This window comes from Solilutibacter tolerans, from assembly GCF_900155935.1.
In the GTDB taxonomy this organism is placed as follows: domain Bacteria; phylum Pseudomonadota; class Gammaproteobacteria; order Xanthomonadales; family Xanthomonadaceae; genus Solilutibacter; species Solilutibacter tolerans.
This window is the reverse complement of record NZ_FTLW01000002.1, coordinates 111,942-224,068: the sequence shown is the minus strand read 5'-3', so window position 1 is coordinate 224,068 and position 112,127 is coordinate 111,942. Positions and strand designations below refer to the sequence as shown.

Genomic DNA, 112,127 nt, shown 5'->3' with positions numbered 1-112,127 from the left:
AGTGGGGCCGGCTCCGGCGCGCAGATCGCGATCGGTACCGGTGTGCTGGGCGGCATGATCGTCGGTACTTCGCTGGGCATCTTCTTCATCCCCCTGTTCTACATGGTGGTGACGCGGCTGTTCAGCCGCCGCGACCGCAACAAGGAAGCGGCCGCGCTGGACCTGCCGGCCACGGAGAATCCGCATGAATAAGACCTTGGGCCTTGCGCTGGCCATCGCGCTGGCCGGCACCGGCTGCGCCACGCTGGAGCCGCGGCTGCCGGAAGCGCAGCCGCAGATTCCGCAAAGCTGGCCGGTACCCGAAAACGGCATCACCCCGTCTGCGACTGCGGTGGGCGAGGTCGGCTGGCGTGACGTGCTGGTCGATCCGCGCCTGGAGCGCGTGGTGGCGCAGGCGCTGGAGAACAACCGCGACCTGCGGGTGGCGATGTTGAACGTCGAGCGTGCCCGCGCGCAGTACCGCATCCAGCGCGCCGAACGCGTGCCGGCGGTCGGTGCGAACGTGTCGATGGAACGCACCGGCGGCGACGCGCCGACGACCGACAGCTTTACCGCGTCGGCCGGCCTGGCCAGCTTCGAACTGGACCTGTTCGGCCGCGTGCGCAACCTGAGCGAAGCGGCGCTGCAGCAGTACTTCGCGCAGGAAGAGAACCGCCGTGCCGCGCAGATCAGCTTGATCTCCACGGTCGCCAACGCGTGGATGGCGCTGGCCGCCGACCAGAGCCTGCTGGCGATCGCCGAAGACACCCTGCGCGCGCAGGAGGCATCGCTGCGCCTGACCGAGCGCCGCCATGAGCTGGGCGCGGTCAGCGGGCTGGTGCTGGCGCAGGCGCAGACCCAGGTCGAAACCGCGCGTGCCGACCAGGCGCGTTATCGCGGCCAGGTGGAACAGGACCGCCATGCGCTCGACCTGCTGGCCGGTTCGCCGGTACCGGCCGGGGACCTGCCGCAGGGCTTCGATGACGGACTGGTGGCGATGACGGCGCTGCCGGGTGGCGTGCCTTCCGACCTGCTGCTGCGCCGCCCGGACATCCAGGCAAGCGAGCATGCGCTGCGTTCAGCCAATGCCAACATCGGCGCGGCCCGCGCGGCGTTCTTCCCCTCGATCAAGTTGACCGGCGCGGCCGGCAGCATGAGCGGCGAGTTCTCCAGCTTGTTCGATGGCGGCACGCGCTTCTGGCGCTTCGCCCCGCAGATCAGCATCCCGATCTTCCAGGGCGGCGCGTTGAAGGCGAACCTCGGCGTGGCCACGGCCAACCGCGACATCGCCCTGGCCAATTACGAGAAGGCGATCCAGACCGGCTTCCGCGAAGTCGCCGACGCGATCAGCCTGAGTCGCACCCTGGCCGACCAGCGGGCGGCGGCGGAACGCCTGCTCACCGCCGCGCAACGCGCCGAGCAACTGTCCAAGGCGCGTTACGACGCCGGCTACGACAGCTACCTCACCCTGCTGGACGCGCAACGCACCCGCTATGCCGCGCAGCAGGGGCTGGTGGCGGCGCGGCTGGCCGAGCAGGCCAACCGGATGACGCTCTACAGCGCGATGGGCGGTGGCTGGGACGGCGGCACCGCGACCCCGACGCCATGAGGAAGGCACTGCAACAGGGGTCGAACGCACGGGCGGAACGTGCGCGGGTGCAGCGCGACCGGATCCTCGACGCCGCCCAGCGCTGTTTTTCCGAGCGCGGTTTTCACGGAGCCAGCATGTCGATGATCGCCGAGACCGCGCAGATGAGCCCCGGGCTCATCTATCGCTACTTCGCCGGCAAGTCGGAATTGATCCACGGCATCGTGTCGCGGCAGTCGGAACTGCTCGCGGACGACTTCGAGCAACTGGAGTCGGGCGCGCAGCATCCGGTGGATGGCATCGTTGAAAAATATCGTGAGTGCGCGTCGTACAACCATGACAACCAGATATCGCTCCGTCATCTGGATGCCACGTTGCTATTGGAAATCGTGGCTGAATCGCGCCGTGACCCGGTGATTGCCGAGGCGATGGGCTTGCTGGATCAGCGCATCAACCATGGGCTCGGCCAATGGCTGGCGCAGTCGTCGACATCGGATGTATCGCCGCAGCGGCTGCAGGCGCGCGCATTGATTTTGCGCGCCTTGCTGGATGGCTTGAAGATGCGTCAGGCGCGCGATCCTGATCTGGATCTTGGCCTGCTGCGCGAAGGTTTGCAGGACGTGTTCCCCTGCTTGCAGGGCAAAGCGGCCTGATCAGGCGCCGCCGGTAAACCCGTGCTGGCGCCAGGCTTCGAACACCAGCACGGCGACCGCGTTCGACAGATTCAGGCTGCGATTGTCCGGGCGCATCGGCAGGCGCAGGCGTTGTGCTTCCGGCAATGCATCCAGCACTTCCTGCGGCAGGCCAGCTGTTTCGCGCCCAAACAGAAACGCATCGCCGGGCTGGTAATCAATCTCGTCAAAACGTTGTCGGCCGCGCGTGGACAGCGCGAACACACGGCCAGGCGCGACGGCCGCCAAAGCCGCATCAAGATCAGGGTGCACTTTCAGGGCGGCGTACTCGTGATAGTCGAGGCCCGCGCGCCGCAGCTGTTTGTCGTCCAATGAAAATCCGAGCGGCTCGACCAGGTGCAAGGTGGCACCGGTGTTGGCACACAGGCGAATCACGTTGCCGGTGTTGGGTGGGATCTCGGGTTGGTGCAGGATGACGTGGAACATGCTTACCAAGCGACCTCGCGCCCTTGCCAGTCGAAGAAGTGGCCCGAGTCCTTCGGGGTCGCGGCATCGATCACTTTCAGCAAGCCGCGTGCCGAATCCGTGACTGCTACCGAAGCCCCATCGCCGCCCATATCGGTCTGCACCCAGCCCGGATGCAGTGCGATGACCGAGATGCCGCGATCCGCCAACGCAGCAGCCAACAGGCGCGTCGCCATGTTCTGCGCAGCCTTGGAGATGCGATAGCTGGGTGTGGAAAACGCGTGCGTGTCGGCCAACGAGCCCAGGATCGAGCTGAGGTTGGCGATCTTGGCGCCATCGGCCAGCCAGGGCGTCAGCGATTGGGTCAGGAGTAGCGGGCCGCTGGCGTTGGTACGGAAGCTGTCCAGCAGATTGGCCTCGGTCAGCTGACCGAAACGCTCGCCCGAGTGCAGAACACCCGCGTTCTGGATGACCAGGTCCAGCTTGTCCTCGCCAAGCAGGAGCGGCAGTTCCCCCAACAACGCATGGTGGGAGGCGGCTTCGGCCACGTCCAACGGCACCAGCTGCAGGCGGCCCGGGTGCTCGCCAGCCAGTGCGCCCAAGGCGTGGGCCTGTCCGGGTTTACGGCAGGCGGCGATGACGCGATCGCCGCGCTCCAACAGTTGGCGGGTGAATTCCAGCCCGATGCCGCGGTTGGCGCCGGTGACCAGGGTATTCTGGGGCATGTGGTTTTCCTCGGTACTTCCGGCACAGGGGCCGGAACGGCACTAAAGGCTACCATCGGGGTTTCACTGTCCCGCAGGAATCCCGCATGTCCTCGATCCGTGCTCCGCGCGTCGCCGCGCTCGCCCTTGCCTTGTCGGCTGCCATCGGCAGCTTCGTCCCCGCGCCCGCCCTGGCGGCATCGCCGGCCAAGGCGGCGGTCGACATCCCGTATGAAACCTTCACCCTGCCCAACGGTCTGCGCGTGGTGGTGCATACCGACCGCAAGGCACCGATCGTCGCGGTCAACGTCTGGTACCACGTGGGCAGCAAGGACGAGCCGGCCGGCCGCAGCGGCTTCGCGCACCTGTTCGAGCACCTGATGTTCAATGGCAGCGAGAACGCGCCGGGTGAGTACTTCACGCCGTTCGAGCAGGCCGGTGCCACCAACATGAACGGCACGACCAATACCGACCGCACCAATTACTTCCAGAACGTGCCGACCACCGCCCTCGACATGGCGCTATGGATGGAATCCGATCGCATGGGGCACCTGTTGGGCGCCATCGACCAGAAGACGTTGGACGAGCAGCGCGGCGTGGTGCAGAACGAGAAGCGCCAAGGCGAGAACCAGCCCTATGGCCAGCTGTGGGACGTGATGACGTCCAAGCGCTATCCGAAGGGTCATCCCTATAACCACAGTGTCATCGGGTCGATGAATGATTTGAACGCGGCATCGCTGGACGACGTGAAGAACTGGTTCCGCGCGTGGTACGGCCCGAACAATGCGGTGCTGGTGCTGGCGGGCGATATCGATGTCGCCACCGCAAAGGCGAAGGTGACGAAATATTTCGGTGACATCCCGGCAGGCCCGACGATGGCCCAGCCCAAGGTCGATGTCGCCAAGCTCACTGCCGATGGCCGCACTGAGTTGCAGGACAAGGTGCCGCAGGTGATGGTGCGCCGCGTATGGAACGTGGCTGATGTGGCTGACCGCGATACCGACCTGCTGGATCTCTTCAGCCAGGTGCTGGGCGGCAGCGCGACCTCGCGCCTGGACAAGCGTCTGGTGTACCAGGACAAGCTGGTCGATAGCGTGGGCACCGGCAATTACGGCTCGCAACTGGGCGGCATGTTCTTCGTCAACGCGATGGTGAAGAAGGGCGTCGACCCGAAGCAGGTCGAAGCCGCAATTGAGGATGAATTGCAGAAGCTGCTGAAGGAAGGCCCGACCGCGGAAGAGCTGGCCCAGGCCAAGACCAGTCACAACGCACAAGTGGTGCGCGGCGTGGAGCGTATTGGCGGCTTCGGCGGCAAGGCCGACGTGCTGGCTGCTTGCGCGATCTACGAACAAGATCCGGGCTGCTTCCGCGCCTCGCTCAACACTGTGGCCAATGCGACGCCAGCCAATGTTTTGGCGGCTGGCAAGAAGTGGCTGGCCGCGCCGAGCCACACGTTCGTCGTGTCGCCGGGAGAGCGCAAGCCGCTGGCCGAAGAAGCCAGCGCCAAACCTGCACCGTTTGTGCTGGCCAAGCCGGATGCCAAGTTCAAGACGGTCGCCAGCGACGTGGATCGCAGCAAGGGCGTGCCGTCCGTGGAGCAATACCCGGCGCTGAAATTCCCCGCCCTGCAGCGCGCCAAGCTCGCCAACGGCACGACGGTGGTGCTGGCTGAGCGTCATGAAGTGCCTGTCGTGCAGATGAGCTACGAGTTCAAGGGCGGTTACGCCTCGGACGTTGGTGGCAAGCTGGGCACGGCCAGCTTCGCGATGGGGATGCTGGACGAAGGTGCGGGTGAGCTGGACTCGCTGGGCTTCAAGGCGCGCGCTGAAGGCCTGGGCGCCAACTTCGGCTCCGGTGCTGCGCTCGATGGCAGCAACGCTTACTTGTCGGCCCTCAAGTCGAACCTGGATGCATCGGTGGATCTCTTCGCCGACATGCTGCGTGCGCCGCGCTTCGACCAAAAAGACATCGACCGCGTGAAGGCGCAATGGATCGCCAACATCGCGCAGGAAAAGGCGCAGCCCCAGTCTGTGGCGCTGCGCGTGCTGCCGCCGCTGCTGTATGGCGAAGGCCATCCGTACGCGATGCCGCTGACCGGCAGCGGCAACGAGCAAGCCATCGCCAGCCTGACCCGCGATGACCTCGTGGCCTACCAGAACACCTGGCTGCGTCCGGAAGACGCGACGATCGTCGTGGTCGGTGACACCACCCTGGCCGAGATCGTGCCGGTGCTGAACAAGCATCTGGGCGACTGGAAGGGTCAGGGCACCGTGGCCAAGCCGGCGGCCTTGCCGCAAGTGGGCCGTCCGGACAAGGCACGCGTCTATCTGATCGACCAGCCGGGCGCGGTGCAGGCCAACATCATGGCGGGCCTGGTGATGCCGTCCACGCGTGATCCGGGTGCGGTCAAGCTGGAGATGAGCAACGACGTGCTGGGTGGCAGCTTCACTTCCCGCCTCAACATGAACCTGCGCGAGGACAAGCATTGGTCGTATGGCGCGCGCACGATGCTGCTGGGCGCGCAGGGCCAGCGTCCGTGGATTGCGATGGCGCCGGTGCAGATCGACAAGACGGCCGAGTCGATGAAGGAAATGCAGCGCGAGTTTGCCGACTACGGCAGCGGCAAGGTGCCGGCGACCCAGGACGAAGTCACCAAAGTCATCAACAACGAAGTGCGCAGCCTGCCGGGTGCTTACGAGACCGCCTCCTCGGTGATGAACACCATTGGCGGCATCGTCCGCTACGAGCGTCCGGACAATTGGGTCCAGGCCCGCAACGCGGAAGTGCAGGCGTTCACGCCGGCGCAGGCCGCAACCGCCGCCCAGGCCATCGACCCGTCCCAGCTGGTGTGGGTGGTGGTGGGTGATCTGTCCAAGATCGAAGCCCCGGTGCGTGCGCTTAACCTGGGTGAAGTCGTGGTGCTGGATGCCGACGGCAAGCCGGCTGCGAAAAAGTAAGGTTCAGTTTCGCGGTTCCGCTTCACCCCGATGCCCGCCACAATGGCGGGCATCGTCGTTCATCCCCTGTGGAGTTCCTGATGCGCCCTCAATCCTTGCTGCCGCTGCCTGCCCTTGTTGCCGTCTTTGTCCTTGGGGCCTGCACCTGGGTGCCGATTGCGCCGCCCGCTCAAAACGTGCGCGTACTGCGCGCCGCACCGGCCGATTGCGAGAAAGTAGGGGAGATCGATGTGGAGGTTACCGACAAGGTGATGCTGTACAAGCGCAACCCGCTGCGCGTCGCAGAAGAGCTGGAGACGCTGGCCCGCAACCAGGCCGCCAGCATCCCGGCGACCGACATCCATGCCCTCGGAGCGCCGAGCGAAGGCAGCCAGCGTTTCGCCGCCTGGCGATGCAAGCGCTGAGGAAACACGGGTTTTTGCTGCGGCGGCGGCGCTGAACCGGTAATCTAGGCGGTCTTTGCTTCGATTCGAGTCCTCCCCCATGCTGTTCAAGAACGTCGCCATTGCAGGTCTAGCCCACGTCGATGCTCCGCATTCGCTGACCTCGGACGAGATCAACTTGCGCCTGAAGCCGACCCTGGACCGTCTGGGGATTCGTGTCGATGTGCTGAAAGATATCGCCGGCATCCATGCGCGCCGCCTGTGGGGCAGCGATAAGCTGGCCAGTGACGCCGCGACCGAAGCCGGCATCCTGGCGCTGAAAGATGCTGGCATCCAGTCCGGCCAACTGGGGCTCTTGGTCAGCACCTCGGTCAGCCGCGACTATCTGGAGCCATCCACGGCCAGTATCGTTGCCGGCAACCTGCAGGTGGGCGATACCTGCCAGAACTACGATGTCGCCAATGCGTGCCTGGCCTTCATCAATGGCATGGACATGGCCGCGCGCATGATTGAGCGCGGCGAGATCGATTACGCACTCGTGGTCGATGGTGAAACGGCCGACCTTGCCTATGAGAAGACCATCGAGCGAATGTTGCGTCCGGATTCGACCGAAGACGAATTCCGCAACGAACTGGCCACGCTGACGTTGGGCTCCGGTGCCGCGGGCATGGTCCTCGCACGCGCCGAGCTCCATCCGGAAGCGCCGCGCTATAAGGGCGGCGTGACGCGCTCGGCGACCGAGTGGAACACCCTCTGCCGCGGCAACCTGGATCGCATGGTCACCGATACCAAGCAGCTATTGGTCCAGGGCATGAACCTGGCTGGCAAGACCTTCGTCGCCGCCAAGCAGGCGATGGGCTGGGCAGTGCACGAGTTGGATCAGTTCGTGGTCCACCAGGTCAGCAAGGTGCACACGCAGACGCTGATACAGAAGTTCGGCATCGACCCGAAGAAGGTCATGACGATTTTCGGCGAGCACGGCAACATCGGCCCAGCCTCGGTGCCGATCGTGTTGTCGAAGTTGAAGCAGGCCGGTCGCTTGAAAAAGGGGGATCGCATCGCCCTGCTCGGCATCGGTTCGGGCCTCAATTGCACGATGTCGGAAGTGGTGTGGTGATCAAAGCCTGACGGCTTTACTGCATGAACTTGCCCGGTTATCCGTTCACGCCAAAGCGTTTCGACGTTCGGCCCGGCATCGCCATGTCCTTCCTCGACGAAGGTCCGCGCGATGGCGAAGTCGTTGTCATGCTGCACGGCAATCCGTCGTGGAGTTATTACTGGCGGCATCTGGTGTCCGGGTTGTCGGACAAATATCGCTGCATCGTTCCCGACCATGTCGGCATGGGCCTGTCGGACAAACCGGATGATGCGGATGATGCATCGCCGCGTTACGACTACACCTTGCAGTCGCGCATCGATGACATCGATGCGTTGCTGGAACACTTGGGCATCGATGGGCCGGTCACGCTCGCAGTGCACGATTGGGGCGGGATGATCGGCTTCGGTTGGGCGCTGCTGGATCCGACACGGGTCAAGCGTTTGGTGGTAACCAATACCGCCTCGTTTCCCCTGCCGAAAGAAAAGCCGATGCCATGGCAGATCGCGATGGGGCGTCATTCGCGTCTTGGGGGCTGGTTGATTCGTCGTTTCAATCTGTTTGCGCGCGGCGCGGCGGCGTTTGGCACGAAACGAAAGTTGCCCGCTGACGTTAAGCAAGCTTATAGCGGCGTTTACGACGGCTGGACGAATGCGATCTCTACGCTGCGTTTCATGCAGGACATTCCGTTGGACGAGCGTGACCGCGCCTGGTCATTGCTCGCCGCGGCCGAGAAACAGTTGCCCGGCTATGCGGACCGCCCGGTGTTCATCGGCTGGGGCCTGCGCGACTTCGTCTTCGACAAGCACTTCCTCGCCGGCTTCACGCGTGCGCTGCCACAGGCCGAGGTGCAGGCATTCGACGATGCCGGTCACTACGTGCTGGAAGACAAGCACGAAGTCTTGGTGCCGAGGATTCGCACCTTCCTGGATGCGTACCCGCTGACCTGAGTCAGCGCACCCAATCCGCCATCGTCAGAGCAGACAAGCCGTGCGCGATGCGCGCGCGGTCGCATTGGTCGCTTCGCTCCCCGAATTCCCAAGAGGCCGTCAGCGAGGCACAGACCGACGGGCGCAATGCGTGGATGGTGCAGTATGAGTAAGTGCCGATGTCTGCATCCAGCGCGATGCAACGTGGCCGCGCTTGCGAAGTGCCACGCATGACGCGCTCATGCTGGCGGAGTGGCTCGGTGAGCTCCGGCGGCACTTGTCCGCCTAGTTCAGGCGCCGCCTCCGACCAATGCAGGCTGACGCGAAAGTGAGCGCAACAGGCGCCGCAGCGTAGGCAAGGGTGGGCGGGATCGTCGGGGCCGGACATGTGCGGATTGTGACGATTCGCGCGGTCCGCGCAAGGGGCTGCGACAATGGCGGCATGCAGTCTGTTTCCAATATCGCCGACAGCCTTCGCCAACGCGCCCGTGAGGCCCCGGAGCGCATCGCCATGCGTTGCCCGGGCAGTGGCCGCTACGACATCGCCCTGACTTACGGCGAGCTGGATGCGCGCAGTGATGCGATTGCCGCAGGGCTTGCCTTGCGCGGCATCACGCGTGGTCAGCGCGTCGTGGTGATGGTGCGGCCCACGCCGGAATTCTTCCTGGTCATGTTTGCGTTGTTCAAGTTGGGCGCGGTGCCGGTGCTGGTTGATCCGGGTATCGACAAGCGCGCGCTTAAACAGTGCTTGGATGAGGCAAGACCAGATGCATTCATTGGCATTCCATTGGCGATGTTAGCCAAGACGCTTTTGGGATGGGCGAGGTCGGCGCGTCTGCGCATCACCACCGGGCGACGCGCATGGTTTGCCGACGCAACCTTGGCCGAGATCGAACGTGAGGGCATGGCGATGCCGCGTAATGCGGATGCGACATCCCCTGATGACATCGCGGCCATTCTGTTCACCAGCGGCAGCACCGGCGTCCCGAAGGGCGTGGTGTACCGGCATCGCCATTTCATCGCGCAAATCGACATGCTGCGTCGCGCCTTCGGCATTGAACCGGGCGGCGTGGATCTGCCGACCTTCCCGCCGTTCGCGCTGTTCGATCCGGCATTGGGGCTGACATCGATCATCCCCGACATGGACCCGACGCGACCCGCCGAGGCCGATCCGCGCAAATTGCATGCGGCGATCAAACGATTCGGCATCACCCAATTGTTCGGCTCGCCGGCGTTGATGCGTGTATTGGCCGACCATGGCGAGCCGTTGCCGGGCGTGATGCGCGTCACAAGTGCCGGCGCGCCGGTGCCGCCGGAAGTGGTGGCGAAGATGCTGCAATTGCTACCCGAGGGTGCGCAGCTATGGACGCCTTACGGCGCGACCGAGTGTCTGCCCGTCGCGGTGATCGAAGGCCGTGAACTGCTGACCTTGCGCGGGCGCACCGAGGCGGGTGCGGGCACTTGCGTGGGGCGGCCTGTTGAAGGCAATGACGTGCGCATCATCGCGATTACCGATGACGCCATCGATACATGGACGGATACGCGCGAAGTGTCTGCGGGCATAGTCGGTGAGATCACCGTGGCTGGTCCCAGCGCGACCGACGCGTATTTCAATCGCGATGCGCAGACGCGGCTGGCGAAGATTCGCGAAGTGGCGATGGATGGCGATGAGCGCATCGTGCACCGCATGGGCGACCTCGGTTATCTCGATCGCGAGGGCCGCCTGTGGTTCTGCGGACGCAAGTCACAACGGGTGGTGGTCGACGTGGCGACCACGCTATGCACGGAACAAGTGGAACCGGTGTTCAACACCCATCCCGAGGTCGCACGAACCGCACTGGTGGGCGTGCCCCGTGCGGCCAGCGATGGCGGTTTGCAACTCAGTCGCGGTGACAGCGGTCAGCTGCGTCAGGCGACAAGTGAAGCCGGTATGTCGCCTGTGTTGTGCGTGGAGCTGCGCGAGGGTGTGACTGACAGCGACTGGCCACGAATCAGTGAAGAGCTTCGCCGGATGGCCGATGGTTTGGTGCATACGGCCAAGGTGGAGCGTTTCATTCGCTACCCCAAAAAATTCCCAGTCGATATCCGCCACAACGCGAAGATTGGTCGGGAAAAATTGGCCGCCTGGGCGGTGAAACAGCCGAGCGAAGGTGCATCGACATGAAGATATTGGTGACAGGTGGCGGCGGATTTCTCGGTCAGAAACTGTGCGAAGGTCTGATCGTTCGCGGCCATCATGTCAGTAGCTTCAACCGCGGCCTGTATCCAGCGCTCGATGCCATGGGCGTTGAGCAAATTCAAGGTGATCTTGCGGACAGAAGCGCAGTGATTGCAGCGGCGCAAAGTTGCGAGGCGATCTTCCACAATGCGGCCAAGGCGGGCGCGTGGGGAAGTTATGACAGTTATCACCGCGCCAACGTGGTGGGTACAGGCAATGTGTTGGCGGCATGCCGCGAGCATGGCATCAACAAGCTCGTCTATACCTCGACACCCAGCGTGACCCATCGTGCGACGCATCCAGTCGAAGGCGGCACGGCGGAAAGCGTGCCATATGGGGAAAACCTCAAAGCACCATATGCGGCGACCAAGCAAATCGCCGAAAAGATTGTGCTCGCCGCGAATGACGACACGCTTGCGACGGTCGCATTGCGGCCGCGTCTGATCTGGGGTCCTGGTGACAATCAACTTTTGCCGCGCATAGTCGAGCGTGCAAAGGCTGGCCGATTAGCCTTGGTGGGCGATGGCCGCAACCTGGTCGACAGCACCTATATCGACAATGCCGCGCAGGCGCATTTCGATGCGTTCGATCATCTCGCCATTGGCAGCGCGTGTGCCGGGCGCGCCTATTTCATCAGCAATGGCGAGCCGTGGCCGATGGAAGACCTGGTCAATGGTTTGTTGTGTGCTGCTGGCGCACCCGAAGTGCATCGGCATATCCCTTTGCGCGTTGCTTACGTGCTGGGCGCGGCGGCTGAAGCCGTCTGGCCCTTGCTTCGCCTGAAGGGTGAGCCGCCGATGACGCGCTTCCTTGCCGAACAGCTCGCCACTACGCATTGGTACTCGATGGCACCGGCCAAGCGGGACTTTGGCTACGTTCCTCGCGTGTCGATTCAGGAAGGCCTGAAGCGCGTTGCCGATGCTTGGCACACACACGGATAGAATGCGCAGATGACCGAATCTTCGCCCTTCAATTGGAAAGTGCCTGCTGGCCGAGCGCTGGAAGCAGCGCTCAACCGCGCGTTGTCGTTGGACGAGGACACGCGCGCTGATCTGCGTGCACTTGATGGCCGCAGTGTTGCCCTGACGCTGGATTCGCCGCCGCTGGCTTTGCGCGTGACGGTGGAGGGCGATGCGCTGCGTGTCGGTCCCGCAGGTGACGCGGACCGAGCGGATCTCTCCGTGCGCAGCACGCTGGGCGGATTGCTCCGCCAGCTGCCGATGCTGCGACGTAATGATGCGCCACCTGTTGGCCAGTTGCGTATCGAGGGGGACGCGGAGCTAGCGCGTCGCCTGCAACGTCTGGCCGAACGCTTCGATCCGGATTGGGGGCGACCGTTCACGGCCGTGTTTGGAGATGTGTTGGGCACGCAGATCGCGAATGGCATTGGTTTTGCGTTGCGTAATGCGCGTCATGCAGGCAAAGAGTTTGCCGGCAGCGCTGCGGATTACCTGACAGAGGAGTCGCGCGATGTGTTGGGTCGCGATGAGCTCGACGCCTTCCATGATGATGTCGATGCGATCCGTGACGATGTCGAGCGCCTTGCTGCGCGCGTGTCGCGTTTGAAGGGCGTGGCATGAAGTCGGTGCGTCGCGCTTGGCGCATCGGTCGTGTGTTGCTGCGCTATCGCTTGGATTCGCTGCTGGACGACACGCCGGCCGAGCGTTGGCTGAGGTTGGCGCGCCCCTTTGTGCCGAATGCATCCACCAATGTGCAAGCGATGCCGCGCGGCCAACGCTTGCGGTGGGCGTTACAAGAGCTGGGGCCGATCTTCGTCAAGTTCGGGCAGATTCTGTCGACACGTCGCGACCTGGTGCCGGCCGATATCGCGGACGAGTTGACCTTGTTGCAAGACCGCGTGCAGCCTTTCGATGGCGAAGAAGCGCGACGCATCGTGGAACAATCATTGGGTAATCCCACTGATGTGTTGTTTGCAAAATTCGACACCACGCCGCTCGCCTCTGCTTCCATCGCGCAAGTTCACGCAGCCGTGCTGGACGATGGCCGCGAGGTGGTGGTCAAGGTGCTGCGCCCCGGCATTGCCAAGCAGATTTCCAGTGACATCGCCTTGTTGTACGACATCGCCGGCATCGTCGAGCGCGCACATCCCAATGCCGACAAGATTCGTCCGCGTGAAGTGGTGGCCGAAGTCGAATCTACCTTGGCCGCGGAACTTGATCTGCAGCGTGAGGCGGGCAATGCCAGCGTGCTGCGACGCAATTGGCTGGGTAGTGCCGACCTCTACGTGCCCGAGGTGATCTGGTCGCATACCGGTGAGCGCGCGATGACGATGGAGCGCGTGCATGGCATTCCCAGCGATGACATCGTGGCGTTGGATCGCGCCGGGATAGACCGTAAGGCGCTCGCCGCGAAAGGGGTGCGCGTTTTTTACGAGCAAGTCTTCCGTGACAATTTTTTCCACGCCGATGCGCATGCCGGCAACATCTGGGTGGATCTGGAGCGCCAGCAGAACCCGCGCTTCATCGCACTGGATTTCGGCATCATGGGCCAGCTATCGCGCGAGGATCAGTACTACCTCGCCGAAAATTTCATGGCAATTTTCAATCGCGACTATCGCCGCATCGCCGAGCTGCATGTCGAGGCGGGCTGGATGCCGGCGACGGTGCGCATCGACGAATTGGAAGCCGCCGCTCGCGCGATTTGCGAGCCTTACTTCACTCGTCCGTTGTCGCAGATCTCCCTTGCTGAGGTCTTGGCGAAACTGTTCCGCATGGCGCAGCGTTATCAGCTGACTTTGCAGCCGCAGCTCATCCTGCTGCAAAAAACCTTGCTCAATATTGAAGGCGTCGGTCGCCAGCTCGATCCCAACATCGATATTTGGGCGGTGGCGAAACCGGTGCTGGAAAAGATTCTGGCCGACCGTTACAGCCCGACACGACTGGCGCGCGAATTCGCCAAGCGCCTACCCGAGTTGGTAACGCATGCACCCGACATGCCTGGGCTTGCGCACGCGTGGCTGAAACAGCAAGTGGAAGGCCGTCACCTGCTACAGATGGAATCGCACGATCTGCGCGTTTTGTCGAAAGACTTGCACGTCATGCAGAAGCGAATGATCTCGGCCGTGCTGGGCGTGGGTCTGTTGATCGTAGCGAGCGTGTTATACGGGCTGGAAGCAGGTGGTCCGCGCATGTTGGGGATCCCGGTCGCGACGTGGGTCGCGGGTTTGGGCGGCTTGTGGGCTTTGATCGCGGCATGGCCACGGCGTCGGAAATGAGTCGCTGATCAAGCTTCTACCTGCTGAATAGCAGGCGCAGAATTGCAGCCCGTCCTATGGTGCGATGATGCTGTCAGAAGTGGCAGTGCAGCGAAGGGGCGTCGCATGGTCGAGCAAGCGCAACAGGCGGGCAAAAGCGAAATTTATCGGACGCTGCTGGAATCCACCAAGGCGATTCCTTGGCAGATTGACTGGAAGTCCGCGACGTTTTCTTACATAGGCCCGCAGATCGAAGCCTTGTTGGGGTGGTCAGCCGATAGCTGGAAAACAGCCGTGGACTGGGCCGATCGTATCCACCCGGACGAGCGTCAGCATGTCGTCGAATATTGCATGGCGCAGTCAGCCAGCGGCATCGACCACGAGGCCGACTATCGCGCGCTGACTGCGGATGGCCGACATGTATGGATTCGTGACGTCGTCCATGTGATTCGTGACGAGGCGGGTGAGGTCAACTCGTTGGTGGGTTTCATGTTCGATATCAGCGAACGCAAAGTGAATGAAGATCGCATCGACGAATTGCAGAAGACATTGATGGCTTTGAGCTATCAGGATGGGCTGACCGGCGTCGCCAACCGCCGGCGCTTCGATGAGTTGTTGGCCGCAGAGTGGGAGAAGAGCCGCGCAACGGGCGCACCGCTGTCACTGATCATGGGCGACATCGACCTCTTCAAGGCTTACAACGATAGGCATGGACATTTGCAGGGCGATGATTGCCTGAAAGCAGTGGCGGCCTGTTTGAAGGCGGCTGCCATGCGGCCTCGCGATCTGGTGGCACGCTATGGAGGTGAAGAATTTGCCATTTTGTTGCCGGAGACCACGCGCAGCGAAGCATTGGCGGTGGCCGAGCGATGCCGCTTGGCGATTGCCGAGGGCAGCATCGTGCATAGCGATAATCGATTGCCCAGCATGAGTTTTGGCGTGGGCACACGATGTGATGATGATTGCATCGACATGCGCGATTTTGTCGAGGCGGTTGATCGAAAACTTTACGCAGCCAAGAGTGGCGGTCGGGACGCGATCGTCGCTTGAGCCCGAGTCGGCCTAACGCAAGCAAAAAATTGGGCGAGTCGATCGAAGCCGAGCTCGCCCTCGAGGACCGTTAGTCGATTACTTGGCGGCAGGTGCAGGTGTCTTCGCGGCATTGGCGAAGTCGCCGGCGACATACACGCTGAGCTCGGCAGGCTTGAAGTGACGCTTGATCGCCGCATTGACGTCGGCCAGTGTCAGCGACTTCAGTTTGGCGTCGAACTCGGCGCGGCGCAGCATCTTGCGGCCCAGGTACTGGTCGGAGTTCAGCATGCCGGCGATATTGCCGTCGCTGGCGCGGCCTTGCTGGCGCTGGGTCAGGATGCCGTTGACCGCATCGCTCAACTCTTCCGCAGTGATGCCATCACGCACGAAGCGCTCTAGCTCTTCGCGCACGGCAGCTTCAAGCTTCGGCATGTTTTGAGGCGCAGCGATGCCCTGGATCGAGAATGAGCCCGCATCGTCTTTACCGCTGCGGCTGGAATCCGCCGACAGGCCGCTGCCGATGCCATAGCTGAGGCCATCTTTCTGGCGTACGCGATCAAACAAACGCGACTTCAAGCCACCACCACCGAATACGTGGTTGGCGACAGTCAGCGCGGCGTAATCCGGGTTGTCGTCGCTCAGCGGCAGGTTAAAGCGCGCGAGATAGACGGCATTGGACTTGTCTGGCGTCTCGAAACTATGACGCTGTGCATCGACATCGTTGTAGCGCGTGTTGATCGGCTGGAAAGTCACGCCCGGCTTCCAGTCGGCGAACAGCTTCTGCAGTAGCGGCTTGATCACGGCAGGCTCAAAGTCGCCCACGATCGAGATCTGTCCGTTGCTGGTGCCGTAGAACGCATCGTGGAATTTGCGCACGTCATCGAGTTTGAGCGCACGCAGCTTGGCCAGCGATTCGTCCAACGTGTCAGTGTGCAGCGGATGTCCGACCGGCCATGGATCGAAATGCTGGGCCATGGCGATGCCGGCAACAGTGCCCGGCTCCTTGCGCGCGGCCTCGATGCCGGTGACCGATTGCAGGCGGGCCTGCTCGAACTCGTTCTCCGGATACGCCGGGTTGCGCAGAATGTCGGCGGCGAGGGTCAATGCATCGACCAGTTCACCGCGACGTGTTTGCAGGTCGATGTTGGCGCTCTGGATGCTGCCACTGACACTGGCTTGCGTTTTCAATTCTTCGAAGCGCTTGTCAATCTGCTCGCGGCTCATCGTCTTGCTGCCGCGCATCAACAACGCACCGGCCATGTTGCCGGCTGGATCGGGGTGGCGCTTGATGGATTCGACATCACCAAAGCGGAAGTCGGCATCCACCACCACGGTTTCGCCGCGTGTCCTTTTCGGTAACAGTGAAACCTGCAGGCCATTACCGATGGTGAAGATTTCAGTGCGTGCAGCGATGTTTTCGATGCTGGGATCGAACGCTTCACCGGCGGCGACTGCTTCACGGCCCTTATAGCCATCGACCAGCGTTGCAACAGCAGGACCAGCTTCGATAGTGGCGCGCACGGCGTTATCGGTCGGCACGAAGCGCGCCAAGGTGCGATTGGAGGGGATCAAGTATTTCTTGGCGACGCGATTCACGTCTTCGAGGCTGACTTTGTCCATCGCATCGCGCAGCACGAAGTAAAGACGCCAATCGCCGGCGGCAACGTACTCGCTCATCGCCAGACCAATGCGGTTGACGTCGTTGAACGAGAGTTCGTAGGCATTGGCGATGCGCTGTTTTGCATCGGCAAGTTCCTGCGCGGTGACCGGCGTGGCGGCGATCTTTTCCGCTTGTGACAGCAGTTCGGATTCGACCTTGGCTGTATCGCCATCCTTGGGCGGCACCGCGATCAAGGTGAAGCTGCCCGGATCACGCTGGGCACCAATGCCTGCGAAAGCAGCGGCAGCAAGTTTCGGCTCAACCAAGGATTTGTGCAGGCGGCCACCCGGCGAGTGACTCAGGATGTCGGCTAGCACCATCAGTGCAGGCGTATCGGCATGGGTGGCGGACGGTGCGTGATAGGTAAGACCGATCAGGCGAAGGTCGCCGCTGCGACGCACGGTGATTTCGCGTTCGCCATCCTGCGTTGGCTCGGTGGTCCAGAACGTGGGCAGGGTGCGGGACGGGCGCTTGATCTTGCCGAAGGTGGCTTGCACCTTGCCAAGTACCTCGGCGGGGTCGAAACGTCCCGCGATGATCAGCGTCGCGTTATCGGGCTGGTACCACTGGCGGTAGAACGCCTGCAGATTGCCGATCGGCACGTTTTCGACATCCGCGCGGTTGCCGATGGTGCTCTTGCCATAGTTATGCCACTGGTAGGCGGTCGACATCATGCGTTCGTTGAACACGATGCCCGGCTGGTTCTCGTTACGCTCCATCTCGTTGCGTACCACGGTCATCTCGCTGTCCAGATCCTTCTTGGCGATGTGCGAATTGACCATGCGGTCGGCCTCCATCCCCAGCATCCAATCGAGCGTGTCGTCGTTGGCGGGAAAGCTGCCGTAGTAATTGGTGCGGTCGAGGTTGGTGGTGCCGTTGAAGCTGACGCCGCGCTTTTTCATCTCACCGGGAATGTCGCCGTGCTTCGGCGTGCCCTTGAACACCAGGTGCTCCAGCAAGTGGGCCATGCCGGTTTCGCCGTAGTTTTCGTGCATCGAGCCCACGCCATAGGTGACGTTCACCGTCACGGTCGGCTTGGACGCATCCGGGAACAGCAGCACGCGCATGCCGTTGTCCAGCATGTACTCACAAATGCCTTCCACGCAGGCTTTCGAGGCGATGCCCTTGGGCGGCGCGATCGAGGATTGTGCGTAGACAGGATGCAGGGGGAAGGAAGCAACGACGATGGCACAGGCCAACGCAAGGGGACGAAGACGGGACATCCGAGTCTCTCTGGTCGAAAATGGGGCATGGTAGAGATCGAACTTTCCCCTGACGTGTGCCAAAAGCCCTGTTTGCCCGTGTTGTGGGTTGATGAACGCCTGGCGGCGATCCACAAACCGGCAGGTTTGATGGTGCATGACAGCGCTCTGGCACGCGGCGAAACCGATTTCGCCGCCGACCGCCTTCGCGAGCAGTTCGGCCGCCCGGTGTTCTTGGTGCATCGGCTGGACCGTGCCACCAGCGGCTGCCTGCTGTTGGCATTTGATCGCGAGACGGCATCGGCCTTGGGAAAGGCCTGGATGGCGGGTGAGGTGTCGAAGGACTACCTGGCCATTTGCCGCGGCTGGCCGGGGGAAACCCGCTTCACCATCGACCATCCGCTGGATGGTGGGCCGGGCAAGCCGCAGAAGAAAGATGCCGTCACCGACTTCGAGGTGTTGCGCCACTGCGAGTTGCCATGGCCCTCACAGGATTTCGCCACGTCCCGCTATGCCTTGCTGCGCGCCTCGCCGCGTACCGGGCGCTTCCGCCAGATCCGCCGGCACCTCAAACATGCTTTCCACCATCTGATTGGCGATACCAGTCATGGCGACGGCCGCCACAATCGCGCGTTTCGGGTGGCGGGGATTCATCGGATGTTGCTGCATGCCGAAGCGCTGACCTTCGTACATCCACATACCGGCGAACGTATGCGCGTCGAGGCTGCGCCGGATGGCGAATTCGCGCATGCGCTGGCCCTGTTCGAGCCAGCGCAGCAGGCGGGGTAGCGGTTACTCCTGGGCTTTCTTCCCACCCTTGGCCATTTCGGCTTCCATGTCCGCCATCATCTTCTCCATTGCGGACTGGGCCAGTGGCTGCATTTCCTGCATCGTGCGCTGGAGCAATTGCGGCATCTTCTGCATCACGCTACGGCCTTCCGGGCTTTCATAGAACCGCGTCATCGCTAGGACCTCATCAGCCGTCATCGTGTCGGTGTATACACGCAGATAGATCGGTTTCAGGTTGTTCCATGACAGCATGTCGCGCAGGCTGGCTTCTTGCGCCGCCACCATGCGCTGGGCACGGTTCTTGTCGGCTTTGCTGGCGCCGCTGCTTGCCAGTCGTTGGTCCACCAGCGCATTGGACTGCTGCATCATCGCCGGAATCATCTGGTCGATGACTTTCTCCGCGTCCATTACCTGCAGCAGTCGTTCGATCTGCGCGGTGCTGGGCGGCGCGGCCTGTGCATTGCTGCCAAGCACTGCGAGACCAAGAAGAATCAGGGCGAGAATCTTTTTCATGATGGACTCCATGTCAGGGGGTACTAGCTTACTTGCGCGCGCCATACGGGGGCCCATGGCCTGATAAAGTGCCGACATGTTGCACATCGCACCAGGGATCGACATCGACGAGGACGAGCTTACCGAGCGCTTCGTGCGTGCATCCGGCGCGGGCGGGCAGAACGTCAACAAGGTCGCGACCGCGGTGGAACTTAGGTTTGATGTCGCATCGTCACCCTCGTTGCCGGATGCCGTGCGCACGCGGCTGTTGGCGCGACGCGACCGGCGTATGACGATGGACGGGGTGATCGTCATCCAGGCGCAGCGGTTTCGCACCCAGGATCGCAACCGGCAGGATGCGCGCGATCGCCTGATCGCGTTCATCGAGCATGGATTGCATGCTCCCAAGCCACGCGTGGCTACCAAGCCAACGCGTGGATCCAAAGAGCGTCGCTTGCAGGCGAAACGTGGCCGCAGTGAAATCAAGCGCGGCCGTGGTGCGCGTGAGTGGGATTGACCACGAAATAGAAGATGGGATTGAACGAAGGACAGGGGATATGCCGATACAACATCCACCCACACCGGCCCGCGATGGCGACATTCTGCCGCTACCGCCGAATGCACCGCGCGTGCATCGCAGTCGCTTTGCGCAGTGGCTAGGCCGCAGCATCCTGAAGATGGGTGGCTGGAAGATGGTGGGTGAGTTTCCGGATGTACGTAAAGCAATTCTGATCGGCGCGCCGCATTCTTCCAATTGGGATGGTGTGTGGGGCTTCTCCGCCTTGCTCGCGCTGGGGTTGGACTTGCGCATCCTGGGCAAGAAGGAGTTGTTCTGGGGGCCGATGGGTTGGTTGATGCGTGTGCTCGGCGTCATCCCGATTGATCGAAGTGCGCCGGGTGGTTTTGTCGCGCAAAGCATCGAGACAATGAAAAACGCCGACGCGATCTGGATTGGTCTGGCACCCGAAGGTACGCGCAAGAAAGTCGATCAGTGGAAGACCGGTTTCTGGAAGTTGGCGAAAGGCGCGGACGTGCCGGTGATCCTGGCGTACTTCCACTACCCGGACAAGATCATCGGTATCGGCCCGACCATCGAAATATCCGATGACATGGCCGCCGATATGGCCAAGATCCGCGAGTGGTACGCGCCGTGGCAGGGCAAGAATCGCGGCACCGCGTGAGTGTAGTCAGCGTGGCCTGACGCCTTCGGTTAGGATCGAAAACAATGCGGCGGCGGCGTCTGGCAAAGGCATAGGCAATAACAGGCCCAGCACGCCATCCACATGCAGGCTGGCCAGGCCATGCACCATCGACCAACCAGCCAGCGCGACTTGCTCGGGTGGACGTGTGCCGGTCAAGCCGGCTGCGCTGCAATCCTGCGCGGCCCGCAACACCACACCAAAGGCGCGCTGACCTGCTTCGAGTAGCGCCGGGTAATCCGGTTTGTGGCATTCGATGCCAAACATCAGGCGATACAGCGACGGATGCATGGCCGCGAAACCCAGATACGCCTCGCCGACCGCGAGATAAGCCGAGACTGGATCGCTCGCGGCAACGCGCGCGGTTTCCGTTGCTGTGGTGAGTTCGTCAAGCCCCTCGGTGATGACGGCAGCCAGCAAGGCATCGCGGTCTTCGAAATGACGATACGGCGCCGCTGCGCTGACGCCGGCCTTTTGCGCTGCACCTCGCAGCGTCACCGCTTGCGCACCACCTTCTTCCACCATGTCGCGCGCCGCCATCAGCAGCGCACGGTGCAAGTCGCCGTGGTGGTAGCCCTGCGGCTTGGGAATGCGCGCTTTCTTGCGAGGTGCGGCTCTCATGTTGACAACTGTAACATTGCGAAGCTAGGCTGGATGTTGACGATATAAACATTTTGTTAAGCCCTATACGCAAGGAGAGCCCCATGAACTTCAATCCCGTCGTCTGGTTCGAGATCTACGTGCAGGACATGCCGCGCGCGCAAGCGTTCTACGAAAAGGTGTTGGACAAGAAGCTGGAAGGGCTTGAAGCCCCCGAAGGCGATGCTTCGGGATTTCAGATGCTGGCGTTTCCGATGGCAATGGAAAACGGCGGTGCCGGCGGCGCATTGGTGAAAGCCGAAGGGGTGCCATCTGGCGGCATGGGCACGCTTGTCTATTTCGGTTGCGAGGACTGCGCGGTGGAAGCAGGTCGTGTCGTCGCCGCAGGCGGACAGATCTTCAAGGAGAAATTCTCAATCGGCCCATACGGTTTTTGCGCACTGGCGCACGACACCGAAGGCAATATGTTTGGCCTGCATTCAATGGAGTGAAATATTTTCGTTGATGTCGCATCGTCTTATCGCATGCGACTGGTTAGATGAACGATGTCATGGCGCGACGCCAGTGACATCGTCCACATCAACATGAAACGTGAGGATCCGCATGAGCAACTCCCCCATCACCGTTGAAACCACCGTCAACGCCCCGGCAGAATCTGTCTGGACAGCTTGGAATACCCCCGACGACATCAAGCAATGGAATGCCGCATCCGATGACTGGCATACCACCGCATCAGAAGTCGACCTGCGCGAAGGTGGTCGTTTCAGCTCGCGGATGGAATCCAAGGATGGTGTGCATGGCTTCGATTTCGGCGGCACTTACGTCGCCATCGATCCGGGCAAACGTCTGCACTACGCCATCGATGATGGCCGTCATGTGCATGTCGATTTCATCGACAACGGCGACGGCAGCGTGACCGTGCGCGAGCGCTTCGACGCCGAGGGCACGCACACACGTGAGCAGCAGCAGGAGGGCTGGCAAGCCATTCTCGACAACTTCAAGCGCCACGTCGAAGCGAAAGCCTGAGGGGGCCGACATGACACGCACGCAAGGGCTTTTCATCAACTTACCGATTGCGGATATCGCTCGCACACGGGCGTTCTATACAGCACTCGGTTTCGAGATCAACGAGAATTTCAGCGACGACAACGCCGTTGCAGTGGTGCTGGGCGACAAGCAGTTCGCGATGTTGCTCAAGCGCGAGTTCTTCCAGACGTTCACCAAGCTCGAGCTGGCTGACCCGACCAAGTACGTGCAAAGCCTCGTCGCGATCCAGTTCGATGACAAGAAGGAAGTCGATGCGATCGTCGAGGCCGCGCTGGGGAATGGCGGCGGCGAGCCGCACCCGCCGGAAGACATGGGTTTCATGTACCAACGTGCCTTCAGCGATCCGGATGGCCACGGCTGGGGCCCGTTCTGGATGGACCCGGCCGGCATTCCCGAAGATCACTGACGCACACAGACAAAGGACATTCAATGAACCCCTATCTCAATTTCAACGGCAACTGCCGCGAAGCGCTCAGTCATTACCAGCAAGTGTTGGGCGCGAAGCTGCTGTTCCAGCACACCTGGGCCGAGTCGCCGATGGCCGACCAGATGCCCGAGGGCCAAGGTGACGCGATCATGCACGCCACGCTGCAGTTTCCCGATGGCTCGCTGTTGATGGCAGCCGACTACCCGCCTGCGGATTTCAAGCCGATGCAGGGGTTCTCGTTGTCGGTCAATGCCGCATCGGTAGAAGAGGCCGAACGTCTGTTTGCAGGTTTGTCGGAGGGTGGCGTGGTAACGATGCCGCTGGAGCCGACCTTCTGGGCCGAGCGTTTCGGCATGTGCACGGATCGCTTCGGCACATCGTGGATGGTGAACTGTGAAATGAAAGCGCCCTGAGCGCGAGGAGGCAGCATGTATGTAGATGGCTTCGTGATGGCCGTCCCCAAGGCACGCGTCGATGAATACAAGGCGATCGCCGAAAAATCCCGAGACCTGTGGAAGCAGCATGGCGCGCTCGATTACGTAGAAGCCATTGCCGACGACGTGAAACCCGGCAAGCTGACCTCGTTCCCGCAGGCCGTCATGCTGAAGGATGACGAGGTGGTCGTGTTCGCATGGATCACCTACCCCTCGCGTGAGGAGCGTGATCGCGTCAACGCCGCGGTGATGGAAGACCCGTGGATGAAAGAAATGAAACCCGAAGACATGCCCTTCGATGGTCAGCGTATGTTCTGGGGTGGCTTCGAGACTCTGGTGCAGGGCTGATTGATGATGTCCACTGGCTTTCGGGGTAGCGCATGATCCTGCACGCACTCGTCTCCGTCGGCCATTTCATCGCCGCTTTCGCGCTCGTCGCAGCCTTGGTAGCGGAGTGGACGATGCTGCGGGGTCGCGTGGATGGCGCAGTCATCGAACGCTTGCTCCGTGCGGATCTGATCTATGGCCTGTCGGCGATCACGGTGTTGGCTTTCGGCTTGTGCCGCGTGTTCTTCTTCGACAAACCCGCCGCCTACTACCTGCACTCGGTACCGTTCTGGGCCAAGCTGGTGCTATTTGCCGTCATAGGTCTGCTATCGATTGCGCCGACGCTTGCGCTTTTCCGTGCGCGCCGCGCTGCACGCGTCGATGTGAACTATGTAATGGCAGCAAGCGAGATGGGGATGTTGCGTCGCAGGGTGTCGATCGAGCTGATGTTACTGGCGTTGGTGCTATTGGCCGCATCGCTGACGGCAAAAGGCGTGGGCCTGCTGGACTGAGGCGGCGACGAAAAATGTAAAAAAAGCCCCGGTGCGCTGGGGCTTTCAGTGCCACACACGCGGGGGATCAGTTACAACGGCTTGCCGCCGAATTTGTAGGTGAATTCCAGGTAGTAGCTGCGACCCTGGGTGTCGAACCAGGAGATGTCGTAGTAGGGATAGCTGGTATAGGTTGGGTCGACCGGCGGCTTTTCGTCGGTCAGATTGACCACTGACAGCGACAGGCGCGCGCGATCGGTGAATTTGTATTGCAGGTTGGCGTTGTAGCGATAGGTGGCCTCCAGCCATGGGCCCGGATCACCCGCTTCCCAAACCTCGTCGTACGACCAGCCGTTGGGCAGCCGGCCAAGACGATTGGCCTGCACCGATGCAGACCACGCTTCGCGCTCCCACCATAGACGTGCATTGGCCTTCGTGCGCGGGATGTCATACCCGCTGTTGACCGCGAACATGTCGACAATCGGCTCGTCCGGATAGACCTGGATCTCGTGATCGCGCACCCAGGTGTAACCACCGCTCAGACCGATGCGGCCGATGCGGGTATCGAAACGCAGGTTGGTGCTGAAGTCGATGCCACTGGTGTTCTCGCGCGCCACATTGATTGGATTGACGTGCACCCCATAGATGCCGCCATCAGCCGAGCGCGTGATGCGGGCCAGCGTGTCCACGCAGAGAGGTGAATTGATCGGCTGCACGCCGGTGCGGCATTCGTACTCGTTGCGCATGACTTCGCTGGCGCGCAGGTCCTGAACCTGATCACGCATGTCGATATCGAAATAATCCAATGAGACATCTATGTTGTGCCGCGGAGACCAGACGAAACCTGCTGTCCACGAGGTGCTTGTCTCCGGGTTAAGCTCACGGTTGCCGGCGCGGCTGCGGATGATGCCTTCGCTGCTGTAGCTGCAATCGTCCAAGGTTTCATTCGGTTCTTCGATTGCACAACGGTAGTAGTCGGGTACCGAGGTTTCATCATTGCCTGGGCCGGAGAAAACGTAGTGCAGGTCGGGCGCGCGGAATGCTGTGCCGTAGGACGCGCGCACCAACAGGCTGTCGAGCGGGCGCCACTCCATGCCCGCACTCCAGGTGAAGCGCCCGGGCGTACGGCCGGCGAAGCGGTACTGGTCATAGCGCCCTGCGAGGCTCAGGTTGAGTCGTTCGTGCACAGGCATGCGCAACTCGCTGGCCAGCGCCCAACGGTTGCGACTGCCCTTGCCGTTGGAATCCTTCCAGCTGTAGTAGTAGTACTGGGTCGCAAGCGGGTCCGGCTTCAGGTCGTAATCCTGATGTCCCAACTCGGCAGTGGCGGCGAAGCCTGCTGGACCACCCGGCAGTTGGAACAGGTCGGCTTGGGTCAGGGTGAAGGAGAGCGTCTGGCTGGACGACTGCGGGTGATAGGTGGTGTAGGCGAAGATGCTGTCGTACTCGGCACGGGTAAGCGGCGTGTACATCCGGTCGTGTGGCGCGTTGTAGATCGGGAAGCCATCGTCGTCGTAGCCCAGCAGTGGGCCGAGGAACAAATCGTTGGCCTTGGACGCAACGATCTGAGGCCAGCTAATGTCGGCCTTGTATTGCGAATGGCTCAGTGCGACTTCGTAATCCCAGTCTTCGCCAAACACGCCTTTCAAGCCAGTGGTCGCGCCGAACGTCTTCTGCACGGTGTTGACCATGCCGTTGCGAAGGCCCCCCATCTCCTCCTTGCTGAAGACGCGTTGCCAGTACTCCACCTGATCGGTGGCCTGGTTGTAGAAATATCCCTCTTCGTTGCCATCCGGCATCATCAGCGCCCATGTGCGTGGCGCGCGGAACAAAGACAGCTCGTGACGGCCGGCTTGCAGGTCGGCGAACCATTCGTTGCCGTTGTCGAAGCGATAGGTCATCGATGCAAAGGCGTTGATGCCTTTACGCTTGCTGATCATGGTCCGATAGGCCACAGATTGATCGCTGCCGCAGTAGTAGCCGTAGTTGCGGCGATAGGCGTATCCCATGTTGCCGCCGTTGAGACTCGACAGTCCATCGCAGGTTGCCTCGCCCGGGTCGATGTAGTCATCCCACCAATCGGTGATCAAAAAGTTGCGCGGCGGATAACCGTAGCGGGTGGGGTTGGGTGCATCGAAGCTGGAATCCTGCTGCTTGCGGTCAAAGCCCCACAAGGGGTCTTGGTGGCTGTATTCAAAACCGGCAACTGCGCTGAACGCGCCACGGTTGAAGCCGCTCGACACGTTGAGCACATGCGACTGTGCATCCCCGCGCTCGGTCTGTCCGTAGCGATAGCTGACCTCGGTGCCATCGGCCTGACTCTTCAGGATGAAGTTGACTACGCCGGAGATCGCGTCGGAGCCGTAGATCGCTGAAGCGCTGCCGGTCAGCACTTCGATGCGGTCGATCATGCCAAGCGGGATGCTTGAGACATCGGTGAAGTTGCTGCGGCCACCGAATGGCAGCGGGAAGTCGGCGATGCGGCGGCCATTGACCAGGACCAGCGTGTGGTTGGGGCCCAGCGCCCGCAGATCCACCTGTTGTGCGCCGGGGGAGAAGTCGGCGCCGCCAGCCGACTGCTGGCTCTGGGTTTCACCACTGTTCTGCGACAGCGACTGCAGCACTTCGGGCACGCTGGTGAAACCACTGGCCTGGATTTCCTCGGAGGTCATCACGGTGATCGGCGCGGGGCCCTCCACCTGTGTGCGGGGGATGCGCGACCCGGTGACCTGCACCGTGCCCAGATCGGTGGTCGGCGGTGGCTCCTCGGCTTGCTGGGGCTGCGCTGGCGTGGATTCTGTTTGCGCCGGCCCGGATGCCGGCGCTTGCCGGCGTGCGGGGACTGCGGACTTGCTGGCTTGCGCAACGATCAACACGGCACCGTTGCCACCATGCCTGGGTTGGAAGCCGCTGCCCTTGAGCAATTGATCGAGGGCAAGTTGCGCGGGCATCTGGCCGCGTACGCCCGGGCTGCGCGCGCCCTTGAGCTGATCGCTTCGATAGACCAGCTGGGTGCCTGATTGCCTGGCATAGGCATCCAGCGCCGAGGCTAGATCCCCAGCTGGGACATCCAGACGGATGGGCGCTGATTGTGCTTGTGCAGCCAATGCGGCCGAGCAGGCCAGAGACAACAACAGGGTGCGCAACGGGCGAGATGATTTCATGTGGTTCTTTCCCCAGAAGGCGCTCGGAGCAGCGCCGTCAAATCACCATGACGAACGAGTTTGCAAATCCCCCCACGCGATGGGACCGTTCTCAGCGAGAATGCAGGACGATCCGCTCGTTGCTGTAATCGGCGCGCACGGGGAAGCCCGATTCCAGTAGCTCGACGAAACCTTGCGCGTTGTCCCAGCGGAAGCTGCCGCCGATGCGCAGCGCAGCCACGGCCGGGTCATCGATCACGATCTTGCGCGCGTTGTAGCGATTGAATTCGGCTGCGGCATCCGCCAGCGGGGTGTCACGGAAGGCCAGCATGCCCTCACGCCAATCCAGGAGGCGCTCGGCATCGCCAGGGGCCATGCTGCGCACCAATACGCCGCCGTCGCGGACCAGAGCAATGCTGTCGGCCGGTAGCAAGCTAGCCGGTTGCGGCGCCGCTGCGCCGGGCAAAGGTTCCAGCCGCACAATCCCCTCGGTGACGACCACGCGCAAGTCTTGCGCATCGCGCCGGACCGAGAAGCGCGTACCCACAGCGACGGCCTGGTGGCTGCCGGCATTGACCACGAAGGGGCGGCGCGGATCCTTGGCCACGACGAAGATCGCCTCGCCCTGCAGCAGCTCGATCTGACGGGCGCGGCGCGAGATGCGCACTTCGACCAGACTGTCGCTGGCCAAGGTGGCCTGGGAGCCATCGGCCAACGGAAAGCTATCGACTTTGCCCAGCGCGCTGCGATACGTGGCGACATCGACATGGTTATAAGCCAGCCAGCCCCATGCTGCGATGCCGACGCCAATGGCCATCGCTGCGGCAAGCGCGAATGGTGCCCATGGCGATCGACGACGAGGCATGCGCGGTTGCGATGCACGCTCTGCCATGGCCTGAAGCAGTTGTTCGCTGCGGTCGGCCAACGGGGCTTGCCAATATCCACGCGGGGGCGGGCCATCGCCTTGCCATCCAGCGCCCAGTGCCTGCAGGCGTCCGGCTGCGCGCCAACCGGCCTCCAGTCGCAAATAAGCCACCCGATGCGCAGGGTCCATGCCCAGCCAGGCGTTAAGCGTGTGCTGGTCGGCATCGCGCCAGTCCTCACCGTCACGCCGCGTCAGCCAATCCGCTGCCTCGCGCTCGATGGTCAGACTGTCGCGGCGATGTTCAGTGGGCTTGTTCACGCTCGTCGTCCACAGCCGCTGCCTCGCTCGCTGCGGCTTCGCCGGCATGCAGCGCGTCGGTCAGCAGGCGCATGCCTTTGGCGATGTGCTTCTCCACGGTCTTTTCGCTGATGCCCATGCGCATGGCCACTTCCTTCTGAGACAGTTCTTCGACGCGCCGCAACCAGACCACTTCGCGACAACGGTCGGGCAAGCGGTCGAAGGCGGCGGACAATAGCGCCAGTGTTTCCCGGCCGCCGCACCATCGCTCCGGTGAGACGTCATCCACCAAGACGTGCGAAGGCTCGAAATCACCCATTGGCACGATCGACACGACGCGTGCGTGGCGGGCGCGATCGGCCATCAAGTGTCGCGCACTGGAGAACAAAAACGATTTGGGCGAGGTGGGGCGTGACTTAGCCGCCGCCTGATAGATGCGTGCGTACAGTTCCTGACGCAGGTCACGTACCTCGTCGCGATGAGGCCAGCAACGCGTGAGGTAACGTTGCAGCGCTTCCTCGTGGACGAGGATGTGTTCGATGAACCAGCGGTCCAGATCCTCATCCATAGTCGCACCATAGCTGATTAGCGCGGGATGATGAGGGAAAGCGCATCTCCATTCGTCTAGGAACAGGACTGCACGCATGCGGAGGACGATGATGATCAAACAAAGCACAGGAAAGGCCTGGCTGCTGGCAACGTGCCTGTGGGTGCTGCCGATGACGGCTGCGTGGGCGGCGGATGTGGGTCACTACGTGCTGGGTGATACCCGCGCGAAAACGCCGGGCAAGGTCGAGCCTGGACTGTTGCTGATGGGCGGCGGCGACCGCAATTTCGAGGCGATGCGCTGGTTCATGCAGAAGGCCGGCAATGGCCACATCGTGGTGCTGCGCGCCTCGCAAGCGGGTGAGATCGGCGAGGAATTCTTCAACGAGGTCGGTGGTATCCAGTCGGTCGAAACTTTCGTGTTCAAGGACCGCGATGCCGCGAGCGACAAGACCATTTTGGCTGCGCTCAAGCGCGCCGATGGCATCTTCATCGCCGGGGGTGACCAGTCGCGCTACGTGCGTTACTGGCGCGGTACTCCAGTCGGCGCTGCGCTCGATGCGCATGTGCGTGCAGGCAAGCCACTTGGCGGCACCAGTGCGGGTCTCGCGATGCAGGGCGAATACCTTTATGGCGCGATGGATGGCGGCAGCCAGACCAGCCCGCGCGCATTGGCCGATCCGCTCGGCGACGGCAACACCATCGAAACCGATTTCCTCAAGATCGCGCTGCTCAAAGGCGTTATCACCGATACACACTTCAGCGAGCGCAGCCGCCTGGGCCGGCTGATCGCCTTCGTGGCGAAGGGCGAGGTGATGGCCGGACATCCGCTGATTGGCCTCGGCGTGGACGAAGACGCCGCCGTAGCGGTGGAAGGCGATGGCATCGCGCGGGTGTATGCCACCGCGCCGGGTGCCGGGGCGATTATCGTGCGCGGCGGTTTTGCCGAGAAACAGGTTGAAGATGAGGCGATGAATCTTGCGCGCATCGACACCGTGACGGCGGGCGTCGGCTCCGTGCTGCATCTGCCTTCTGGCCGCGTCGACAAGCCCTTGGCCGAACGCCGCTATGCCGTGCGTGATGGCGTGCTGGTGGCGCTCGATACCCCGATGCTGGTGATTCATGGTGGCGCGGGCGTGGAGCCAGGCGATTTGACCGAGGCGGAAGAAGTCGCCGCGCGCGCTGCGCTGGAAGCTGCGTTGCGCGCCGGTCACGCCAAGCTGAAAGCGGGTGCATCGTCGGTGGATGCGGTGCAGGCGGCGATCGTGGTGCTGGAAGATGCGCCGCAGTTCAACGCAGGACGTGGCGCGGTGTTCACCCACGATGGCCGCAACGAACTGGATACCTCGTTGATGGATGGTGCCAGCGGCAAGGCAGGCGCGGCGGCGGGCCTGCATCGGGTCAAGAACCCGATCACTTTGGCGCGCGCGATCATGGACAAGTCCAGGCACGTGATGATGGTGGGCGATGGCGCAGAAGCCTTCGCCAAAACGCAGGACGTGGCGCTGGTCGACCCCAAATATTTCTACACAGAGAAGCGCTGGCGCGCTCTGCAAAAGGCGCTCGCAGAAGAGCGTGCAACGCAAGCCTCGAACACCTCGCAAGTGCTGCCCGGCAAGGCGTATTTCGGCACGGTCGGCGCGCTCGCGCTGGATGGCAAGGGCCACTTGGCTGCGGGCACTTCGACCGGCGGCATGACCAACAAGCGTTACGGCCGCGTCGGCGATTCACCGATCATCGGCGCAGGTACCTGGGCGGATGATCGCTGCGCGGTGTCCGGCACGGGCTGGGGCGAGTTCTATATACGCGCCGCCGCGGCGCATGAAATCTGCGCGCGGGTACGCTTGTCTGGTGACCCGCTGGCACGTTCAGCCGATCGTGTGATCAATCGCGACATCCCCAAGGCCGGCGGCGATGGTGGCGCGATCGCATTGGGCGCGGATGGCAGCGTGGCCTTCCCGTTTAACACGGGTGGCATGTATCGCGGCTGGATCGGTGCGGACGGTGTGCCGCATGTGGCGATCTACAAGACGGATACATTGGCGATGCCGCCGCGCTGAATGATTTCAACGGTCCGAATGCCCGGTCTGGTCGTAGCCGCGCGGCGCGAGCAGGTTGGGTTGGATGAGATCGACAAACGCGCGCGCCTGCGGCGAGAGAAACTTGCCGCGACGCTTGACCACGCCATAGCTGCGCGAAGGAAAGAACTTTGCGAGTGATCGCGTGGCCAGACGTGCGCGATCGGTCTCGGTGATGCAGAACGCAGTGACGATGCTGATGCCTTGTCCCATCGCCACGTACTGCTTGATCACTTCCCAGCCGCCGACTTCCAGCGCCACCGTGTAGGGCACGCGTGCTCGCTGGAAGACCAGGTCAATCAGGCGATACGTGGTGAGGCGCTGCGGTGGCAGGATCAAGCCATAAGGCGAGAGATCGGTCAGGTCGATCTTCTGCTTCGCAGCCAAGGGATGATCCGGCGGCATGATCAACATCGGCTCGAATTCGTGGATGGGCGCGTAGTCGAGATCCGCCGGCACATCCAGCATCGAGCCGAACGCGAGATCCACCTTGTCCGAGCGCAACAGCTCCAGGCCACCTGCGCCGGTCACGTTGTGCAGGGTCAGGCGCACGTCCGGGTGCGCGGCACGGAAGGCGCCGACGATCTGCGGCAACAGGTAGAGGATGGTCGATGAGCCGGCGGCCACGTGCAGCTCGCCTGCATCCAGCCCGGTCAGTTTTTCGCGAAAGGCGGCCTCCAGCCCGTCCAGTCCTTCCACCAAGGGGCGCGCCATCTCGTACAGCAGCTCGCCTTCGCGGGTCAGGGTGAGGCGTCGCCCGCTGCGGTCGAACAGGCGGCTGCCAAACTCCCGCTCCAGCGCCTGGATCTGCAGGCTGACAGCGGGCTGGCTGAGGAACAGGGCCTCGGCGGCGCGCGAAATCGACCCCAAGCGGGCGACTTGGCAGAACGCGCGCAGCGGTTTGAGGCGGCTGCCTTTGTAGGAAAAGCGCGGAAATTCAGTGGCTTGGGCCATACACCGATCGCGCCATTTGAAAGTATTTACTTAATTAATACTAATCATTGACAACTCTAGTTTGTCAAATAGCCATGCGGGGCCGGATGTTGTGCGTCACAGCAAAACCGGAGCACGCATCGGATGTCCGCGGTACTCAAGCCCCACGATGATCTCGAAATCACCGCCCGCACCGAAGGGCAGGACCGTGTCCTGACCCCGGAGGCGCAGTCCTTCCTGCTGGGCCTGCATTGCCGCTTTGACGGCCAGCGCCAGATGCGCCTCAAGGCCCGCGCCGCCCGCCAGGCGCGTTTTGATGCCGGTGCGCTGCCGGACTTCCGCACCGATACCGCCGATATCCGCGCCAGCGACTGGCGCGTCGCCCCGATCCCCGCGGCGCTGGCCGACCGCCGCGTCGAGATCACCGGCCCGGTCGATCCCAAGATGGTCATCAACGCGCTCAACTCCGGCGCGCAGTGCTACATGGCGGACTTCGAAGATTCCACGTCGCCGACGTGGGCCAATGTGATCGAAGGGCAGTTGGCAATGCAGGGCGCGGTCGTCGGCACGCTCGAATTCACCGCTCCCGCTCTGAATGGCAAGCCCGGCAAGCACTACGCGCTGAAACCTGAAGCTGAGCGTGCGGTGCTGATCGTGCGGCCACGCGGTTGGCATCTGGACGAGAAACATGTGCTCGTCGATGGCGAGCGCATGTCGGCATCACTTTTTGATCTCGGCCTGTTCGCCTTCCACAACGCGAAGACGCTCGCGGCCAAGGATCGCGGCCCGTATTTTTATCTGCCGAAACTGCAGTCGATGGAAGAAGCCGCGCTCTGGAACGCGGTGATGGATCACATCGAAACCGAACTTGGCCTGCCGAATGGTCAGATGAAGGCGACGGTACTGATCGAGACGTTGCCTGCCGCGTTCGAGATGGACGAAATCCTGCACGCGCTGAAATCGCGCATCGTCGGCCTCAACTGCGGCCGCTGGGATTACATCTTCAGCTACATCAAGACGCTGCGCGCGCATCGTGATCGCGTCCTGCCCGAGCGCGGACAGGTGACGATGACGCAGCCTTTCCTCAAGGCGTATTCGGAACTCCTCATCAAGACCTGCCATCGTCGCGGTGCGCACGCGATGGGCGGCATGGCTGCGCAGATTCCGATTTCGGTCGATTCGCAAGCGAACGAGCAAGCGCTGGCCCGCGTGCGCGCCGACAAACTGCGTGAAGTGACCGCAGGCCATGACGGCACCTGGGTCGCACATCCCGCGCTCATCCCGCTGGCCCGCGAGATCTTCGATTCGCACATGCCGCAAGCGAACCAGCAAGCCGTGTCGCGGGATGATGTGGATGTCACTGCTGCCGACCTGCTCAAGCCCAGCCGCGGCACCGTGACTGCCAAAGGCTTCGAGGGCAATGTCGAAGTCTGCGTGCGCTATCTCGCCGCATGGCTGGATGGCAATGGTTGCGTGCCGATCCATTGGCTAATGGAAGACGCCGCCACCGCCGAGATCGCCCGTGCGCAGCTGTGGCAGTGGCTGCACTTCGATGCTGATCCCGAGCGCGAAGGCCGCCAGCCGTTGCATCTGGATGACGGTACCCCGATGGATTTCGCCCTGCTGGAACGCGCGCTGATCGGCCTGCCTTCGCGCCTGGCCGCCGAAGGCGACTTCCCCGGCAAGACGCGCGTGCCCGAGGCCATCCAGCTGCTGGTGGAACTCACGCGCAGCGACACCCTGGCCGAATTCCTCACCTTGCCTGCCTACGAGCGCATCGACTGACTGCACGCGGCCAGCACGCAAAACGAATTCGCATCACCCATCCACACCCTCATCTCAAGACATTCAAGGACATCGCCATGAACAAGCTGCCGACTGCCGAACAACTCAAGCTCGATTGGGACAACAACCCACGCTGGGCCGGCGTTACCCGCGCCTACACGGCCGAGGATGTCGTGCGCCTGCGCGGCACGGTGCATGTGGAGCATTCCATCGCGCGTCTGGGCGCGGAAAAATTGTGGAAGTCGCTGCATCAGGAAGATTTCGTCAACGCGCTCGGCGCGCTGACTGGCAACCAGGCCATGCAGCAGGTCAAGGCCGGACTCAAGGCGATTTATCTCTCTGGTTGGCAGGTCGCCGCCGATGCGAACCTCGCCGGCGAGATGTATCCCGACCAGTCGCTCTACCCGGCCAACTCGGTGCCGCAGGTGGTCAAGCGCATCAACAACACCCTCTTGCGCGCCGACCAGCTGCACCATGCCGAGGGCGACGACAGCATCGATTTCTTGCAGCCGATCGTGGCCGATGCCGAGGCCGGTTTCGGTGGCGTGCTCAACGCCCATGAATTGATGAAGGCGATGATCGAAGCCGGCGCCGCCGGCGTGCACTTCGAGGATCAGCTGGCTTCAGTGAAGAAGTGCGGCCACATGGGTGGCAAGGTGCTGGTGCCGACGCGCGAAGCGATCGAGAAGCTCACCGCCGCGCGCCTGGCCGCCGACGTGATGGGCGTACCGACGATTATTGTTGCGCGCACCGACGCCGAAGCCGCCGACCTCCTCACCAGCGACGTGGATGACAACGACAAGCCGTTCACCACCGGCGAGCGCACCGTCGAAGGCTTCTACAAGACCAGGAACGGTCTGGATCAAGCGATCAGCCGCGGCCTGGCCTATGCGCCGTATGCGGACCTTGTCTGGTGCGAGACCGGCAAGCCGGACCTGGAGTTCGCGCGGAAGTTTGCCGAGGCCATCCACGCCAAGTACCCGGGCAAGTTGCTCGCCTACAACTGCTCGCCGTCCTTCAACTGGAAGAAGAACCTGGACGACGCCACCATCGCCAAGTTCCAGAAAGAATTGGGCGCGATGGGCTACAAGTTCCAGTTCATCACCTTGGCCGGTTTCCATGCGCTTAACTACGGCATGTTCAACCTGGCCCATGGTTATGCCCGCCGCCAGATGAGCGCCTTCGTGGAGCTGCAGGAAGCGGAATTCGCCGCCGCCGACAAGGGCTTCACCGCCGTCAAGCATCAGCGTGAAGTCGGTACAGGTTACTTCGATGCGGTGACCCAGACTATCCAGGGCGGCAACAGCTCCACCGTGGCGCTTAAGGGCAGCACCGAGGAAGAGCAATTCCACGGCGAACGCGTGGCGGCTTAAGCCATGCCGCAATCCCGCCATTCGTGCATAGCGAATGGCGGGGTTGGGTTTTGAAGGCATTCGGTGCGATGAGAAGCATCATCTGAGACCCATGACACGCAGCATGTATGTCAGGTGAGTTTGAGCTTGGTTATCATCCGCTGCACGACTAAGCCGGCAGCGTCACAGGGGAGTGACACCGCGCAGGGTGAACAAGGGGAGTCATGGATTCGAGTGTCCTGTTTGCAAAGCGGGCCGGCCGCGCTTGTGTGCGTACCGGTATCAGAGGGGCGATGTTGGCGGTTGCGATGCTTGCGCTCGCTGCATGCGGGGGCGGCGGGGGTGGAGGCTCGGGCGGCGGTACGCCGGCGGCGACCAACCAACCGGGTGCCGTGTCAATCACTGGCACAGCCAGCCAGAATCAGCAATTGAGTGCCGTCGTCAGTGATGGCAATGGCGTACCGGCCAGCATCAATTACCAGTGGTTGGCCAATGGCGTGGAGATCGCCGGCGCTACGGGCAGCATCTATATGTTGACCCAGGCGGAAGTGGGCAAGACCGTTGCGGTGCGTGTCAGTTATGCGGACAACGCAGGCTTCTCCGAGTCGCGAACCAGTGCGGCGACGGCTGCGGTGGCCAATGTCAACGATGCCCCTGTCTTCAGCGCCGGTCGATATGGTGCCGTCACCATCGATGTGGCCGGGTTGCGTGATAGCGGGTTTGGCATCGCGAAGACCGCCGATGGCAAGTATTTGTTGGCGGGTACTACCAACACTACGTCCACCGCGCATGATTTTCTGCTGATGCGAGTAAATGCCAATGGCGTGCTCGATACCACCTTCGGCGATCAGGGGATTGTGCGGACCGATTTTTCAGGTGGGAACGATGCCATCTATGCGGATCCGGTCATTCAGCCGGATGGACGCATCGTCGTTGCAGGGAGCACTGCGCGCGCCGGCAACATCAATTTCGCCTTGGCAAGGTATGACGCAAATGGCGCGCTCGACACCAGCTTCGGCAGCGGCGGCAAGGTGGAGTTGGATTTCGTCGGCGGCAGTGAATGGATCAACGGTGTTGCAATCGCGAGCGACGGCAAGATCATTGTCGCTGGTCCTGCTCAGGCGATCGTCAACCAGGCTGTCAATTTCGCCGTTGCCCGCTTCAATGCGAACGGCAGCATCGACACCTCATTCGGGCAAGGTGGAAAAAACAGCCATGAGGTCCCTCGATACAACAATAGCGACGCCGAGGACATTCCCAGCGACGTAGCTTTGCTGGCCGACGGCAAGATCCTCCTGTCTGGGGGTATAAGCGGGCGGGTCGGCCTGATGCGTTTCGCGGCGAACGGACAGATCGATACTTCGTTTGGTGCTGGGGGCCATGTGGTCGCTCCCAATACCAGTTTCTGGGAAACAGGCATTCGCATGGATGTCGCCAGCGATGGTCGCGTAGTCGTGGCCGGCTATTCGGATACGACCGAGATCGGCAGTCACGACTTCATCATCACGCGATTCATGCCCGATGGTTTGGTCGATGCCAGCTTCGGCACGGGTGGCAAGATATCGACCAACTTCGCTTCATTGAATGACCGCGGCTATGACGTGAAAGTCATGCCTGATGGTCGCATCGTGGCGGCGGGCATGGCGGGATTCGATCATTGGAGTGGGCGTGACAACTTTGCGGCTGTGCGCTATCTCGCCAACGGCCAGCCTGACACAGCGTTCGGCTTCAACGGACGTGCCTATTATGAAATTGGCGGCTACCTCGACAACGTGGAGGCGATGTACCTGGAGAGCAATGGAGACCTGATGCTATTGGGGTCCAGCTTCGACCAGGACAAAATGGCCTATGACGTAGCGTTGGCCCGCATTCGGGTGGATGGCAACTTCGACCGTAGCTTTGGCCAGCCCTATGCGATCAAGCGCGAGGGCATGCCTGATGTGCTGATCGGCACTCGGGCCAGCGTGTCCGATCCTGATGTGGCGGGCAGTGGCAACTTCAACGGCCACCAGTTGACCATTCAGCGTAAAGGCGGTGCGGTGCCGGCGGAAGATGGCTTCTGGCTCGCCGGTAATCGCGTCAATGCTTCGGCTCCCGTTATGGTGCAAGGTGTGGCCATTGGCACCATGTCGGTAGTGGATGGTGTGCTGCGCATCACCCTCGATGCACAAGCGACGCCTGATCTGGTCCGGGGCATGCTGAGCACCATCAGTTACACCCGCAGCAATGCATCGGCCTCTGGGTCAGTGCAATTGGCTTGGCGATGGACTGACGAAACGGGCGCGATGGCCGATGCCGAGAGCAAGGTGGTGTTCTCCGATGACTATGCCGATGTCGGCGACCCGAGAATCGACACCACCAACTTGAGCATGACAAACCATTGGAAACTTGCAGGCACAAATCTGTACTTCAATGGCGCAGACCTGTACATCAACGCCTCTGCGCGACAGATGAACAGCTGGAAGACGATCCTGAAACAAACCTACCCCTCGGGTGAGATCTACGGCAGGTTGGATACCTATGTAAACACGCAAATCAACGTGCGCATGTTGACGCTGTCGGAAGCGGTGAGTTTGCAAGGCCAGCCGAACAGGCCTGCCGCATACCAGACAGGCACCTTTTGGACTTCAACAAAGGATCCAGCCAACGGATTGCGTTACTACACCATCAACATGGCAACCGGGGCGTTTGCCCCGGCGTCCGAAACCAGTCGTTATCCGCTACTGGTGATGGTCACAAACTGAGGTCATCCGTATGAGGTGTCGGCCATGTCGCGACTTGTTGCGGCCTGGCCGATGCCTCTCTCGCCTTGAATCACGAGCGATTGCGTCTGCCGCAGGAGGCTTTTCGGATTCACTCAGCCCTTGATCATGATGAATGATTCAGGAAACAGCCCTGGGGGGCTATTATTTCGTGACGTGCATCACGATGCCAGCAGGATCGAAAGCTTGACAAGCTGGTGATATATTCAAAGGTCTAAGGGCTGGGCCAGAGACATGGACAGCGGGGAAAGCGGGGCAGAAGTGATGCTAAGGAAGCCGGATGCCGTGCGCAGCAGTGTACGGGATGGCTACCTTGTGTCCGACCATGAGCGGGCTTTTTTTGCCACCGGAGGACGCCGCATCCATCTGGCCGCAGGCGAGCAGCTGTTCGCCGAAGGCGACACCGGTCGCACCATGTATGTCATCGAGTCCGGCCAGGTGGAACTGGTCTTTGGCGATGACATGTTCTGCAAGCAGCTTGGCGCTAATGGCTTCTTCGGTGAGCTGGGCCTGTTGATCGGCGATCACCTGCGCAGCGCCAGTGCCCACGCGGTCAGCGACTGCCAGCTGCTGGAAATGGACCACGCCGGCTTCCAAAGCATGCTGCAGCGAGACCCGACCTGCGTCGCCGGCTTCCTGCATCGCGCCATCATGCGGGTGGTGGATAACGAACAATCGCTGATGCACAGCCTGCGCAGGCGCAACCGTGACCTGCAGACGGCGCTCGATTCATTGCGCGAGGCAACCGACCGCCTCACCCGCACGCAAGAGCTCACCCGCACCGACGATCTGACCGGCCTCAGCAATCGCCGAGGTTTCGTCGCCATGATTGAGCAACGCCGCAAGCTGGGCAGTCTGGCCGGTTGCGGCCTGCTCATCATCGACTGCGATGCCTTCAAGGAGGTCAACGACTGCCACGGCCACATCGCCGGCGACCGCGTGCTGCAAAGTGTCGCGCATGTCCTGCGCACGGTGTCGGGCTCGGTGGAAGTGACGGCCCGCCTCGGCGGTGACGAATTCTGCGTTCTGGCCTGCCTGGAAGACCCGGATGACCTGGAGCGCATGGCCGAATACCTGGTCAGCACCGCCTCCGCCCTGTGGGAGATGCATGGCGAGCCGCCGCTCATCTGTCGCCTCAGCATCGGTGGGTGTTTGATCGACCCCGAACGCGATTGGCAGTCTTGGTATGCCAGCGCCGATGCCGCGCTCTATCGCGTCAAAGGGCGTGGCGGCAACGGCTTTGAAGTCGCAGCCATGGATGATGAAACCCTCCCGCCGGGCATAGGACGCGTGCAGGCCGAGGCCGCTACATGAACGCCTTGCCGCGCCGGGAGATTGAAGCCACCAACCAGGCTCCGGACGCGCCCTTGCTGCGCACTTTGTTGCTGACCGATATCTGTGATTCCACCGAGTTCGTCGAAAAAATTGGGGATGTCGCCACCGGCCAGCTTTTCCGTCAACACGACCAACTGGTGCTGGAGCTGCAGCAACGTTGGCGCGGACGCTTGATCGATCGCTCCGATGGCCTGCTGCTGCTGTTCGAGCGCCCCATCGATGGTCTCGGGTTTGCGCTGGACTACATGAAAGCGCTCAAGTCGTTGGGCGATGCGCACCACCTGCCGCTGCAGGCGCGCGCCGGCCTGCACGTGGGCGAGGTGCTGACCTGGCGCAACAGCGTCGAGGCTGTGCAGCAGGGTGCCAAGCCGCTGGAAGTCGAAGGCCTCGCCAAGCCGATGGCCGCACGCCTGATGACCATGGCGCGCCCCAGCCAGATATTGCTCTCCCCGGTGGCGGAGCCCCTGGTCCACCGCGCCTCGCGAGAGCTCGGCGAGCGCGGCGACAACCTGTTGTGGAAATCGCACGGGCGCTGGCAGTTCAAGGGCGTGCCTGGCGCAATGCAAATCCACGAAGTGGGCGAGGCCGGCATCGCGCCGCTGCGTGCGCCCAGGAACGGTGCCAAGGCCTGGCGTGACGTGCCCTTCTGGCGCCGGCCCAAGTCATTGCTGGCCGAGGCCGCGGTGCTCGGCATTTTGGCGTTTGGCGCGTGGTTCTTCTTCAAGCCGGAGCCCGCCATCGCCTTTGGCGCGCGAGACTGGGTGGTGGTGGGCGACATGCGCAACCTGACCGGTGACGAGCGCCTGGACGAATCGCTGGAACAGGCCTTCCGCATCAGCCTGGAGCAGTCGCGCTACGTCAACGTGCTGTCCGACCTCAAGGCGCGTGAAACCCTGCAGCGGATGCAGAAGCCCGAAGGCACCGCGCTCGACCGCAACATCGCGTCCGAGATCGCGCTGCGCGATGGTGCGCGTGCGGTGATCCTGCCCACGGTGTCGGAAGTCGGCGGCCGCCTGCGCGTCAGCGCGGAGGTGGTGGACCCAAGCACGCAAGCCACCGTGTACGCGGAAACGGCGGATGGGCGTGGGATTGGCTCGGCATTGGATTCGGTGGATGACGTGACGGGTGCGCTGCGCGAAAAACTGGGCGAGGCGATGGCCTCGATCCAGCGCGATTCCAAGCCGCTGCCGCAAGTGACTACCGGCAATATCGATGCGTTGAAGGCGTATGCGTTGGGGGAAGAGGCTTTTGCAAGTGGCAACTATGAGCAGGCTGGAATTTTCTACCGTCGCGCAACTGAAATAGACCCCAAATTTGCGCTTGCGTATGTGGGGGGGGTGAAGGTCGCTAATGCTAGGGGCAGGGCTTCAGAAGGAGTGGAGAACCTAAACAAAGCTTTTGCGAATGGACAAAACTTGACTACAAGAGATCGTGCATACCTAGAGGCGTGGCGAGCAAGAATGCTTGAACCAGGTGCGGAGGCTGAGGCTTGGTTATCAATGGCTAAACAATATCCTGACGATTTCCGTGCGATTACAAATTCTGGATACCTTCAATTCGTCCAAGCCCGTTATGGCGAAGCAGCAGTGCAGGCGGAAAAATCGGCGCGAGCACAGAATCCCGGGCATGGGCATGCGTTGCTATTGCTGGGTGATTCAAAGTTGGCTTTAGGCCAAATATCCGAAGCTAAAAGTACATACGCCAAAGCGGCAGAGATTGCACCAGGGCTAAAGGGAGTTGCTACAACTAGGCTATTGAATGCACAAACAGCAGATAGGGATTTTTCGGCAGCAGCCAAGACGTTAGCTAAGACACCAAAGGACTACGAAAGAATTCCGCCTCCGTTTGTTATCGGATACATGATGGCTCGCGGGCAGTTCAAAGACGCAAATCGAGAAGCGCGCGCTTATGCCAAAGCGCAGAGTGAGGTCCCAAGTTGGAGCCTCTCGAATCAAGCAATGATTAGATCACTTGGTCTGTCTGGCTTTGGTGGAGATGACTCCAAAAAGATCCGGGAAAATGAGTTGATAGCGTCACTTTCCAATGGAGCCGAGGGAATGGTTGGGCCTGCCAATGATCAAGTGTTGGCTCACTTGTGCAGTGCGTATGTTGGATATCGAGCGAGTGAGGATCGTATTGGGCAGGCTGTGGTGAACCACTATCGGAAACGAAGCAAGCTAGTGGATGCAGCTGAGGTGCGGTCGTTGTGGATGGTGGTGATGGCTAGGGCAGCATTGGCGCAAGGAAACGCGCATGCCGCACAAAGAGCTATCCAATCGATTGATTCTGCAGTGTTGCCTTATCAGGGGTGGGTGACGCTTCTCGATGCTCAGCTCGCACAGGGCTTGGAGGCGCAAGCTTTGAATACGGCATACAAAGTGGCAGCAGCTCGTGGGCAGGCATTTTCGGAAATCAATTGTGGCTGGAGATTGCAGCCTTTGAATGTCGCGGATTCGGTATTAGCCAATCTTACGATTGCGGAAATACAACAACGGCGCGGGAATTCCCGCGCCGCTGAAACTGCCATCAAAGCTTTTGACGCTGACTGGCCTGCTGCTCAGCTACCAGTTCAGCTTCGGGCCCGCCGCCGCGCACTACCTACGTTCAATTGAATCGGCTGCATTGAAGACCCGCCGGTAAACATCTGGTGTAGTTCGCCCCTAGCGTTAGCAACAACATGCTTTGGCGCAATCCGATCAATCTTGCAGCACAACCATGGCGGCAGCAGCACATGCGGCGGTAGCGGTGGGCGTGGTCCCTTGCCGGGTGTTTGCTTCAGCCACGCCGCCAACTCTTTCGACGGCTTGTAACCCGCCTGGATAAACGCCGCCTGTGGGTCTTTCTTGATCAAGCGGCGGAACTCATTGTCCGTGCTAAGCAGCTCCAGCAGCCTGTTGGCTACCTTCGGGCTGAGCGGCTCGGATTGTCTCCCCTTCATCGTTGCCATGCTGTTTCCCCATCTGGCCCGGCGGGCCGGTCGCCTGACTGTAGTTATGTGAAACTGCACACGCAACCGCCATGACGCGGATCACGCAGGGGAAGCGATGCTATTGAGACGATGCGCCGTGCTCTATATCGAGCCGCGGGAAACGCTGGACTTCGACCTGACCAGCTTGTTGTCTGGCGGAGATGGCCTGTCTGTGCAACGACAGTGGCTCGCATTGGCACCGCACATCGGTGAAGAAGTGGAGATCGATGTCGCTGCGTGTGCACTACTGGGCAACATCAGCGCACACACCTGGACCGATACCAAGAACTTGCCGGAAGAAACGCGCCTGCTCTGGCGCCGCCTACTCAAGCAAGGCTTGTTGATCGGTAAAGGCCGGGAGCATGCGCACTGGCGGGCGCGTGACGAACGCCTGCGTGAGCTGTATTGGCATCCGCTCGGCGCGACTCTGCAGGCCTTCACCCGCTGGCAGGACAACGATTCCGTGCAGGCGATCGAGGACACGGGCACCCAAACCGTGCCTGAGATGCGCCAGGTATTGGGCCCGCCTCCGCCGGAGAGCTATGTCGATGGCGATGACGAAGCCGGCATCGACCTGCCTTGGGCGACAGGCAACAGCTTCGACGAATTGCTGTTGTCGCGCGTCACCTGCCGCAACTTCGACATCGCGCGCCCGCTACCGCTGGCCATGTTTTCGCAGCTGATGCAGCGTGTGTTTGCTGCGCAGGACAAGATCGAAGGGGCGCCGGACACCACCTTCCTCAAGAAGACCAGCCCGTCCGGTGGCGGCTTGCATCCGGTGGAAGCGTATTGCCTGCTGCAACACGTCGAAGGCGTCGCGCCCGGCCTGTATCACTACGATTGCGTGCGCCATCGTCTGGCGCCGTTGTCTGCGCCCGCGATGCCGCTGGAGGAACTGGCCAGCGTGGGCGTCGCATACCAACACTGGTTTGCCAACGCGCACGCGATGGTGATGCTGGTGCCGCGCTTCGACCGCACGTTCTGGAAGTATCGCCAGCACATGAAGGGCTACCGCGTGATCGCGCTGGAAAGTGGTCACTTGTCGCAGACGCTGTACCTCTCCGCAACCGAAGCTGGCCTGGGTGCGTTCATCACCGCGGCCATCAACGAAAAACCATTGGAAGAGGCATTGGGTCTGCAGCCAATGTCGCAAGGCGTGATGGCGATCTGCGGCTTCGGTTGGCGCGGCGAGGTGATGGACACGACCGAGCTGGACCCGCAAAACCGCATCTGGCAATCAGCGGATGCTTAAGCCTGCGGTTTACCGCCGCTGATCAGCCGCTCACCCAGGCTGACGAATTCCAACCCCACTTGCGCCACGCGCTCGTCCTTCATCGCCCGCACGATTAACGTGGCCGGGCCCAGCGCCAGACGGTCACCGATTTGCGGTTGGTCGTCGAAGCGTTCATCGAACAATTGCGCCGCCGTGCGCGCAGCAAAGCGTTTGGGGATGTGCAGGCCGTAGAACTGCGCCAGCTCGCCCAAGGCGACGTTGCCCGGCAAGGTAAAGCTGCCGAAGCTGCCTTGCGTCGGGCCTTCGCCATCGCGCCCGACGAACAACCAATCCAGCCGCCGCGCGGAATTGGGTGGGGCAAGCAGGTACGCGTAGTCGTCAGGTTTGAGCGCGCCCGCTTCTTCGGCAGTCAGTACCTTGCCCTCGCGCACCGCCATCATCAGGCGCGTGTTGAGCGGCCAGCTTTGTGCATCCAAGGCCTTGCTACCGGCCGGCACGCGGTAGCCCAGCAAGTCGTAATCGAGCGTGCCGGGCAGATCCAGTTGCACGCGGCGGGTATCGGGATCACTGCGCGGCACCGCGACATCGAACCAATGCGCCGCGCGGGTGAGCGTCCAGCCTTGCACCAAGAGTGAGGTCAGCACCACGACGAACGCCACGTTGAAGTACAGCCACGCGTTCGGCAGTTTGGCCAGCAAGGGAATGGAGGCGAGGAAGATGCCGACTGCGCCGCGCAAGCCTACCCACGCGATGAAACCGATCTCGCCTGCGCGATAGCGGAAGGGCAACAGGCATGCGGCTACCGCGAGCGGGCGGGCGATGAACATCAGGAACGCGGCGACGCCGAGCGCCGGCCACAGCACATCCAGCAAGCGACTGGGCGTGGCGAGCAAGCCCAGCAGCAGGAACATCATCAGTTGTGCGAACCAGGTCGTTGCATCCTGGACGGACATCACCTCGTTGCGTGCGCGCACCGGGCGGTTGGCAATGACGATGCCGGCGAGGTACACCGCCAGATAGCCACTGCCACCGATGTAGTTGGTCAGTGCGAACACCGACACCGCGCCCGCCATCGCCAGCCAAGGATGCAGGCCGGAAGGCAGGCTGAAGCGGTTAAGCGCCCACACGATCACCCGCCCGCCCGCGTACCCGAGTGCGACACCGGCGACGATCGCCCAGACGATCTGCACGATCAGCATCGAGACCGTCGGCGCGTTGCCCGCCAGCCAGCCGGTCAGCGCGATGGTGAGGAAGACGGCGACGGGGTCGTTCGCGCCCGATTCAAGCTCCAACGTGCTGCCGGTGCGCCGTTCCAGATGCAGACCACCCGCGCGCAGCAAGAAAAACACGGCCGCCGCATCGGTAGAGGCGAGCACGGTGCCCAGCAGCATCGCGCGCATTGGCTCCAGGCCCAACAGGTAATGCGCGGCAACGGCGGTGAGCGCAGCGGTGGCCAACACACCGACAGTCGCCAGCAAGAGCGAAGGGACTACGCTGCCTTTCACCTGAGAAGCGCGCGTCTGCAGGCCGCCATCGAACAGGATCAAAGCCAGTGCCAGCGAACCGACCAGGTAAGTGAACTGCGTGTTGTCGTAGCGGATGCCGCCGGGACCATCAACGCCCAGCACCAAGCCCAGCACCAGGAACACCAGCAACAAGGGAGCACCAAAGCGCCGCGCCAGCAACGACGAGGCGATGCCGGCCAGCACCAACAAGGCGCCACCCAGCAATCTCAGGTCGATGGTGTGCAGGATCTCCAAGCGCGCGGGTACTCAACTGCATTCAGGGGATGAAGGCAGTCTAGCGGCTGGAGGCGAAAAGTTTGGTGGGCATGTGTAAGGATGGCCCGTGGCGGGAGTGCATCGGGCTGGGTGTGGCGATCAAGCCGCCATGGCTGGATTCGGGCCGCGTGCGTCCATCGTGCGATAACCGATCGCTTCGGCAAGGTGTGCGGTGTCGATGTTGGGCGTGTGTGCCAAATCCGCGATGCTGCGCGCCACCCGCAAGATGCGATGTACACCACGTGCAGAGAGTTGCATGCGGTTGATCGCGTGCTCCAGCAGGTGCTGGTCGCTAGCCTGCAGGCGGCAGTCGCGCGTTAGTTCGCTTTGTCCCAGTAGTGCATTCGGCTTGCCAGCGCGGGTGAGTTGCCGTTCGCGCCCGGCGATCACGCGTTGGCGGACATCGGCGCTGCTCTCGCCCGGCGAGGCATCAGCGGCGAGCAGGTTTGGCGGCAAGCGTTGCAGCGTCAATTGCAAGTCAATGCGGTCGATCAAAGGCCCGGAAATGCGGCTGCGATAGCGCGCGATCACATCCGCACTGCAGCGACATCGCCCCGATGCATCGCCCGCCCAGCCGCAGGGGCAAGGGTTCATTGCCGCGACCAGTTGAAAGCGTGCAGGAAAATCACACTGCCGCGCCGCGCGCGACACGGTGACGGTGCCGGACTCCAGCGGTTGGCGTAGCACTTCGAGCGCGCTGCGGCTCCACTCCGGGAGCTCGTCCAAAAATAGGACGCCGTGATGCGAAAGCGATATTTCGCCCGGACGCGGTGAACTGCCGCCGCCCGTGAGTGCAACCGCGCTGGCTGTGTGATGAGGGCTGCGGAACGCACGTTGCCGCCATTGCGCCGGATCGAAAAACTGTCCGGATACCGAATGCACGGCGGCGCTCTCCAATGCTTCGGTTTCGCTCATCGGTGGCAGGATGCCGGGCAAGCGTGAGGCCAGCAGCGTCTTGCCACAACCTGGGCTGCCGACGAGCAGTAGATGATGCTGGCCACAGGCCGCGATCTCCAGCGCGCGTCGCGCCTGCGCCTGTCCGCGCACGTCGGCGAGATCGAGATGCGATGGGGCCGCTGCAGCCGCCATCGCCTCTGCAGCGGGCAGTGATTTCTGCCCGCGCAGAGCCGCACAGACTTCCAGCAAGGTGCGTGCAGTGCGGACATCGGCGTTGCTGACCAATGCAGCTTCTGCACTATTGGGTGCCGGCAGCACCAGTTGGCGACCCGCTTCGGCCGCGGCGAGGGTGGCGGGCAGCACGCCATGCACGGCGCGAAGCTCACCGGTGAGGCCCAATTCACCAAGGAATTCGCATCCTTCCAATACCTGTTGCGGCAGCTGATCACTGGCCGCAAGGATGCCGAGCGCTATTGGCAAGTCGAAGCCGCCGCCATCCTTACGCAGGTCCGCTGGCGCGAGGTTGATGGTGATGCGACCAGCAGGGAATTCCAGTTGCGCGCAGACAATCGCCGCACGGACGCGATCTTTGGCTTCGCGCACGGCGGCTTCAGGTAGCCCGACAATTGACAGGCTCGGCAAGCCTCCGCCGACATGCACCTCCACCGTCACCTGCGGCGCACGCACACCTACCCGCGCCCGGCTGATTACCCGTGCCAATCCCATGTCGTGTTCCTCGCGACATGCCGAAGGCACATCGCCCAGAAGTGTTGCGGCTTAGTGGCGCGCCGCGTCGCTGGATGAGCTCGCCGAGGCTTCAAGCTCAGCCACCGAGCGCTCCAATGCTTCGAGCTTTTCGCGCGTCTTGAGCAACACCGCGCGCTGTACTTCGAATTCTTCGCGCGTCACCAAATCCAGCCGCGCCAAGCCGGCCTGCAGCACGGATTTGAAGTTTTCCTGCAGTTCTTCGCGACCTTCGCGGAGCGAAGGCGGCAAGAGGCCGCCGAGACGGCGGGCGAGGTCATCCAGTTGAGTGAGATCGATCATCGGATTGCGCTCCTGCGCGATGGCTTGCCTGCACCATGCCGCATGCCGGGTAGCGGCGACATCGGGCGGGCCCGCGATGTGGGGTCAGGGAAATCCTAGCAGCGTGGCTGTCGCCAAGCGATGATGGCTGACCATGCGATGGCTTAAAGTGGCCACATCGAAACCCGAGGTCACGCAGATGAAAATGGTGATGGCGATCATCAAGCCCTTCAAGTTGGACGATGTGCGCGAAGCATTGGCGGATGTCGGGGTCACCGGTATCACCGTGACCGAGGTGAAGGGCTTCGGCAGACAGAAAGGGCATACCGAGCTTTATCGCGGCGCGGAATACGTGGTGGACTTCCTGCCCAAGTTGAAGCTGGAAGTCGCGGCGACCGGTGAGCAAGTGGATGCGGTGGTCGAGGCGATCTTGCAATCGGCGGGGACCGGCAAGATCGGCGACGGCAAGATCTTCGTCTGGGATCTGGAGCGCGCGGTGCGCATCCGCACGGGCGAGCTGGATGCCGACGCGTTGTAGTCGTCGCGCTTAGTCGCGGTCATCCAGCCGCGATTTGTCCCAATCAATCAGCGCATCAAACACCGGGCCAAGTGATTCGCCGCGTGGCGTGAGTGCGTATTCCACTTGCGGGGGCACCGAAGGCGTGATGGTGCGCACCACGATGCCGTCCTGCTCCAGATTGCGCAGCTGCAAGGTCAGCATGCGTTGAGTGATGCCCGAGAGCGCACGCTGCAATGCATTGAAGCGCGTCGGCCCGCGATGCAGTAGATAGAGAATCGATGGCTTCCACTTGCCGCCGATCACCGCGACCGTGCGTGATACCGGGCAGTCTCCCGGGCGCCAATCCACCGGAATTTCCAGCGCCTCGGTCAAGGCGATCGCATCGGGGGCGCGTTTGAAAGCCATGCGGTATCACTCCTGTGCGTTCTTTCGGCGCTTGCGTGCAAGGCCTATGGTCGATGCACGTTAACCCGAGGAGGACATCATGTCCGTGATTCTAGGTGCCACAGGTCAAGTAGGCAGTCATGTCTTCAAGACCTTGCAAGCGATTGAACCCGATGCACAACTCCGCATTGTCTCGCGACACAGCCCTGATGATTTGTGCGATGGGGTGGAGTGGCGTGAAGTCGATGCATCAAATGATGTCGATGGCCTGGCATCCGCACTGCATGACGCCGCAGCTGTCTTCGTGATGAACCCGGTGCCGCCCGATGCCGTGGATGTGTATCAAAAGGCCGCGAAGATCTCCGACACGATTGCTTTGGCCGTGAAAAAAGCAGGCAGGCCACGCATCGTCGCGCTGTCATCGCAGGGTGCGCATTTGTCGCAAGGCACGGGCATCATCACCGCGCTGCATGATTTTGAAGAGGCGTTGCGTGCAACCGATGCGCCATTGACCTTTGTGCGTTCGACCTTCTTCATGGAGAGTTGGCTGCCGTTTGCAGCAGCGGCGATGAAAAGCGGTCAGTGGTGGGCGATGCGCGATCCGCCGGATGAACAAAACAGCGCGGTGAGTGCGCGCGATGTCGGTGCAGTCATTGCACAGTGTTTGCATGATGAGGATTCGCCCGGCATCGTCAATGTGACGGGTTCGCGAATGTATTCGGAAAACGATGCCGCGGCCCTCATGGCATCACTCAGCGGGCGCGCCATTGAAGTTGTCCCGGTTCCCGCTGCGGAACGGCCCGGTGCATTTGAGGGTGCGGGTCTTAGTCCAAGCTATGCAGCTGCGCTAGCCGAGATGCATGACGCATTGGATGCGGGCCGCGTGCCGTTCGAGATCATGCCGGACACGCGGCAAGGAGGCACGTCGCTCGAAGAAGTTTTATGTGTGCTGATGCCAAACACGCCGGGCTGAATGATCGCCCGGCGTGAGGAGAGGGCATCAGCCTTTCAGCGCCTTCGCCACGAACGGCGGCAGGTGGCGTGCACCGGCGTGGATGTCGGCGCTGTAGTACAGCGTCTCGAAGCCCTTGCCGCGTGCATCGGCTTCGCGGAAGGTGAAATCGGCGTCCGCTTCCTTCTTCGCCATGGTCACGCTCCACCAGCCGGTCGGGTAGCAGGGCTGCGGGAACGGCAGGGTCTGGAACGACTGGAAGCCCGCCTTGCGCATTTCATCGCGCATCTCGTTGATGAGGTCCAGCAGCACCAGCGGCGACTCCGACTGCTGCACCAGGATGCCGCCGGGTTTGAGGGCGCGCGCGCAATCGGCGAAGAACTTTTCGTTGAACAGGCCCTCGGCCGGGCCGACCGGGTCGGTCGAATCGACGATGACGATGTCGACGCTGCCGGCTTCGCAGTTTTTCATGTAGGCCAGGCCATCATCGAACATGATGTCCGCGCGCGCGTCGCCATTGGATTCGCACAGCTCGGGGAAATATTTCTCCGCCATGCGGGTGACTTGCTCGTCGATATCGCATTGGGTGGCCTGCTCGACGCCCGGGTGTTTCAGCACTTCGCGCAGCGTGCCGCAGTCGCCGCCGCCGATGATCACGACGCGCTTGGGGTCCGGGTGCGTGAACAGCACCGGGTGGGCGATCATCTCGTGATAGAGGAAGTTGTCGCGCGTGGTCAGCATCATCGCGCCATCGATCAACATCAAGTTGCCCCAGTCGGTCGATTCATAGATCTCGATCTTCTGGAATGGCGATTGCACCTCGTCCAGCTTCTGGGTGATGCGATAGCCAATCGACGAGCCGGCGGGCTCGAAATTCTCGTACAGCCAATCCTGCTGGGCCATGGGGGTTCCAATCGGTTCAAGAGGCGCGGATTGTAACGATGGCAGCCGTAACCCGTCGTTAGGGCCATGCGCCGTAGAATGGCCGCCCTGATCCCTTCCCCCGGCAGCGCCATGACCTGGACCACCGACCTCGCCCGCAAGACCTATTCCATCCCGCACTGGGCGGATGGCTATTTTGATGTCGGCGACGATGGCCGCATCGTGGTGCGCCCGAAGAGCAAGGCCGGCCCGCAGATCGCGCTGGCCGAGGCGGTGGATCGCGCCCTGTCCTCTGGCGCGCATTTGCCGATGCTGGTGCGTTTTCCGGACATCCTGGGCGACCGTCTGGGCAAGTTGCAGGCGGCGTTCGCCCAGGCCCAGAAAGATTGGGAATACACCGGCGGATACACCGCGGTGTATCCGATCAAGGTGAATCAGCACGCGGGCGTCGCCGGCACGTTGGCCTCGCATCATGGCGAAGGCTTTGGTTTGGAGGCCGGCAGCAAGCCGGAGTTGATGGCAGTGCTCGCGCTCTCGCGCGCGGGCGGTCTGATCGTCTGCAATGGCTACAAGGATCGCGAATATATCCGTCTGGCGCTGATCGGCCGCAAGCTGGGGCTGGAGACCTTCATCGTGATCGAGAAGCCATCCGAGCTGCGCATCGTGCTGGAAGAGGCCGCTGCGCTGGATGTGGAGCCGGGCCTCGGCGTGCGTATGCGCCTGGCCTCGCTGGGCGCGGGTAAGTGGCAGAACAGTGGCGGCGACAAGGCCAAGTTCGGCCTCAATCCGCGTCAGGTGCTGGACTTGTGGAAGCACTTGCGTGACGCCGGCATGGGCCACTGCCTGAAGCTGCTGCATTTCCACATGGGCAGCCAGATCAGCAACGTGCGCGACATCTCCAACGGCATGCGCGAAGCGACGCGCTACTTCGTCGAATTGTCCAAGCTGGGCGCAAACATCACCCATGTCGATGTCGGTGGCGGCCTCGGTATCGATTACGAAGGCACGCGCTCGCGTTCGTACAACTCCGTCAATTACAACATCGCGCATTACGCCTCCAGCATCGTGCAACCGCTGGCCGAAGCCTGCGCGGACAACGAGCTGCCGCAGCCGCGCATCGTCACCGAATGTGGTCGTGCGATGACCGCGCATCACGCGGTGTTGGTGGCGAACGTCAGCGAAGTCGAGCAGGCGCCGGATGGCCGCGTCCCGCCGCAAAACGATGACGAATCACATCCCGTGCGCCAGTTGCGTGAATTGCACGATGAAATGAACGAGCGCCCGGCGGTCGAGGTTTTCCACGAGGCCGTGCAGGCGCATGCCGAAGGTCTGGCGCTGTACGCGCTTGGACAAATCGACCTTGTGCAGCGCGCGCGCATCGACGATCTGTTCTACGCGCTCGCCCATGCGGTGAAAACGCGGTTGACGTATGACGAAAAGAGCCATCGCGATTTGCTGGATGAGCTCAACGAGCGCCTGGTCGACAAATATTTCGTCAATTTCAGCGTGTTCGAGTCGATGCCGGATGTGTGGGCGATCGATCAGGTGTTCCCGATCGTGCCGATCGAGCGCTTGAACGAAGCGCCGACGCGCCGCGGCATCATCGCCGATCTCACTTGTGATTCGGATGGCAAGATCGATGTGTACGTGGAGAACGAAGATCTTGATACGTCATTGCCGCTGCACGAGTTGAACAAGGGCGAGAGTTATCGCCTGGGCTTCTTCCTGGTCGGTGCGTATCAAGAAATCCTTGGCGACATCCACAACCTGTTTGGCGATACCGACGCCATCGAGGTAAAGGTGGATGGTGATGATTGCCGCGTGGTGCAGCAGCGCCGTGGCGACACGACCGACGTGATGCTGGACTACGTAGGCTACAAGCTGGACGATTTGCGCCGCGCGTATCGCGCACGCGTGGGCGCAGCGGATCTCACCAAGTCCGAGGCAGCGCGCTTCAACGAAGCGCTGGAAGCTGGCCTGACCGGTTACACGTATCTGGATGACACGCCGATCGATTAAGCGATGCGCTCAACTTTCGCGATGGATCTGGAAGCCGGCAAACGATTGATTCACCGGCATCGTTTCGATGCGATTGATGTTGAGGTGTGCGGGTAGTTTCACCAACCACATCACTTGCTCGGCGATGTCATCCGCAGTGATCGGCGTGACGCCTGCATACAGCGTATCGCTCGCGGTTTGATCGCCGCTGGTGCGCACCAGGGTGAATTCGGTTTCGGCCATGCCGGGCTCAATGCTGGTGACGCGCACGCCCGTGCCGTGCAGGTCACTGCGCAGCCCCAGCGAAAACTGGGTGACGAAGGCCTTGGTGCCGCCGTAGACATTGCCGCCGCCATAAGGATAGGTCGCCGCGATCGAGCTGATGTTGATGATCATGCCGCGTGCCTCAATCAGTCGCGGCAGCAGCGCATGCGTCAAGGTGACGAGGCCGGTGATGTTGGTGTCGATCATCTGCCGCCATTGCACGAGATCCGCGCGCTGCGCGGGCGAGGTGCCAAGGGCAAGGCCGGCATTGTTCACTAACAGGTCGATGTGTGCAAAGCCTTCCGGCAAAGCTGCGATGGCTGCGTTGATCGCATCTGCGTCACGCATATCAAAGCTGGCGATGTGGACAGCATCACCAAACACATCACGCAATGATTGCAGGCGTTCAGTCCGACGGCCGGTGACGACGACGTGCCAGCCATCGCGCAGCAAGTGCTCCGCGATAGCGCGACCAAAGCCGGACGTGGCGCCGGTAACGAAAGCGGTTTTGGCAGTCATGGCAAGCGCTGTTGATGAGGTAACCGCATTGTAAGTGGCCGGGCTGGTTGCTCAGTCTGTATCGTCGCTGCGGCGACGGCCCGCGGTCTTGGTAGTGGTCTTTTTTCGCGTGGATGAAGCAGTTTTCTTCGGCGCGGCCCTCGTAGCCTTGCTGGTCTTGGGTGCGCGCTTGCCAGCCGTGACGGGCTTGGGTTTCAGCGTTGTCTTGCTCGCCGGGGCAGCGGTGGATTTCGCGGCCACGCGTTTGCGGCTGCTGCCTGTCTTGCCGCGCGTCTTCGCCTTGGTGGCGCGGTGCTTCTGTAGCATCTCCTCGGCCAGGACAACGTCCTCCGACAACAAGCCCGCGGCCTTGGCGATGGCGATGCGCGCTGCCGCCTTGTTTTCATCGGGGCTGGCGAGCAAGAGTTCACGGATCGCCTCACGCACGGCTTTCTCGGCGTTGCGGTTGAGCTGCATGTTTTCACCACGGCGCAGCAGCGCCATGATCGCGTCGACTACGGGTTTGATCAGTGCGGATTCGAGGGCCATGGTGCATTCTCCTGATGAAGGCAGTGTGCCGCATCGGCGTCGCACGCACTGCGAAGCCGCAAACAAGGAGTGCGATGAGTCACTTGGCTGAATTGGGATGGATGTCGATGTCCGATGGCGTCGCGCTGCGCACGCGCACCTGGCAGCGGAATGCTGACGTGCCCGCACGCGGCTGTGTGCTCATCGTTCACGGTATTGGCGAGCATGGGGAGCGATACGCGCACGTCGCGGATCAGCTAAATCGATGGGGGTTTGATGTCGTCGCCTTCGATCATTTCGGCCATGGCGAATCACCGGGCAAGCGCGGCACGCTGACGACACCGACGCGCCTGCTGGATGATCTGGCTGAAGTCGTGGACCACGTGCATGCTTCGATGCTGGAAGGTCAGCCACTGATCCTGCTTGGCCACAGCATGGGTGGCGCACTGGCCGCGCGCTTCGTGGCCGAGCGAATCCGACCGGCGGATGGTTTGGTACTGTCATCGCCTGCGATCGCTTCGGGCATGAAGGCATGGCAGCGAATGATGGCGAGTGCGCTTGCGAAGATCGCACCCGGCTTCACCATCGCCAATGGCTTGCCGTCAGATGCGATATCGCATGATCCGAATGAGGTCGCTGCCTATCGCGCCGATCCGTTGGTCCATGACCGTGTCAGCGGGCGCCTGGCGCAGTTTGTCGATGCATCCGGTGCGCCGGTATTAGATGCGGCGCCCGCATGGCAGGTGCAGACCTTGCTGATGTTCGCGGGTAGTGATCGCTTGGTTGATGCGCAAGGCAGTCGCCGCTTTGCGCGCATCGCGCCCAAAGAGATGGTGGTGGCGCAGGAGTTCCCACGTCACTTCCATGAGCTGTTCAACGAGCTTGATCGTGCGCCGGTGTTCGATACGCTTAAGCGCTGGCTGGACCAGCGCTTTCCCGCCTGACGTTGCCGTTTACTTGGCCTTGATCGCCACGGCCGGCAGGCCGCCGCTGGACAGCTTGGATTTCGCTTCCGCCAGATCAGAAGCGCTCGCGTAAGGCCCCATGCGCACGCGGTACATGGTCTTGCCGTTGATCGTGGCGGATTCCACGCGCGCGTTCAGACCCAGCAGTGCAACACGGGCCTTGACTGCTTCTGCATCGCCACTGGCCTGGAAGGCGCCGGCCTGCAGGATGTAGGGTGTGGATGCGGTGGCCGGCTTGCTTGCCGCTGGCGCCGGCGTGGCGCTGGGCTGCGGGGCGGCCTCGGGTTTAGTAGTGGCTGCACTCGCCACCTGGGTGGGGCGTGGGCTGGGCGAAGTGGTCGGCGCCGATTCGGGCAGAGGCTGAGGCAAGCCCGCTGCCGCCGCGGCAGCGCGTGCCTGCGCATCGGCGGCCTGGGTCGCGGCGTCCATGTTGGCTGCGGCCTCGGCGGTCTTGCGACGGGCTTCCTCGCGTGCGATGGCGGCGATCTGTGCGTCGGTCATCGCGACCTCTTCGCCCGGCAGCAGTTCGTAGAAGTCGAAATCGCCTTCCTTGTTCGTTTCAGCAGGTTTGGTCGATGCGGTCTCGGACGCCGATTCGGCTGCGACCGGCTCGAACGCCTCGTCCGTCTGCTCGTTGCCCTGCGGCTGCGCATCCGGATCGGCATGCGGAGCACCCATGCGGAAGAAGCCGCCTTCGCCTTCCTTCGACATGAATTTCGGCGCGATCAATATCACCACCATGGCCAGCAGCACGCCGATGACGAGCCATGCCCAGCCGGGCAATCCGTTGCTGCCACCGCCACTGCGGCGGGCCTGCGATCTTCCGCGACGTGCGGCCATCTTGAAACTCCTGCTTACATTTTCACGGGCGCTGACACGCCCAACAAATCCAGACCATTCTTGAGCACTTGCGCGGTGGCGGTACACAGCGCCAGGCGGGCATCGCGCTCGTCGCGATCTTCCACCAGCACGGGCTGGGCGTGATACGCGGTGTGGAAGGCGGTAGCGAGCTCACGCAGATATTGCGCGATGGAATGTGGCTCCAACGTGAGCGAGGCGGCCTCGACCACTTCCGGGTAGCGCGAGAGCTCGATCATCAGCGCCTGGCTGGCGTCGTCGGTGAGCTGATCCAGGTGCCTGAGGCCATTGGCGACATCGACGGTGTAGCCCTTTTCGGCGGCTTGGCGCAGCAGGCTGTGCACGCGGGCATGCGCGTATTGCACGTAGTACACCGGGTTGTCGTTGGACTGCGAGCGGGCGAGGTCGATGTCGAAGGTCAGTTGCGAATCGGGCTTGCGCGCGATCAGGAACCAACGCACCGCATCCTTGCCGGTCTCGTCGATCAAATCACGCAAGGTCACGTAGCTGCCGGCGCGCTTGGAGAGCTTCACTTCCTCCCCGCCGCGCATCACTGTGACCATCTGGTGCAGCACGTAATCCGGGTAGCCCTGCGGGATGCCGGCATCCAGCGCCTGCAGTCCGGCCTTCACGCGGGCGAGCGAGCCGTGGTGATCGGCGCCGAGCTCGGTGATGGCGCGCTGCCAGCCGCGCTGCCATTTGTTGCGGTGATAGGCGATGTCCGGCACGAAGTAGGTGTAGGTGCCATCGGACTTGCGCATCACGCGGTCCTTGTCGTCACCGAAATCCGTCGTGCGCAGCCACAGCGCGCCGCCTTCCTCGTAGGTGTGGCCGTGCTTGATGAGCTCGGCGACGGTGTCCTCGACCTTGCCATCGACATAGAGCGAGGATTCGAGGAAGTAGTTGTCGAAGCCGACCGCGTAGGCTTCCAGATCCGCGTTCTGCTCGCGGCGCAGCCACGCGACGGCGAATCGGCGAATCGCGTCGATGTCGTTCGCATCCTTCGCGCCGGTGATCGTCTCGCCTTCGACCTCCACGCTGTCGCCACGCAGGTAGGCCGCCGCGACATCCGCGATGTAGTCGCCGTTGTAGGCCTCGGCTGGCCAATCGGCATCGCCGGGGGCGTGGCCGTCGATGCGCGCCTTGACCGATTTCGCAAGGTTCTCGATCTGCACGCCGGCATCGTTGTAGTAGAACTCGCGCACCACGTTCCAACCGTTCGCGGCCAGGACGCGTGCGATGGAATCGCCGATCGCGGCGGCGCGACCGTGGCCGACATGTAGCGGACCGGTCGGGTTGGCGGAGACGTACTCGACGCCAACGGTTTGGCCCGTCCCGCTGTCGTTGCGGCCAAAGCCGTCGCCGTGCGCATGGACTGCGCGCACCACGCCATGCCAAGCGGCTGGCGCGAGATGGAAGTTGATGAAGCCCGGCCCGGCGATATCGACCTTGGCGATCGCGGCATCCGCCGGCAAGGCATCGACCAGCGCCTGCGCCAACTGACGCGGGTTGCTGCGTGCAGCCTTGGCCAGCGTCATCGCGGCATTGGTGGAGAAATCGCCATGGCTCGCGTCGCGCGGGCGCTCGATCACGAAATCGGGCGTGGCGGCGTCGGCGGGCAGGGTGCCAGTGGCACGGAGGTTGGCGATGCCCTGTTCGACCAGGGACTTGAGTTGGGCTTTCACTAAAACTGCAGCGCGAAGGTTTGGCCGCCTAGTTTACGGCAGGCGGGCAGGCCAGCTGGTAAACCGCAGGGCAGCGGACGACGCCTGGAGAACCGCCGCCCGCCGCCTTGCTCAAACCCAACCGCGTGCAGCCAGCGAGACGGGCGGCCCATCGGCGATGACGAAATGGTCCAAGAGGCGCACATCGACCAGAGTCAGTGCCTGCTTCAGGCTGGCCGTGACCGCGCGATCCGCGTGGCTAGGCTCGGGATGGCCGCTCGGGTGGTTATGCCCGACGATCACCGCCGCCGCGTTGTGCGCCAGTGCGCGGCGGACGACCTCGCGTGGGTGGACTTCAGTGCCGTCTATGGTGCCGGTAAACAATTCCTCGAAGGCCAAGGCGCGATGGCGGCTATCGAGGAACAGGGCGGCAAAGACCTCGCTGACGCGGCCGCGCAGGCGTTGGCCGAAGTAGCGGCCAGCGGCGGCCGGGTCCGACATCGCATCACCGCGGGCGAGGCCCGCGGCCATGAAGCGGCTGCACAGCTCCAGCGCGGCGGAGAGCTTGCAGGCACGCGCCGGGCCGATACCTTTCAGCTTCGCCAGTTCTGCGGGGGTGCGTTCCAACAGCACGCGCAAGGGGCCGTGTTCGCCCAAGATCCCGCGCGCCGTGGCGACGGCGTCTTCCCCGCGCAGACCGGAGCCGAGGAAGAGCGCGAGTAACTCGGCATCCGATAGCGCCACCGCCCCTTGCTTGATCAACTTTTCACGTGGACGTTCGTCACGTGGCCAGTCGCGGATGTGCATGCCGTCACCAATCGCTGGAATATGACGATAAAACTGCGCGCTCTGGTCAGCGAATGTCATCGGGGAAAAGCCGGTATCGGGTAAGCTGGATGCCCGAATCGGCGTAGGAATTCCCTGACGTGAGTGCGCCCCCTCTTCAGCGCGTGCTGCTTTGTGTCTGTGGCGGCGTGGCGGCCTACAAGGCGGTCGAAGTGGTGCGTCGCCTGCGCGACCACGGCATTGATGTGCAGGTGGTGGTGACCGAAAACGCCCAGCGTTTCGTCGGAGCGACCACGTTTCAGGCCGTGTCCGGGCATCCGGTGCGGACCAGCCTGTGGGATGAAGCCGCGGAGGCCGCGATGGGCCATATCGAGCTCGCGCGCTGGCCGGATGCCATCGTCATCGCGCCGGCGACCGCCAATACGCTGGCGAAACTGGCGCATGGCTTCGCCGATGACCTGGTGTCCACGCTGTGTCTTGCCACCACCTCGCCCATTTTCGTCGCCCCGGCGATGAACCACCGGATGTGGTTGCATGCGGCCACCCAAAGCAACATCGACACGCTGAAATCGCGCGGCGTGGTCGTGGTCGGGCCGGGCGTCGGCGCGCAGGCGTGTGGCGAGACTGGACCGGGCCGGATGAGTGAGCCCAGCGAAATCGTCGATGCCCTGGTCGGAGCGGCGCGGTGAGTTTGAACGGCAAGCAAGTGATCGTCAGCGCCGGGCCGACCTATGAAGACATCGATCCGGCGCGTTTCATCGGCAATCGTTCCAGCGGCAAGATGGGGTTTGCGATCGCTGCCGAAGCCGCGCGACGCGGTGCGGCGGTTGTGCTGGTCGCAGGCCCCGTGCATTTGCCTACCCCCGAAGGCGTCACCCGCATCGACGTGCGCAGTGCGGCGCAGATGCACGAGGCGGTGACATCGGCCTTGCCCGCATCGATTTACATAGGCGCAGCGGCGGTCGCGGATTTCACGCCGCAAGCGTTTTCCAGCGCCAAGTTGAAGAAAAAACCCGGTACCGAGACGTTGACGCTGGAGTTGGTGCGCACGCGCGACATTCTGGCCGATGTGGCGGCACATCCACTTCGCCCAAAGCGCGTGGTCGGCTTTGCCGCGGAAACCAACGACATCGAGCATTACGCACGCGGAAAACTGCAAGCCAAGCGTGTCGACATGATTTGCGCAAATCGCGTGGGCGTGACCGGCAGCGGCTTCGAGGCTGACGACAACGCGCTGCATGTGTTCTGGACACAGGGCGATGCAACGCTCGGCCCCGCACCAAAGGCGGAAGTCGCCGCTGTGCTGTTGGACCTCATCGACAAGGAACTCGATTGATGCATCACACCTTGCAACTGAAAGTGCTGGACGCGCGCTTTGGCGGCGAATGGCCGTTGCCGGCGTATGCGACCGAGGCGAGCGCGGGTCTGGATCTGCGCGCCGCGCTGGACGCGCCGCTGGTGCTTGAGCCTGGTGATACTGCCTTGGTGCCGTCGGGCATCAGTATCCACATCGCCGACCCGGCCTTGTGCGCGGTGATTCTGCCGCGCTCGGGACTGGGCCATAAACACGGGATCGTGCTCGGCAATGGCACGGGCTTGATTGATGCCGATTACCAAGGGCCGCTCATGATCAGCGTGTGGAACCGCGGCCGCGAGCCTTTTACGATGCAGCCCGGAGATCGCATCGCGCAGCTGGTTTTGCTGCCGGTGGTACGCGCCACGCTTCAGGTGGTCGATGAATTTGAAACCAGCGCACGCGGGACCGGCGGCTTCGGCCACACCGGCGTGCAATGACGGATGGAACCATGAGCGACAACAACAGTAAATCGCCAAAACTTTCCCTGCAGCTCGGCTCGCTGGATTCAGCGCGGCCTTTGCTCGCCGTTGCAGCGGGCTTGTTGGCTGCCTGGTTCCTGTGGGCAGGTGTCAATCAATGGCGCGCGAACTCGGCAGGCAAGACCCTGGCCGGTCAGCGCGACGAAGTGGCGCAGAAGGTCGGGCAAGCACTCACCCAGACCAAGAAGCGGGTGGCCGATGCCGCGGCGGCCCCGGCTGTGGTGACTGCCGCCGCCGGCACTGACCCGGCTGCGTTGCAAAGCGCGTTTGCGGCTGCTGCGAAGGGTGCGCAGGAAACCGAAATTTTCCCCGCTGACCTGCAGGCTGCATATGCAGGCCTGCCCGCCACCGGCTACGGCAAGCTGGCCGTGGTGGAGGCCGCGATTGCCAGCGGCAAGCCCGAAGTGCGCGTGGCGCGTGTGGGCAAAGGCAATGCATTCGTCGCCGCCGCGCCGCTGCCCAAGGGGCAGGTGGCTGTGGCCACGTATCCGCTGCAGCCGGTACAGGCGGCGATGGATGCAGCCAACTCGGGCAATGGCTATTTGGCGCTGCGGCAAGGCACTGCCACCATCTCCGAGAAAGGCGACAAGGGTTTGGTCGATGGCGCGGAATCCTTGGCTATCAAGGTGCCGGGCACGGAGCTGCGCGTGGCTGCCGCGGCTCCGACCGTGGGTGCGGGCCCATTCGGGTTGGGTGGCTTGGCCAGCCTGATCGCGGGTTTGTTGCTATTGGCGTTGGCCGCTGTCGCGCTGGCTTGGCCGAAATTGCGAGGCCGCCGAGTGGTTGTAGCCAGTGATGTGGGTGCACCGACCCTGGCCGAGGCCGTGGAAATCGAAGCCGCCGCCGCGCCGCCGCCGGTGGTGCCCGACTCCGTACCATTGGCTGCCATCGGTGACGTGCCACCTCCGTCGCCTGTGGTGCCTGACGATGCGTTGTCGGTGCCGGCTGTGTCCTTGGTGGATGTGCCGGCGGTCGATGCGGGCATCTTCCGCGCGTACGACATTCGCGGCGTGGTCGGGCAAACACTCAATACCGATGTTGCACATGCGATTGGCCAGGCGATCGGCACGCTGATGCAGGAGAAAGACCTGCAGCGGATCGTGGTGGGCCGCGATGGCCGCCTGTCCGGCCCGGAACTTGCCGGTGCGCTGATCGAAGGCCTGCGCAGCACGGGCCGTGATGTCACCGACATCGGCCTGGCGCCGACGCCACTGGTGTATTTCACCGCCGCGCAAGAAGAAGGTGGATCCTGCGTTGCCGTGACCGGCAGCCACAATCCGCCGGACTACAACGGCTTCAAGATCGTGGTCGGAGGCGAAACGCTTTCGGGCGCGACCATCACCAATCTGTACCAGCGCATCATCAGTGGTCGCCTGCATCGCGCGGCTCAACCGGGCCAGCTGGAAACGCGGCAGATGGCCCCGGACTACGTGTTGCGCGTGGCCTCCGACATCCAGCTCGCGCGTCCGCTGAAAGTGGTGGTCGATGCTGGAAACGGCGCAGCCGGCGAACTCGGCCCACGTGTGCTCGAGGCGATCGGCGCCGAAGTCATTCCGTTGTTTTGCGAGATCGACGGCACCTTCCCCAACCATCATCCCGACCCCAGCGAGCCGCACAATCTGGAAGATCTGCGCCGCAGCGTCGAGGAGCACGGCGCCGACATCGGCCTTGCATTCGATGGCGACGGCGATCGTCTGGGTGTGATTACGCCCGCGGGTGCCAACATCTTCCCGGATCGCTTGTTGATGCTATTCGCGGCCGACGTGCTTGATCGCCAGCCGGGCGCTGTCATCGTCTACGACGTGAAGTGCAGCGGCGCATTGATGCCGTTTATTTTGCGCCACGGTGGCAGCCCGCTGATGTGGAAGACGGGACATTCGCTGATCAAGGCGAAGATGCGCGAGACCGAAGCCGAGCTCGCCGGTGAAATGAGCGGCCACTTCTTCTTCAAGGAGCGCTGGTTCGGTTTCGATGACGGCATTTATTCTGCTGCGCGCCTGCTCGAAATCTTGGCCGCGCGCGAAGACGATGCCGATGCAGTATTTGCCGAGATCCCCGAAGGCGTCAGTACGCCGGAGCTGAAAATTCCGACCCCAAACCCGCATGCCTTCATCGAGCGCTTCGTCGCCCTGGGTAATTTCGAGGGTGCACGTGCCACCACGATCGACGGACTGCGCGCCGACTGGTCTGATGGTTGGGGGCTGGTGCGCGCATCCAACACCACGCCGATCCTGGTGCTGCGCTTCGAAGCCGATGATGCGGCGGCGCTCGCGCGCATTCAGGACGCCTTCCGTGCGCGGCTGCTCGAGTTGGATCCGGGCTTGTCGATTCCGTTCTGAGAAACGGGATCAGTTAGTCGCCGTGCGCCGGTTGATCAGCCGGCGGGCGGTGCCTGTATCGGAGTCAGTGTTGGTGCAGGCGCTTGCCCGGTCACCGGGTCCAGTCCCTTCGCCTTGCGATACCGGGTGAGAGCATCGTTGAGTTTGGCGTCAAGCTCGCCGCGCTCTTGCTGCTGCAAGCGATAGCTCTCCTGCGCATCCAATACCGATGCGCGCTGGGTCAGCACGTTTTGCGCGAGCTTGGCCGGCACCTTGCCGTTTTTCATCTCGACATCGGCGGCGGCCTGCAGCATCTGCAATAGGGCGCGGCGCTGGTTGACGATGGCCATCTTCGACGTCTTCAAGCCTTCATCCACCAACTCGTAGCGGATCTTGAAGGCTTGCCGGAGTGCGTCCTCTGAGTCGTAGGATTCACCCAGCGCGAAATCGCGGCGGGCCTCGGCGGCGGCCTGATCTGCCTTGGCTTGAGCCTCGGCTTGCAGGGCAGCTTGGGCCGCGCGTTCTTCGGCGGTCAGGGCGCGGTCGATGCGGGCACCAGGCAGGCCGCTCTTGCTGTTGATTTCGGTGCGCGCGCCGTCCACCGCAGAAGCGGGCAGGGCGTCACCGCAGACACGACGGCCACCCTCATTCCAGCAGTACAGCTTTTTCGCCGCCGAGCCCTGTTGCTGGGCGGAAACGGCAGTCGCGACCAAGAGCAGGCCCACGGTGCAGAGTTGAATGGATTTCATGAGCGTTCCCCCACAACAGGCTCAGGGCGTGGCGCCGAAACGTTGGCGGTAATTCGCCAGCGCTCCGCGATGGCCTTCAAGTTCCGGCCTTTGCGCGGAGAAATCAAGCAGATCGGACAGGCTTGCGACGGCGATCACGGGAATGCCGTGTTCATCGGCCACGCCTTGGGCGGCCGAGCGGCGATCTTCCTCGCTCACGATTTCCTGACGGTCCAGACCGATGACGATACCGGCCGGAACGCCGCCCGCCTCACGGATCAGGCTGAGCGCCTCGCGAATTGCGGTGCCGGCGGTGATCACGTCATCGACGATCAACACGCGTTGACCGGCCATCGGCGCGCCGATCAGCATGCCGCCTTCGCCATGCGCCTTCGTCTCCTTGCGATTGAATGCCACCGGCACGTCACGGCCATCGGCGGCCATCGCGCACGCGAGCGCTGTCGCCAGCGGGATGCCCTTGTAAGCCGGGCCGAACAGCACATCGAACTCAAGCCCAGCGGAGGTGATCGCATCGGCATATGTGCGGCCGAGCGTCGCCAGCGCAGCGCCGGAGTCGAAGCGGCCCGCATTGAAGAAATACGGACTACTGCGGCCGGACTTAAGAGTGAATTCGCCAAAGCGCAGGGCTTCGGCGCGCAGGGCGGCATCGAGGAATCGGGTGCGGTGGTCGGTCATGAGGCAGGTTGGAAGCGAAACATCACGAGTTGCGGGCCGGCGCGACCGCCGGGGACATACTGGCCATTGTGAATGAAACCGGCGCGTTGGTAGGTGGCGATGCCGATGCGGTTGCGTGCATGGACCACCAACGCCAGCAGGCGACGGTCGGGATGGCGCTTGTGCAAGTCGACGGCCATCGCGGTGACGGCGCGTGGGCCATGGCCATGACCCTGCTCACGATGATCGATGCAGAACGCGCGGATGCCGACGTGCGGGCTACCCAAATCGCGCCCTACGATGGCGTGGGGGGCGAAGTCGAGCCGATAGAAGCCGATCACGCGACCATTGCGCAAGATGGCCATGGGCTCCGAGAGTGGATCGTTTTCCGCATCCTGCAAGTTGAATGCGGTGTTGCCCACGTATTGCGCCTGCTCGGGCGTGACCTGTACTGCCCGCACGCCCGCGGCGAGCGTTGGCGTGACAGGTGCGACGTGAATCAAGACAGGGGCAGGCATCAACGGAACAGTATCTCGGCGTTGCTATCATCCTCCCACATCCTCATGGCGGCTTGCATGCGCATCCTCAGTTTCAATGCCAATGGCCTGCGTTCGGCGGCCAGCAAGGGTTTCTTCGACTGGTTCCGCGCACAAGACATCGATGTGATGTGCGTACAGGAAACCAAGGCGCAGGAGCATCAACTGCGCGGGACGCCGGAGCTCGACGAACAATTTCTGCCCGAGGGCTATCACGCCTACTTCCGCGATGCGACGACCAAGAAGGGTTACAGCGGCGTCGCCGTTTACTGCAAGCGCGAGCCCGACGAAGTGCGCACCTCATTGGGCCGCGAAGACTTTGACGAAGAGGGGCGCTACATCGAGGCGCGCTTCGGCAATGTGTCGGTGGTGAGCTTCTATATTCCTTCAGGTAGCTCGGGCGAAGTGCGCCAAGCGGTGAAGGAAGACGTCATGAAGTGGCTGGCGCCGATCCTGGATGAATGGCTGGCCAGCGGGCGCGATTACATCTTGTGCGGCGACTGGAATATCGTCCGCGCGAAGAATGACATCAAGAATTGGGCCGGCAACCAAAAGAATTCCGGCTGCCTGCCGCATGAGCGTGCGTGGCTGTCGGGAATGATTGATGACGATCGCGGTGATGGCTTGGTCGCACCTCGACAGGGCGGTTGGAAGGACAGTTTCCGTGTAGCGAAGCCCGATGCCGTCGAGTACAGCTGGTGGAGCCAGCGTGGTGCCGCACGCGCGAAGAACGTGGGTTGGCGTATCGATTACCAATTCGTCACGCCCAAACTTGCCAAAAAAATTCGCAGCGCCGAGATATTCCCCGAGCCGAAATTCTCGGATCACGCGCCTTATCTGGTCGATTACGACCAAGCCCTCTGAGCCGGAGTACGCATGAGCGATGTCATCGCAAGACCCGCCAAGCCTTCTGTGTGGAAAGCTTTCACCCAGCCGGCGGCGTGGACGATGTTCTTCTTCGGCTTCGCCTCCGGCATGCCGTTCCTACTCGTCGCGGGGACGTTGGCGTATTGGCTGAAGGACAACAACCTCGACCTGAAAAGCATCACCTTGATTGCCAGCGCAGGCATGACGTACACGCTCAAGTTCCTGTGGGCGCCGCTGGTCGATCGTTGGGTGTTGCCGATATTCGGGCAGCTGGGTTTGCGACGTGGCTGGATTCTGTTTGCGTTGCTGTGGGTGATTGCTGCGCTCTTGGTGATGGCGCAACTCACGCCCGACCGACTCGCGCCCTTCGTGTGGGTCACGCTCATCGCGGCCTTCGGTGGCGCGACGCTTGACATCGGCGTGGATGCGTATCGCGTCGAGATCGCGCCGCGCCAAGACCAGGGCGCCTTGCTCGCCACATATTCGCTGGGCTATCGCATCGCCCTCATCATCACCGGTGCGATGGCGCTGGTGATGGCTGACCATTTGCCGTGGCCGATGGTGTATCGGGTGATGGCGATCGCGATGTTGATCCCGGTAGCGGCGGTGTTCTTCGCGCGTGAACCGGCCGTGCATCGCATCAAGACCGAGAGCCTGAAGGAAAGCCTCCAGGAAGGCATCGTCGCGCCGTTTACCGATTGCGTGCGTCGCTTCGGCCCCGCGTTGGCCGCGGGCTTGTTGGCGTTCATCCTGCTGGCGAAGGTGTCGGACCAGTCGCTCGGCGGCGGCATCATGGCGCCGTTCTACATCGACCAGGGGTATACGAAGACCGAGATCGGCGCGATCAGCAAGTTGTACGGCGTATGGGTCGGCATCGGCGGCGTGTTCCTGGCCGGTATCGCCATTGCGCGCTGGGGCGTGCGTTGGCCGCTCTTGGCGGGCGTGGTGCTGGGGGCGGTGAGCAACTTGTTTTACGTCTGGTTGGTTGGCGCCGATGGTGATCTGGCCAAACTGACGTTGGTGATTTCGGGCGAGAACCTCGCGCAGGGCTTCCAGGGCACGACGCTAGCCGCGTTCCTGACCTCACTCGTCAACCAGCGCTTCACAGCAACACAGTTCGCATTGTTCTCGTCCCTGGTGATGTTGCCGGGCAAGCTGCTGAGCGCGGTGTCGGGTGGGATCGTCGAGCAGACCGGTTACGGCACCTATTTCTGGATCACCGCGTTGGTGTCGATCCCGGCGATCTTCCTGTTCTTCTGGATGTACCCACGGATGGATCTGGGCGATGGCGAAACGCCGGCGCGATTGCGTGCGATGCCGCCGGAAGATCCGCACTGAATCCAGGCCCTTGCGTCGAGGAGGCATGACCATGAAATCGATCCACGACATCACCGTCACCGACATTGATGGGCAACCCAAGGCCATGCGCGACTATGCCGGCAAGGCATTGCTCATCGTCAACACCGCGAGCAAATGCGGCTTCACCCCGCAATACACGGGACTTGAAGCGATCCACAAGGCCTACAAAGACCAAGGCTTCGTCGTCCTGGGATTCCCTTGTGATCAGTTCGGCCATCAAGAGCCGGGTGACGAGGCTGAAATCAAGTCATTCTGCTCGTTGACTTACGACGTCACCTTTCCGATGTTTTCGAAAATCGACGTCAATGGCGCGAACGCCAGTCCCCTCTTTGAGCTGCTGAAAAAACAGTCGCCTGGCATCTTGGGGACCGAGCGAATCAAGTGGAACTTCACCAAGTTCCTCGTGGATCGCAACGGAAGGGTCGTGGACCGGTTTGCCCCGACCACCAAACCGCAAGAGCTGGCCGGCTCCATCGAGACCGTTCTTGCGGCTGGGTAAGGCAGCGCATGCGGCGTGAACGTGCGCGTTGAGTCGAGCCATGCGCAGGGTTGCCTCAGTAGCAGTGTTCACCACTGTGTTCTGCCACTGCACGTCCCGTCGAGTCGTTTCCGCTAGCGCTTGAATCAAACCGGATAAATCGCACCCAATACACGGGGGCCCGCAGCGCCCGTGACCGATGCGCGATTGCCCGGCAAGCCCAGCAAGGTCTGCCGGGCCAGCCACGCAAACCCCATCGCCTCGATGTGATCCGGATCCAGCCCGTGTTCTTGGGTGGATGTGATGACGACGCCCGGCAGTTCATCACGCAAGGCTTGCAGCAGCGACGGGTTGTGCACGCCGCCGCCGCAGACCAGCAAGCGCTGTGTGTCAGGCTGGGCGGAACGCAAGGCATCGCCGATGGTGCGTGCGGTGAGTACCCGCAGTGTTGCCTGCACGTCGACGGCGGATTCATCGCCGCGCAAACGTGGTGCCAACCACGCGCGCTGGAAATGCTCGCGGCCACTGCTTTTTGGCGGCGGCGTGGCAAACCACGGGTCTTCCAGCAAACGTGAAAGCAAGGCGTCATCCACCACGCCCGTCGCGCCCCAGGCACCATCTTCGTCATACGGGCGACCGGTGTGTTCGTGGCACCACAAATCCATCAGCGCATTCGCCGGCCCGGTGTCGAAGCCGCGCACATCGCTGACTTTCGGCAGCAGCGTGATATTGGCGATGCCGCCGAGATTCAGCACCGCCCGATCTTCACTTGCATCGTGCAAGAGCGCGTGATGCAGGGCCGGCAAGAGCGGAGCGCCGTGCCCGCCCGCCGCGATATCGCGGCGGCGGAAATCCGCGACCGTGGTAATGCCAGTGCGCTCGACGATGCGGCCGGCATCGCCAATCTGCAGCGAAAACGGATGCTTCAAATATGGACGATGCCTCACCGTCTGCCCGTGCGAACCGATCGCCGCGACATCACCCGTATCGATGCCGGCTTCGACCAACACGGCGAGCGCCGCCTCTGCAAACGCCTCGCCGACTTGTGCATCCAATGTGCCGAGTTCATCGAGAGAATCGAGTGAGCCGCCTTGGCCCAGCCACACCAGTCGTGCGCGCACGTCCGGGTCCCACGGCGAGGTGCGTGCGGCAACCACTTCCGCGCGCAGCGGCTCATTGCCGCCATCGATATCCGCGCCGCCTTGGAAGCGCACCAGTGCCGCGTCAATGCCGTCTGCGCTGGTCCCCGACATCAAACCGATATAGAGCTTGTCGTTCATTGCGCCATCGTGGCCGATCACGTCGCCGTGCGCCAGTTGCTTGTGCACAAATGCGAAGGGCGACTTGCGTCGCCCTGGTGCATGTTCGATGTTGCTTGGTCTCAGCCGCGCTTGTCGGCCTTGGTTTTGCCTTTCTCCGAAGCCGCATCAGCCACGCGGATTTCCTCGCCCTGGAAGACGATGTTCTCAACCTCGCGGATCTTGCCCAGCGCGCGCTTGGTCTCGCCCTTGAACTGGGCCAACAGCGTGCCGGACAACGGTGCGGGTGGCGGCAGCATCATCGACAAGGGATTGCGATGCGCGCCGTTGACGCGGAACTCGTAGTGCAGATGCGGGCCGGTGGACAGGCCTGTGCTGCCGACGTAACCGATCACCGTGCCCTGCGTGATGCGTTGGCCCGGACGAATCTTGGCGAAGCGCGACATGTGCGCATAGAACGTGGTCTTGCCCTGGCCGTGATCGAGTTCGACCGCCTTGCCGTAACCGCCATGCCAGCCGACCGACTTCACGCGTGCATCGCCCGCGGCCATGATCGGGGTGCCTGTGCCCGCGGCGTAATCGACGCCCTTGTGCATGCGGAAACGACCCAGCACCGGATGGCGACGGCCACCGAAGCCCGAGGTCAGGCGCGCATACGGAATCGGCATGCGGATGAACGCGCGCTCCAGCGAGCGGCCATCGGCGGTGTAGTAACCGGGCTTGCCGTCACGCTCGAACAGGAAGCCGCTGTGCAGCTTGCCGTCGGTGGTGATGGTCGCGGCCAGCACCGGACCGGTATCGACGAGCTTGCCGTCTTTCCAGGTCTGGTCGACCACGACACTGAAGCGATCGTTGTTGTCGAGGTCGGAATCGAAGTCGACGCTGTACTTGAAGATGTCGTCGGTCAGCTCTTTCAGGTTTTGCGTGGTCAAACCGACCTTGCGCGCGGATTCAAACAGCGAATCTCCCACCGTCCCGGACAACACCACCGTGCGCACATCGACTTGCTGCGGCACGGCGGTTTCGACGATCTTCTCACCCGTCATGTCCAGCTCGACCTTCTCGCCGATACGGGTATAACGGAAGCCGCGCAGCGGACCGCCCGGCGGCAGATCGAACGCGATTTCCGCGCCCGGACGCAGGCGGCGCATCTCCATGTTGACGCCCGGATACTTCAGCAGACGAGCCAGGTCGCCTTGCGGGATATCGAGTTGCTTGAAGATTTCGCTGGCGGTCTCGCCGGCGCGCACATTGACCACCTGCCAGCTGTCGCCCTTGCGGGTTGGACCAGCGACGACTTTCTTCGGGCCGATCTGCGGCAGGGTGAGTGCCATCGATGCACGCGGCGCATGCGTTGGCAGAGCAAGGGCTTGATCGAAGCCGGGCACCAAGGCGCCCAACAAGGCGATGATGCTGGCGAACAGACTGGCGTGCGCCCACTGGCGACGCGTCCAGCGGCCATTGAATCCTGCGGGAATGCGCAAACCTGCATAACGGCGCAGAGCATCGGCACGAAGCGCGCTCAACTTTTGTTGGCGGGCGTCACGCGGGCTGGATTGTGTCATTCAGCAATCTCCACGCCATGTGATGGCGGTGTTAGCGCGGTACCATAAACATATGAAGTCCCTGGGTCAAACCATTGATCTGGTTGGCTTTTTTGAACCCGGTCCGATTTAACGGAAGATTTACGGCCTGCTCCCGTCAATATTACCTATTCAGGAAATTTATCGTGTCCCCATCCAATCCCGCCGATGCACTGGATCTGATCGCCCGCGGGGCCGACGAGCTGCTCAAGCGCGACGAACTGGAAGCCCGCCTGAAAGAAGGCCGCCCGCTGCGTATCAAAGCCGGCTTCGACCCGACCGCCCCGGACCTGCACCTGGGCCACACGGTGCTGCTCAACAAGATGCGCCAGTTCCAGGATCTGGGGCATCAGGTGATCTTTTTGATCGGCGACTTCACCGGGATGATCGGCGACCCCACCGGCAAGAACGTCACCCGCAAGCCGCTGACCCGCGAAGACGTGATGGCGAATGCGGAAACCTACGCCGCGCAGGTGTTCAAGATCCTCGATCGCGACAAGACCGAGCTGCGCTTCAACAGCGAATGGTTCAACCAGATGTCGGCCGCCGACATGGTGCGCCTGGCAGGCCAGCTGACGGTGGCGCGCATGCTGGAGCGCGATGACTTCGCCAAGCGTTACGCCGCGCAGCAACCGATCTCGATCCACGAATTCCTCTACCCGCTCGCGCAAGGTTACGACTCGGTGGCCTTGAAATCGGATGTCGAGCTGGGCGGCACCGACCAGAAATTCAATTTGCTGATGGGTCGCGCACTGCAGGAGTCGCACGGGCAGAAGCCGCAGATCGTGCTGACGATGCCGCTGCTCGAAGGCATCGACGGCGTGCAGAAGATGTCGAAGTCACTCGGCAACTACATCGGCATCGATGAGCCGGCCATCGACATCGTCACCAAGACGATGAAGATCGGCGATGAATTGATGTGGAAGTGGATTGACCTCCTCAGCTTCGACATCTCCATCGATGAGGCGAAGCAACTGCGCGCGGCGATCGAAGGCGGCCAGCTCAACCCACGCGACGTGAAGCTGCGCCTCGCCAATGAATTGGCTGCACGTTTCCACGATGCCGCGAGCGCCGAGCGTGCCGTCGCCGGCTGGCATGCCGCCGTGCGCGGCGAGGGCGACATCGAAAACCTCCCCTTGCAGGATGTCGTCGTGCCGGCCGAAGGGTTGCGCATCGCGGCGCTTTTGACGGCCGCCGGCATAACGCCCAGCAACTCCGAGGCCAATCGCAAGCTCAAGGAACGCTCCGTGCGCGTGGATGGCGAAGTGTTTGAAGACGCCGCACATCTGTTCATGCCCGGCTTTGAGGGCGTGATTGCTGTGGGCAAGCGCAACTTCGCGCGGGTGCGTTTGGTCGCGGGCTAATGATGGTTTGAGCGGCGCGCTTAGCCCTTTGGTTTGCGCGTGGCTTTCTTTGTTGCCTGTTTCGCTACTTTCTTCGCGGTTTTTTTCAGCTTGGGTTTGGGCGCGGGAAGCAGATTGGCGGTGGCGATGATCAAGCGGCGCAGTTCATCGCCATCGTCCAAAAGTTCATCGGCGACTGGATAATCCTTCGCGCCAGGGTACGGCGGGCGCTGCGGCAAGTCGGGGGCGAGCTCCGTCGCCGCTTCTGTCGGCTTGATGAAGAGGCTGTTGTCGCAGGCGAAGGCGACGACTTTCTCGTCAAGGTACAACGCGTATTCGCCAAACATCTTCTTGTGGGTCAGGCGCGCGCCCAAGCCCAATTGCTCGGCAATGTAGTCGACAAAGATGCGATCGGTAGCCATGCCGACATCCTACGCCCATGCGTCTCATCAACTGCGCCGCATTTGCCTAAGATGGAACGATGAATGCAGGACGCCACTCGCAGGCCAAGGCCAAGTTGATCGATAGCACCCAACATGGTGCGGGCTGTGAATTGTTTTTGGTCGAAGGGGATTCTGCCGCGCGATCGGTCGCGAATGTGCGTGATGAATGTACGCAGGCTGTGTTGCCATTGCAGGGTAAGCCGCTGAATGCGTGGCGCGCCGATGCCGACAAGGTGCGCAGCAATATCTTGTACCGGCAATTGGCCGATGCATTGGGCGTGGGTGATCCGACCTTGGCGTCCGCGCCTCGCCCACCCAGGCCGCTGCGCTTCGAGCGCGTGGTACTGCTGTTCGATCCGGATGCGGACGGTGTGCACATCGAGGCCTTGATGCTGCTGTATTTCGCACGCTGGATGCCGACGTTCATCGAATGCGGCCAGCTATGGCGTGTGCGTGCACCGATGTTCACGCTCACCCATCCCGCGACGGGTGAGGTCGCGCAGGCGTATTCGCCCCCCCATCGTGATGCCTTGCTTGTACAAATGCGCAGCAGTGCGTCGGGCGATGTGCAGCAACATCGACATGTGGGCTTGGGTAGCTTGCCGCCCGCGGTGCTGCGGCGATACTGCATTGATCCCGCCACACGTGTTGCACGTCAGGTGGGGCAGGAGGATGTCGATGCCGTACTGGCTGCGTTCGGCCTGGAGGAAACGCTGTGACTGCAGCGTTGAGTGATGTGTTCAGGCGATTCGGGTAGCTGCCATCACCATCAACGCGACCACGCAGATCAGGCCTGCGAACCACACCAGGCTGCGCATCGAGGCTTGGTTGCCGATGTAGAACACCCCGTGCAATACGCGACTGATCACGAATGCCACCGCGAGCCAGCCGATCATGCGTGGAGCAACGCCTGCCAACTGCGCCATCACCACGCCAGCCGCGAAAGCAGGAAACGCTTCAAATGCATTTTTTTGCGCAGCATTCGCGCGGCGCACGCGTGGGCTTTCTTGTTTGTCCAACCACTGGCGCGGATCGCGGTTGTCGTAGCGACCCGTGGTCCCCGAGCTCTTGGCGACCACGGTCCACACATAAGGCAGGAGGGCGGCGATCAAGACGCAGATATAGGCGAGAGTCATGGCAGGTCCAGGGTCGCGAATGATGCGTGGATGATGCACCAGCCACGACTCAAGTGCGCGTCATGGCATTCGCAAAAGGAAACGGCGCCCGAAGACGCCGTTGGTTGGCGGCGGATGTCGTGACGGATTACTTCTTCGCCGCCATCATCGCGTCGCGCTTGGCGCGGAAGGCGCTGGTCTTTAGCCAGTTTGGCCAGCTGCCATCGTTGGCGACGGTATTGCCGACGATATAGAGCGCATTGAGATCTTCGACGATGCCGTCGAGCTTCCAGCTGGCGTCATATTGATCCGCCGCCTTGTGGTAGCGCTTGTCGCGGTAATCGGCCTCGGCTGCCTTGCCGCCATCCACGCCGCCATCGACGAGATCCGTGCCACCCTTGGCATAGAGCGCAGGCACGCCGGCCTTGGCGAAGTTGAAGTGATCGGATCGGAAGTAGAACCCGCTTTCAGGCGAAGCTTCCATCTTCAGTACGCGGTTCTGCGGCTTCACGGCATCTGCCAGGATGTTTTCCAGCTCGGAATTGCCCATGCCGACGACGGTCATGTCTTTGGAGCGACCTGCGACCGACATCGCATCCATATTGATGACGGCAACGGTCTTGTCCATCGGGATGGATGGGTGCGCGACGTAGTACTTGGAGCCAAGCAACCCGGATTCCTCCAGCGTCACCGCCAGGAACACGACCGAACGCTTTGGCTTCGACTCGCTGCGCGCGAACTTTTCGGCGATTTCGATCACGCCTGCTACGCCGGTCGCGTTGTCCACCGCGCCGTTGTAGATGTTGTCGCCGGTTTCGCCCTCGTGCTTGCCGAGGTGATCCCAGTGGGCCATGTAGACGACGGCTTCGTCGGACTTTTCGCTACCAGGCAGCATGCCGATGACATTTCGCGAAGACTTCTCGCTACTGGTGCTCTTGAGGTCCAGTGACATCTTGGCTTTCATCGGCACGGCCTTGAAGCCGCGCTTGCCAGCCGCGGCGCGCAGCGCGTCGACATCCAGCCCTGCATCGGCAAACAAGGTCTTTGCCTGTGAACCGGTGATCCAGCCCTGCGCGGGCAAACGCGGCTCCGGATCGTCCTTCGCGGGCAAGTCGTACTGCGGGCCGGACCACGAATTCTTCACCACATCCCAGCCATACGAAGCGCCGGCATCGTCATGGATGATGATCGCGGCGGCGGCACCCTTGCGAGCGGCCTCTTCGAACTTGTAAGTCCAGCGCCCGTAATAGGTCATGCGCTTGCCTTCGAACAACTGCTCGTCCTGCGCGTGGAAGCCAGGGTCGTTGATCAACAGGACCACGGTCTTGCCTTTGACATCGACGCCAGCGTAGTCGTTCCAGTTGTGTTCGGGCGCATCGACGCCGTAACCGACGAAGACCAACTCGCTGCCGTCGATCTTGACTTCCTTCTCGCCTGTGCGCGTGCCCACCACCATGTCGGGACCGAACTTCAGCGCATGCGGCTTGCCATCGACATCGATGGTCATGCTGGTGGCGGGATCGGCTTCGGTCACCACCATCGGCACGGTCTGGAACCAGTCGCCCTTGTTGCCTGGCTGCAGGCCCAAGCGCTCGAATTGTGCCTTGATGTACTCGACGGTCTTGTCTTCGCCCTGCGTGCCGGGGCCGCGGCCTTCGAATTCATCGGAGGCGAGTGTCTTCACCAATTCGGCGTAATCCGCCTCGTTGATGTCGGCGTTGAAAGCGTGGGTGGAGGTTGGTGTGTCGACAGGTGCCACGGCAGCGGGTGCAGCGGGCGGGTCGGCAGGCTTGCAAGCGGCCAAGAGCGCGGCGGCGGCCACGCCTAAGATCAAAGAATGTTGTCGCATGGGGGCTCCACGAGAGGTAGAGCCCCGATGTTAGCGCGATGTGGCGTGCGGCTCAGTTCGCCGGCGCACGCGGGGTGTCGAAATAGACTGGCGTCGCACCCGTGATCTTGCCGATCCGCGCCGTGCGGTGCACGTACAGCTTCACTTCGTGCTCGAACGTCAGCGCGCCGTCGACGCGTGCATTAGGCCCGATGATGATCCGCGGCGGATCCTGCTTGACGCGCAGGTTGACGATGGTAATGCCGCCATTTTTCTTCGGCTTGCGCACGGTCAGACCGCCGCGCACATGCGAGCCCACGCCCACGGTCACATCGCCCGTATAGGTGACGATGTCGCCGCCCACCTCGCTCGCCACCAGGCCGACTGAGCCGCTCACGGTCTCCACGCCGCGGGCCACGCGTCCATCGCGATTGATGAACACATCGCCGCTGACGGTTTCGGTGCTTTCCAGTCGCCCGCCGTTGTCGAAGCGAATGTCGCCGCTCACGGTCTGCACGCTGCCGGCGCGGCCCCTCGCGCCCAATTCGATGTCGCCGCTGACCGTTTCGGCATCACCCAATTGCACGTCGGCGTCGCCCTGAATGTCGCCGCTGACGGACTCGACATTCTTTGCCGTCACGCCGGCATCGATATCGATGTCGCCGCTGACCGTACTCACGCTGCCCGCACGCACGCCAGTTTCAAGGTCGATGTCACCGCTCACGGTATCCACATTGCCGACGGCGGACTTGGCCGCGACGCGGATGTCATCGCTGACCTTGCTCTGGTTCTGCAAGGCCAGCGCGGCGGGCGTCGCCAGGGTCAAGGCGATTGCCAGCACGAGGGGAGATTTGATCGCCATGGGTGGCTCCTTTGCATGTTTGCTTGCGATTCGGGAAGCGAACCGCTTGCGGACTACAATTCCACAAAGCCCGCACGCGGGCACCTGCCTGAAGTCATTGGTCCCCAAGTCATGCCTGAAGCCCCATCGCGCCCCAAACCCGTCGTCCTCTTGATCCTGGATGGCTGGGGATACCGCGAAGATCCGCAAGATAATGCGCTAGCCCTGGCCGATACCCCGCACTGGCGTCGTCTCTGGGCCGAGCGCCCGCACACGCTGATTCACACTGAAGGCCGTCATGTAGGCCTGCCAGACGGGCAGATGGGTAATTCCGAGGTCGGCCACATGAACCTGGGTGCGGGGCGCATCGTCTATCAGGATCTGACCCGCGTCGATGCGGCGATCGAGGACGGCAGCTTCTTCACCAATGCGGCGCTGGTGCGTGCTTGCGAGGACGCCAAGATCACCGGCCGCACCCTGCACGTGATGGGGTTGCTCTCGCCTGGCGGCGTGCACAGCCACGAGGCGCATATCTTCGCGATGCTGGAGCTCGCCGCACGCCTCAAGGTACCGCGCGTCGCTGTGCATGCATTCCTGGACGGTCGCGATACCCCGCCGCGTTCAGCGCACGACAGCCTGGTTGCGCTGCAAACCTTGTGCGACCAACTTGGCAATGCGCGCATCGCCAGTGTCAGCGGTCGCTATTACGCGATGGACCGTGACGCGCGTTGGGAACGTGTCGAAGCTGCATGGGAAGCGATGGTCGATGCCGAAGGCATGCACACGGCCGGCACGGCATTGAAAGCGCTCGATGCCGCGTATGCCCGCGGCGAAAACGATGAGTTCGTGCAGCCGACGGTGATCGGTGCCGGTGCGAAGATCATCGACGGTGATGCGGTCGTGTTCATGAATTTCCGCGCCGATCGCGCACGCCAGCTGACCGCCGCCTTCGTACAGCCCGGTTTCGAAGGATTTGCCACACGCCGCCCGGTCTTGAGCGACTTCGTCTGCCTGACCGAGTACGACGCCAAACTGCCGGCTACGCTTGCGTATCCACCGGACAACCTGCCCAATACCTTGGGCGAAGTACTGGCAGCGCATGGATTGACCCAGCTGCGTATCGCCGAGACAGAAAAATACGCCCACGTCACCTTCTTCTTCAGTGGTGGGCGCGAGGATTTGTATGAAGGCGAAGGTCGCACGCTGATCCCCAGCCCAAAAGTCGCGACCTATGATCTGCAGCCGGAAATGAGTTGTCCCGAGCTGACCGCCAAGCTGGTCGATGCGATTCGCACGCAGGCTTTCGATGTCATCGTTTGCAACATCGCCAACCCGGACATGGTTGGCCACACCGGTCTTCTGGAAGCGGCGGTGAAAGCCGCCGAAGCGGTCGATGTCGCGGTGGGTGAAGTCGCGGCGGCAGTGGAAGCAGTCGGTGGTGCACTGCTCGTCACTGCCGATCATGGCAATCTGGAAATGATGCGTGACCCTGACACCGGCCAGCCGCATACGGCGCACACCGTCGGCCCGGTGCCGCTGATCTATGTCGGCACGCGTGGCGATGCGCGTTTGCGCGATGGCGGCGCCTTACGCGATGTCGCGCCGACCATGCTCGACTTGTTGGGTATCGAACAACCCGCCGAGATGACTGGCCGGAGTTTATTTGCTGGATGAAGCTCATGCGCGCCCGTGTCGTGGTCTTGATGGTGGCGATGACGCTGCTGGCCGGTATCGCCAGTGCGCAAAGCACGGGTGACACCGAGCGCAAGTTGCGCGAGCTGCGCAAGGAGCTGAAGCAGATAGGCAGTGAACGTCGCAAGCTGGAAGGCCAGCGCGGCGAAGCCAATCGCGCGGTGCGCGATGCCGATGAAGCGGTGGGCCGCACCACGCGCGCGCTCAACGAAACGCAAGCGGCGATCGTGCGAGAGCAACAGGCGCTGGGCGGTTTGCAAACACAGCGCGAGGTGTTGGCGCAGTCGCTGGTCGGTCAGCGCGAAGTGCTGGCCAATTTGGTGCGCGCCTCCTATATGACCGGCCGTGATGCGCCGCTCAAGGTGATGCTGTCGCAAGACCAGATCGCCAAAGCCAATCGCGAGTTGGCCTATTACGGCGCGTTGCAGCGTGATCGTGCCGCACGCATACGCGAAATCAGCGGTCGATTGGCCCAACTCGAAGCGGTGCAAACCGAGATCAACCAGAAGCGCACGCTGTTGGCGGCTGCGCGCGAAAAGCAACAAATCGAACTTGCGCAAGTCGCCCAGCAACGCAAGCAGCGCGCTGCCACCCTGGCGCAAGTCGATGCCAAGTACCGTGACAAGGCCACGCGCGAAAAGGCCTTGGGCCAGGATGCGAAGGCGCTTGAGCGCGTGTTGGCTCAATTGCGTGCCGCTGCCGCGAAGGCAGCGCGTGAGCGTGCCGCAGCTGAAGCCCGTGCGCGCCGCGAGGCGGCGGCCAACAGCAAGCCATCCAGCAAGCCATCCAGCAAGCCGGGCGGGACATCATCGCGCCCTGCGAGGCCGACCCGCGTAGCGACCGCTGCGCCCGTTGCCGTCGGCGGCGCGGGCTGGCCGCTCAGTGGCAGCCTGCTCGCCGGCTTTGGCGGCACCATGCCGGACGGCAGCGCCAGCTCCGGCATGTTGATCGGCGCGGCCGCTGGCACACCGGTGCGCGCGGTCGCCGATGGCCAAGTGGTGTTCGCCGAATGGATGAGCGGTTATGGCCTGCTCTGTATCGTCGATCACGGTAATGGCTATATGAGCCTGTACGCGCACAACGATGCGCTGATGAAGGATGTCGGCAGCAACGTGAAGCGCGGTGATGCGGTGGGCAGCGTCGGCAATTCGGGTGGGCAGGGTCGGCCTGCGCTGTACTTCGAATTGCGCCGCGGCGGCAAGCCGGTTAACCCGACGGTCTGGCTGCGCCGTTGAGACAAGACAGGCCCTTCATCATCCGCTCAACCGGCATCCGCGCATAATCCACCCATTCATGCGTTGAGATGGAGTGACTGATGCGTCTTCGTTCGCTTTCCGTGGTGCTGGCGATCTTGCTGGCCGGACAGGCCCACGCGCAACAACAGGCCGAGCCTGCGCCACCCGAAGGGCAACCAGCGCAAGACATCGCAGCTGTGGATGATCCCGATGGCGGCGAAAGTGTGTCCAAACAGGTGCCGCTTGCCGAGATCCGTCGCTTCGTCAGTGTCTACAACGCGATTCGCGAGGCTTACGTCGAGCCCGTCGCCGATGAAAAATTGATGCATTCGGCGCTGCGCGGCTTGTTGCTGGATCTTGATCCGCACAGTGTCTATTTCGACAAGGACGCCGCGCGCGATTTCAATCAGGATTCCACTGGCGCGTATGACGGCGTCGGCTTGGAATTGCAGCAACAGCCGGGCCCGGTGTTGAAGATCATCGCGCCGCTGGAAGGCGGGCCGGGTGATCGCGCGGGGCTGAAGTCCGGCGACATCATTACTGCGATCAACGGCAAGCCGATCAGCGACGCTGATGGCAGCACGCCGTTGCGCGGCGAGGCGGGCTCGTCGGTGAAGGTCACGATTTACCGCGAAGGCAAGGACAAGCCCTTCGATGTCACTTTGGTACGTGAGCGTATTCGCCTGCAAAGCGTGCGTCAGCGCATGTTGGAGCCCGGTTATGGCTATGTGCGCGTGTCGAGCTTCCAGAGCGGCACGGCGGAAGATTTCTCCAAGGCGGTGAACGCGCTGAAATCTCAGTCCGGCGGCAAGCTCAAGGGTCTGCTAATTGATTTGCGCAGTAATCCTGGCGGTTTGCTCACCGGCGCGGTGCAAATGGCTGACGATCTTTTGGATAGCGGTGTCATCGTCAGCACGCGCGGCCGCTTGAAAGGTGGCGATACCAGTTTCAGTGCGACGCGTGGCGACATGATGTCGGGTGGGCCGGTAGTGGTCCTGGTCGATGCGGGATCTGCGAGTGCATCGGAAGTGTTGGCAGGCGCATTGCGTGACCACAAGCGTGCGCGCATCGTGGGTAGTCGCACGTTCGGCAAGGGTTCGGTGCAAACCTTGTTGCCGCTCGACAATGGCGATGCGGTGAAGCTCACCACTGCGCGCTACTACACGCCCAGCGGTCGCTCGATCCAGGGCGTCGGCATTGCGCCTGACGTGATCTTGCATCCCGAAGACGCCAGCGCCGACGACATTGCGCGGATCAACGAAGCAGCGTTGCCCGGCCACCTGCGCGGCGAAGAAGAAGGCGAGGCGATGGCAGGCGAGAACGCCGGTGCCGTCTTGCCGGGTGATGCGCCGATGCGATCGGCCTTGGCAGAGTTAAAACGCATGGCGGGCGAGGTGCCGCCGCTGCCGGCAGGCAAGGTGCCGCCTATCACTGTCGAGCCTGCGGTGCCGACTACACCGCTGAAATAAACAGAGTGATGTGCGCCGGGTGTCGCGTCAGTTTTGACGCGGTATCGGGAACGGCGTGATCACGCGGCTCGTCTCGCTGGCATCGCGGATGGTCGCGGTGCCACGGCGTTCGACTTCTTCGATGCGCAACACGTTGTGCATAGGCAGGTGCAGCGCCTTGGTGTCGGCGAACTCTTCGCGCAAACGTTCTTCGGCAGGATCGACAAGCACGCCTTGGCGCGTGTCGAAATCTAATTCGCCCACCTCGATGAATCCCCAGATCGAACTCGACGCTACGCGTCGCGCATAAACCACATACAGCTTGTCCTGATGGTGGAAGTGCAGGCGATAGAGTGGTTTCGACATCGTACGATTATAAGCCGCGTGCGGTGACGGCCTGCTCAGTAGCCGCGTTCCTTGCGCATTCGTCGCGCGATCGCGCCACGTGACAACAGTGCCAGCAAACCGCCCGCGCCGAAGCCGGCTATATGTGCCACCCACGCCACTTGGCCATAGGCCGGCCCTATGTAGGCAAACAACACCTGCAGCAGGGCCCACAGTCCGATCAAGAGTACGGCGGGCGCGCGCACGAACTCGAGGAACAAGCCCAGCGGCAAGACCACACCCAGGCGTGCCTTCGGGAACAGTGCCAACCATGCACCGATCACCGCCGACACCGCGCCACTGGCACCGATCACCACTTGATCATCGGCAACCGACACAGAGGCGGCCAAGTTGGCAATGGCGCCGCCAATCAGAAAGACGGTGAGAAAACGCAGCGAACCCAATAGCCGCTCCGAGGGGAGCCCGAAGATCATCAGGAACACCAGGTTGCCAACCAGATGCGACCAATCGCCATGCAAAAACAGTGCGCTGAACAAGCGTGCCCAGCGCCACGGGTCAGACAAGGTGTTGATGTCGCGTCCCAAGCCGCCCAGCGCCCCCCAGTTTTGGAGTAGGGCTTGGCGTTCAGGTTCGGGCATCATCTGGGTCCAAACGAAGGCCGCGCACAGCACGACCACCAGCAACGGCGTGACCCAGCGGGGGTGGCGCTTATGGCGAGGGGGGATAGCGACGAACAAGTGGACCTCCTGTGGGTTGCCACCATACGGTGATTCGTGCACTGCGAGATGTTACGACGAAGTTAATGCCGCTATAGTGCGGACGGTGCCGTATGCCGGGAGGGTTCCTGGCGCACGCCCAGCGCGTCGCAGGCCACCAAGAAATTCACACAACCGAGCATACGGAGAGAACAAATGCAGCATGTTTCCACCACCGCGCGACTGTCGGCCTTGGCAGTTGCCATTGTCGGTGTACTGGCCGTCGGCAACGCCGCAGCGTCCGGCTTCCAGATCCGCGAGAACAGCATCAAGGCGCAGGGTCGTGCTTTCACCGGCACCACGGTGGCGAAGGATGATGCGACCGTCGCCATCACCAACCCGGCCGCAATGGTGAACCTCGACAAGACCACCGTGTCGGCCAACGTCAGCGCCATCGATCTCAATGGTGATTTCAGTGGCACCGCAATTGCCGGCGCCCCCTTTGCTGCCAGCAACAATGCTGCAGTGAGCGCCCTTGCGCGTCCGGCAGGTGGCGGCAATGGCGGCGACCCGGGTGATGTTGCTGCCGTGCCGTCGTTTGCCGTGGTGATGCCGCTGCATGGCAGCTTCGAAAACCTGTGGGTCGGCTTCGGCGTCAATGCACCGTATGGCCTGGTGACCGAGTGGGACGCCGACTGGATGGGCCGCTACAACGCCGTCGAATCTGACGTGAAGGTCATCGATGCCACGTTGTCCGCCGCCTGGAAGGTGAATGATCAGTTCTCGATGGGTGTTGGCTTCATCTTCCAGCACTCTGAGGTGACCCTCAGCAACGCGCTCGACCTTGGCACCGCCGTGTGCTCGCAGCTGGCTGCAGGCGCAACCACGGCCGCTGGCCTGGCTGCGCTCACCAACCTCTGCCTGGCCCCGACCGCACCGTACAAGCCCGGCCAGAATGACGGCTTCTTCTCCGTGACCGGCAAGGACAACGGCATCGGCTGGACCCTCGGCATGCAGTGGAGCCCGATCGAGAAGCTGACCGTCGGCTATAACTACAAGTCTGAAATCGACCACAAGCTGGAAGGCGACGTCGACTTCACCATTCCGGCGAACGTGATGGCCCTGCCGGGCATGAGCACCCGTTTCGCCGACGGCAAGGGTGGCGCTGGTTTGACCACCCCGAGCACCCACACCTTCTCGGCACGCTATGACGTGACAGATGGTTTCCGTCTGTTTGGCGAAGCGCAGATCACCAACTGGTCGTCGCTGGACGTGGTGACCATTCAGCGTGACAACGGCACCGTGCTGGGCAGCGAGGACTACCACTGGAGCAATTCCAGCATGTACTCGTTGGGCGCCGAGTACGACCTCAGCCCGTCGTTCACTCTGCGTGGCGGCATCGGTCGTGACGAAACCCCGACGCACGATGTCAATCGTTCTCCGCGTCTGCCCGACAACGATCGCAACCTGTACAGCATCGGTGCCACCTGGCATGCCACGCAAAACCTGAGCATCGATGCGGCCTACTTGCGCGTCAACCTGAAGGATTCGCCGATCAACGCGACGTCTTCGACCGGTACCCGTCTGACGGGACAAGTCGAAGGCAATGCCAACGTCTTCGGTTTGGGCGCGACCTACAAGTTCTGATCTCGGTCAGGATGCAAAAAGGAAAACCCCGCTTCGGCGGGGTTTTCCTTTGGGGTGGATGTGGCTTCGATGGCGCGACGCAGTGCGCGCCCGTCTTATCACTCGCCTAACGTCAGCAAGCTCGCGTTGCCGCCCGCCGCCGTCGTGTTGACGGTCACCGTCTTCTCGGTCGCGAAGCGCGGCAGGTAGTGCGGGCCGCCGGCCTTCGGTCCGGTACCGCTCATGCCCTGGCCGCCGAAAGGCTGCACACCGACCACTGCGCCGATCTGGTTGCGGTTGACGTAGATGTTGCCGACCTTCGCGCGTTGCACGATGCGGTCCACGGTTTCATCGATGCGCGAGTGGATGCCGAGCGTCAAGCCGAAACCGGTGGCATTGATCGCATCGACGACCTGATCGAGTTCATCCGCCTTCCAGCGCACCACATGCAGCGCCGGACCGAAGTTCTCGCGGGTCAACTGGTTGATCGATTGCAACTCCCACGCCATCGGCGCGACGAAGGTGCCGTGCGCGGCTTCGTCCGACAGCTTGGCAGCAGCGATCGGCTTGGCCTCGCGCTGCATGCGCTCGGCGTGCTGGTCCAGCTGCGCCTTGGCGTCGGCATCGATCACCGGGCCGACGTCGGTGGACAGCTCCCCCGGATTGCCGACTTTCAGCTCGGCCATCGCGCCGGCCAGCATGCCGATCACCTTGTCTGCGATATCGTCCTGCACCATCAACACGCGCGCCGCGGAACAGCGCTGGCCGGCCGAGGTGAACGCGGAACCCAGTGCATCCTTCACCACTTGTTCCGGCAGCGATGAGCTGTCAGCGATCATCGCGTTCTGGCCGCCGGTTTCGGCGATTAGCGTCGCGATCATGCCGGTGTCGCGCGCCGCCAACGCGCGGTTGATCATGCGCGCGGTTTCGGTGGAGCCGGTGAAGCACACGCCGGCCACGCGCGCATCGCGCGTCAATGCTGCGCCGACCGTCGCGCCATCGCCCGGCACGAACTGCAGCACGTCCGCCGGAATGCCGGCTTCGTGCATCAATTTCACTGCGGCGTAGCCAATCAGATTGGTTTGCTCTGCAGGTTTCGCGATCACCGTATTGCCGGCGGCCAACGCCGCCGCGATCTGGCCGGTGAAGATCGCCAGCGGGAAGTTCCACGGGCTGATGCAGACGAACACGCCGCGGCCGGAGAGCTGCAGCGTGTTGGATTCGCCGGTCGGGCCGGGCAGGGCTTCGACGGTGAACGCCTTGCGCGCTTCGATCGCGTAATAGCGCAGGAAGTCCACGGCCTCGCGCACTTCGGCGATGCCGTCGGGAATGGTCTTGCCGGCTTCCTTGGTGCACATCGCCATCAACGGCGCGATGCGTGCTTCCATGAGGTCGGCGGCTTTCTCCAGCATCGCGGCGCGCGCATCCACGGGCGTCGCATCCCACGATGATTGCGCGGCCAGCGCGTTCTCCATCGCGCGCTCGACGATGGCGGCGTCAGCTGGCTGCCAATGGCCAACCACTTCGCGGCGATCAGCCGGGTTGGTCACGGCGATGCGCTCGCCTGTCACGTTCGCGCCGGGCACCAGCGACGAAGCCGTCCAGCTGCCGCTACCGGCGTTGTTGATCTCGGCGGCCAGTTGGCGTAGCGCGTCGTCGTTGGCGATGTTGATGCCCATGGAATTGTCTCGTGGCTGATGCTGGCTGCGGTAGAGGTCGACCGGCAGCGGGATGCGGGGATGCGGGATCTGCTCGAAGGCGGCGACGACCTCGATCGGGTCGCGGACCAGGTCATCGACCGGAATGGCTTCGTCGGTAATGCGGTTGACGAAGCTGGAATTGGCGCCGTTCTCCAGCAAGCGACGCACGAGGTAGGGCAGCAGGTCCTCGTGACTGCCGACCGGCGCGTACACGCGGCAGGGCACGTCCAGGCGGTCGGCCGGAATCACTTCGGCGTAGAGGTCATCGCCCATGCCGTGCAGCTTCTGGAATTCGTAGCGGAAGCCGTTGCCTTCGCGCGCACCACCGAATGCGGTCTTCGCCATCTGGTGAATCGCGGCGATGGTTTGCGCGTTGTGCGTCGCGAACATCGGGTAGATCGCATCGATGTTCTGCAGCAAGCGGCGCGCATTGGCCTGGTAGCTGACATCGGTATTGGGCTTGCGCGAGAACAGCGGATAGCCGGGTTGGCCGTCCATCTGCGCACGCTTCACTTCGGCATCCCAATACGCGCCTTTCACCAGGCGAACCGGGATGCGGCGGCCCAGTTCACGTGCCTTGGCCGCGATATAGTCGATGACGAACGGTGCGCGCTTTTGATACGCCTGCACGACGATGCCGAAGCCGTTCCAGTCGCGTAGCGAATCATCGGCCAACACATCGAAAATCAAGTCGAGCGAGAGCTCCAGCCGCTCGGTTTCTTCGGCATCGATGGTCAGGCCGATGCCATAGCGCTTCGCCAGTTGCGAGAGTTCCAACAGGCCAGGGCCGAGCTCGGCCAGCACGCGTTCGCGCTTGGCGTGCTCGTAACGCGGGTGCAAGGCAGACAACTTCACCGAGATGCTGGGGGCGGCGAACACATCGTCGAACGGGCCGGTGGCGCCGATCGCATGGATGGCTTGTCGATACGCTTCCAGATAGCGGGCGGCGTCCTTCATGGTCAGCGCGCCTTCGCCCAGCATGTCGAAGGAATAGCGATACGCGGCGTTCGCACCCTTCTTCGAGCGATCCAGCGCCTCGCCGATGGTCCGCCCCATCACGAACTGGTGGCCCATGATCTTCATCGCCTGGCGCGTGGCGCCGCGGATGACGGGTTCGCCCAGCTTGCCGACCAACCGGCCAAACGCGCCGACGGCGTCGCGCTGGGTGTCATCCGACAGGTTGACCAGCTTGCCGGTCAGCAAAAGCCCCCAGGTCGAGGCATTCACCAGCAGCGAATCGCTCTGGCCCAGGTGGCGACGCCAGTTGGCATCACCCAATTTGTCGCGGATCAGCGCATCGGCGGTGTCCTGGTCCGGGATGCGGAGCAGGGCCTCGGCCACGCACATCATCAACACGCCTTCTTCGCTGCCCAGGTCGTATTGGCGCATGAAGGACTCGACCAGGCTCGCATCGCTGGCGCGGGCGCGCACCCGGCGCACCAGGTCGGCGGCCGTGGCGCGTACGGCGGCGCGATCGGCCTCCGATTGGCGAGCCTGGGCCAGCAAATCCTGGACATGGGCGGCCTCATACAGCACCCAGGCGCGTGTAATCGCCGCGCGCAAAGGGGAGTGGGGGGGTGGGGGCACTTGGGAGAGCAAAGGGGCGCTCACGGGCGGGAGGCTCGATGGGGCGAGGGAGAACCGCCGATTATATGTCGCCGTGAGGCACGAATATGGGTGCCGAAAGTCCGGCATGCTTGCCGCGCAGGGGCTGCGCCCGCTACCATTTCCGGGATTGAGCCGGCATCGTGCCGGTGTTTTGTCACGCGATGCCGCCTCATGCGGCTCGCACGCATTGGGATCCTTCAGACATGGTGCAATTCGCACGCGCCGTCAAGGCGATGGCAATCGGGACGCTGCTGGCGTGCCTGCCCCTGGTGGCATGGGCGCAATCCGCTGACCCTCATCGCTGGCAGCTCAACATGGGACGCGGCGTCACCCCGACATCGCATGCCGCCTACTCGGCGCATATGTGGGTGCTTTGGATCTGCGTCGTGATCGGCGTGATCGTGTTCGGAGCGATGGCCTACGCCATCTTCAAGTTCCGCCGCTCCAAGGGCGCCGTGGCCGCGCAGTTCAGCCACAACACCACTGCTGAGATCATTTGGACGGTCGTGCCGGTGGTCATCCTGATCGTGCTGGCCTTCCCGGCCACAAAGAACCTGATCAAGATGTACGACACCCGCAACGCCGAGATGACCGTCAAGGTCACCGGCTATCAGTGGATGTGGATGTACGAATACCTGGGTGAAGACGTGTCCTTCACCAGCCGCATGGACCGCCGTAGCGACGAGATCCGCCAGACCAAGCAGGACGCGCGCGATGCCAACCATCCGCATTACCTGCTGGATGTCGACAACGTGCTGGTGCTGCCCACGGACACCAAGATCCGCTTCGTGATCACCGCCGACGACGTGATCCACGCGTGGTGGGTGCCGGCATTGGGCTGGAAGCAGGACGCCATCCCCGGGATCATCAACGAGGCCTGGACGCAGATCGAGAAGCCGGGCATCTACCGCGGCCAGTGCGCTGAGCTGTGTGGCAAGGACCATGGCTTCATGCCGATTGTGGTGAAGGCCGTGCCGAAGGCCGAGTACGCCGCGTGGTTGGCCGAGCAAAAAGCCGCCGCCGCGCCGGCCGAAGCCGCCCCGGTCGCCCCCGCCGAAACCCCGGCTGAAGAAACCGCACCGGCGACCGCCGCCGTTCCTGCCGCCGCTCCCGCTTCGGCGGGCTGATTCGCCCGGCGATTCGTAACAAAGCATTAGAGGTCCAGCGCATGTCCGCTACGCATCCCACCGCCGCCGATCACCACGACGACCACCACGACGACCACCACGGTCACAAGCAGAGTTTCGTGGAGCGTTGGTTCTTCTCGACCAACCACAAGGACATCGGCACGCTGTATCTGGTGTTCTCCTTCGTGATGTTCATCATCGGCGCAGCGATGAGCGTCATCATCCGCACCGAGTTGGCCACCCCGGGCCTGCAGCATGTCAGCCCCGAGTTCTTCAACCAGATGACCACCATGCATGCGCTGGTGATGATCTTCGGTGGCGTCATGCCGGCCTTCGTCGGCCTCGCCAACTGGATGATCCCGCTGCAGATCGGCGCGCCGGACATGGCGATGCCGCGCATGAACAACTGGTCCTTCTGGATCATGCCGTTCGCCTTCACCCTGCTGCTGCTCACGCTGTTCCTGCCCGGCGGCGGCCCGGCCGGTGGTTGGACGCTGTATCCGCCGCTGTCGCTGCAGGCGGGCGCGGGCTTCTCCTTCACCATCTTCGCCATCCACATGATGGGCATCAGCTCGATCATGGGCGCGATCAACATCATCGCCACCGTGCTCAACATGCGTGCGCCGGGCGTTGACCTCTTGAAGATGCCGATCTTCTGCTGGACCTGGCTGATCACCGCCTTCCTGCTGATCGCCGTCATGCCGGTGCTCGCCGGTGCGGTCACGATGCTGCTGACCGACAAGTTCTTCGCCACCAGCTTCTTCAATGCAGCCGGCGGCGGCGACCCGGTGATGTACCAGCACATCTTCTGGTTCTTCGGTCACCCCGAGGTCTACATCATGATCCTGCCGGCCTTCGGCGTGGTCAGTGAAGTGATCCCGACCTTCAGCCGCAAGCCGCTGTTCGGCTACCAGGCCATGGTGTACGCGACCGCCGCGATCGCCTTCCTGTCGTTCATCGTCTGGGCCCACCACATGTTCACCGTGGGCATGCCGCTGGGCGGCGAGATCTACTTCATGTTCGCGACGATGCTGATCTCGGTGCCGACCGGCGTGAAGGTGTTCAATTGGGTCAGCACGATGTGGAAAGGCTCGATGACGTTCGAGGCCCCGATGTTGTGGGCGATCGGCTTCGTCTTCCTGTTCACCATCGGCGGCTTCTCCGGCCTGATGCTGGCGATCGTGCCTGCCGACTTCCAGTACCACGACACCTACTTCGTGGTCGCGCACTTCCACTACGTGCTGGTGACCGGCGCCCTGTTCTCGATCATCGGCGCCGTCTATTACTGGTGGCCGAAGTGGACTGGCCGCATGTACAGCCAGTGGTGGGCGGGCTTCCACTTCTGGTGGACGATGGTCTTCGTCAACCTGCTGTTCTTCCCGCAGCACTTCCTGGGCCTGGCCGGTATGCCGCGTCGTATCCCGGATTACAACGTCGTGTTCGCGGACTGGAACCTGGTCAGCTCGATCGGTGCGTTCGGCATGTTTGTGACGCCGTTCATGATGGCGTGGATCCTGTGGCGCTCGCTCAAGACCGGTGACAAGGCTGCGGCTCGTTCCTGGGAGGGCGCGCGTGGCCTGGAGTGGACCGTGCCGTCGCCGGCGCCGCACCACACCTTTGAGCTGCCGCCGGTGATCAAGCCGGGCGATCTCGCTCACGACGACGACGCGCACTGAGTACATGACGGCGATGACCGACCACGACGCCAACGACAGCCGCACGCTTGAAGCGCGACGTCGTGCTGCGCGTAGTACGGCCTTGATCGTCGCGTTGATCGCGGTCGGGATCTATGCGGCCTTCATCCTGTCCGGGGTGTTGAACTCGTGACCGACGTGCCTGCCCCGCGCAAGCATCGCGGCTTCGCCAAGATGATCTTAGTGGCCCTGGGCGCGTTCGCCTTCAGTTTCGCGTTGGTGCCGCTGTATCGCATCGCCTGCGAGAAGGTGTTCGGCATCCGTCTGGCGCAAACGGCGTCCGATGCCCAGGCCGCTACCATCGCGCCAGGCAAGGAGCGTTGGGTCACCGTGCAATTCGACGGGGGCGTTAACTCCGCTCTGCCGTGGGAATTCAAGCCACACCAGCTCAGCATGCAGGTGCAGCCGGGCAAGCAATACGAAACCACCTATTACGCGAAGAACACCAGTAAACGTGTCATCGTGGGTAGCGCGGTGCCGTCGGTGGCGCCAGCACGTGGTTCCAAGTACTTCAACAAAACCGAATGCTTCTGCTTCACCGCGCAGAAGCTCGAAGCGGGCGAATCGCGTGACATGCCAGTGCGCTTCATCGTCGATCCGGCACTGCCGGCCGATGTGAAGACACTGACCTTGTCCTACGCCTTCTTCCGCAATGACACCCTCACGGCCCAGGCAAACGCTGCCGCGCCCTGACCGAACGACGCAAGAGAGAACGACATGGCACAAGCCCACGCTAGCGAACACCGCAATCCGAACGTGTATTACGTTCCGGCCCAAAGCCGTTGGCCGATCTGGGCCTCGGTCGCGCTGTTCATCACCATGGTCGGTTTCGCCACCTGGCTGAACGAAGTGAGCTGGGGCAAGACCGTGTTCCTGCTCGGCGTGGCGTTCCTGTCCGCGATCATCTTCAAGTGGTTTGCCGATGTCATCACCGAGTCGCTGCGTGGCTACTACAACAAGCAGGTCGACAACTCCTTCCGCATGGGCATGGTGTGGTTCATTTTCTCCGAGGTGATGTTCTTCGCCGCCTTCTTTGGCGCGCTGTTCTACACCCGCACGTTCGCGTTGCCGTGGCTCAACGGTGAAGGCGATGGCGCGATGACCAACGCGCTGTTGTGGCAGGGCTATTCGGCCGGTTGGCCGAGCAATGGCCCGGCCACCATCGGCGGCTACTTCCAGACCGTGGGCGCCTGGGGCCTGCCGCTGCTCAATACGTTGATCCTTTTGACGTCGGGCGTGACCATCACCATCGCCCACCACGCACTGAAAGACGGCAAGCGCGGCACCTTGCTGCTGTTCTTGGGCCTTACCATCCTCTTGGGCTGCGTCTTCCTGTTCTTCCAGGCGGAGGAATACATCCACGCTTGGGGCGGCCTCAACCTGACCCTGGGCTCGGGCATTTATGGCTCGACCTTCTACATGCTCACCGGCTTCCATGGCCTGCACGTGACGCTCGGCACGCTGATGCTGATCATCATCTGGCTACGTTGTCTGAAGGGTCACTTCACCGCCAAGGATCACTTCGGTTTCGAAGCCGTGGCCTGGTACTGGCACTTCGTCGACGTGGTCTGGCTGGGCCTGTTCTTGTTCGTCTACGTGCTCTGATCGCGGCGGCATAGCCCGGTCCCGACATGCAAGAGGCCGGCAATGCCGGCCTCTTTTGTCTTTGCGATGTTTGATTGACTAACCGGGATTACTACCCACGCCATGCGGCACGATCCAGCCCATCTTGATCGACAGCACCAACAGCAGGATCAGGACCACCGAGATGGCGATGCGCTTGGTCAGCGCATTGACCGTGCGCTTGGACTCGCCCTTGTCGGTCAACATGTAATAGAGACCGGCGCCCAGGTTCCAGACGATGGCAATCAGGAAGGCGACGATGAGCAGGGTTTTGAGTTCGGGACTAATCATGCACGGCACTTTACTCCGGTTTGCGTCCCGATGAGCGGAGCGCTGCGATGAATCGGCATGCCGCCACCCCGGTGATTGGCTGGACCATAGCGATTGTCTTGATGGCGATAGGCTGCGCCTTGGGTACATGGCAGTTGCGACGCATGCACCAGAAGGAAACGATGCTGGCCTCGGTCGCCACGGTATTGCGAGAGCGCACGCCGCAGCCGCTGGCCATCGCCAGCGACGACACGCGCAAGCAAACCTACGATTGGGCCGCAGGCGAGGGCCGGTTCCTGCAGCAGCCTGCTTGGCTTGTGGACAACCAGCAGCGCGATGGTCGACCGGGCGTGCGGGTGTTCCGCCTGTTCAAGCCTCTGGGCAATGGGATGCCGCTGCTGGTCGAAATGGGCTGGATGCCGGTTGGCGCGGCGCGCCAGATGCCAGTGGTCGGTTCTGCGCCAGCGGCCACCATCGCCATCAAAGGCTTGCTGTTGCCACCACCGTCGAGCGGGCTGTTGGCAGGCGCGGAGAGCCAGACCCCGGATGGCCAGCATTTGGTGATCGCCCTCGACCCGGCGACAATAGCGACCCGGAGTGGCGTGGCCCGCATTGCACCGCGCGTGCTGCGCCTGGACCCGGATATGCCCCTCGGCCATGCGCGCGACCTGGACGTGCTGCCGAACACCCTGCCACCGGAACGGCATCTCGGTTACGCCGTGCAATGGTTTGCACTGGCGGCAGCCGTGCTGATCATCGCCATTCTGCTCACCTTGCGACAACGCCGACGCCCATGAACGATCCGACGCCCAGCCAACTCCATGCACGCAAGCGCAACCGTAATGCGTTGATGTTGATCGCGTTGATGATCTTCGGCAGTTTTCTCATCGCAGGAGCGTTGCGCTTCTCCGGCTGGCGCCCGGAAGGCATGAAAAACAAGGGCGAGTTGCTGGAGCCGCCGGGCGATCTGCGTGAAGTACATCCGCAACTGGTCGAAGGTGGCGAGTACGAATGGAACCCGGTTGAGCGTCATTGGCGCATCCTGGTAGCGGCGCCGCGCCAATGCGGCAGCCCTTGCGATCAGCTTGCAAATGATCTCGACAAGGTCTGGCAACTCACCGGTCGCGAGGCCGACCGCGTGCAGATCTTCTGGCTGGGCCAAGTGCCTGCCAATGCACCGGGGATGAGCCACCAGCGCGCCCTGCGTGACCAGCCTGCCCTTCGCGCCGCATTGCCAGGTTCCGATGTGAGCGGGCCGGTGACCTACATCGTCGATCCATACGGCTTCGCGATCCTGCGATATGTTCCCGGCCATGATCCGGGTGATCTGCGTAGCGACCTGTCCAAATTGTTGAAACTCAAATGAACGCACGCATCCACGGTTCGGGCTGGGCCCGCCACTTCCATCGCATCGCGTGGCTCGCCGTTGGACTGGCGCTGTGCGTGATCGTGTTCGGCGCATTCGTGCGCCTGTCGCATGCGGGCCTGTCCTGCCCGGACTGGCCTACCTGCTACGGTCGCGCTACCTGGCCCAAGGCGGTAGGCGATGTCACGGACCATGTCGCCAGCAGCATTCGTCAATTCGATGGCAACCGCGCCTGGCGCGAGCAGGTGCATCGTCATCTTGCTGCCACGCTTGGCGTGTTGGTGCTTATTCTTGCCTTGCTCGGCGCACGTCGCCGTCCGCGCGGCATAGCCCAAGTGCTTGGCGCAGCATTGCTGGTAGGCATCGCCATCCCGATGTACATGCATGGTGAGCATGTCATCGCGAGCATCCTTGCGTTAGCGGGTGAGGCGATCTTGCTGGCCGCAGCATGGCGTTGGTCCAATACCGATCTTGCACGCGTGTCCGTATTGACACTTGCTGTGATCATCTTCCAGGCATTGCTTGGGATGTGGACGGTTACCTGGCTGCTGAAGCCCATCGTGGTGATGGGGCATCTGCTTGGCGGGATGACAACGCTTGGCCTGCTTGCATGGATGGCGTGGCGCGCGACGGACTCACCCTTGCGCGCGGTCGATGAACACAGCCTGCGGATGTGGTTGCGCGTGGGTCTGGGCGTGTTGATGGTGCAGATCGCGCTCGGCGGCTGGGTCAGTGCCAACTACGCCGCGCTCGCGTGTGGCGTGCAGTTTCCGAAGTGCCTGGGTGAATGGTGGCCACCGCATGACTTTGGCGAGGCTCTGGTGCTGTGGCGTGGTATCGGCGTGGACTACGAAGGGGGCGTCCTGGATGCCTCGGCACGTACGGCGATCCAGATGATGCACCGCATCTTTGCCTGCGTGGTGCTGGTCTACATGGCGACGCTGGTCATGCGCCTGCTGCGCGTGCCCGGCATGCGCGGCTGGGCACTGTTGCTGGGCGCATTGACGCTGGGGCAACTGGGCCTCGGCATCGCCAATGTGTTGATGGGTCTGCCGCTGAAGGTTGCAGTGCTGCACAACGCAGGCGCGGCCATGTTGCTCTTGGTGCTGGTTACCTTGCTCGCTCGCCTGGCACCCTTGGCACAGGAGCGCTGACGTCATGCACGTGCGCGATTACTGGGCACTAACCAAGCCACGCGTGGTGGCGCTGATCGTGTTCACCGCCCTGGTGGGGATGTTCCTTGCTGTGCCCGGATTGCCGCCACTCAAGGAAAGCGTGTTTGGTTTGCTGGGCATCTGGCTGGCGGCCGCAAGCGCCGCCGCCATCAACCATCTCATCGATCAACGCATTGATGCGGTCATGGCGCGCACGGCAAATCGCCCGTTGCCCACGGGCGCTTTGAATGGTCGGCAAGTGTTGCTGTTCGCCATCGCGCTGGGCGTTTTGTCGATGTTGCTGCTGGTGATCTTCGTCAACCCGATCACCGCGCTGCTGACGTTTGCCTCGCTGATCGGCTACGCCATCATCTACACGGGCTGGCTCAAGCGCGCGACGCCGCAGAACATCGTCATAGGTGGCATTGCTGGCGCTGCACCACCGTTGCTCGGTTGGGCCGCCGTCACCGGCATGCAAGGCCCGTGGGACTGGGGCCATGCGCTGCTGCTGGTGTTGATCATCTTCGTGTGGACGCCGCCGCACTTCTGGGCATTGGCCATCTTCCGCCGCGACGATTACGCGCGCGCCTTGATCCCGATGTTGCCGGTGACCCATGGCGTGAACTACACGCGCTGGCAGATTTTGCTCTACACCGTGCTGCTGTTCGTTGCCACGCTCCTGCCATGGGTGACGGGCATGAGTGGCGTGTTCTATCTCGGCGGCGCGGTGGTGCTGGGTCTCGTCTTCATCTGGTACGCGTGGAAGTTGCTGGACCCGCCGGACGAATTCTTCGCCATGCGGGTGTTCAATTATTCGGTGGTGTACCTGATGGCGTTGTTCGCGTTCCTGCTCATCGACCACTGGCTGATGCCGTGGCTGGGCGGCTCGCCGGTCATGACCTTCGAGCCGGTGCCCTGACGCTCAGCCCAGCAGGGCCTGCACGCCCAGGTTGATCGCCAACCCGCCAACGATCAAATAGACGAACAGCAAGCCTGCGAGCAGCATCGGACGCATCCCCGCCTGCTTGATCGCGATGGCGTGCGTGCGCAGGCCCAGCGCCGCCATGGCGGTGGCGAGCAAGAACGTGTCGAACAGCAGGATGGCATCGACCCAGGCCTTCGGTAGCAGGTGCAAAGAATTGAACGCACCCACGCACAGGAACAGGATCGCGAACCAGGGGATCACTAGTTTCGATTTGCCGGTTCCGCCTGACTTCGCACGCATCCATGCCGACAACGTCAGCAGAAAGGGAGCGAGCAAGATGACGCGGATCATCTTCTCGATGACGGCGGTGTTTGCAGCCTCCTGACTCACCGCGCGGCCAGCGACCACGACCTGCGCGACTTCATGGATGGTCGAGCCTGCATAAACACCGTAAGCGTGCGCATCCAGCCCGAATGGCACCCGCAGGAACGGATACAGAAACATGCCGATGGTGCCGAACACCACCACCGTCGCCACCGCCACGGACACCTTATGTGCCTGCGCCTTGACGACGGGCTCCGTCGCCATCACCGCGGCTGCGCCGCAGATCGATGCGCCGGAGCCGATCAGCATGGCGAGGTCGCGATCCATGCCGAGCAAGCGCCCCAGCCATATCGCCAGCAAGAAGACACTGGCCACGATCAACACCGCGATCACGACGCCGGACAGTCCCACGCCCAAAATGTCCTGAAAGGTCAGGCGAAAGCCGAACAGGACGATGCCCGCGCGCAGCAGCATGGTGCGCGAGTAATCGAGGCCGGCCCCCAGGTTGCCGGCAATGCGCGGAAAGAAGGTGTTGCCGATGAAGATACCCAGGATGATCGCCAGCGGCAGTGCGCTCATCCCGATTGATTCCACCGCCGGGATGCGCGCAAGCAACATGCTGGCCAGACCAATTGCGGCAGCGAACAGAAGGCCGGGCGCGCGCAATGCCCACACGGAGGTGGGGCGATGGGATGTGGGTTGAGTCATCGCTTGGCGGGTGGACGAAAGTGCGAATTATCGCCCACCTCGTCAGTCAACATCATTTATCCAGCAAATACGTCTTCCAGAACTGCATACTGGCCGCGTTGAAATAATCGCTGTTGGCCTTCTTGCGAAAGCCATGACCCTCGTCATCGAACAGCAGGTACCAGACCGGGCCGCCGTTGTCGCGCGCAGCCTTGGCGATTTGCTCGGCTTCCGTCCATGGCACGCGCGGGTCGTTCTTGCCCTGTGCGACAAACAGTGCCGACTGGATCTTGTACGCGTTCTTGAGCGGGGAGATCTTGTCGAAGACGGCGCGCATCGCCGGGTCGCGTTCATCGCCGTACTCGGCGCGACGCAGGTCGCGGCGATAGCTCTCTGTATTGGTGAGGAAGGTAACGAAGTCCGAGATGCCCACCACATCAATACCCGCACGAATTTTTTCGGGGTAATGTTGCAAGGACGCCAGCACCATGTAGCCGCCGTAACTGCCGCCCATCACGCCCACGCGCGAGGCATCGAGTTCCGGCTGCTGGGCGATCCAATCGAGCAGCGCACCGATATCGCGTACCGAGTCCTCGCGCTTCTCGGCGTTGTCCAACGACAGGTACGTCTTGCCGTAACCACTCGACCCGCGCACGTTGGGCACCAACATCGCCACGCCCATTTCGTTGGCCAGGAATTGCGCCGTCGGGTTGAATGACGGGTAGGACTGGCCTTCCGGGCCGCCGTGGATGTTGATGATCACCGGCAGTTTGCCGCTGGCCTTTGCTGGCTTGTAATAGAACGCGGGAATGGTGCGTGGCTTGCCATCGACCTCATCAAAGGTGGGATAGCGGATGAGCGAAGGCGCGACGAAGGTCGAGGCATCCAGGCCGCCCACTTCGCTGCGTGTCCAGCGGGTGGATTGCTGGGCGGCGAGATCGATCACATAGATGTCGCTGGGCGAGGTGGCGCTGTTGAGCGTCACGGCCAAGCGCTTGCCGTCCGGGGAAAATGAGGCGCCGGAAATCACCCCGATGGGCAGTTCGGGCAAGGCGACTTCCTGCATCGACGGCAGGGCCAATACACGCAGGTGGGTGATGCCGTCTTCGTTGCTGGTATAGGCGAGGCGGCTGCCGTCCTGGCTGATGTCGAAGCCCTGCACGTCCCAATCGATCACCGGCCCTACGCGACGAAGCTGGTTGGTGTGGATGTCGTGATAGCGCAGTGACTTGAATTCCTGCGCCTGCCCGTCCAGCGGTTCGTCGGAGATGAAGTACACGCCCTTGCCATCGGGCGCGAACGCGAAACGACCGAACGAGGCCTTGCCGCCATCGACCGGGAACATCTCCAGCTTGCCGGTTTCGACGTTCACCGCGCCGGGATAAGACTCGGCAGCGGAGACGTATTTCATCACCAGGAGTTCTTTGCCATCGGGCGAGAAATCCATCGGCGTCCAGCTACCGCCTTCCTTCAACAGCAGTCGCGACTCACCGGTTCGCGTGTTGCGAATCCAGATGTCGCGATCCGCGCCATTGCGCGCGGTGCTGCTGTAGGCCATCAGGCCACCGTCGCGGGTCAGTGTGGTGCCGCCGTTCTGGCTGCGCTTGCCATCGGTCAGCAGCGTGGTGCTGCGCGTGGCCTCGTCGAACCAGTAGAGTTGGCTGAACTCATCACCGCCCTTGTCCTTGGCAAACACGAAACCTTTGCGCCATGCCTTGGCCGGTGACGCGGTGACACCCGATATCGGCTCTGGGTAAAAGGTCAGCTGCTCACGCATCCCCAGCGGTTGGCAGGCGCGATGCACCTGCGCGGTTTCGGCGAAGCGCGTGCTGATGAGCAGGCAACCATCATTCGTCCAGCCTTCGACGCTCGCGCCGCGCGTGTTCTGGTAGCGATTGAGTTGCTCGATGAGCGCAGGATCGATCGATGGCACGTTCTCTGTCGTGCGGTTGCCCACCGTTTCGCGCTTGACCGTGGCGACGGGCTGGGTGAAAGCGGGGAATACAAGCAGCGCCAAAGCGCCGGCAACGAGGGGTGGGGAAAGACGCATGGCAACGGCTCCGTCGTGGCGATAGTCCGTCGAGGGTAAACCGATTGGAGCGAGCACGGCTGGGCCGGGTCGACTGCGGCGTGTTTAGTGGATAGGCGGAGTGTGCTTGATGAAATGATTAGGTTGTTGTACTGCCATTCGGGGTGTCGAAAAGCCCGAACCGGTCGATGCCAGCCAGGACGATGAATGCTAATAGTGTGCCTCCAACACCATATATCGCATCCACAGGGTCGCGTGTATTAAGTAGGGGGATTAGATACTCATATGTCACGTTGATTAGTATCAGCAGCAAGCCGATCAATACGATCAACCTCATTTTTGCCCCCGCAAGGAGACAGACATAGCCTGCTGTTGCATACAGGATGTAGGAAATTGAGAGGTTGGAAACGTGACTGTAGAAGTCGGGCGCAAGTGAGGTGATGAAGTCTTGGCGGAAAACCCCAGGTTTCCTCCCAAAAAACAACATGAAAACCACGGCAAAAATAACAAAATGCACTAATGAAGCTAGTGGATATGGCAGGCGACGAAACTCTGGCAAAGAGGCATTCAAATTTGTTTACTCAAGTTATTTAAAGGTTGCGCTGTAGAAGCCACCCATGTCACACGCGTGAGTGGCTGCGATAGGGCGCAGATTCTCTTGTCCTCGCAAGCTTAAGTGCGCATACGTGTTTGTAACTCACGGAGTTCATCTTTTTCCGCAGGCGTCATGCCAGAGGTGCCGACTTCGCGCATACGCGTCATCAATTCGTCGATGCGTTGCTGCAGGGTCTGCTTGGCCAGCTGCGCCAGCACATCGTCGAATTCGGCCTGCCAGCTGGCGGCATCGCCCGGCAAGCTGACACTTGCTAGTTTTTGTAGTGAGGCGGCTTCGTCGCGCTCGGCGAAAAGTTCAAGCAGGCCGCCGGTGGAAATATCCGGGCGCATCTGCACGACATCCAGCAATTCAGTCAGCAGCTCGACGCCCGGCTGCCGGAGACCGGCGAAGACATAGGGAATCGCGGCTTCCAATCCCAGTGAAGGCTGTTGCAATAGCAGCGTGATCGCACTGCGCACCAGGCTGCGCTTGGGCGTGGTGTTAGCACCAGATTGCGCGTGCGCCCGCTGTACCGGCACATGTGTCTGCGGCGATGCCTGGCGTGCGCCGACGCCAGTGAGTTCAGTAAGGCGCTGGCGCATCAGGTCGCCAAACGCGCCGTCCGGAATCTGCGCCAGGTACGGCTTGGCGCGTTCGGCCAAGCGTCCCTTGCCCTCGAGCGTGTGCAGCTGCACATCCTGCGAGAGCTCGTCGAAGAAGAATTGCGACAGTGGCGTTGCACTGGCAAGTCGCGTGTTGAAACCATCCGCACCTTCGTTGCGTACGATGGTGTCCGGGTCTTCGCCATCGGGCAGGAACAGGAAGAAGGCCTGCCGCCCGTCCTTCATGCGCGGCAAGACTGATTCCATCGCACGCGTCGCTGCGCGACGGCCTGCCGCATCGCCATCGAAACAAAAATAGACATCCGGCGCGTTGCGGAACAACAGCTCTGCATGATCCGGGGTCGTCGCGGTGCCGAGCGTGGCAACAGCCTCATGAATGCCGTGCTGGAACAGCGCGACGACATCCATATAGCCTTCCACCACGATCAGGCGCGTGATCTTCTGGTTCGCCTGCCGTACTTGCCACAGGCCATACAGCTCGCGGCCTTTGTGGAATAGCGGGGTTTCCGGCGAGTTGAGGTACTTCGGTGAATCGTCCTTCGACAACACGCGCCCGCCGAACGCGATCACCCGGCCGCGGCGGTCGTGGATCGGGAACATGATGCGATGACGGAACTTGTCGTACACGTGACCGCGTTCGTTGCGCGAGAACATGCCGGCTTTTTCCAGCAACTGCAGGCGTCGCGCATCGGTGCCGAGCGCATCTTTCAAGGCGCTGAAACCTTCTGGCGCATAGCCGATGCTGAAGCGTTCGCGCGTGCTTGCATCGACATCGCGCCCGTCCAGATAGGCGGTGGCCGCAGGTGTTTGCTGGAGTTGCTTCTGGAAGAATCGTTGCGCGGCTTCCAGCGCGTTGAACAGCGACTGCGCTTCGGGATCGGCATTGCGCTGCGCGGTCTCGCGCGGCACTTCCATGCCGACGCGCTTGGCGAGTTCTTCCATCGCATCAAGGAATTCCATGCGGTCGTAATTCATCAGGAAGCTGATCGCGGTGCCATGCGCGCCGCAGCCGAAGCAGTGATAGAACTGCTTGGTCGGCGAGACCGTGAACGAAGGGGAGCGCTCGTCGTGGAAGGGGCATCGCGCGGAATATTCGCGGCCTTGCTTCTTCAGCGGTACGCGCGCGCCGACCACTTCGACGATGTCGCTGCGCGCGAGCAAATCATCAATGAAAGCATCAGGGATGCGTGCCATGCTCAGGCCTCCGGCAACTTGCCCATCCGCTCATCGACCGTCGCGGTAACGACCGCGCCGACGAACAGGATGATGGAGGCGTAATAAACCCACAGCATCGCCAATACCAGTGCGCCCATCGCGCCATACGCATTGGCGGTGGACGCGCTGGCCAAGTACCAGGTGATGCCCATGCGGCCCAGCACGAACAGCACGGCGGTGAACGCGCCACCCGCGAGGGCGAGACGCCAGCGCACGCGGCGATCCGGCAGGAAGTGGTACATGAAAGCGAAGGCGAGGGTGTAGACCAAGAGCGATGCCATCGTGGCGAGGGCAGGCTGCAATGAATCGAAACGACTCAGCATCAAATGCAGCACCGTAGTGACCGTCATCGACACCAGCAGCAGGAAGCCCAGGGCCATGAGCACGCCAAAGGAGAACAGGCGCTTCTTCAACCATTCGCCTATGCCGCTCAGTTTCGTTGCATCGGTACGGAAGATGCGGTTCAGCGCTTCCTGCAGTTGCGCGAACACGGCGGTGGCACCGATGAGTAGCAACAAGATGCTCCACCATCCAGCAAGCGAGCTTGTGTCCGGCGCACTGCGTGCGTTCTCGACGACCGCACGCGCAACGCCTTCGGTTTCCGGGCCGGCCAACTGGCTGACCTGTGCCAATACGGCCTGCTGTATTGCCGGATTGGAGGCAGTGATCCATAGCAGCAGCAGCATCAATGGCGCGAGTGACAGCACGGCATAGAACGCGAGTGCTGCCGCTTGTGTGATGACGTCGGCGTCCAGGAAGCGGCGGAGCAAGGCCAGCGGCAGATGGCCGAAGCTGGCCCGACGTACCCGCGCTTGCACGGGCGGTGGCGGCGGTGCGCCATCGGCCTCGGTAATGGAGCCCTTTTGGGTGGGGTCGAGTTGCGCCAACACTTCGCCCTGATCTTCAGGACTTGTGGATGCGTGCGGGGTGTTCGCGCTCATCAAACCAGTATGCCGCCACCGTGTGCGGCAGGCTCAGCCGGCCAGCTTCTGCTTAATCAGCTTGGATACCAGGCCCATGTCGGCCTGTCCTGCCAGCTTCGGCTTGAGCACGCCCATCAGCTTGCCCATGTCGGCGGGGCCTGCGGCACCGGTCTGGGCGATGGCGGCGTCGATGGCGGCAAGGATCTCGGCCTCGCCCATCTTTTCGGGCAGATAGGTGTCGATGATGGCCATTTCGTCGCGCTCGATCTGGGCCAGGTCTTCGCGATTCGCCGCCTCGAACTGGCTAATCGAGTCCTTGCGCTGCTTGACCATCTTCTCCAGCACGGCAAGCACGGCAGCATCGTCCAGCTCGATGCGCTCGTCGACTTCGCGCTGCTTGATGGCAGCGTTGATCAGGCGGATGACCGCCAGACGCGGCTTGTCGCCTGCCTTCATGGCGGTCTTCATGTCATCGGTGAGCTGGGTCTTGAGCGACATCGTTATTCCTTGGAGGGTTGGGGCGCGAAAACACGAAAAGCCGGCTTGCGGGCCGGCTTCGTGGAGCGCATCGCTGCACTTAGCGCTTACGCGCTAGGCGGCGATCAGTACAGGCGCTGGCGCTTGGTGACGTCGCGCGAGGTACGACGCGCCTGACGCTTCACTGCGGCTGCAGCCTTGCGCTTGCGTTCCTGGGTCGGCTTCTCGTAGAACTCGCGCTTGCGGGTTTCAGCCAGAACACCGGCCTTCTCGCAGGTGCGTTTGAAACGACGCAGGGCAAATTCGAAGGGCTCGTTTTCGCGAACTTTGACGCTGGGCATAGGAATCTCTTGATGACAAGCCGACCATGGGTCGGGTGAGCCGCGTATGGTAAACCCAAGTGGGGGCAGGCTGCAAGCAAGGGGTCGGGAGCGGTAAGCTTGCGGCATGAAGGTCCTGGGTATCGAAACCTCTTGCGATGAAACCGGCGTGGCGGTCTACGACACCGACGTCGGGCTACGCGCGCATGCCGTCTACAGCCAGATCGCCCTGCATGCCGAATACGGCGGCGTGGTGCCCGAGCTAGCCAGCCGTGACCATGTACGCAAGCTCTTGCCGCTGATCCGGCAGACATTGGACGAGGCGGGCATCGCACTGGATGAGCTCGATGGCGTGGCCTACACCGCCGGCCCGGGCCTGGTGGGTGCGCTCTTGGTGGGTGCGGCAGCGGCGCGATCGCTCGCCTGGGGTCTGAATCTGCCTGCTATCGGCATCCACCACATGGAAGGACATTTGCTCGCCCCCTTGCTGGAGGACGAGGCCGCCAAGCCGCCTTTCGTCGCGCTGCTGGTGTCCGGTGGCCACACCCAGTTGGTCGATGTGAAATCTTTGGGCGACTACCGCCTGCTGGGCGAAACGCTGGACGATGCGGCGGGCGAAGCCTTCGACAAGACCGCGAAATTGATGGGTCTGCCGTATCCGGGTGGCCCGCAGCTGGCAGCATTGGCCGAAGTCGGCACGCCGGGCAAGTTCAAATTCTCGCGGCCGATGACTGATCGGCCGGGTCTCGATTTCAGCTTCAGCGGGCTGAAAACCCAGGTGCTGCTCGCATGGAAGGCCAGCGACCAATCCGAGCAGACCCGAGCCGATATCGCGCGCGGCTTCGAGGATGCGGTGGTCGACACCCTGGCAATCAAATGCGAGCGTGCGCTCGATGCTGCTGGCTGTAACACGCTGGTGGTGGCAGGCGGCGTCGGTGCCAACAAGCGCCTGCGCGCCAAATTGCAGACGATGGCCGAGAAGCGTGGCGGGCGTGTCGCCTTCCCGCGGCCGGCGCTGTGCACCGACAACGGTGCGATGATCGCGTTTGCTGGCGCGCTGCGTTTGCAGGCGGGTGAACATACGGATCTGGGCGTGCATGTCACCCCGCGCTGGGATATGGCGACGCTGACGGCGATGTGATGTCTGCCAGGCCGAGACGACGGTGATTCACAGGCTTGCGCATCCATGAATGGACGTATGCATTATCACGACACCATCTTCACCACGACCGGTATCCTGCGGTCATAAGATGAGCCGAAAAGGTTTGCGGATTCCCATGGATATCGTTTTCATCGAAGCGCTGGAGATCGACACCGTCATCGGCATCTATGACTGGGAACGCCAGATCAACCAAAAAGTCGTACTAGATATCGAGATGGCGTTCGACAATCGCCGCCCCGCCGCCAGCGATGACATCGTCGATACGCTCAATTACAAAGATGTCTCGAAACGACTGATCGCGTTTGTCGGTGAGTCGAAGTTTGGCTTGGTGGAATCGCTGGCCGAGCGCTGCGCCGACATCATCCGTGAAGAATTCGGTGTGCCATGGCTGCGTCTGAAGCTGAGTAAGCCTGGTGCGGTCACAGGTTCGCGCGCGGTCGGCGTGATCATTGAGCGCGGCACGCGACCAGGCTAAGGCGATGAATACAGACTGGCATCGCGCGTATTTGAGCCTGGGCAGCAATATCGATGCCGAGATGAATCTGGCGTTGGCGTTTTCCGCCTTGCGCGGGCGTTTCGAGCATGTGCTGCTATCGCCGGTCTACCGCACTGCGTCGGTAGGCTTCGAGGGTGCGGACTTCCTCAACGCCGCGGCCGTGTTGGAAACACGGCTGTCTCCTGAAGAGCTCGATGCCTGGCTGCATGCGTTCGAAGATGCCAATGGCCGTGATCGGAGCGGCCCGCGCTTCTCCGATCGCAATATCGACATCGATCTTGTTCTGTACGACGAGCTGGAGATGCAAGGCCCGGGCAATCTCAAGTTGCCGAGGCCTGAACTAAAACATGCTTTCGTGTTGCAACCGTTGGCGGATATCGCGCCGGATGCGCGGATCGCCGGTACGGGTTTGACGGTGATCGAAGCATGGCGCGCGCACGGGGATTTCGGCATGCCAGCCGAAGTGGTCGAAGTTGAAGGTGGTGCGGGCTAAAGGCCCATTGCGTCAGCCGAGCGTGTTGCGCCCGCCGTCCAGGCGCAGGATTTCGCCGGTCATGTAAGTCGCATCTTGCAGAAGCCAGCGCACCGCTTCGGCGACTTCTTCCGCGTTGCCTGCGCGTGCCAGTGGCGTGCGCGAGATGAGCTGCGATGACAACGCATCGTCGATGCCGTGTTCCGGCCACAGGATCGCACCCGGGGCAATGCCGTTCACCCGCACCTTCGGCGCCAACTCAACCGCGAGTGCACGTGTCACGCCGGTCAATGCCGCCTTCGATGCCGCATGCGCGCTGATGTTGCTACGTGGCTGCTCTGCATAGGCATCGACCATGTTGACGATGGCGCCTTGTCGATGTGTCAGGTGCGGCGCGGCGGTTTGTGCGAGGAAGAACGGCGCCCGCGCGTTGATCGCGAACAGGTCATCCCATTCGGCGGGCGTGACCTTGCCGAAGGGTGTGGCGTAGTAAGCGGAAGCGTTGTTCACCAGTGCATCGAGACGGCCGAAGCGACCGACGGTTTGTGCCACAAGCTCGGGAATGCGGTCGAAGTCGCGCAAGTCGGCGGCGAGGGTGATCAGGCTTCCGGCGCGCACGCGGTTCAGTTCATTCGCCAGCGAGCGCGCTTCATCCGCCGAGGCGCGGTGGTGTAGGGCGATGTCGTAGCCGGCCGCATGCAGTCGGCGGACAATGGCCGCACCGATGCGCTTGGCGCCGCCAGTAACGAGTGCGACCGGATGGCCAGAAGATGTCGGATCAAGACTCATGGGGGGATGCTAACCGAAGCGATATCGCAGTGATTAACGGTGATTTGAGCCGGATCAATGCCAGCCATGCCCGAACGTCCGATACTTCCGGCACCAGAGGGAGGAAATGCCATGCATCCGATATGGGTGGAAATGCTGCAAAAGCCGGTTGGTTGGCTAACGATCATCGGCGGGATCATCCTGATCGCGATGCCTTTCGTGGTGCGTGCGTTCATCCGCAAGCAGATGCGCGAAGAAGACCGGCGCAAGGACAATTGAGGACGTGAAAACGACACGTGCACGCAGGTATGCTGGCGGCATCCTCGCAACACGATGTCCGCATGTCCCAGAGTTTGCCAGCCCCTGATGCCGATGCCCGCGCGCACAGCGCCAAACTTGAAGCGTTGATCCGCTCGGAAATCGCCGGACACGGGGGAGCGATTCCATTTTCGCGCTTCATGGAGTTGGCCTTGTACGCGCCGGGTCTTGGTTACTACAGCGCCGGTGCGACCAAATTTGGCTCGGCAGGTGACTTCGTGACATCGCCCGAATTGGGGCCGCTTTTTGCTGCCTGCGTGGCCGATGCGATGATGCCCGTGCTGCGTCAGATCGGGCCGCAGGCTCAGTGGTTGGAGATCGGTGCGGGTAGCGGCGCGTTTGCCGAAGTCGCGATCAAGCGACTGCTGGCCCAGGACGCGATGCCTGCGCGTTACGCCATCCTTGAGCCCAGCGCCGACCTGCGCGCGCGCCAGCGTGAGCGTCTGCGTGAGCACTTGATTCCGCCGGTGTTCGATTGCGTGGAATGGCTGGATGGGCCCATCGACGAAGAGTGGCAAGGTGTCGTATTCGCCAACGAGGTAGTCGATGCGCTGCCGACCAGTCGCTTCGTGATCGGCGAAGACGGCGAGGTGCACGAGGAATATGTCGCCAGCTACGCTGATGGCGGATTCCTCATCACCACGCACGATGCCGACGCGATGATGGTCGCTGCGGTCAAGCACGTGCAGGATGCGCTGGATGAGCCACTGCCTGCGGGCTATCGCTCGGAAATCCTGCCGCAGCTGCCGTACTGGGTGCAGGCGGTGATCGGGCGGCTCAAGCGTGGCGCGATGCTGTTCTGTGATTACGGTTATCCGCGTCGCGAGTACTACGGTGCGTGGCGTGACAACGGCACGCTGCGTGCGTTCCGCCAGCATCATGTGGTGAGCGATGTGATGCAGTATCCGGGCTTGCAGGACATCACTGCCTCAGTCGATTTCACGGCATTGGCCGAGGCCGGCACGAATGCAGGGTTTGATTTGGCGGGTTATTGCACGCAGGCCAGCTTCCTGTTGGGCAATGGCCTGGAAGCGCGTTTGGCGGAAGCCGAAGCACGCGCGAAGGACGAGGCGGCGATGCTGCGACTACGCAATGAAGTAAAGCAACTCACCTTGCCGGATGCGATGGGTGAGCGCTTCCAGTTCATCGGTTTCGAGCGTGATGTCGAGTTCGAGCATGCTTTCCTTGCCGGCGATCTGAGCTGGCGGCTGTAATGCGCTGGGGGCGTTCGCTAAAACCCTTTCGGCGCCCACTCTTGTGGTCGGCCCTGTGGATATTGACGGTAGCTTTGATCGTCGCCGGGTCATTGCTGCCGCCGGGCGATTTGCCTGCCCAGGCGATGGGCAATGACAAGGTCATGCATTTTTTGGGCTATTTCCTGCTCATGGCGGGTGCGGTGCAGTTGTATGCGCGGCGTCCTTCATGGGTGGCGATGGCAGTACTGCTGGCCTTGCTGGGTGTTGGGCTTGAGTGGCTGCAGGCTGCGATGCATATGGGTCGCACGGCGGATCGTGCGGATGCTCTTGCCAATACCCTGGGTGTGTTGGCGGGGTTCACCACCGGGTTCACGCCGCTGCGCGATCTTCTGCTGCGAATCGACGGCGGGCGCTGACCTGGCTCAGCCCGTCGCGCGTACTCGGTGAATGGCATCGATGCGCGCCTTGCGCATGGCTTCGCCTACCGCCGGACCGCTCAGCCCTTTCGCGACATCGGCGGCTTTGACGGTTGATGCAGCGGCATGCAGGCGTTCCAATTCCATTCGTTGCGGATAAGCCTCGTTTTCAAGTCCCGTGCGGCCTCGCTTGTCGGCTTCGCACACGATGGCGAGTTGCCCGATGCGCGCTGGCTGACGAAACCCGTCGCAGCGCTCCAGCAACTTCAACACGGTCTCGTCTTTCAGCTCAAACAGGCGATGCACATTGAGATGCTCGCGGCAGGCGATCTCAGCCAGTTGTCGATGCGTAGTCGGCACCTTCAGCCGTTCGCCCAGCACGCGTAGGGGATGCAGGCCACGTTGTTCGTGCATCACATGGCGTGGCAGTTCATCGGCAGGGGTCAGTGCTTTACCCAGGTCATGCGTTAACGCAGCGAAGCCGATCAGGTCATCGCCCGATGCAAGGCGCGCGGCGACATCGCAGACCAGCTCGACATGCACGCCGGTATCGACCTCCGGATGGTATTCGGCACGCTGCGGCACGCCGTAGAGCGCATCGACTTCGGGCAGGACCACGGCCAGCGCGCCACATTCGCGCAGCGTACGCAAAAAGGCCGAAGGCTTATCCGAGCGCAACGCGCGAGCCAGTTCCTGCCAGACGCGCTCGGACGTGAGCGCGGCAAGCTCACCGCCTTCCACCATCTCACGCATCAAGGCCATCGTTTCTGGCGCGATGCTGAAGCCGAGCGGTGCGAAGCGCGCCATGAATCGTGCCGCACGCAGCACGCGCAACGGATCTTCGACGAAGGCAGGGCCGACATGGCGCAGTACGCGTGCTTCGATATCGGCGACGCCACTGAACGGATCGATCAACTCGCCCGTGGCTTCGTCGCGCGCAATCGCATTGAGGGTGAAGTCGCGGCGGGCGAGGTCTTCCTCCAGCGTGACATCGGCTGCGGCATGCACCACGAAGCCGGTATAGCCCTGGCCGGATTTGCGTTCGGTACGGGCAAGCGCGTGTTCTTCGCCGGTATCGGGGTGCAAAAAAACCGGGAAATCACGGCCCACTTGTCGGAAGCCTGCATCCAACATCGCTTCGGGCGTGGTGCCCACGACGACGAAGTCGCGGTCGCCCGGCTCTAATCCAAGCAAGGCGTCGCGTACCGCGCCACCGACCAGATAGGTACGACCCGGCATCACTACATCAACGTGGCATGTGTTGCGAGAGCAACGACACCAGACGCGTAGACCCTTCGCCGCGCCCCAGCTTCAACTCGATTGGTCCAGGCTGGCCGGAGAGCCATAATTTGAAGTCGGACTCCAGATCGAAATGCCCGGCCGTTTCCAGCGAATGCATGACGATGCTGCGATAGGGAATGCTGCGGTACTCCACCTTTTTTGCGGTCACGCCCTGCTTGTTGATCAGGATCAGGCGTCTGTCGGTGAACACGATCATGTCGCGCACGAAGGCGAACGCAGCTTCAAGTACCTCGCCTTCGGCCATCAATGGGCGAAGTTCCGGTTCGAGTTTGGCGACCGATGCTTCACCGGCGTGACCTAGCAGGCTGTCGATCAGGCCCATGCGACTTCTCCGATTCGATTTGGTGTTGGAAGCAGAAAGTGTACGGCCTGCGCCGTGCTTGCTAGCGTGCAGGCGACGAGCAGTTGAAGCCGACGCGCTTGGCGTCCAGCTTGCCGTTGATGCGATCGCTCACGCGTAGCGCATCGCCATTCATGCGCCAATCGTAGATCACGCTGAAAGCCAGCACGCGTGCCACGTATTCGCGCGTTTCCTTGTAGCTGATCGTCTCGATCCACAGGTCCGGGTCGAAGTCTGGGCGTTGCGTGCGCCAGCGCGTAGTGGGCGTGGGGCCGGCATTGTAGGCGGCGATTGCATGCGGCAGATCGCCCCATTTGTCATGCATCTCGCGCAGGTACGCACTGCCGATGGCGATGTTGCTGTCCGGGTCGAACAAGGTTTCCTGCGCGCCGTTCCACGGCAAACCGATCTTTTGAGCCGTGGCCTGTCCCGTCGCGGGCAAGACTTGCATCAGGCCCATCGCATTCGCAGGTGAGCGTGCTTGCGGGTCGAAGATGCTTTCCGCGCGAATCTCGGCGGCGATCCATGCGGGGTCGATGCCGTTGCGCTGGGCTTCGCGGCGAATCGTGTCGGTGTGATGCAGCGGGAAGCGCAGTGTGTACAAGCGCAGCTCTTCCGGTTTGCCGTCGCGACCCAAGTTGAACACCGCGCGATCAAACCAGGCGTTGTCCTGCGCCAAGGCGATCGCGACATGGCGGCCGGCATCGTCGAGGCCTTTCAGCGCGTCATTCCACTCGCGCAAGGCCCAATCGCGTTGACCAATGCGATACAGCGCGAAGGCGCGTTGCAGCGCAGGTGTTGCGGCCACTTGGCTTTGTAGCGTGGGCGTCGGCGCATGCGGCCAAGGGCACAGCGGATATGCTGTGCCCACGCGGTCAGCGGCTAGAAAGCCATGAAATTCGGGTGACTTCGCCGCGATCGTGTATTGCGCACGCGCAGCGGCCCTGTTGCCGCCGGTGAGTTCGGTCAGACGTGCATCGAAATAGCGGTATTGCGTGTCGTTCCGCATCTCAGTCGGCATGCGGTGAATCGCATCCAGCGCGCCGGCCCAATCGCTTCGGGCCATCGCCTCGCGCATGCGCAGGCCATGCAGGCGTTCGTCATAGGCGGATGTGGGCACGGCGGCCAGTCGCCGTGCGCCTTCAGGTTCGTATGACGCCGCCGATTGCAGCGCGATTTCGTACAGCACGCGGCCGCGCTGGGCATCGTCCAAGGCAAGCAATGGCGCAAATTCAGCCAATGCGGCTTCGCCATTGGCCGGTGATTTTTTGGCCATCGACACCAAGGCAGCAGTTGCGACTGCCCGACTACGCGCCGTGCGCGGCCACTGGGATGCGGCATCGCTCAACCCGCCAGTCATGGCCGCTGCATAAGCATTGGCCAGCGTGCGGTCGCCCTCGGGTAGCCCTTCGGCGACCTGGCGCATCAATGCAGGCTGGCTTTCAGCGATTGCCAGGTCGATGCGTTGCCAACGCAAGGCATCAGTCAATCCACCACTGGCCTGCCAGGCCTCGAAGGCTGGGTTGCATTCGGCAGACACGGCTTTGCCCGACAGCCATTGGCGACGCACATCTTGCGCCCATGTGGAATCAGCCGGATTGACTTGATGGCGCGCATTGAGCGCCATGCAACGCAGCGAGGCGCGCTCGATGGCCGGCTGCCACGTGGCCACAAAACGCGGCCAGTCCTGGCGACGCGAGAGCGCGGCCAGCCAGTCCTCGCGGAAGCTGCGGCCCACGGCATCATTGGGATGTGCGGCCAGGAATGCATCGGCTTCTTCTACGGTGATGCTGTCAATCTCGCGGCGCAGGCGTGCGTAATCCGCCCAAGCGGCCGCGGGATTGGTGCGGATGCTGGCGCGCATGGCGTCGTCCAGTTGGCCACGACCGCCGGCATCGATCGCCGCCTTCAGCGCAGCGTCTTCACGCGTTTGCGCGTCATTGGCTGCAGCGCGGGGCGCATCGGGCCGCAGGGTGGGGACCGAAGACGGTGGTTCACGGTGCCCGGCGCAACTTGCGCCGAGCATCGCGAACATCAGCAAGGTGGACGTATGCCATCGCATGCCCCGACTATAACGGCGGTTTTATGAATCGGAATGACGGATGCCGCTGGATCCGCTGATGTTGCTGGTTTTTCTGGGGCTGGGCGCTGTCGCCGGCGTGCTGGCGGGCTTGTTGGGGGTGGGGGGCGGACTGGTGCTGGTCGCGGCCCTCGCATGGCTGCTCCCTGCGCAAGGCGTGGTCCCATCTCAGGCCGCGATGCATGCAGCGTTGGCGACATCACTGGCCAGCATCGTGTTCACCGCGATGTCGTCGGCCCGCGCCCATGCCCAGCGCGGCAGCGTGTTGTGGCCGACGGTGGCGTGGATGGTGCCGGGCATCCTGATCGGTGGCTGGCTGGGCAGCCGGGTCGCCATTGGTTTGGATGGGATGTGGCTGCGTTGGGGCGTGGCGGTCTACTGCCTGATCGCCGCGGCGCAGATGCTCTTGAGCAAGCCGCGTGATCCGGGTGATGCGAGCCTTGCGCCGCGCGGCCCAGCGTTGACCGCTGCCGGCGGCGTGATCGGTGCCGTGTCGTCGCTGGTGGGCATCGGGGGCGGCAGCATGACCGTTCCCCTGCTGACCTGGCGCGGTGTAGTGCCCGTGCGCGCGGTGGGCACCTCATCGGCCTGCGGGGTCTTCATTGGTCTTGCCAGCGCATTGGGTTACGCACTGAACGCGCCGGCCGGGGCTTTGCCATCCCATGCGGTGGGTTATGTGTACCTGCCAGCAGCGATCTGCGTGGCGATCGCGTCCGTACTCGCGGCCCCATTCGGAACACGCATCGCCCATGCCATCAGTGGGCCGATGTTGAAGCGGGTGTTTGCGCTGTTCCTGCTCGCGGTGGGCGGCAGTCTGCTGCTGCCATAAGCCTTATCGGCGCAGCGCGGCTTCCGGCACGTCCAGCTCCACCGACAAGGCTAAATGATCCGATGCCGCCGCAGGCACGGCCGCGCGCGTGGTGCTGTGGATGCTGTCGGTGGTCAGCACGTGATCGATGGCACGCTGCGGATTCCATGCGGGGAATGTATGCACATCGCAATCCGGCGGTTGCAGGCGCGTGTGCTTGTAGAGCACTTGCATCTCCGGTTGCTGCGCCAGGCAGTTGAAGTCGCCCATCAACACTGCATTGGGCGCGTCCGACAAGACTTCCGCGATGAACGACAACTGCGCCAGGCGCGATTGCGCCCCGAGCGAGAGATGCGCGACGGCGACCAAGAGGCCCTCGTCGCCGTGGCCGAAGCGCCCAACCAGCACGCCACGGCCTCTGACCCGGCCGGGCAGGGGATGGTCGAAGACTTCGACCGGCTCCATTTGGCTCATCAGGCCATTCGCGCTGGAAGCGACCCCGCCCACGCTGCGGTTGGGCTGATGGGTCCAGAAGGCGAACCCCGCGCGATTGGCCAGGTAATGCGTCTGGTTGGTGAAGCCGGAGCGGAAACTGCCTGGATCGGCCTCCTGCAGGCCGACGATGTCATGCCGGCCTGCCAGTTCGGCGATCGCATCCAATGCCCCCCGCTTGTTGCCGAGCGGGGTGACATGGGACCAGCTGCGTGTCGCGTAATCGCTGTAGCGTCGCGTGCTGGAGCCAGCCTGGATGTTGGCCGACAGCAGCCGTAGGCGCTTGAAAACCATCAGGGCTTACTTGGCGCCCGCGGCGCGCTCCTGCGCGATCAGGCCATTGGCGATCTGCAACTGCTCGTCGTGGCTCTTGCCGAGGATGCGGTACTTGCCGTTGACGATCAGGGTCGGTGTGCCTTCCACACCACTGCGCTGGGCGAACTGGAAGCCTTGGCCCAGACGCGCCGACATCGCAAAGCTGTTCATCGCCTGGGCAAAGGTCTTGCTGTCCACGCCCTTCTTGCCCAGGTAAGCCTGGATTTCCTCGGCGCTGGCATTCGGCGGCAGTGCGCGCTCAACGTGGATGGCGTTGAACATGGTGTTGTGCACCTTGTCGATTTGGCCGGTGGTTTCAGCCGCGTAGTAGACGCGCGCCATGGTGTCGTTCGGGCCGCCCGAGAGCGGGACCGGAGTGAAGCGCACATCGGCCGGCAGCTTCTTCTTCCAGGCTTCGATGCTGGGCTCGAACGAGAAGCAGTGACCACACCAGTAGGCGAAGACTTCGACCACTTCCACCTTGCCATCCAGCGGCTGCAGCGGCTGGCCATTCGGGATCACGACGTAATCCACGTTTTCGACCAGATTGGATTTGGCGTTGGTTTCGGCCGCCACTTCAGGCGTGGTGGCTGCGCTGGTATCGGCAGCCGGGGTTTCTGCGACGGCAGCATTCTCAGCGGCTACCTCGTCCGCTGGCGCGACGACGACGGGTGCTTCGGCGGTCTTGTTGCAGGCGGCGAGCAGCAGAAATGGGACAAGCAGCGGCAAATGGCGCTTCATGCGGAAGTCTCCGGTGTGAATGGACAAAGAGGGAGGAAGTGGCGATTCAGCGCCCTTGTGACTTCAATTGTGCGGCCAGTTGGCTGGCAATGCGCAAGACCTCCTGGTGGCTCCGCCCCAGGACGCGGTATTTGCCGGCAACAATCACCGTCGGCGTGCCCTCGATCTGGCTGGTCTCGATGAATTTGTTGGCCCAGCGCACTTGCGCCGCAACTGGCTTGGAATTCATCGCCGCCAGGAATTTTGCTGCGGTCACGCCGTAACGGGTGTGGAACTGGGCCAGCTCGTCCTCACTGGCATTCTTCGGCAGGCTGCCATCTGTATGGATGGCGCGGAACAGATCGTGATGCACCTTGTCCAACGGCAGCTTTAGCTGGCGGGCGGCGAAATAGGCCTTGGAGAACGGGTCTTCGGGGTCGAACGCGGCTGGAACGTAGACGAAATCGACATCCTTGGGCAGGCCGAGCTTCCACTTGTCGACCAAGGGTTGGAAATTGTTGCAGTGATGACACCAGTAGCCAAATACCTCGGCGATCTCGACCTTCCCCTTGGCATTGGCGAAGGGAATGCCGTTCGAAATGGGAGCGTAATCACGGCCCTCCACCAAGGCGGCGGGGCGATCCTGGGCCTGCGACGTGGCCGCAAACAACAGGGCCAGCGAGGTGAAAAGGGTGAAAGCAGCGTGTCGAATGATATTCATGGCAACCCCACGATAGGCGGCGGAAGGTGAGCTACGGATAAAGAAACGCCAGCCGTGGGGCTGGCGTAATGATCAAGGGGGAGCTGATATGACCCCAGCCGACAGCGGAAGTTCCTGCTGGCAACGATTAGCGGGCCGGCGGCGCGGATTCAGCGGCCGGCGCAGGCACGATGGCTGTGGGGGCCGTCGGCGCTGGCGGCAGGCCGCCAGCCGCTTCAACGGCCGCGACCTGCTTGGCATCGGCCTGATCGGCGGTGGCATGCAGTCCCTGGATGTAGCTGGCCAGCGACTGGATTTCCAAGTCGGTCAACGACTTGGCGACCAGCGCCATCTGGTCGAATTGGTGGCGATCCGGCTGTGACGTCACGCCAGCGCGGTATTCCTCGAGACGACGGGCGAGGTAACCAGCCTCCTGGCCGCCGACGTGCGGGTAGGACGGGCCTGG

108 protein-coding genes and 2 pseudogenes (2 of these 110 cut by a window edge) are annotated in these 112,127 nt (G+C 62.5%); 61 read left to right on the top strand and 49 right to left on the bottom strand.

Translation table 11 applies throughout. The features are described 5' to 3' along the window. The 3 genes in view from BW989_RS04200 to BW989_RS04190 are tightly spaced (each overlapping or abutting the next) and all read left to right on the top strand, a layout consistent with a single transcriptional unit that may run on beyond the window. Positions 1 to 192: the 3' end of an efflux RND transporter permease subunit gene (locus BW989_RS04200; RefSeq protein ID WP_076585691.1), read on the top strand. It extends 2,982 nt beyond the left edge of the window; 192 of the gene's 3,174 nt are visible here — the last part of the coding sequence; the start codon falls outside the window, past its left edge; it ends in the stop codon at positions 190 to 192. Beyond that, positions 185 to 1,588, top strand: a complete 1,404-nt coding sequence (locus BW989_RS04195) for an efflux transporter outer membrane subunit (protein ID WP_076585689.1) — start codon at positions 185 to 187, stop codon at positions 1,586 to 1,588. Before BW989_RS04200 ends, BW989_RS04195 begins: the two co-directional genes overlap by 8 nt. After that, positions 1,585 to 2,220: a TetR/AcrR family transcriptional regulator gene (locus BW989_RS04190; protein ID WP_083688218.1), complete on the top strand. Its 636-nt coding sequence runs from the start codon at positions 1,585 to 1,587 to the stop codon at positions 2,218 to 2,220. The genes BW989_RS04195 and BW989_RS04190 overlap by 4 nt, the downstream gene beginning before the upstream one ends. Here BW989_RS04190 and trmL read toward each other — a convergent pair whose 3' ends face one another. Together trmL and BW989_RS04180 are read right to left on the bottom strand one after the other, a co-directional pair. Beyond that, positions 2,221 to 2,685: a tRNA (uridine(34)/cytosine(34)/5-carboxymethylaminomethyluridine(34)-2'-O)-methyltransferase TrmL gene (gene trmL / locus BW989_RS04185; RefSeq protein WP_076585685.1), complete on the bottom strand. Its 465-nt coding sequence runs from the start codon at positions 2,683 to 2,685 to the stop codon at positions 2,221 to 2,223. Between the two features lie 2 nt (positions 2,686 to 2,687). Next, positions 2,688 to 3,389, bottom strand: coding sequence for an SDR family oxidoreductase (locus BW989_RS04180; RefSeq protein WP_076585683.1), 702 nt, complete (start codon positions 3,387 to 3,389; stop codon positions 2,688 to 2,690). A gap of 86 nt (positions 3,390 to 3,475) precedes the next feature. On the opposite strand from BW989_RS04180, the gene BW989_RS04175 reads away from it, so the two are divergent. The 4 genes from BW989_RS04175 (at position 3,476) to BW989_RS04160 (ending at position 8,754) form a co-directional block, all read left to right on the top strand. Then, entirely contained in the window at positions 3,476 to 6,325 is a 2,850-nt protein-coding gene (locus BW989_RS04175) for a M16 family metallopeptidase (protein ID WP_076585681.1), read from the top strand. Between the two features lie 80 nt (positions 6,326 to 6,405). Continuing rightward, complete coding sequence (locus tag BW989_RS04170) at positions 6,406 to 6,729, top strand: DUF4156 domain-containing protein (RefSeq protein ID WP_076586424.1); 324 nt, start codon at positions 6,406 to 6,408, stop codon at positions 6,727 to 6,729. 79 nt (positions 6,730 to 6,808) lie between these two features. Then, positions 6,809 to 7,825: a 3-oxoacyl-ACP synthase III gene (locus tag BW989_RS04165; protein WP_076585679.1), complete on the top strand. Its 1,017-nt coding sequence runs from the start codon at positions 6,809 to 6,811 to the stop codon at positions 7,823 to 7,825. Positions 7,826 to 7,848: 23 nt separating this feature from the next. After that, a complete protein-coding gene (locus tag BW989_RS04160; RefSeq protein WP_076585677.1) occupies positions 7,849 to 8,754 on the top strand; it encodes an alpha/beta fold hydrolase in 906 nt (301 codons plus the stop codon). 1 nt (position 8,755) lies between these two features. On the opposite strand, the gene BW989_RS04155 is transcribed toward BW989_RS04160, so the two are convergent. Continuing rightward, positions 8,756 to 9,121 carry a YkgJ family cysteine cluster protein gene (locus tag BW989_RS04155; protein WP_076585675.1) on the bottom strand — a complete coding sequence of 122 codons (366 nt, stop codon included), beginning with the start codon at positions 9,119 to 9,121 and terminating at the stop codon, positions 8,756 to 8,758. Between the two features lie 54 nt (positions 9,122 to 9,175). Here BW989_RS04155 and oleC point away from each other — a divergent pair, with 54 nt between their 5' ends. The 5 genes from oleC (at position 9,176) to BW989_RS04130 (ending at position 15,215) form a co-directional block, all read left to right on the top strand. Continuing rightward, positions 9,176 to 10,897: an olefin beta-lactone synthetase gene (oleC, locus tag BW989_RS04150; protein WP_076585673.1), complete on the top strand. Its 1,722-nt coding sequence runs from the start codon at positions 9,176 to 9,178 to the stop codon at positions 10,895 to 10,897. Beyond that, a complete protein-coding gene (gene oleD, locus BW989_RS04145; RefSeq protein ID WP_076585671.1) occupies positions 10,894 to 11,892 on the top strand; it encodes a 2-alkyl-3-oxoalkanoate reductase in 999 nt (332 codons plus the stop codon). Before oleC ends, oleD begins: the two co-directional genes overlap by 4 nt. Before the next feature lie 9 nt (positions 11,893 to 11,901). Continuing rightward, positions 11,902 to 12,531: a ubiquinone biosynthesis accessory factor UbiJ gene (locus tag BW989_RS04140; RefSeq protein WP_076585669.1), complete on the top strand. Its 630-nt coding sequence runs from the start codon at positions 11,902 to 11,904 to the stop codon at positions 12,529 to 12,531. Further along, a complete protein-coding gene (ubiB, locus tag BW989_RS04135; RefSeq protein WP_076585667.1) occupies positions 12,528 to 14,186 on the top strand; it encodes a ubiquinone biosynthesis regulatory protein kinase UbiB in 1,659 nt (552 codons plus the stop codon). The genes BW989_RS04140 and ubiB overlap by 4 nt, the downstream gene beginning before the upstream one ends. A gap of 105 nt (positions 14,187 to 14,291) precedes the next feature. Further along, positions 14,292 to 15,215: a GGDEF domain-containing protein gene (locus BW989_RS04130; RefSeq protein ID WP_076585665.1), complete on the top strand. Its 924-nt coding sequence runs from the start codon at positions 14,292 to 14,294 to the stop codon at positions 15,213 to 15,215. Between the two features lie 78 nt (positions 15,216 to 15,293). On the opposite strand, the gene BW989_RS04125 is transcribed toward BW989_RS04130, so the two are convergent. Continuing rightward, a complete protein-coding gene (locus BW989_RS04125; RefSeq protein WP_076585663.1) occupies positions 15,294 to 18,080 on the bottom strand; it encodes a M16 family metallopeptidase in 2,787 nt (928 codons plus the stop codon). A 27-nt stretch (positions 18,081 to 18,107) separates the two neighbouring features. Between BW989_RS04125 and BW989_RS04120 the strand changes: the two genes are divergently transcribed. Continuing rightward, the gene (locus BW989_RS04120; RefSeq protein WP_076585661.1) at positions 18,108 to 18,848 is read left to right on the top strand and encodes a pseudouridine synthase; all 741 of its coding nucleotides are present in this window, start codon (positions 18,108 to 18,110) and stop codon (positions 18,846 to 18,848) included. Positions 18,849 to 18,851: 3 nt separating this feature from the next. Here BW989_RS04120 and BW989_RS04115 read toward each other — a convergent pair whose 3' ends face one another. Next, positions 18,852 to 19,361 (bottom strand): DUF2059 domain-containing protein, encoded by a 510-nt coding sequence (locus BW989_RS04115; protein WP_076585659.1) that lies wholly within the window; start codon positions 19,359 to 19,361, stop codon positions 18,852 to 18,854. Positions 19,362 to 19,437: 76 nt separating this feature from the next. Here BW989_RS04115 and arfB point away from each other — a divergent pair, with 76 nt between their 5' ends. Beyond that, positions 19,438 to 19,857, top strand: a complete 420-nt coding sequence (gene arfB, locus BW989_RS04110) for an alternative ribosome rescue aminoacyl-tRNA hydrolase ArfB (protein WP_076585657.1) — start codon at positions 19,438 to 19,440, stop codon at positions 19,855 to 19,857. Between the two features lie 40 nt (positions 19,858 to 19,897). Continuing rightward, on the top strand, positions 19,898 to 20,521 hold the full coding sequence (locus BW989_RS04105) for a lysophospholipid acyltransferase family protein (RefSeq protein WP_076585655.1): 624 nt from the start codon (positions 19,898 to 19,900) through the stop codon (positions 20,519 to 20,521). A 6-nt stretch (positions 20,522 to 20,527) separates the two neighbouring features. Here the strand turns inward: BW989_RS04105 and BW989_RS04100 are convergent, their stop codons facing one another. Then, the gene (locus tag BW989_RS04100) at positions 20,528 to 21,160 is read right to left on the bottom strand and encodes a TetR/AcrR family transcriptional regulator (protein ID WP_076585653.1); all 633 of its coding nucleotides are present in this window, start codon (positions 21,158 to 21,160) and stop codon (positions 20,528 to 20,530) included. Positions 21,161 to 21,243: 83 nt separating this feature from the next. Between BW989_RS04100 and BW989_RS04095 the strand changes: the two genes are divergently transcribed. From BW989_RS04095 to BW989_RS04070, 6 genes are all read left to right on the top strand, one after another. Further along, positions 21,244 to 21,630 carry a VOC family protein gene (locus BW989_RS04095; protein ID WP_076585651.1) on the top strand — a complete coding sequence of 129 codons (387 nt, stop codon included), beginning with the start codon at positions 21,244 to 21,246 and terminating at the stop codon, positions 21,628 to 21,630. 112 nt (positions 21,631 to 21,742) lie between these two features. Beyond that, a complete protein-coding gene (locus BW989_RS04090) occupies positions 21,743 to 22,165 on the top strand; it encodes an SRPBCC family protein (protein ID WP_076585650.1) in 423 nt (140 codons plus the stop codon). A 10-nt stretch (positions 22,166 to 22,175) separates the two neighbouring features. Continuing rightward, positions 22,176 to 22,592: a VOC family protein gene (locus BW989_RS04085; protein WP_076585648.1), complete on the top strand. Its 417-nt coding sequence runs from the start codon at positions 22,176 to 22,178 to the stop codon at positions 22,590 to 22,592. A gap of 23 nt (positions 22,593 to 22,615) precedes the next feature. Further along, the gene (locus tag BW989_RS04080; RefSeq protein ID WP_076585646.1) at positions 22,616 to 23,026 is read left to right on the top strand and encodes a VOC family protein; all 411 of its coding nucleotides are present in this window, start codon (positions 22,616 to 22,618) and stop codon (positions 23,024 to 23,026) included. Positions 23,027 to 23,041: 15 nt separating this feature from the next. Beyond that, complete coding sequence (locus BW989_RS04075) at positions 23,042 to 23,395, top strand: DUF1428 domain-containing protein (RefSeq protein WP_076585644.1); 354 nt, start codon at positions 23,042 to 23,044, stop codon at positions 23,393 to 23,395. A gap of 32 nt (positions 23,396 to 23,427) precedes the next feature. Then, positions 23,428 to 23,886: a DUF2214 family protein gene (locus tag BW989_RS04070; protein WP_076585642.1), complete on the top strand. Its 459-nt coding sequence runs from the start codon at positions 23,428 to 23,430 to the stop codon at positions 23,884 to 23,886. A 71-nt stretch (positions 23,887 to 23,957) separates the two neighbouring features. On the opposite strand, the gene BW989_RS04065 is transcribed toward BW989_RS04070, so the two are convergent. The 3 genes from BW989_RS04065 to BW989_RS04055 form a co-directional block, all read right to left on the bottom strand. Then, positions 23,958 to 27,029 carry a TonB-dependent receptor gene (locus tag BW989_RS04065; protein ID WP_076585640.1) on the bottom strand — a complete coding sequence of 1,024 codons (3,072 nt, stop codon included), beginning with the start codon at positions 27,027 to 27,029 and terminating at the stop codon, positions 23,958 to 23,960. A 91-nt stretch (positions 27,030 to 27,120) separates the two neighbouring features. Beyond that, entirely contained in the window at positions 27,121 to 28,191 is a 1,071-nt protein-coding gene (locus tag BW989_RS04060; RefSeq protein ID WP_076585638.1) for a FecR family protein, read from the bottom strand. After that, on the bottom strand, positions 28,175 to 28,738 hold the full coding sequence (locus BW989_RS04055) for an RNA polymerase sigma factor (RefSeq protein ID WP_076585637.1): 564 nt from the start codon (positions 28,736 to 28,738) through the stop codon (positions 28,175 to 28,177). The genes BW989_RS04060 and BW989_RS04055 overlap by 17 nt, the downstream gene beginning before the upstream one ends. A 76-nt stretch (positions 28,739 to 28,814) precedes the next feature. Between BW989_RS04055 and BW989_RS12775 the strand changes: the two are divergent. After that, positions 28,815 to 29,594: pseudogene (locus BW989_RS12775) on the top strand (cyanophycinase); the annotation flags it as partial. Positions 29,595 to 29,825: 231 nt separating this feature from the next. Beyond that, positions 29,826 to 30,776 carry an isoaspartyl peptidase/L-asparaginase family protein gene (locus BW989_RS12770; protein ID WP_242651333.1) on the top strand — a complete coding sequence of 317 codons (951 nt, stop codon included), beginning with the start codon at positions 29,826 to 29,828 and terminating at the stop codon, positions 30,774 to 30,776. A 6-nt stretch (positions 30,777 to 30,782) separates the two neighbouring features. Here BW989_RS12770 and BW989_RS04045 read toward each other — a convergent pair whose 3' ends face one another. Beyond that, positions 30,783 to 31,748: a LysR family transcriptional regulator gene (locus tag BW989_RS04045; RefSeq protein WP_076585635.1), complete on the bottom strand. Its 966-nt coding sequence runs from the start codon at positions 31,746 to 31,748 to the stop codon at positions 30,783 to 30,785. A gap of 123 nt (positions 31,749 to 31,871) precedes the next feature. Between BW989_RS04045 and aceB the strand changes: the two genes are divergently transcribed. The 5 genes from aceB (at position 31,872) to BW989_RS04020 (ending at position 41,573) form a co-directional block, all read left to right on the top strand. After that, entirely contained in the window at positions 31,872 to 33,512 is a 1,641-nt protein-coding gene (aceB, locus tag BW989_RS04040; RefSeq protein WP_076585633.1) for a malate synthase A, read from the top strand. Positions 33,513 to 33,589: 77 nt separating this feature from the next. Beyond that, the gene (gene aceA / locus BW989_RS04035) at positions 33,590 to 34,885 is read left to right on the top strand and encodes an isocitrate lyase (RefSeq protein ID WP_076585631.1); all 1,296 of its coding nucleotides are present in this window, start codon (positions 33,590 to 33,592) and stop codon (positions 34,883 to 34,885) included. Between the two features lie 407 nt (positions 34,886 to 35,292). After that, positions 35,293 to 37,608 carry a hypothetical protein gene (locus tag BW989_RS04030; RefSeq protein ID WP_165688549.1) on the top strand — a complete coding sequence of 772 codons (2,316 nt, stop codon included), beginning with the start codon at positions 35,293 to 35,295 and terminating at the stop codon, positions 37,606 to 37,608. A gap of 303 nt (positions 37,609 to 37,911) precedes the next feature. After that, positions 37,912 to 38,940, top strand: a complete 1,029-nt coding sequence (locus BW989_RS04025; protein ID WP_242651287.1) for a GGDEF domain-containing protein — start codon at positions 37,912 to 37,914, stop codon at positions 38,938 to 38,940. Then, the gene (locus BW989_RS04020) at positions 38,937 to 41,573 is read left to right on the top strand and encodes a putative peptide modification system cyclase (protein ID WP_076585626.1); all 2,637 of its coding nucleotides are present in this window, start codon (positions 38,937 to 38,939) and stop codon (positions 41,571 to 41,573) included. The genes BW989_RS04025 and BW989_RS04020 overlap by 4 nt, the downstream gene beginning before the upstream one ends. On the opposite strand, the gene BW989_RS04015 is transcribed toward BW989_RS04020, so the two are convergent. After that, entirely contained in the window at positions 41,531 to 41,908 is a 378-nt protein-coding gene (locus BW989_RS04015) for an NHLP-related RiPP peptide (RefSeq protein WP_083688208.1), read from the bottom strand. The genes BW989_RS04020 and BW989_RS04015 overlap by 43 nt on opposite strands. Before the next feature lie 97 nt (positions 41,909 to 42,005). On the opposite strand from BW989_RS04015, the gene BW989_RS04010 reads away from it, so the two are divergent. After that, complete coding sequence (locus BW989_RS04010; RefSeq protein WP_076585622.1) at positions 42,006 to 43,181, top strand: putative peptide maturation dehydrogenase; 1,176 nt, start codon at positions 42,006 to 42,008, stop codon at positions 43,179 to 43,181. Here the strand turns inward: BW989_RS04010 and BW989_RS04005 are convergent. The 3 genes from BW989_RS04005 to ubiK all read right to left on the bottom strand — a co-directional run bounded on the left by BW989_RS04005 (position 43,178) and on the right by ubiK (position 46,888). Next, complete coding sequence (locus BW989_RS04005; protein ID WP_076585620.1) at positions 43,178 to 44,923, bottom strand: potassium/proton antiporter; 1,746 nt, start codon at positions 44,921 to 44,923, stop codon at positions 43,178 to 43,180. The two genes, BW989_RS04010 and BW989_RS04005, sit on opposite strands and share 4 nt — an antisense overlap. Before the next feature lie 120 nt (positions 44,924 to 45,043). Then, positions 45,044 to 46,567: a YifB family Mg chelatase-like AAA ATPase gene (locus BW989_RS04000; RefSeq protein WP_076585618.1), complete on the bottom strand. Its 1,524-nt coding sequence runs from the start codon at positions 46,565 to 46,567 to the stop codon at positions 45,044 to 45,046. A 51-nt stretch (positions 46,568 to 46,618) separates the two neighbouring features. Continuing rightward, entirely contained in the window at positions 46,619 to 46,888 is a 270-nt protein-coding gene (gene ubiK / locus BW989_RS03995; RefSeq protein ID WP_076585616.1) for a ubiquinone biosynthesis accessory factor UbiK, read from the bottom strand. Positions 46,889 to 47,066: 178 nt separating this feature from the next. Here ubiK and BW989_RS03990 point away from each other — a divergent pair, with 178 nt between their 5' ends. Further along, positions 47,067 to 47,405: a P-II family nitrogen regulator gene (locus BW989_RS03990; RefSeq protein WP_076585614.1), complete on the top strand. Its 339-nt coding sequence runs from the start codon at positions 47,067 to 47,069 to the stop codon at positions 47,403 to 47,405. 9 nt (positions 47,406 to 47,414) lie between these two features. Here the strand turns inward: BW989_RS03990 and BW989_RS03985 are convergent, their stop codons facing one another. After that, positions 47,415 to 47,792 (bottom strand): winged helix-turn-helix transcriptional regulator, encoded by a 378-nt coding sequence (locus tag BW989_RS03985; protein ID WP_083688206.1) that lies wholly within the window; start codon positions 47,790 to 47,792, stop codon positions 47,415 to 47,417. A gap of 79 nt (positions 47,793 to 47,871) precedes the next feature. Here BW989_RS03985 and BW989_RS03980 point away from each other — a divergent pair, with 79 nt between their 5' ends. Then, entirely contained in the window at positions 47,872 to 48,744 is an 873-nt protein-coding gene (locus BW989_RS03980) for an NmrA family NAD(P)-binding protein (protein WP_076585612.1), read from the top strand. 27 nt (positions 48,745 to 48,771) lie between these two features. Here the strand turns inward: BW989_RS03980 and speE are convergent, their stop codons facing one another. Further along, positions 48,772 to 49,626 (bottom strand): polyamine aminopropyltransferase, encoded by an 855-nt coding sequence (gene speE / locus BW989_RS03975; RefSeq protein WP_076585610.1) that lies wholly within the window; start codon positions 49,624 to 49,626, stop codon positions 48,772 to 48,774. Between the two features lie 111 nt (positions 49,627 to 49,737). Between speE and speA the strand changes: the two genes are divergently transcribed. After that, positions 49,738 to 51,624: an arginine decarboxylase gene (speA, locus tag BW989_RS03970; RefSeq protein ID WP_076586418.1), complete on the top strand. Its 1,887-nt coding sequence runs from the start codon at positions 49,738 to 49,740 to the stop codon at positions 51,622 to 51,624. 9 nt (positions 51,625 to 51,633) lie between these two features. Here speA and BW989_RS03965 read toward each other — a convergent pair whose 3' ends face one another. Continuing rightward, the gene (locus BW989_RS03965) at positions 51,634 to 52,386 is read right to left on the bottom strand and encodes an SDR family NAD(P)-dependent oxidoreductase (RefSeq protein ID WP_076585608.1); all 753 of its coding nucleotides are present in this window, start codon (positions 52,384 to 52,386) and stop codon (positions 51,634 to 51,636) included. A 51-nt stretch (positions 52,387 to 52,437) separates the two neighbouring features. Further along, entirely contained in the window at positions 52,438 to 52,914 is a 477-nt protein-coding gene (locus tag BW989_RS03960; protein ID WP_076585605.1) for a hypothetical protein, read from the bottom strand. Positions 52,915 to 52,928: 14 nt separating this feature from the next. Here BW989_RS03960 and BW989_RS03955 point away from each other — a divergent pair, with 14 nt between their 5' ends. After that, entirely contained in the window at positions 52,929 to 53,837 is a 909-nt protein-coding gene (locus BW989_RS03955; protein ID WP_083688204.1) for an alpha/beta hydrolase, read from the top strand. 9 nt (positions 53,838 to 53,846) lie between these two features. On the opposite strand, the gene BW989_RS03950 is transcribed toward BW989_RS03955, so the two are convergent. From BW989_RS03950 to radC, 3 genes are all read right to left on the bottom strand, one after another. Beyond that, a complete protein-coding gene (locus BW989_RS03950; protein ID WP_076585603.1) occupies positions 53,847 to 54,698 on the bottom strand; it encodes an SPOR domain-containing protein in 852 nt (283 codons plus the stop codon). 14 nt (positions 54,699 to 54,712) lie between these two features. Then, positions 54,713 to 56,401 (bottom strand): arginine--tRNA ligase, encoded by a 1,689-nt coding sequence (gene argS, locus BW989_RS03945; protein ID WP_076585601.1) that lies wholly within the window; start codon positions 56,399 to 56,401, stop codon positions 54,713 to 54,715. 111 nt (positions 56,402 to 56,512) lie between these two features. Then, entirely contained in the window at positions 56,513 to 57,187 is a 675-nt protein-coding gene (radC, locus tag BW989_RS03940) for a RadC family protein (RefSeq protein ID WP_076586414.1), read from the bottom strand. Between the two features lie 143 nt (positions 57,188 to 57,330). Between radC and coaBC the strand changes: the two are divergent. From coaBC to BW989_RS03925, 3 genes and pseudogenes are all read left to right on the top strand, one after another. Next, a pseudogene (gene coaBC, locus BW989_RS03935) lies at positions 57,331 to 58,502 on the top strand (bifunctional phosphopantothenoylcysteine decarboxylase/phosphopantothenate--cysteine ligase CoaBC). Continuing rightward, complete coding sequence (gene dut, locus BW989_RS03930; protein WP_076585599.1) at positions 58,502 to 58,960, top strand: dUTP diphosphatase; 459 nt, start codon at positions 58,502 to 58,504, stop codon at positions 58,958 to 58,960. Before coaBC ends, dut begins: the two are co-directional and overlap by 1 nt. An 11-nt stretch (positions 58,961 to 58,971) precedes the next feature. Further along, complete coding sequence (locus BW989_RS03925) at positions 58,972 to 61,341, top strand: phosphomannomutase/phosphoglucomutase (protein ID WP_076585597.1); 2,370 nt, start codon at positions 58,972 to 58,974, stop codon at positions 61,339 to 61,341. 35 nt (positions 61,342 to 61,376) lie between these two features. Here the strand turns inward: BW989_RS03925 and BW989_RS03920 are convergent, their stop codons facing one another. The 3 genes from BW989_RS03920 to BW989_RS03910 are packed head-to-tail and all read right to left on the bottom strand — an operon-like array spanning position 61,377 to position 63,241. Further along, positions 61,377 to 62,069, bottom strand: coding sequence for a hypothetical protein (locus BW989_RS03920; protein WP_076585595.1), 693 nt, complete (start codon positions 62,067 to 62,069; stop codon positions 61,377 to 61,379). 21 nt (positions 62,070 to 62,090) lie between these two features. Next, on the bottom strand, positions 62,091 to 62,744 hold the full coding sequence (pyrE, locus tag BW989_RS03915; RefSeq protein WP_076585593.1) for an orotate phosphoribosyltransferase: 654 nt from the start codon (positions 62,742 to 62,744) through the stop codon (positions 62,091 to 62,093). Next, entirely contained in the window at positions 62,741 to 63,241 is a 501-nt protein-coding gene (locus BW989_RS03910) for a GNAT family N-acetyltransferase (RefSeq protein ID WP_076585591.1), read from the bottom strand. Before BW989_RS03910 ends, pyrE begins: the two co-directional genes overlap by 4 nt. Positions 63,242 to 63,298: 57 nt before the next feature. Here BW989_RS03910 and BW989_RS03905 point away from each other — a divergent pair, with 57 nt between their 5' ends. Genes BW989_RS03905 through BW989_RS03895 form a run of 3 tightly spaced genes read left to right on the top strand, consistent with a single transcriptional unit; the run spans position 63,299 to position 65,984 of the window. Beyond that, positions 63,299 to 64,123, top strand: a complete 825-nt coding sequence (locus tag BW989_RS03905) for an exodeoxyribonuclease III (RefSeq protein WP_076585589.1) — start codon at positions 63,299 to 63,301, stop codon at positions 64,121 to 64,123. 12 nt (positions 64,124 to 64,135) lie between these two features. After that, positions 64,136 to 65,464 (top strand): AmpG family muropeptide MFS transporter, encoded by a 1,329-nt coding sequence (locus BW989_RS03900; RefSeq protein ID WP_076585587.1) that lies wholly within the window; start codon positions 64,136 to 64,138, stop codon positions 65,462 to 65,464. Positions 65,465 to 65,495: 31 nt separating this feature from the next. Then, entirely contained in the window at positions 65,496 to 65,984 is a 489-nt protein-coding gene (locus BW989_RS03895; protein WP_076586412.1) for a glutathione peroxidase, read from the top strand. Between the two features lie 125 nt (positions 65,985 to 66,109). Here the strand turns inward: BW989_RS03895 and BW989_RS03890 are convergent, their stop codons facing one another. Together BW989_RS03890 and BW989_RS03885 are read right to left on the bottom strand one after the other, a co-directional pair. Beyond that, positions 66,110 to 67,243: an anhydro-N-acetylmuramic acid kinase gene (locus tag BW989_RS03890; RefSeq protein WP_076586410.1), complete on the bottom strand. Its 1,134-nt coding sequence runs from the start codon at positions 67,241 to 67,243 to the stop codon at positions 66,110 to 66,112. A 101-nt stretch (positions 67,244 to 67,344) separates the two neighbouring features. Continuing rightward, entirely contained in the window at positions 67,345 to 68,787 is a 1,443-nt protein-coding gene (locus tag BW989_RS03885; RefSeq protein ID WP_076585585.1) for a M23 family metallopeptidase, read from the bottom strand. 164 nt (positions 68,788 to 68,951) lie between these two features. On the opposite strand from BW989_RS03885, the gene tyrS reads away from it, so the two are divergent. Then, entirely contained in the window at positions 68,952 to 70,169 is a 1,218-nt protein-coding gene (gene tyrS, locus BW989_RS03880; protein WP_076585583.1) for a tyrosine--tRNA ligase, read from the top strand. Between the two features lie 20 nt (positions 70,170 to 70,189). Here the strand turns inward: tyrS and BW989_RS03875 are convergent, their stop codons facing one another. Beyond that, positions 70,190 to 70,570: a TfoX/Sxy family protein gene (locus tag BW989_RS03875; RefSeq protein WP_076585581.1), complete on the bottom strand. Its 381-nt coding sequence runs from the start codon at positions 70,568 to 70,570 to the stop codon at positions 70,190 to 70,192. A gap of 59 nt (positions 70,571 to 70,629) precedes the next feature. On the opposite strand from BW989_RS03875, the gene BW989_RS03870 reads away from it, so the two are divergent. Further along, a complete protein-coding gene (locus BW989_RS03870; RefSeq protein ID WP_076585579.1) occupies positions 70,630 to 71,310 on the top strand; it encodes a toprim domain-containing protein in 681 nt (226 codons plus the stop codon). A 21-nt stretch (positions 71,311 to 71,331) separates the two neighbouring features. Here BW989_RS03870 and BW989_RS03865 read toward each other — a convergent pair whose 3' ends face one another. The 3 genes from BW989_RS03865 to BW989_RS03855 form a co-directional block, all read right to left on the bottom strand. Next, positions 71,332 to 71,727: an MAPEG family protein gene (locus tag BW989_RS03865; protein WP_076585577.1), complete on the bottom strand. Its 396-nt coding sequence runs from the start codon at positions 71,725 to 71,727 to the stop codon at positions 71,332 to 71,334. 127 nt (positions 71,728 to 71,854) lie between these two features. Next, complete coding sequence (locus BW989_RS03860; protein WP_076585576.1) at positions 71,855 to 73,555, bottom strand: M28 family metallopeptidase; 1,701 nt, start codon at positions 73,553 to 73,555, stop codon at positions 71,855 to 71,857. 52 nt (positions 73,556 to 73,607) lie between these two features. Continuing rightward, complete coding sequence (locus tag BW989_RS03855; RefSeq protein ID WP_129582806.1) at positions 73,608 to 74,396, bottom strand: DUF4097 family beta strand repeat-containing protein; 789 nt, start codon at positions 74,394 to 74,396, stop codon at positions 73,608 to 73,610. Between the two features lie 111 nt (positions 74,397 to 74,507). On the opposite strand from BW989_RS03855, the gene gpmI reads away from it, so the two are divergent. The 3 genes from gpmI to BW989_RS03840 all read left to right on the top strand — a co-directional run bounded on the left by gpmI (position 74,508) and on the right by BW989_RS03840 (position 78,771). Then, positions 74,508 to 76,049 carry a 2,3-bisphosphoglycerate-independent phosphoglycerate mutase gene (gpmI, locus tag BW989_RS03850; protein ID WP_076586407.1) on the top strand — a complete coding sequence of 514 codons (1,542 nt, stop codon included), beginning with the start codon at positions 74,508 to 74,510 and terminating at the stop codon, positions 76,047 to 76,049. 5 nt (positions 76,050 to 76,054) lie between these two features. Further along, entirely contained in the window at positions 76,055 to 77,302 is a 1,248-nt protein-coding gene (locus BW989_RS03845; protein WP_083688304.1) for a murein hydrolase activator EnvC family protein, read from the top strand. Positions 77,303 to 77,382: 80 nt separating this feature from the next. Continuing rightward, entirely contained in the window at positions 77,383 to 78,771 is a 1,389-nt protein-coding gene (locus BW989_RS03840) for a S41 family peptidase (RefSeq protein ID WP_076585573.1), read from the top strand. 27 nt (positions 78,772 to 78,798) lie between these two features. Here the strand turns inward: BW989_RS03840 and BW989_RS03835 are convergent, their stop codons facing one another. Together BW989_RS03835 and BW989_RS03830 are read right to left on the bottom strand one after the other, a co-directional pair. Further along, entirely contained in the window at positions 78,799 to 79,116 is a 318-nt protein-coding gene (locus BW989_RS03835) for a DUF1820 family protein (protein ID WP_076585572.1), read from the bottom strand. A gap of 35 nt (positions 79,117 to 79,151) precedes the next feature. After that, a complete protein-coding gene (locus tag BW989_RS03830) occupies positions 79,152 to 79,832 on the bottom strand; it encodes a rhomboid family intramembrane serine protease (protein ID WP_076586405.1) in 681 nt (226 codons plus the stop codon). A gap of 174 nt (positions 79,833 to 80,006) precedes the next feature. Between BW989_RS03830 and BW989_RS03825 the strand changes: the two genes are divergently transcribed. After that, positions 80,007 to 81,437, top strand: a complete 1,431-nt coding sequence (locus BW989_RS03825; RefSeq protein WP_076585570.1) for an OmpP1/FadL family transporter — start codon at positions 80,007 to 80,009, stop codon at positions 81,435 to 81,437. 98 nt (positions 81,438 to 81,535) lie between these two features. Here the strand turns inward: BW989_RS03825 and putA are convergent, their stop codons facing one another. Next, positions 81,536 to 84,811: a bifunctional proline dehydrogenase/L-glutamate gamma-semialdehyde dehydrogenase PutA gene (gene putA / locus BW989_RS03820; RefSeq protein WP_083688200.1), complete on the bottom strand. Its 3,276-nt coding sequence runs from the start codon at positions 84,809 to 84,811 to the stop codon at positions 81,536 to 81,538. 146 nt (positions 84,812 to 84,957) lie between these two features. Between putA and coxB the strand changes: the two genes are divergently transcribed. The 5 genes from coxB to BW989_RS03800 are packed head-to-tail and all read left to right on the top strand — an operon-like array spanning position 84,958 to position 89,150. Beyond that, positions 84,958 to 85,851 (top strand): cytochrome c oxidase subunit II, encoded by an 894-nt coding sequence (coxB, locus tag BW989_RS03815; protein ID WP_129582839.1) that lies wholly within the window; start codon positions 84,958 to 84,960, stop codon positions 85,849 to 85,851. A 41-nt stretch (positions 85,852 to 85,892) separates the two neighbouring features. Continuing rightward, positions 85,893 to 87,527 carry a cytochrome c oxidase subunit I gene (ctaD, locus tag BW989_RS03810; protein WP_076585567.1) on the top strand — a complete coding sequence of 545 codons (1,635 nt, stop codon included), beginning with the start codon at positions 85,893 to 85,895 and terminating at the stop codon, positions 87,525 to 87,527. A gap of 4 nt (positions 87,528 to 87,531) precedes the next feature. Next, positions 87,532 to 87,678 carry a hypothetical protein gene (locus BW989_RS12555; RefSeq protein WP_165688548.1) on the top strand — a complete coding sequence of 49 codons (147 nt, stop codon included), beginning with the start codon at positions 87,532 to 87,534 and terminating at the stop codon, positions 87,676 to 87,678. Further along, positions 87,675 to 88,238, top strand: a complete 564-nt coding sequence (locus BW989_RS03805) for a cytochrome c oxidase assembly protein (RefSeq protein WP_278245850.1) — start codon at positions 87,675 to 87,677, stop codon at positions 88,236 to 88,238. The genes BW989_RS12555 and BW989_RS03805 overlap by 4 nt, the downstream gene beginning before the upstream one ends. Positions 88,239 to 88,262: 24 nt before the next feature. After that, the gene (locus BW989_RS03800; RefSeq protein ID WP_076585565.1) at positions 88,263 to 89,150 is read left to right on the top strand and encodes a cytochrome c oxidase subunit 3; all 888 of its coding nucleotides are present in this window, start codon (positions 88,263 to 88,265) and stop codon (positions 89,148 to 89,150) included. 78 nt (positions 89,151 to 89,228) lie between these two features. Here BW989_RS03800 and BW989_RS03795 read toward each other — a convergent pair whose 3' ends face one another. Beyond that, positions 89,229 to 89,456, bottom strand: coding sequence for a twin transmembrane helix small protein (locus BW989_RS03795; protein WP_076586400.1), 228 nt, complete (start codon positions 89,454 to 89,456; stop codon positions 89,229 to 89,231). A gap of 50 nt (positions 89,457 to 89,506) precedes the next feature. Between BW989_RS03795 and BW989_RS03790 the strand changes: the two genes are divergently transcribed. The 4 genes from BW989_RS03790 to cyoE are packed head-to-tail and all read left to right on the top strand — an operon-like array spanning position 89,507 to position 92,877. Further along, on the top strand, positions 89,507 to 90,235 hold the full coding sequence (locus tag BW989_RS03790; protein ID WP_076585563.1) for an SURF1 family protein: 729 nt from the start codon (positions 89,507 to 89,509) through the stop codon (positions 90,233 to 90,235). Continuing rightward, on the top strand, positions 90,232 to 90,804 hold the full coding sequence (locus BW989_RS03785) for a hypothetical protein (protein ID WP_076585561.1): 573 nt from the start codon (positions 90,232 to 90,234) through the stop codon (positions 90,802 to 90,804). Before BW989_RS03790 ends, BW989_RS03785 begins: the two co-directional genes overlap by 4 nt. Then, positions 90,801 to 91,958: a COX15/CtaA family protein gene (locus BW989_RS03780; protein ID WP_076585559.1), complete on the top strand. Its 1,158-nt coding sequence runs from the start codon at positions 90,801 to 90,803 to the stop codon at positions 91,956 to 91,958. The genes BW989_RS03785 and BW989_RS03780 overlap by 4 nt, the downstream gene beginning before the upstream one ends. 4 nt (positions 91,959 to 91,962) lie before the next feature. After that, a complete protein-coding gene (gene cyoE / locus BW989_RS03775) occupies positions 91,963 to 92,877 on the top strand; it encodes a heme o synthase (RefSeq protein ID WP_076585557.1) in 915 nt (304 codons plus the stop codon). A gap of 3 nt (positions 92,878 to 92,880) precedes the next feature. Here cyoE and BW989_RS03770 read toward each other — a convergent pair whose 3' ends face one another. The 7 genes from BW989_RS03770 to rpsU form a co-directional block, all read right to left on the bottom strand. Next, positions 92,881 to 93,915 carry a YeiH family protein gene (locus tag BW989_RS03770; RefSeq protein ID WP_076585555.1) on the bottom strand — a complete coding sequence of 345 codons (1,035 nt, stop codon included), beginning with the start codon at positions 93,913 to 93,915 and terminating at the stop codon, positions 92,881 to 92,883. Between the two features lie 52 nt (positions 93,916 to 93,967). Then, positions 93,968 to 95,944, bottom strand: a complete 1,977-nt coding sequence (locus BW989_RS03765; protein WP_083688198.1) for a S9 family peptidase — start codon at positions 95,942 to 95,944, stop codon at positions 93,968 to 93,970. Positions 95,945 to 96,062: 118 nt separating this feature from the next. After that, positions 96,063 to 96,494: a hypothetical protein gene (locus BW989_RS12315; RefSeq protein WP_129582805.1), complete on the bottom strand. Its 432-nt coding sequence runs from the start codon at positions 96,492 to 96,494 to the stop codon at positions 96,063 to 96,065. Positions 96,495 to 96,595: 101 nt separating this feature from the next. Continuing rightward, positions 96,596 to 98,335, bottom strand: a complete 1,740-nt coding sequence (gene dnaG / locus BW989_RS03755) for a DNA primase (RefSeq protein ID WP_076585553.1) — start codon at positions 98,333 to 98,335, stop codon at positions 96,596 to 96,598. A gap of 2 nt (positions 98,336 to 98,337) precedes the next feature. Beyond that, positions 98,338 to 99,297: a YihY/virulence factor BrkB family protein gene (locus BW989_RS03750; protein ID WP_083688194.1), complete on the bottom strand. Its 960-nt coding sequence runs from the start codon at positions 99,295 to 99,297 to the stop codon at positions 98,338 to 98,340. Between the two features lie 33 nt (positions 99,298 to 99,330). After that, on the bottom strand, positions 99,331 to 99,777 hold the full coding sequence (locus BW989_RS03745; protein ID WP_076585549.1) for a GatB/YqeY domain-containing protein: 447 nt from the start codon (positions 99,775 to 99,777) through the stop codon (positions 99,331 to 99,333). 104 nt (positions 99,778 to 99,881) lie between these two features. Further along, on the bottom strand, positions 99,882 to 100,097 hold the full coding sequence (gene rpsU, locus BW989_RS03740; RefSeq protein WP_036170822.1) for a 30S ribosomal protein S21: 216 nt from the start codon (positions 100,095 to 100,097) through the stop codon (positions 99,882 to 99,884). Between the two features lie 106 nt (positions 100,098 to 100,203). Between rpsU and tsaD the strand changes: the two genes are divergently transcribed. The 3 genes from tsaD to folK all read left to right on the top strand — a co-directional run bounded on the left by tsaD (position 100,204) and on the right by folK (position 102,227). Next, positions 100,204 to 101,217, top strand: a complete 1,014-nt coding sequence (gene tsaD / locus BW989_RS03735; protein WP_076585547.1) for a tRNA (adenosine(37)-N6)-threonylcarbamoyltransferase complex transferase subunit TsaD — start codon at positions 100,204 to 100,206, stop codon at positions 101,215 to 101,217. Between the two features lie 136 nt (positions 101,218 to 101,353). After that, the gene (gene folB / locus BW989_RS03730; protein ID WP_076585545.1) at positions 101,354 to 101,713 is read left to right on the top strand and encodes a dihydroneopterin aldolase; all 360 of its coding nucleotides are present in this window, start codon (positions 101,354 to 101,356) and stop codon (positions 101,711 to 101,713) included. Between the two features lie 4 nt (positions 101,714 to 101,717). Continuing rightward, entirely contained in the window at positions 101,718 to 102,227 is a 510-nt protein-coding gene (gene folK / locus BW989_RS03725) for a 2-amino-4-hydroxy-6-hydroxymethyldihydropteridine diphosphokinase (RefSeq protein ID WP_076585543.1), read from the top strand. A 12-nt stretch (positions 102,228 to 102,239) separates the two neighbouring features. Here the strand turns inward: folK and BW989_RS03720 are convergent, their stop codons facing one another. Beyond that, positions 102,240 to 102,995: a pteridine reductase gene (locus BW989_RS03720; RefSeq protein ID WP_076585541.1), complete on the bottom strand. Its 756-nt coding sequence runs from the start codon at positions 102,993 to 102,995 to the stop codon at positions 102,240 to 102,242. A 66-nt stretch (positions 102,996 to 103,061) separates the two neighbouring features. On the opposite strand from BW989_RS03720, the gene BW989_RS12550 reads away from it, so the two are divergent. The 3 genes from BW989_RS12550 (at position 103,062) to BW989_RS03710 (ending at position 104,904) form a co-directional block, all read left to right on the top strand. Continuing rightward, a complete protein-coding gene (locus BW989_RS12550) occupies positions 103,062 to 103,253 on the top strand; it encodes a hypothetical protein (protein WP_165688547.1) in 192 nt (63 codons plus the stop codon). Between the two features lie 62 nt (positions 103,254 to 103,315). After that, positions 103,316 to 104,506, top strand: coding sequence for a class I SAM-dependent methyltransferase (locus BW989_RS03715; protein WP_076586394.1), 1,191 nt, complete (start codon positions 103,316 to 103,318; stop codon positions 104,504 to 104,506). Positions 104,507 to 104,547: 41 nt separating this feature from the next. Next, complete coding sequence (locus tag BW989_RS03710) at positions 104,548 to 104,904, top strand: VanZ family protein (RefSeq protein WP_242651281.1); 357 nt, start codon at positions 104,548 to 104,550, stop codon at positions 104,902 to 104,904. 6 nt (positions 104,905 to 104,910) lie between these two features. Here the strand turns inward: BW989_RS03710 and BW989_RS03705 are convergent, their stop codons facing one another. The 3 genes from BW989_RS03705 to BW989_RS03695 form a co-directional block, all read right to left on the bottom strand. Next, positions 104,911 to 106,143 (bottom strand): multifunctional CCA addition/repair protein, encoded by a 1,233-nt coding sequence (locus tag BW989_RS03705; protein WP_076585537.1) that lies wholly within the window; start codon positions 106,141 to 106,143, stop codon positions 104,911 to 104,913. A 7-nt stretch (positions 106,144 to 106,150) separates the two neighbouring features. Then, a complete protein-coding gene (locus BW989_RS03700) occupies positions 106,151 to 106,528 on the bottom strand; it encodes a PH domain-containing protein (protein WP_076585535.1) in 378 nt (125 codons plus the stop codon). A gap of 61 nt (positions 106,529 to 106,589) precedes the next feature. Beyond that, complete coding sequence (locus BW989_RS03695) at positions 106,590 to 108,572, bottom strand: lytic transglycosylase domain-containing protein (RefSeq protein WP_076586392.1); 1,983 nt, start codon at positions 108,570 to 108,572, stop codon at positions 106,590 to 106,592. 76 nt (positions 108,573 to 108,648) lie between these two features. Between BW989_RS03695 and BW989_RS03690 the strand changes: the two genes are divergently transcribed. Continuing rightward, positions 108,649 to 109,455, top strand: a complete 807-nt coding sequence (locus BW989_RS03690; protein ID WP_242651276.1) for a sulfite exporter TauE/SafE family protein — start codon at positions 108,649 to 108,651, stop codon at positions 109,453 to 109,455. Between the two features lie 3 nt (positions 109,456 to 109,458). Here the strand turns inward: BW989_RS03690 and BW989_RS03685 are convergent, their stop codons facing one another. From BW989_RS03685 to BW989_RS03670, 4 genes are all read right to left on the bottom strand, one after another. Beyond that, positions 109,459 to 110,220 carry an endonuclease/exonuclease/phosphatase family protein gene (locus tag BW989_RS03685; protein ID WP_076585533.1) on the bottom strand — a complete coding sequence of 254 codons (762 nt, stop codon included), beginning with the start codon at positions 110,218 to 110,220 and terminating at the stop codon, positions 109,459 to 109,461. 6 nt (positions 110,221 to 110,226) lie between these two features. Beyond that, positions 110,227 to 110,982 (bottom strand): thiol:disulfide interchange protein DsbA/DsbL, encoded by a 756-nt coding sequence (locus BW989_RS03680; protein ID WP_076585531.1) that lies wholly within the window; start codon positions 110,980 to 110,982, stop codon positions 110,227 to 110,229. A 46-nt stretch (positions 110,983 to 111,028) separates the two neighbouring features. Further along, complete coding sequence (locus BW989_RS03675) at positions 111,029 to 111,682, bottom strand: thiol:disulfide interchange protein DsbA/DsbL (protein WP_076585529.1); 654 nt, start codon at positions 111,680 to 111,682, stop codon at positions 111,029 to 111,031. A gap of 127 nt (positions 111,683 to 111,809) precedes the next feature. Beyond that, positions 111,810 to 112,127, bottom strand: the 3' end of a protein-coding gene (locus tag BW989_RS03670; protein WP_076585527.1) for a c-type cytochrome. The gene runs 582 nt beyond the window's last position; only the last 318 of its 900 coding nucleotides appear in the window; its start codon lies beyond the right edge, outside the window; its stop codon occupies positions 111,810 to 111,812.

Excerpts from the sequence above, each read along its gene's own strand:
- BW989_RS03700 (WP_076585535.1), bottom strand. The coding sequence starts at position 106,528 with ATGGGCCTGATCGACAGCCTGCTAGGTCACGCCGGTGAAGCATCGGTC.
- BW989_RS04065 (WP_076585640.1), bottom strand. The coding sequence starts at position 27,029 with ATGAAATCATCTCGCCCGTTGCGCACCCTGTTGTTGTCTCTGGCCTGC.
- BW989_RS04090 (WP_076585650.1), top strand. The coding sequence starts at position 21,743 with ATGAGCAACTCCCCCATCACCGTTGAAACCACCGTCAACGCCCCGGCA.
- BW989_RS03955 (WP_083688204.1), top strand. The coding sequence starts at position 52,929 with ATGAAGGCAGTGTGCCGCATCGGCGTCGCACGCACTGCGAAGCCGCAA.
- BW989_RS04140 (WP_076585669.1), top strand. The coding sequence starts at position 11,902 with ATGACCGAATCTTCGCCCTTCAATTGGAAAGTGCCTGCTGGCCGAGCG.
- folB (WP_076585545.1), top strand. The coding sequence starts at position 101,354 with ATGGATATCGTTTTCATCGAAGCGCTGGAGATCGACACCGTCATCGGC.
- BW989_RS12550 (WP_165688547.1), top strand. The coding sequence starts at position 103,062 with ATGCCCGAACGTCCGATACTTCCGGCACCAGAGGGAGGAAATGCCATG.
- BW989_RS04175 (WP_076585681.1), top strand. The coding sequence starts at position 3,476 with ATGTCCTCGATCCGTGCTCCGCGCGTCGCCGCGCTCGCCCTTGCCTTG.
- BW989_RS04120 (WP_076585661.1), top strand. The coding sequence starts at position 18,108 with ATGGTAGAGATCGAACTTTCCCCTGACGTGTGCCAAAAGCCCTGTTTG.
- BW989_RS03770 (WP_076585555.1), bottom strand. The coding sequence starts at position 93,915 with ATGACTCAACCCACATCCCATCGCCCCACCTCCGTGTGGGCATTGCGC.
- radC (WP_076586414.1), bottom strand. The coding sequence starts at position 57,187 with ATGCACATCCGCGACTGGCCACGTGACGAACGTCCACGTGAAAAGTTG.
- BW989_RS03865 (WP_076585577.1), bottom strand. The coding sequence starts at position 71,727 with ATGACTCTCGCCTATATCTGCGTCTTGATCGCCGCCCTCCTGCCTTAT.
- BW989_RS04015 (WP_083688208.1), bottom strand. The coding sequence starts at position 41,908 with ATGGCAACGATGAAGGGGAGACAATCCGAGCCGCTCAGCCCGAAGGTA.
- BW989_RS03965 (WP_076585608.1), bottom strand. The coding sequence starts at position 52,386 with ATGACTGCCAAAACCGCTTTCGTTACCGGCGCCACGTCCGGCTTTGGT.
- BW989_RS03750 (WP_083688194.1), bottom strand. The coding sequence starts at position 99,297 with ATGAGCGCGAACACCCCGCACGCATCCACAAGTCCTGAAGATCAGGGC.
- BW989_RS03690 (WP_242651276.1), top strand. The coding sequence starts at position 108,649 with ATGCCGCTGGATCCGCTGATGTTGCTGGTTTTTCTGGGGCTGGGCGCT.
- BW989_RS04085 (WP_076585648.1), top strand. The coding sequence starts at position 22,176 with ATGACACGCACGCAAGGGCTTTTCATCAACTTACCGATTGCGGATATC.
- speA (WP_076586418.1), top strand. The coding sequence starts at position 49,738 with ATGACCTGGACCACCGACCTCGCCCGCAAGACCTATTCCATCCCGCAC.
- arfB (WP_076585657.1), top strand. The coding sequence starts at position 19,438 with ATGTTGCACATCGCACCAGGGATCGACATCGACGAGGACGAGCTTACC.
- BW989_RS03780 (WP_076585559.1), top strand. The coding sequence starts at position 90,801 with ATGAACGCACGCATCCACGGTTCGGGCTGGGCCCGCCACTTCCATCGC.
- ctaD (WP_076585567.1), top strand. The coding sequence starts at position 85,893 with ATGTCCGCTACGCATCCCACCGCCGCCGATCACCACGACGACCACCAC.
- BW989_RS03845 (WP_083688304.1), top strand. The coding sequence starts at position 76,055 with ATGCGCGCCCGTGTCGTGGTCTTGATGGTGGCGATGACGCTGCTGGCC.
- BW989_RS04100 (WP_076585653.1), bottom strand. The coding sequence starts at position 21,160 with ATGAGAGCCGCACCTCGCAAGAAAGCGCGCATTCCCAAGCCGCAGGGC.
- BW989_RS03855 (WP_129582806.1), bottom strand. The coding sequence starts at position 74,396 with ATGGCGATCAAATCTCCCCTCGTGCTGGCAATCGCCTTGACCCTGGCG.
- rpsU (WP_036170822.1), bottom strand. The coding sequence starts at position 100,097 with ATGCCCAGCGTCAAAGTTCGCGAAAACGAGCCCTTCGAATTTGCCCTG.
- BW989_RS03890 (WP_076586410.1), bottom strand. The coding sequence starts at position 67,243 with ATGAACGACAAGCTCTATATCGGTTTGATGTCGGGGACCAGCGCAGAC.
- speE (WP_076585610.1), bottom strand. The coding sequence starts at position 49,626 with ATGGCCCAGCAGGATTGGCTGTACGAGAATTTCGAGCCCGCCGGCTCG.
- BW989_RS04125 (WP_076585663.1), bottom strand. The coding sequence starts at position 18,080 with ATGTCCCGTCTTCGTCCCCTTGCGTTGGCCTGTGCCATCGTCGTTGCT.
- BW989_RS03985 (WP_083688206.1), bottom strand. The coding sequence starts at position 47,792 with ATGGCTTTCAAACGCGCCCCCGATGCGATCGCCTTGACCGAGGCGCTG.
- BW989_RS04190 (WP_083688218.1), top strand. The coding sequence starts at position 1,585 with ATGAGGAAGGCACTGCAACAGGGGTCGAACGCACGGGCGGAACGTGCG.
- BW989_RS04155 (WP_076585675.1), bottom strand. The coding sequence starts at position 9,121 with ATGTCCGGCCCCGACGATCCCGCCCACCCTTGCCTACGCTGCGGCGCC.
- ubiK (WP_076585616.1), bottom strand. The coding sequence starts at position 46,888 with ATGATCGATCTCACTCAACTGGATGACCTCGCCCGCCGTCTCGGCGGC.
- BW989_RS04095 (WP_076585651.1), top strand. The coding sequence starts at position 21,244 with ATGAACTTCAATCCCGTCGTCTGGTTCGAGATCTACGTGCAGGACATG.
- BW989_RS03790 (WP_076585563.1), top strand. The coding sequence starts at position 89,507 with ATGAATCGGCATGCCGCCACCCCGGTGATTGGCTGGACCATAGCGATT.
- BW989_RS04020 (WP_076585626.1), top strand. The coding sequence starts at position 38,937 with ATGAACGCCTTGCCGCGCCGGGAGATTGAAGCCACCAACCAGGCTCCG.
- BW989_RS03680 (WP_076585531.1), bottom strand. The coding sequence starts at position 110,982 with ATGAAGCGCCATTTGCCGCTGCTTGTCCCATTTCTGCTGCTCGCCGCC.
- BW989_RS03835 (WP_076585572.1), bottom strand. The coding sequence starts at position 79,116 with ATGTCGAAACCACTCTATCGCCTGCACTTCCACCATCAGGACAAGCTG.
- dnaG (WP_076585553.1), bottom strand. The coding sequence starts at position 98,335 with ATGGCACGCATCCCTGATGCTTTCATTGATGATTTGCTCGCGCGCAGC.
- ubiB (WP_076585667.1), top strand. The coding sequence starts at position 12,528 with ATGAAGTCGGTGCGTCGCGCTTGGCGCATCGGTCGTGTGTTGCTGCGC.
- BW989_RS04165 (WP_076585679.1), top strand. The coding sequence starts at position 6,809 with ATGCTGTTCAAGAACGTCGCCATTGCAGGTCTAGCCCACGTCGATGCT.
- cyoE (WP_076585557.1), top strand. The coding sequence starts at position 91,963 with ATGCACGTGCGCGATTACTGGGCACTAACCAAGCCACGCGTGGTGGCG.
- BW989_RS03685 (WP_076585533.1), bottom strand. The coding sequence starts at position 110,220 with ATGGTTTTCAAGCGCCTACGGCTGCTGTCGGCCAACATCCAGGCTGGC.
- BW989_RS03720 (WP_076585541.1), bottom strand. The coding sequence starts at position 102,995 with ATGAGTCTTGATCCGACATCTTCTGGCCATCCGGTCGCACTCGTTACT.
- putA (WP_083688200.1), bottom strand. The coding sequence starts at position 84,811 with ATGCCGGACTTTCGGCACCCATATTCGTGCCTCACGGCGACATATAAT.
- BW989_RS03785 (WP_076585561.1), top strand. The coding sequence starts at position 90,232 with ATGAACGATCCGACGCCCAGCCAACTCCATGCACGCAAGCGCAACCGT.
- BW989_RS03905 (WP_076585589.1), top strand. The coding sequence starts at position 63,299 with ATGCGCATCCTCAGTTTCAATGCCAATGGCCTGCGTTCGGCGGCCAGC.
- oleD (WP_076585671.1), top strand. The coding sequence starts at position 10,894 with ATGAAGATATTGGTGACAGGTGGCGGCGGATTTCTCGGTCAGAAACTG.
- BW989_RS04055 (WP_076585637.1), bottom strand. The coding sequence starts at position 28,738 with ATGGATGAGGATCTGGACCGCTGGTTCATCGAACACATCCTCGTCCAC.
- BW989_RS04070 (WP_076585642.1), top strand. The coding sequence starts at position 23,428 with ATGATCCTGCACGCACTCGTCTCCGTCGGCCATTTCATCGCCGCTTTC.
- BW989_RS12555 (WP_165688548.1), top strand. The coding sequence starts at position 87,532 with ATGACGGCGATGACCGACCACGACGCCAACGACAGCCGCACGCTTGAA.
- BW989_RS04130 (WP_076585665.1), top strand. The coding sequence starts at position 14,292 with ATGGTCGAGCAAGCGCAACAGGCGGGCAAAAGCGAAATTTATCGGACG.
- BW989_RS04075 (WP_076585644.1), top strand. The coding sequence starts at position 23,042 with ATGTATGTAGATGGCTTCGTGATGGCCGTCCCCAAGGCACGCGTCGAT.
- BW989_RS03960 (WP_076585605.1), bottom strand. The coding sequence starts at position 52,914 with ATGGCCCTCGAATCCGCACTGATCAAACCCGTAGTCGACGCGATCATG.
- pyrE (WP_076585593.1), bottom strand. The coding sequence starts at position 62,744 with ATGACCGACCACCGCACCCGATTCCTCGATGCCGCCCTGCGCGCCGAA.
- BW989_RS03980 (WP_076585612.1), top strand. The coding sequence starts at position 47,872 with ATGTCCGTGATTCTAGGTGCCACAGGTCAAGTAGGCAGTCATGTCTTC.
- BW989_RS03695 (WP_076586392.1), bottom strand. The coding sequence starts at position 108,572 with ATGCTCGGCGCAAGTTGCGCCGGGCACCGTGAACCACCGTCTTCGGTC.
- BW989_RS04170 (WP_076586424.1), top strand. The coding sequence starts at position 6,406 with ATGCGCCCTCAATCCTTGCTGCCGCTGCCTGCCCTTGTTGCCGTCTTT.
- aceB (WP_076585633.1), top strand. The coding sequence starts at position 31,872 with ATGTCCGCGGTACTCAAGCCCCACGATGATCTCGAAATCACCGCCCGC.
- BW989_RS03675 (WP_076585529.1), bottom strand. The coding sequence starts at position 111,682 with ATGAATATCATTCGACACGCTGCTTTCACCCTTTTCACCTCGCTGGCC.
- BW989_RS03895 (WP_076586412.1), top strand. The coding sequence starts at position 65,496 with ATGAAATCGATCCACGACATCACCGTCACCGACATTGATGGGCAACCC.
- dut (WP_076585599.1), top strand. The coding sequence starts at position 58,502 with ATGCATCACACCTTGCAACTGAAAGTGCTGGACGCGCGCTTTGGCGGC.
- BW989_RS03715 (WP_076586394.1), top strand. The coding sequence starts at position 103,316 with ATGTCCCAGAGTTTGCCAGCCCCTGATGCCGATGCCCGCGCGCACAGC.
- BW989_RS12770 (WP_242651333.1), top strand. The coding sequence starts at position 29,826 with ATGCTGGTGATTCATGGTGGCGCGGGCGTGGAGCCAGGCGATTTGACC.
- BW989_RS04105 (WP_076585655.1), top strand. The coding sequence starts at position 19,898 with ATGCCGATACAACATCCACCCACACCGGCCCGCGATGGCGACATTCTG.
- BW989_RS03875 (WP_076585581.1), bottom strand. The coding sequence starts at position 70,570 with ATGGCTACCGATCGCATCTTTGTCGACTACATTGCCGAGCAATTGGGC.
- BW989_RS03800 (WP_076585565.1), top strand. The coding sequence starts at position 88,263 with ATGGCACAAGCCCACGCTAGCGAACACCGCAATCCGAACGTGTATTAC.
- tsaD (WP_076585547.1), top strand. The coding sequence starts at position 100,204 with ATGAAGGTCCTGGGTATCGAAACCTCTTGCGATGAAACCGGCGTGGCG.
- oleC (WP_076585673.1), top strand. The coding sequence starts at position 9,176 with ATGCAGTCTGTTTCCAATATCGCCGACAGCCTTCGCCAACGCGCCCGT.
- BW989_RS04000 (WP_076585618.1), bottom strand. The coding sequence starts at position 46,567 with ATGGGATTGGCACGGGTAATCAGCCGGGCGCGGGTAGGTGTGCGTGCG.
- BW989_RS03765 (WP_083688198.1), bottom strand. The coding sequence starts at position 95,944 with ATGCGTCTTTCCCCACCCCTCGTTGCCGGCGCTTTGGCGCTGCTTGTA.
- BW989_RS03920 (WP_076585595.1), bottom strand. The coding sequence starts at position 62,069 with ATGAAATCCATTCAACTCTGCACCGTGGGCCTGCTCTTGGTCGCGACT.
- BW989_RS03825 (WP_076585570.1), top strand. The coding sequence starts at position 80,007 with ATGCAGCATGTTTCCACCACCGCGCGACTGTCGGCCTTGGCAGTTGCC.
- BW989_RS04115 (WP_076585659.1), bottom strand. The coding sequence starts at position 19,361 with ATGAAAAAGATTCTCGCCCTGATTCTTCTTGGTCTCGCAGTGCTTGGC.
- BW989_RS04045 (WP_076585635.1), bottom strand. The coding sequence starts at position 31,748 with ATGGCCCAAGCCACTGAATTTCCGCGCTTTTCCTACAAAGGCAGCCGC.
- BW989_RS04180 (WP_076585683.1), bottom strand. The coding sequence starts at position 3,389 with ATGCCCCAGAATACCCTGGTCACCGGCGCCAACCGCGGCATCGGGCTG.
- BW989_RS03900 (WP_076585587.1), top strand. The coding sequence starts at position 64,136 with ATGAGCGATGTCATCGCAAGACCCGCCAAGCCTTCTGTGTGGAAAGCT.
- BW989_RS03950 (WP_076585603.1), bottom strand. The coding sequence starts at position 54,698 with ATGGCCGCACGTCGCGGAAGATCGCAGGCCCGCCGCAGTGGCGGTGGC.
- gpmI (WP_076586407.1), top strand. The coding sequence starts at position 74,508 with ATGCCTGAAGCCCCATCGCGCCCCAAACCCGTCGTCCTCTTGATCCTG.
- BW989_RS03870 (WP_076585579.1), top strand. The coding sequence starts at position 70,630 with ATGAATGCAGGACGCCACTCGCAGGCCAAGGCCAAGTTGATCGATAGC.
- BW989_RS03990 (WP_076585614.1), top strand. The coding sequence starts at position 47,067 with ATGAAAATGGTGATGGCGATCATCAAGCCCTTCAAGTTGGACGATGTG.
- coxB (WP_129582839.1), top strand. The coding sequence starts at position 84,958 with ATGGCAATCGGGACGCTGCTGGCGTGCCTGCCCCTGGTGGCATGGGCG.
- BW989_RS04195 (WP_076585689.1), top strand. The coding sequence starts at position 185 with ATGAATAAGACCTTGGGCCTTGCGCTGGCCATCGCGCTGGCCGGCACC.
- trmL (WP_076585685.1), bottom strand. The coding sequence starts at position 2,685 with ATGTTCCACGTCATCCTGCACCAACCCGAGATCCCACCCAACACCGGC.
- BW989_RS03840 (WP_076585573.1), top strand. The coding sequence starts at position 77,383 with ATGCGTCTTCGTTCGCTTTCCGTGGTGCTGGCGATCTTGCTGGCCGGA.
- BW989_RS03705 (WP_076585537.1), bottom strand. The coding sequence starts at position 106,143 with ATGCCGGGTCGTACCTATCTGGTCGGTGGCGCGGTACGCGACGCCTTG.
- BW989_RS03860 (WP_076585576.1), bottom strand. The coding sequence starts at position 73,555 with ATGCGACAACATTCTTTGATCTTAGGCGTGGCCGCCGCCGCGCTCTTG.
- BW989_RS03885 (WP_076585585.1), bottom strand. The coding sequence starts at position 68,787 with ATGACACAATCCAGCCCGCGTGACGCCCGCCAACAAAAGTTGAGCGCG.
- BW989_RS04080 (WP_076585646.1), top strand. The coding sequence starts at position 22,616 with ATGAACCCCTATCTCAATTTCAACGGCAACTGCCGCGAAGCGCTCAGT.
- BW989_RS03745 (WP_076585549.1), bottom strand. The coding sequence starts at position 99,777 with ATGTCGCTCAAGACCCAGCTCACCGATGACATGAAGACCGCCATGAAG.
- BW989_RS03925 (WP_076585597.1), top strand. The coding sequence starts at position 58,972 with ATGAGCGACAACAACAGTAAATCGCCAAAACTTTCCCTGCAGCTCGGC.
- folK (WP_076585543.1), top strand. The coding sequence starts at position 101,718 with ATGAATACAGACTGGCATCGCGCGTATTTGAGCCTGGGCAGCAATATC.
- BW989_RS03910 (WP_076585591.1), bottom strand. The coding sequence starts at position 63,241 with ATGCCTGCCCCTGTCTTGATTCACGTCGCACCTGTCACGCCAACGCTC.
- BW989_RS04010 (WP_076585622.1), top strand. The coding sequence starts at position 42,006 with ATGCTATTGAGACGATGCGCCGTGCTCTATATCGAGCCGCGGGAAACG.
- BW989_RS04160 (WP_076585677.1), top strand. The coding sequence starts at position 7,849 with ATGAACTTGCCCGGTTATCCGTTCACGCCAAAGCGTTTCGACGTTCGG.
- aceA (WP_076585631.1), top strand. The coding sequence starts at position 33,590 with ATGAACAAGCTGCCGACTGCCGAACAACTCAAGCTCGATTGGGACAAC.